A 115,343-nucleotide genomic window follows, 5' to 3' on the forward strand; every position below is an offset into this window, starting at 1 on the left:
GTGTCAGTGGAACTTTGGCAGCAGTGCGTGGAGCTTTTGCGCGAAGAGCTGCCTGCCCAACAATTCAACACTTGGATCCGTCCACTACAGGTCGAAGCCGAAGGCGACGAGTTGCGTGTCTACGCACCGAATCGCTTTGTTCTCGACTGGGTCAACGAAAAGTATCTGGGCCGCGTTCTTGAACTGCTGGATGAGCACGGCAACGGCATAGCGCCCGTGCTGTCCTTATTAATAGGCAGCAAACGCAGTTCGGCACCGCGCGCTGCACCAAATGCGCCGTTGGCTGCCGCTGCGTCTCAGGCGCAGGCTGCTCAAGCACCCGTTAGCGCTCCGGCGCCAGCGCCGACTGCCAGCGCACCGACCAAACGTGCAACGCAAAAAGTGGTCGAGATCAATGAAGAGCCGTCTCGCGACAGCTTCGACCCGATGGCCGGCGCCAGCTCGCAGCAAGCTCCGGTGCGCTCCGAGCAGCGCACCGTGCAAGTCGAAGGCGCGCTCAAGCACACCAGTTACCTGAACCGCACCTTCACCTTTGAAAATTTCGTCGAAGGTAAGTCCAACCAACTGGCCCGGGCGGCTGCCTGGCAGGTGGCGGACAATCCCAAGCACGGTTACAACCCGCTCTTCCTTTATGGTGGCGTCGGCTTGGGTAAGACCCACTTGATGCACGCTGTGGGTAACCACCTATTAAAGAAGAACCCGAATGCCAAGGTCGTGTACCTGCATTCCGAGCGTTTCGTGGCCGACATGGTCAAGGCGCTGCAACTGAATGCGATCAACGAGTTCAAGCGCTTCTACCGTTCGGTGGATGCGTTGCTGATCGATGACATTCAATTCTTCGCCCGCAAGGAACGGTCCCAGGAAGAGTTTTTCCACACCTTCAACGCCCTGCTTGAAGGTGGCCAGCAGGTCATTCTCACCAGTGACCGCTACCCGAAAGAAATCGAAGGCCTTGAAGAGCGTCTCAAATCCCGCTTCGGCTGGGGCCTGACGGTTGCCGTCGAGCCGCCGGAGCTGGAAACCCGCGTCGCGATCTTGATGAAAAAGGCCGATCAGGCCAAAGTCGATCTGCCTCATGACGCCGCGTTCTTCATTGCCCAACGCATACGCTCCAACGTCCGTGAGCTGGAAGGCGCGCTGAAACGCGTGATCGCCCACTCGCACTTCATGGGCCGCGACATCACCATCGAGCTGATTCGCGAATCCCTGAAAGACTTGTTGGCGCTGCAAGACAAATTGGTCTCTGTGGATAACATTCAGCGCACTGTCGCCGAGTACTACAAGATCAAGATCTCCGACCTGCTGTCCAAGCGCCGTTCACGCTCGGTCGCACGTCCGCGTCAGGTTGCAATGGCGTTGTCCAAAGAGTTGACTAACCACAGCCTGCCGGAAATCGGCGATGTGTTTGGCGGCCGCGACCACACCACTGTTTTGCACGCCTGCCGCAAGATCAACGAGCTTAAGGAATCCGACGCGGACATCCGCGAGGACTACAAGAACCTGCTGCGAACACTGACCACTTGATGCACACCAGCGCAGCTTATTAAGGCAAGGGACTAGACCATGCATTTCACCATTCAACGCGAAGCCCTGTTGAAACCCCTGCAACTGGTCGCAGGCGTCGTTGAACGCCGACAGACCTTGCCGGTGCTCTCCAACGTGTTGCTGGTTGTCGAAGGCCAGCAATTGTCGCTGACCGGTACTGACCTGGAAGTCGAACTGGTCGGTCGTGTGCAACTTGAAGAGCCTGCTGATCCAGGTTCCATCACTGTGCCAGCGCGCAAGCTGATGGACATCTGCAAGAGCCTGCCAAACGACGCGCTGATCGACATCAAGGTCGACGAACAGAAGCTGGTAGTGAAAGCTGGCCGCAGCCGCTTCACTTTGTCGACCCTGCCGGCCAACGATTTCCCGACCGTGGAAGAAGGCCCGGGCTCGCTGACTTGCAGCCTGGAGCAAAGCAAGCTGCGTCGCCTGATCGAGCGCACCAGCTTTGCCATGGCTCAGCAGGACGTTCGTTACTACCTGAACGGTATGCTGTTGGAAGTCTCGGCCGGTATCATTCGCGCCGTGGCCACCGACGGTCACCGTCTGGCCATGTGCTCGATGCAGGCCGATATCGGTCAGCCGGATCGCCATCAGGTCATCGTTCCACGTAAGGGCATCCTTGAACTGGCACGCCTGCTGACTGAGCCGGACGGCATCGTCAGCATCGTCCTGGGGCAGCACCATATCCGTGCTACCACCGGTGAATTCACCTTCACCTCGAAACTGGTTGACGGTAAATTCCCGGATTACGAGCGTGTGCTGCCTAAAGGCGGCGACAAGCTGGTACTTGGCGACCGTCAGGCGTTGCGTGAAGCCTTCAGCCGTACCGCGATTCTGTCCAATGAGAAGTACCGTGGTATCCGTCTGCAACTGGCCAACGGTCAGCTGAAAATCCAGGCGAACAACCCGGAGCAGGAAGAAGCGGAAGAAGAAGTGGGTGTTGAATACAACGGCGGCAATCTGGAAATCGGCTTCAACGTCAGCTATCTGCTCGACGTACTGGGCGTGATGACCACCGAGCAAGTTCGCCTGATCCTGTCCGACTCCAACAGCAGTGCGCTGGTGCAAGAATCCGACAACGACGACTCGGCTTACGTTGTCATGCCGATGCGCCTGTAATCATGTTCAGCAGAAGCTAGATGTCGCTAAGTCGCGTCTCGGTCACCGCGGTGCGCAATTTGCACCCGGTGACCTTCTCCCCCTCCCCCCGAATCAACATACTTTACGGCGCCAACGGCAGCGGCAAAACCAGTGTTCTGGAAGCCATCCATCTGCTGGGGCTTGCCCGGTCGTTTCGTAGCAGCCGTTTGTTGCCGGTGATTCAATACGAGCAATTGGCGTGCACCGTGTTTGGCCAGGTTGAATTGGCTGAGGGTGGACACAGCGCGTTGGGCATCTCGCGCGACCGTCAGGGTGAATTTCAGATCCGCATCGACGGACAGAATGCTCGCAGTGCGGCGCAATTGGCAGAGATCCTGCCACTCCAGCTGATCAACCCTGACAGCTTTCGCTTACTGGAAGGTGCGCCGAAGATTCGCCGGCAGTTTCTCGACTGGGGCGTGTTCCACGTGGAACCGCGTTTCATGTCCACCTGGCAGCGCTTGCAGAAGGCCCTGCGCCAGAGAAACTCTTGGCTGCGACATGGTACACTTGACGCCGTTTCGCAAGCGGTTTGGGACAGGGAACTGTGCCAGGCCAGCGCTGAAATCGATGAATACCGCCGCGCTTACATCAAAGCCTTGAAACCAGTCTTTGAACAGACCTTGAGCGAATTGGTTGAGCTTGAAGGCTTGACCCTCAGCTATTACCGAGGCTGGGACAAAGACCGCGAACTGAGTGCCGTACTCGCTGGGTCCCTTCACCGGGACCAGCAAATGGGTCATACCCAGGCCGGACCACAACGCGCTGATTTGCGCCTCAGACTGGGCGCACATAATGCCGCGGACATTTTGTCCCGGGGTCAGCAGAAGTTGGTGGTCTGTGCGTTGCGGATTGCCCAAGGGCACCTGGTTAGCCAGGCCCGACGCGGCCAGTGTATTTATCTGGTGGACGATCTGCCGTCCGAACTGGACGAGCACCACCGACGTGCGCTTTGCCGCTTGCTGGAAGACTTACGCTGCCAGGTCTTTATCACCTGTGTAGATCACGAATTATTGAGGGAAGGCTGGCAGACGGAAACGCCAGTCGCTCTGTTCCACGTGGAACAGGGCCGTATCACCCAGACCCACGACCATCGGGAGTGAAGGCATTGAGCGAAGAAAATACGTACGACTCAACGAGCATTAAAGTGCTGAAAGGCCTGGATGCCGTACGCAAACGTCCCGGTATGTACATTGGTGACACCGACGATGGCAGCGGTCTGCACCACATGGTGTTCGAAGTGGTCGATAACTCGATCGACGAAGCTCTCGCCGGCCACTGCGACGACATCAGCATCATCATTCACCCGGATGAGTCCATCACCGTTCGCGACAACGGCCGGGGCATCCCGGTAGACGTGCACAAAGAAGAAGGCGTTTCGGCAGCAGAGGTCATCATGACCGTGTTGCACGCCGGCGGTAAGTTCGACGACAACTCCTACAAAGTATCCGGCGGTCTGCACGGTGTAGGTGTGTCGGTGGTGAACGCACTGTCCAAAGAACTGATCCTGACCGTTCGCCGCAGCGGCAAGATCTGGGAACAGACTTACATCCACGGTGTTCCGCAAGAGCCGATGAAGATCGTTGGCGAAAGCGAAACCACAGGTACCCAGATTCACTTCAAGCCTTCGGCTGAAACCTTCAAGAACATCCACTTTAGCTGGGACATCCTGGCCAAGCGGATTCGTGAACTGTCCTTCCTCAACTCCGGTGTCGGCATCGTCCTTAAAGATGAGCGCAGCGGCAAGGAAGAGCTGTTCAAGTATGAAGGCGGCCTGCGTGCGTTCGTTGAATACCTGAACACCAACAAGACTGCGGTCAACCAGGTGTTCCACTTCAACATTCAGCGTGAAGACGGCATCGGCGTGGAGATCGCCCTGCAGTGGAACGACAGCTTCAACGAGAACTTGTTGTGCTTCACCAACAACATTCCACAGCGCGATGGCGGTACTCACCTGGTGGGTTTCCGTTCAGCACTGACGCGTAACCTGAACACCTACATCGAAGCTGAAGGTCTGGCGAAGAAACACAAAGTCGCGACCACCGGTGACGATGCCCGCGAAGGCCTGACCGCGATCATTTCGGTGAAAGTACCGGATCCGAAGTTCAGCTCCCAGACCAAAGACAAGCTGGTGTCTTCCGAAGTGAAGACCGCGGTCGAACAGGAAATGGGCAAGTACTTCTCCGACTTCCTGCTGGAAAACCCGAACGAAGCCAAACTGGTCGTCGGCAAGATGATCGATGCGGCACGTGCGCGTGAAGCCGCGCGTAAAGCCCGGGAGATGACACGTCGTAAAGGCGCGCTGGATATCGCTGGCCTGCCGGGCAAACTGGCTGACTGCCAGGAAAAAGACCCTGCCCTGTCCGAACTGTACCTCGTGGAAGGTGACTCTGCTGGCGGCTCCGCCAAGCAGGGACGTAACCGCCGTACCCAGGCTATCCTGCCGCTGAAAGGCAAGATCCTGAACGTCGAGAAGGCACGCTTCGACAAGATGATCTCTTCGCAAGAAGTGGGCACCTTGATCACCGCGCTGGGTTGTGGCATCGGCCGCGACGAGTACAACATCGACAAGCTGCGCTATCACAACATCATCATCATGACCGATGCTGACGTCGACGGTTCGCACATCCGTACCCTGTTGCTGACCTTCTTCTTCCGTCAGTTGCCGGAGCTGATCGAGCGCGGCTACATCTACATTGCGCAGCCACCGCTGTACAAGGTCAAGAAAGGCAAGCAAGAGCAATACATCAAAGACGACGACGCCATGGAAGAGTACATGACGCAGTCGGCCCTGGAAGATGCAAGCCTGCACCTGAACGAAGAAGCACCGGGAATCTCCGGTGAAGCGCTTGAGCGCCTGGTGAATGACTTCCGTCTGGTGATGAAGACCCTAAAGCGTCTGTCGCGCCTGTACCCACAGGAGTTGACCGAGCACTTCATTTACCTGCCTGCGGTGAGCATGGATCAACTGTCCGATCATGCAGCGATGCAGGATTGGCTGGCTCAATACGAAGTTCGCCTGCGCACCGTAGAGAAGTCTGGCCTGGTGTACAAAGCCAGCCTGCGTGAAGACCGTGAACGTAACGTCTGGCTGCCAGAGGTCGAACTGATCTCCCACGGCCTGTCGAACTACGTCACCTTCAACCGCGACTTCTTCGGCAGCAACGACTATAAAACGGTCGTTTCCCTGGGCGCTCAATTGAGCACCCTGCTCGACGACGGCGCGTACATCCAGCGTGGCGAGCGCAAGAAGCCGGTCACCGAGTTCAAGGAAGCCCTTGAATGGCTGATGGCTGAAAGCACCAAGCGTCACACCATCCAGCGATACAAAGGTCTGGGTGAGATGAACCCGGATCAGCTGTGGGAAACCACCATGGACCCAAGCCAGCGCCGGATGCTCAAAGTGACCATCGAAGACGCCATTGGCGCAGACCAGATCTTCAACACCCTGATGGGTGATGCGGTCGAACCTCGCCGAGACTTCATCGAAAGCAATGCCCTCGCGGTCTCGAACCTGGACTTCTGATCCTGTGTAGGTGGGCAAAGTTAATTGCCACTTCGGTCAAAGTTAAGCGGCTCGACCAAAGTTAGTTGCAACAAAAAGGCCCGATAGGAAACTATCGGGCCTTTTTGCTGGGCTTTTTACACACAGGTAGGCATTACGACATTACGCACCAAGCTGCGGAGGTTCAGTCAGTTTGGAAGTGCCTTGGTGGTAGGTAGAGTCAAAAACTATGTCCGTCAGCCAGCGCTTAAAACTGGGATTGTCACTGAACTGCTTGAAGAGCTCCGTATGATCGGAGATCAGCTCTAGCACTACGCGATTCAACGCTTTGTCGTGCTCCAGCTTGGCGTTCTGCTTATCGGAGTTGGCCTGCGCGTTTTGGTAAGCCTTGTCCTGCGCCACGCGCGCGGGAATCTCCTCGGTGATGACCTTGCGAATCTTGTCGCCGTCCTTCCACTCGATGTTGCCGAACATATCGTTGAACGCTTTGATGATGTTCGAGAGCTTGTCGATATCAGGGGTACCGCCCACGCCACCTCCACCGGGCGGGGGCGGCTCGATGAAGGCGTCTGCATCGTGCATAGACATCTTCAGTGATGCCTGCGCCTCCACCCGATAACTGTCCATATCGATGGACTCCAGTACACCCTTGGAGAGGTCTTCTTCTTTCGGAGCCGGTAGTTTTGGAATCAAGAAATTCAAGAAGATCGACAGCTTCTCCCATGCTGGGTAACCGTAGATCAGGATTGCAGCTAGAAAACCGTAGCTACGAACGAAAGCTTTGGCCTTCCCCTTGAATTCGACTTGGCCATCTTCATCCAGGTTGTCGATGTACTCGGCAACGCAAACATCGAGGATGGGATCAAGTTTGTCGCGGTCTGCGCCCGTGACGTAGAGCGCGACCAAATCCTCAATCTGCCGCCAGCTGTACACCTGCTTGGCATCGAGGTCACTCTTCAGATCATGCAGCTTGTTGGGGTCGGTTTCACCTACCTGAACCGTAGCGCGGTAATAGTCCTGAAATGCAGCCTTGATGGTCTCGGCGTTGTCCGCGAAATCCAGCACAAAGGTATCGCGCTTTTGCGGGTGGGCTCGATTCAGTCGCGACAGTGTTTGCACCGCCAGCACGCCCGCCAGCGGTTTGTCCACGTACATCGTATGCAGCAGAGGTTCGTCGAAGCCCGTCACGAACTTGTTGGCAACGATTAGGAAGCGATACGGATCTTGCTTGAGCTTGGACGGTATGTCCTTGCTCGGGAAATTGTTGAGATCGGCTTCGGTTTTTTTCGCCCCGCCAATTTCAAAGTCACCCGAGTACGCCACGATGGCCTTGAACGGGCTCTTAATCGTGGCGAGATAATCCGATACCTCGCGGTAGTAGTCGATGGCTCGTGCAATGCCGTTGCAGACGATCATTGCCCGCGCCTTGCCACCGATCTTCTGCTTGCCGACCACCTGCACTACGAAGTGATCGACCATGATCTCGGCCTTCTTGCGGATGGCCTTGTTGTGAGATTCGACGTAGTAGCGAATCTTCTTCAGCGCCTTAGCCTTGTCGAAATCAGGATCATCCTCGACCGTCTTGGCTACTTGGTAGAAGCTATCCACCGACGTGTAGTTCGCAATCACGTCGAGGATGAAACCCTCCTGAATCGCCTGTTTGGTGGTGTAGGCCAGCTCCTCAGGTGAGCGATAGCGTGGCTCGCCACCCTCCATAAATCGTTCCCCGAACAACTCTAGTGTCCGGTTTTTCGGCGTGGCGGTGAAGGCAAAGTAGCTGGCGTTGGTCAGCATTTTGCGAGACTCGATCAACTTATTAACCGCATCCTCGACCGGCTCCTCCTCGTCTTCAGTCTCATCTACATCGGCCCCTTTTACGCCTGACAACGCTGTGTGCATCTTGGCCGTTGTTTTGCCCCCTTGGCTTCTGCTTTCAAACCCGCAATACCGTGTACGTGCTGCTGGGCAACGGTGTCCGCAAATCAGCGGAGCTGGCGACGGTGGTCAAAGTGTTCTAGACACGGGCCTTCCATCACTCACCCTGATGGTAAAGGAGCTGATCATGAAGCCCCCACATCGTTTCAGCGAGCTCAGGCTGGCGGCAGCACAACATTATTTCGTCGACTTGGCGATTACTGCCTTTTTAACAGAAGTCGAGATTACGGCGTGCTGCGCGGTGGGCATGGTGCACCGGCACATCCGGGCTGGCGCGGGGCGGTTTGAGGACGGGCATCGCATTCGCACATCGGATATCCACAGCGTGGTGCAAAACGGCAGTTACTGGCTTCTGTTCACCGCGAGCGGCAGTTGTTATGTGATCGTCAGCTTTAAATACCCCGGTGGACGACAGTCACTGAAACACTTTTTGAAGGTGCTGAGCGATGGCTTTTACAACACCCCCCATCGCCTGCAGTAGGGCTCCAATCAGCGCAGAGGTGGCTTCAGCGGTGTTGGCCATGAGTGACACAGCGGCATGGACGCCGCCGTATGAGCGCGGAACCTTCAGCGGGCCATGGCTGACGATTTCGACACGCCCAGGCGGTCAGCCCTGGCACCGGGGGAGTCGAACCGCGCTGCGCATAACCGGCACAAGGTTAAACCCGATGGGTGGGGCCCCATGGCGGGCATCCCCTGGCGCCGATTGCAAAATCTCGGAAGACCTTACTGGCCGGCCTCGGCGATGTCACTCCGATGCGCCCTGCTATGGCTCGCGGGTTTCCGTTGATGGGTGAACCGGTGGTATTGGCACGCCGGTAAAACGGTGGAAATCAACGTGTGTTTTGCTAGCGGCTGAGCATTGAGGAGCCGATCATGAAGCAATATGATCGTGGTGTGCTGCTGGAGCAGGTCTGGACTGACCCCGTGTCAGTGGTCGCGCCCAAGTATGGGCTGTCTGACGTCGGACTGAAAAAGTTGTGCGCAAGACTGCAGATACCGACGCCCATGCGAGGGTATTGGGCAAAACGTAAAGCCGGTAAGCGCGTGCCGTCTCAACCCCAACTCCGGGATTACACCGGGCCTGCGCGCTACCTATGGCATCACCCTTCGGTGCCGGCCCCGGTGCCACACTCCAAAGTGCCCGTCATCGAGTCGGTTGATCCCCGGCTGCAAGCGGTCATCGAATATGAGCAACAGCCGAGCCACCGGATTCGCGTGGCAGAGCGGCTCACCAATCCCCATGCCCACGTCGTGCAGACGCGTGAGGCGTTGCTTCATCCCGTCTTGGATCAGCGTGGCATGCCCTTCCCCGGTCGTCGTCAGCGGGCACTTGATATGAAGGTTTCGGCGGCCATGCAGCCTCGGGCGCTTCGTATTGCTGACGCCTTGATCAAAGCCCTCGAGACCCGGGGGTATCCAGTGCTCATTGGTGATCGATGCAACGTCGAAATATTAGGGATACAGATTGGTCTGCGCTTTTTCGAGCCGACGAAGCGTTCTGAGGGCAGTCCACCTCCGCGTACCTTGGCGCGAAATGAACGCATCAACTGGAGTTCGATATCGTCGCCGCAGTACGTTCCCACAGGCCAACTTCATGTGTTGGGAGATGCAGGGTATGGCGGGAAAATTATGGACTCCACCCATACGCCTGTTGAGCAGCAACTCAACAAGCTGATCATCATGATGGTTCGGCGCGCCGTCGAGCTGTTGATCGGGCGGGAAGAGCGGGCCATTGCTGAAGTGGGGCGTCGGATACAACGCGATGAAGCCTTAGCCAAAAAGGCGGAGCAGGATGCCGAGCGAGAAAAACTACAGCGGCTTGAAGAGGACGCCCACCATTGGCGCCGGGCCAATGTGCTTCGGGAGTATCTTGTCGAGTTAGAAAAAGTAACCTTCGGTGCCGGAGCCCCGACACAAGTGCAGTTCGCCTATTTACAGTGGGCTAAGGCCAAAGCGGACTGGCTTGATCCCCTTATCCATACGTCGGACGGGCTGCTGGATCTGGATATTAAAATACCCAACCACTATGGCTGGTAGAGGGCGTTCTCCGTGGGGTGCCCTCGCATTTCACTCAGCACCGTCAGCCATGGTTTACGAGCGCCGCCACGTTTGGCTTAAAGGCCCACCACTCATATCGTTGCTAGTCATGAACATCACCGTTTGGCCGCTGTAGACTATGGCGAAATTGGCTTCTCAGACCAACGTAGAACATCTTGGAAGGACGAGACACGGGATTGAATAGAGACCCCATGACTGAATCTGATTCACTGGCACAGTTACAGGCAGAAAATGCCCGATTGATTGCTTTGCTGGAAGCCAATGCTATCGAATGGCGCCTGCCAGTCGCTGTGTCCGTCGTGCCCATTTCAGTCATCGAGTTGCCCGCTCAGCATCTGGGAACCGAGGCCAAGCTCAAGCTGTTTCAGCACTTGTTTCGAGGACGAACTGATGTGTACCCACAACGCTGGGAGAGCAAAACCGGCAAGGCAGGATACTCACCGGCCTGTGCCAATGAATGGCGCCCAGGTGTTTGTCAGAAGCCGAAAATAAAGTGTGGTGACTGCAGCTTCCGCCAATTGGTACCGCTTAATGACCAGGTGCTTTATCGGCATTTGGCGGGCGAAATAGTCGCAGGCGTTTACCCCCTGCTAACCGATGACACCTGTTATTTCCTTGCCGTGGATTTTGACGAGGCCGACTGGCGCGAAGACTTGCTGGGCTTTGCCCAATCCTGTCACGAGCTGGGTGTGCCCGTGGCTTTGGAAATCTCTCGCTCGGGCAATGGTGCTCATGCATGGATTTTCTTCGCCAAAGCGGTCACTGCCCAAGACGCTCGGCGGCTGGGCACGGCGATTATTAGCCATACCTGTGCTCGGACTCGACAACTAAAGCTGAGTTCGTATGACCGACTGTTCCCGAACCAGGACAGGATGCCCAAAGGTGGTTTTGGCAACCTGATTGCGTTGCCGCTGCAGAAGAAAGCCCGCGAGCATGGGTGCAGCGTCTTTGTGGACGGCGAACTCAAGCCGTATGCCGATCAATGGGCATTCCTGGCCACCATCCAGCCAATGGCTGTGGAGGATATCGATCCGGCCATCGTGTGTGCGACCGGTCATGCCCACCCTCTGGACGTAACGTTCGTCGCGGAGGAAGACCAGCCGGAGCCGTGGAACCCCCCCCGCGAACAACAGCTATCTTGCCCAATGCCGGCAACTTTGACCGTTACGTTGGCCAACCTGATTTACTTCGAAAAGTCCGAGCTACCCCAGGCACTGGCTAATCGGTTGATCAGGCTGGCCGCGTTTCAGAATCCAGAATTTTATAAGGCGCAGGCGATGCGTCTGTCGGTCTGGAACAAGCCCCGTATCATCGGCTGTGCAGAGAATTTCCCCAAACACATCGCACTGCCTCGCGGTTGCCTGGATGCCGCGTTAGAGCTTCTGAACGATAACGGTATTGCCCCGATTGTTCAGGATGAGCGTTTTGTCGGAGAGCCGATCAACCTTAACTTCGCCGGTTCATTGCGGGAGGATCAGGAGGCTGCTGTAACGGCGATGCTAGAACACGATGCAGGCATCCTGTGTGCCCCAACCGCATTCGGCAAAACCGTGGCCGCTGCTGCGCTGATTGCACGCCGGGGCGTTAACACGCTGGTACTCGTCCATCGAACTGACCTGCTTCGACAGTGGCAAGAGCGTTTGCAGATGTTTCTTGGCCTGGGCAAGGGGCTTGTCGGCACCATCGGTGGTGGGAAGGCCAAGCCGACCGGGGTCATCGATATAGCCGTGATGCAGTCGTTGTCACGGCAAGGTGAGGTGAGCGATCAGGTGAAAAACTATGGGCAGGTCATCGTTGATGAATGCCATCACCTCTCGGCATTTTCGTTTGAAGCGATCCTTAAAAGTGTTCGGGCAAAATACGTGCTTGGCCTGACAGCCACACCGGTACGCCGTGATGGACAGCACCCCATCATATTTATGCAGTGTGGGCCGATTCGACATACGGCAAGCAGGCCAACAAGTGCCCCGAGTGATTTGATGGTGGAAACTCGACTGTTGTCGGGCCAGATCAATGTGCCCGAGGGCGCGGGTATTCAGGAGGTATTCCGGCATCTGGCTGATAATATTGAGCGTACCCAGCGGGTCACGTTCGAAGTCGAAAAAGCCTTTAACGAAGGGCGTAAGGTGCTGGTGCTGACGGAACGAACCGATCACTTGAGCGCCATTGAAGCGGCACTGGTTGGTCGTGTGCAGAACCTGTTTACCTTGCACGGGCGAATGTCGAAAAAGCAGCGTTTGGCGCTAACGGATGAGCTGGCTGCTCTATCCTCGGATGCCCCTCGGGTACTCTTGGCCACCGGTAAGCTGGTGGGGGAAGGCTTTGATCATCCCCCATTGGATACCTTGGTGCTGGCAATGCCCATTTCTTGGAAGGGAACACTTCAACAGTACGCCGGGCGTTTGCATCGGGAGCACGCGAGCAAAGCAGACGTGCGCATAATCGACTTCATCGATGCAGGGCATCCAGCGCTGATGCGAATGTGGGATAAGCGCCAAAGTGGATACCGGGCGATGGGTTACCGACTTGAAGATACCTCAAGCTCAATGGAGCTGTTTCGAACTTGAGCGATGAGCTCATCGAGCGAAGCTAGAAGGCTGTTCGATCTACTCTGAACATATGAGATTGGCTTAGTTTTTTAGATTGTGTTTGGGGCCATGGCCTTCAGACGGGACTGCTCAAAACCTGAGCGTTCGGCTCAAGCGATCTATTTTGTCGGTTCGGCAGCGGGAGCCGGTAGAACAGTTTCTAGTTCGTCACTTCCCCACGGTAGTTCAGTCAGCTCGGCGATGGATTGGAATTCTTTCAGGTATTCAGGTTGGTGCTTGGCCAGCCACCGGACAACTGCAGCGTTGGCGAGAAGCTCGGTTAGGTAGCCTTTGATGACCGTGAGATGAAGGACATCTGGCCCGTAGTCCTCCTCGACTGTTTTGATCTGCATTTGCAAGGCGGCAAGCTCACGCTCTAGGCGAGCGATTGATTCTGCTGAGATCTGCTGATCAGGAAGGGGCTTTTTTGGTACTGCCAGTTGGTCTGATGGCGTGGCGGCCAAAAGGGCTTTAGCGAGCAGGACTGAGAGATTTTTGTTTCCAATCATCAACTCCGCCGCTTCAATTTGCCTCAGCGGTTTCATCTGCCTTAAAAGATTGAATACTTCTGCCGGGCAATCTGTGTCACCCAGAAGCATAACGGCTTCTGCACAAATGCCATTAAGCAGACGAAATTTCTGTTTGATTGTCTGTGGTGATAATCCAAGAGCTTTACCAAGTCGCTCCGCCGAGACCCCACGCTCCATAGCGCGCACAATCATTTTGTTACTTTGTACGGCAGAAAGTTTGTTGGTACGTTTGTTGTACGAATACGTGTCATCGTCGGTGGCCACGAGGCAATCGACGTCCAGCTCGCCCAAATCCTTTAGCGCCTCAATACGCAGATGGCCATCCAGCAAAAAATAATGCCCATTGCGTCCAGGAACTGGCGTCACAGCTGGAGGCTCAACCAATCCCACATCCTGGATCGAAGCTAGAATTTGTTGGTACTTGAGACTTTCTTTTACTGCTGGGCGTGAGATTTTAAGGGGCAGAATATTGGCCACTTTGACTCGAACGCACTCATCCAAAAAAGCATTTTTCGGAACGTGAGTTGGCTTGGGGTTAGTAGGCTCGTGTGTTTGGTCAGGCATCACAACCCCCTTCCATTCCAAAGCCGGGCCTGTATCAGTTTCGGCAATGAGTTCAGATGCTCTGTATAGAGCAGCTTTTCGAAATCACTGACGGATAAGAGATCTTTGATAGCCTGAATGGCGAAAACTACCCGGTCATGGGTAAAAGCTGCCTTTTTCACCATCAGGCGTTGTCGTTCGGCCTCCCGTTCGAACAGGCGTCTCAGGTCTGCGGGAGTTATTCTTTTCTTTTTATTCTGACTACCTGCGCCTAGCGCGCTCCCCCGAACGAGCTTGTCCCTCTTGGCCCGCAGCTCGAGAAGGTGTCGTAGCTTCGTAATTTTCTTTCCTTTTATTCCGCGCTCGTAGGCGTCAGTAAGTACATTTTGAATGTCGCTTTCAGTGCTACGGGCTATATCTGTCGCCATGCTGAGCGGTATCAACCCAGTTTCAACCGCCGACAGGAGCTTTTCTTCTCCGCGTTCGAGTAGCCCAACAATCATGCTGACCCATGATGCTGTGGTGCCAATTATTTTTGCGATGTCCGCATCTGACTTGCCCCGCTCCTTCAAACGTCCGACCTCATTCATCAGGTCTATCGGGCGGTGATGCCTTCGAGCTACGTTCTCCACCAAGCTCATCACAAGGCAGTCTTCCTCCACAGCATCAATCACAAATGCTGGAATCTCTTTGGCTTCCAGAGCGAGGAACGCTTCGAGGCGACCTTGTCCGCACACGAGGTCATAGCTGAGCGGCCCTTGGGGTGAGGCTTTTCGGCTTAGGGTGATAGGGCGCTTGAGGCCCACCGTTTTGATATTCTCGATGAGCTCGCGGTGAACCTTCTTGTTTCTCGTGCGAGGGTTCAGGATGTGAATTTGCGAGATGGGAATGAGTGCAACATGGTCACGTACAGTTGATGGGACGGTCATTGGCAAGCCTCTTTCAGGGAGCAACGCGCAGCAAGCCCATCCAGTACATCCAGCGTTGCGAAACGGTAACTGTCTATTAAGGGGCTATTTTCTTCGGCCATTCTTTTTGGCCATGTCCCCATGTCTATACTGGGAACCAGGTAATAGTCCCGCACTTGAAGGTTTGCTTGTTCCATGCGCACAGCAATCGTGATGTCAGGGGCCAGGCTGTTGTCGAATCTGAGTTTCCAGCGAAGAGTTCCAGCCGGTGTGGGTTGGCAACGGGCAATGACCACGGATGCCGTCCATTCATTGTTAACGGTCAGCAGGTCATTCTGATCGCTGAGTTCGACTCTTGCCCCAACGAACTTCAAGTGGTTTAGAACATCTTCAAGAACCTGCGGATGCAGCTGTCTTAGAGACCGATTGATCTCCAAATATCGATAGTCGCGATCTGGTGTGTAACCGATAAGGGTGTAGGCACGTAAAAGCCCGCCGAAGCGATTTATATAGATAGTGCTGGAGGGCATGTTGTCCTGCTCGTCGATGAGCATCCCAGACAATGAGCCCGCCCGCTGCAATAGGATACGAAGCAGCTCTAGCAGTTGTGCGTCATCCAGGCGGTGCGAGCGCTGAAAGATGATTTCGCGTACACCAGCAAACACTTCCAGTGAAACAATTCCCTGGAATGCCCCATCACAGCGAACCCACTTTTCGGGTGGGTTGCGACTGATGCGTTTGCGTAGCTTGGAGGATGTTTTGTTGTAGACGTTGTTACCAATATATTTCTCGTTGGTCAGCACCTGGTGGACGCTGCCCCGGCTCCAAGGGCGATCAAAGTCGGTGATCAAACCTTCAGCGTTCAGCGCATTGGCAATCTCTCGTTCGTTCATCCCGTTGTGGATAAATTGGTGGTAGATGCGTTGAACCACTTCAATTTCCGCTTCGGGCCCAGGAATTAGGATGACCCTGTCGGTTTGGAGGCTCTTTTGCTGGCCCCGCGATAGTTCTGCCTTGAACTCGCTTTTCTCATCGATCAATGCTCGGCGTAACCCATAGCCTGCCGGCCCACCTTGGTGAAAACCCTTTTCAACGAGACGGCACTGGCCAGCGAAGACTTTTTGGGACAATTCACGGCTGTACTCGCCAGCCATGGATCGTTTGATGCCTTTATATATAGTTGCTAGTGGTGAGCCGTCGTTTTCGAAGGGTTCTGCGCAGTACACCACCCTGATGCCGCTGCTGGTGCAAAGATATTCGTAGTGAGCACTCTCATCTGTGTTCTGAAAACGTCCCCAACGGCTGACGTCATAGACCAGAATGACCTGGAATTGAGTCTTTCCGGTCTGAACATCGTCAAGCAGTGTGCGCAGTGCGTCCCGACCGCCAATATCTAGTCCACTTTTCCCTTCATCACGATAGGTGGTAACGATTTCCATGCCATGGCTCATGGCGTATGCATGAATGGCTGCCGACTGATTTTCGGTGGAGTAGCGTTGATGATCCGTGGACATGCGAACGTATTCCGCAGCCGGCACAGGACTGTCGGAGGAGTTTTCTGAAGTTATCCGCGTGCTTGGAGAGGGCAAGCAGGCCTCCTTTGGGTCAGGAAAATCCTGGCCCATTCGATTCAGCCTAGGGACGATTTGTGACGTAACAGTGACGAGGCATGACCATCAGTCAGGTGGTGGGGAGGGCTCTCGATATTTTACAAAGCGCCGAAAGGCGATGCTCATCAACTTATCGTAGGTGTCTATACGTACAGTTGTTAAAGGTTGATGTTCTATACGACAGATATTGAGGGTTTAGCGCTGAGGCGCCTGTACTGCAAGGTGCAATCCTACTTGAATAGGCAATAAATTTAGTTTAAATTGATTTCATGTTTTGACAATCTGTCAATTTTATACCGGCTGTAATAGTTGGAGGATTAACATTGGCCGAAGTTAGGTTTTAGACGAATAACTTTTCCCGAAGTGGAAATTAACTTTGTCCAATCCTTTTGTATACCGCTGATATTCCAATGTGTCAAAGTCGGTTAACTTTGCTCACCTACATCCTGTGTAGGTTCACACAATAGTTGATCATTTTCACAAATAGATGAATCAACGAACTCAAGCACCAGAAAGGCCAATTCTCTGAATTGGCTTTTTTTTGGGTGCGCCAGGCATGGCGCGTTGCGCGCAAGCGCAATCAGCTTGGCTGTGGTGGCCACGCTGGTGACTTGGAGGTGAAAGTCCTCTACACACCCGGCAAGGGGAAGTGTTAGCCAGAGGCAAGGGTGTCGTGGGTGACTGCGAATCTGAAGGAAGCCCGAGGCAAAGTGCTGGCCTGACGAACAGGAAGCGGATAGAGGCGGCGCAGCGGGGTAAGACGGCCCAAACCGTTAAAGCCCAATACTTGCACGGAACGCTGTGACGTAGATCCGACAGGCATAAGCAGGAAGGTCGCGCGAATTACCCTGGGAGATCTGCACGTTTGCCAGTGTGCTACCGAGCGTCGAGAGGCGACGGGATGAACGTGCAGAAGTCAGCTGAAGCCGTAGTAAGTGGCGAATGACCACGCCACCAAGGGCCGAACAGGTTATGCCGCCAGTAGGCGTCGAAGTCTCGTTGAATACCGAAATGCAGAAATTTCTCCCAGAGAAGACTGTTACTCCGAGTCCCGGACAGAATCCGAGGATGACGGCTGACAGCGCACAGGTATCGACGGCGTCTGTGACGTGGACGAAAGCGGAGCCGGACACGCTGATGGCGCGGGTGCTTGCACCCGCCAACCTCAAGCGTGCGTATCAACGCGTAGTCAGCAACAAGGGCGCGCCGGGTGCCGATGGCATGACGGTCGAGCATTTGTCAGGTTACGTGAAACAGTATTGGCCGATCCTTAAGGCTCGGTTGCTGGCCGGCGAGTATCACCCGCAAGGTGTGCGCGCCGTCGACATCCCCAAACCCAAAGGTGGCACAAGGCAGTTGGGCATTCCCGGTGTCGTGGATCGCCTGATCCAACAAGCTCTGCTGCAACAGCTCACGCCGATCTTCGACCCGCTGTTCTCGAACCACAGCTACGGTTTTCGTCCGGGCAGAAGCGCTCACCAAGCCATCGAAACAGCCCGCGCCCATGTGGCGGCGGGTCACCGTTGGTGCGTGGAACTTGATCTGGAGAAGTTCTTTGATCGGGTCAACCACGATGTCCTGATGGCCTACGTGGCGCGTCAAATCGAAGACAGGCGTGTACTCACGCTGATCCGTCGTTACTCGAAGCGGGAACGATGTCAGGTGGACTCGTCAGTCGACGGCAGGAAGGGACGCCGCAAGGCGGCCCGCTCTCGCCGTTGCTGTCGAACATCCTGCTCAACGAACTCGACCGTGAGCTGGAACGACGGGGCCATCGCTTCGTGCGTTATGCCGATGACGCGAACATTTATGTGCGCAGTCGCCGTGCCGGCGAACGAGTGATGGCCGGCGTCGAGCGTTTCCTGAGCCAGCGCCTGAAACTGACGTTGAACCGGGAAAAGAGCCGTGTGGCACGGCCTTGGGCCTGTGATTACTTAGGCTATGGGATGAGCTGGCATCAACAGCCGAGACTAAGAGTGGCGACGATGAGTCTAGGTCGCTTGCGCGACCGATTGAGAATGCTGTTACGTCATGCTCGGGGCTGCAAAATGGCGACTGTCATCGAGCGGATAAACCCCGTACTGCGTGGCTGGGCAGGATACTTCAAACTCAGTCAGAGCAAGCGGCCGCTTGAGGAAATTGACGGTTGGGTGCGTCACAAGCTTCGCTGTGTCGTATGGCGTCAATGGAAGCGGCCCTCTACGAGGGCGCGCAACTTGATACGTTTGGGACTCGGTGAGGCACGGGCGTGGAAATCGGCAGTCAATGGCCGAGGCCCATGGTGGAACTCGGGAGCGCCACATATGAATCAGGCGCTACCGAAGAAGCTGTGGGATCGACTCGGGCTGGTCTCGATACTGGATACGATAAACCGGCTTAACCGCATAGCCTGAACCGCCGTATACGGAACCGTATGTAAGGTGGTGTGAGAGGACGGCGGATGTGAATCCGCCTCCTACTCGATTTCTTCACGGATTACCGGGAAAGACGCTCTTGATCTTCATGAAAAAGAATTCGCTATCCCGGTAACCGTACGCCATCCGCTTGATGACCTTTATTCGATTGTTTATTCCTTCCAACTGACCGGTGTGCATCGGCCAGCGAACACGGCTTACGATGCCGCGCCAGTACCCCTTTAACCGTTTGGCAAACTGGCTCAGAGCCGGGATTTCGCTTTCATAAGCATGGCCCAGCCATTGTTTCCAGGCCGATCTCCAGCCCCAGCAGTACTCGGCGTCCAGAGCGTTTTGAGTTCAGCTTTCATCAGATAGACCGTCATCAACGCTTGGTTGGCCGCCAGCAGGTCTTCCAAGCGGACCTGTTGCTCCGGTGTTTTCAGGTTCTGCGGGTTACGCAGCAACAGCCATCGCGCCTGCTTGATGACCTTGCGAGCAGGTTTGTCGTGACGCAGCCGATTGGCTTCGTCGACGCGAACCCGATCAATCACCTCTCGGCCATATTTGGCCACCACATGGAAGAGATCGTAGATCACTCGCGCTTTCGGGCAGTGCTGACGAACCTCCAGATCAAAAGCGGTATTCATGTCCATCGCCACCGCTTCGATGCGAGCGCACCCCTCTGGCCCCAGCTCTTCGAAGAATGGCCTGACCGCGGCACGGCTGCGGCTTTCGCCAATCCACAGAACCCGCCGTGTATCGGCGTCCAGCACAACGCTGGCGTAGCGATGACCTTTGAACAACGCGAATTCGTCCATCACCAGGCGACGTGGTTGCGCCTTCGGCAAAGTGCTCAGCGCCGCTTGCAAGGCTCGACGTTCCAGCAACCGAAGCAGCCCAAACATCTGGGCCACGTGCAGAGTGGGAAGGCGCTCGCAGGCTTGAATAACGGCATCGGCCAAGCGGCGCGTCATGCGGGCATAGCGATCCAGCCAACTGACGGCTTCCATGCGTTTGCCACAGTCACGACAGCCAACCCGTCTGAGCAAAACACTGAGGTGCACCGCACGGCCGAGAATGGGCAAATCACGAATGACTCGCTGGCAATACTCATGCGTGGTTGAACAGGTTTTTTGGCAGCTGCTACAGGAAGGGAATCGATCGACATGGGTGTCAAATCGATCTGGAGTGCGTCACCATCAGGTTTGATCGTGACGACAGAAAAGCCCTCCCAAAAAGGAAGGAAAGTATTAATATCGCGCATAAGAACGCCGGTTTGTTAGATGTGTTTGCTCGCACGAACATCATCAATCAAATCGGCGTTCTTGTTTCTGTGTTTCCCGAGATTCCGTGAAGAACCTTTTTTTGGGGGCTGTCTCGTCCTGAATAAGGTTTACACCTTCTGACTTTTTATCAGGAAGGTGCAATGGATACAGGTGCAAAACGCAGTCAGCGCGATTACACGCTGACTTTTAAATTGTGGGTTGTAGACCAAGTCGAAAAAGGCGAGCCGAGTTTTATAGTGGGTACGAGAAGCGCTAAATTGAAGTCTGTATTGATCAGCCATTTCTCGGAGAGGTCCCGTACGTTAGGAACGTAGCCCCTGATCTGACTTGCTTTCCGCCTATTACAGGAGAACTCAAAGTTATCTTGGGTGGGTGATCGAAGAGGGGTACTTGCATGAGGAACGAGTTAGCGTTTCAGAGGTCATTGGCGAAGTGAAAATCACAATCGAAGACGAGAACCTCGGACGATTGCCTTCTAACCAGCTGGCGATGCCAAGTGGTATGACCGTTCACAAGTATTTCGCCAACCTCGATCCCTACATGGTGGACGAAGCTCGCTTGGGTCGGCATGTAGCGAAAAAAAATCACCGTGCGGTCACGGGAATGCGCCGTGTCCCCCTCCATCACAGCCAGAAGGCCACGATGGCAAAACGGTATGAATCGACCCCACCGCACTTCGCGCAACCAGAGCCTCATCAGGCGCCGGGAAAAAAGGGGGCCTGAAGAACCGCAAGACCAAGCCCTCGGACGCAGCCGGGGCGGCCTGACGACCAATCCACATGCTGTCGATGGCTGCTGGCCGACAAGGGCTATGACGCCGAAGCCTTGCGCCGTTACTGCGAACGTTATCGGATGCCGCCAGCGATCCCTTTGCAAAGCATGAGGCGAAAGCCACGACCGGGTTTGCCCAGGCTGTTTGATCGCCCCCAATATCGACAGCGCAACATCATCGAGCGCATGTTCGGATGGCTGAAGGATAACCGCCGCAACGTTACACGCTTCGACAAGCTCGCGAAAACTTTTGCGGCGATGGTCACATTGGTTTGTGCCATGCGGTGTTTGCAACTTTACTTTTCGTACAGAGCCTAGTGCGCAGCCTGCTCCCAGACGCCGTCCTAGTTGTATTTCGAAACCAGTGCTGTGCGCGCGGTGCATCACGATCGGCAAAAAAGGCGAGGAAGTCCTTTCACCACTTATTAATAATAATGTGTTACTGCATGTTGTTTGCGTTTTTTTGAATAATCACTGAGTGTGAAATCAGACTTTAGAGGAAGAATCCTTGCTTTACCATTGCGCGCATTTATAGTGGAAAAATCGTGTTGTTGGATATCGTTACTTACATGGAGCCATGAGCACTCACCGAATATTTATAGGTCATCTTCCAAAACGCAGAACTAGAAATATGCGGCTTGCAGTCATATAGGCTCTTAGCTATTCCCAGCTGTGGTTAGTTGTCTTGGTTTGTACTTGTCGAATCAGAATGACAAGCACCGTAACAGGCAGCAGGTCTGATCAATGCACTGCAATAAGCAGTTGGTGATTGTTTCGTGGTAATCCAAGTCAATCCAGATGGAGAGCGTTATGCAAAAAATAATACAGCCGTTATTCAGTACAGAGTCCTCAAACGAAGATACTATGCAACGACTCAGTGAGGCGGGGTATACATCAGTTTTCGACATTGTTCGTCAGCCGAAAATGGCGTTCTGTCAGCAACTTTCGGTGTTGCCATCTGAGCAAGCCCAGAAAATTCATGCACTGGCCACGCAGAGAGTGGAAAGCCTAAATAGCATTATTCGAACTTATCGTTCGCGTAATGAACCCATCCTGCAAACGATTCCCAAGCTAGGAATTAATCCATCACCCCAGACGCTTTCCGATGCTTTGGGACGTTCATTAGGCGGAGCACTTGACTTCGACGATTTGTTTACTGAGCGTTCCGCAGATGGGTATGCGGATGCCGCCTCGATTCAATCATTGTTCTCCCCTGGGCGCTATCTGACCGAGCTGTATACGATTGCCAAGGGCTTGCACCTGCCGCAAAGCCCGTTGAACATCGACAGGCGTCGGCCCGATATCAAAACACTGACTCTGAGCGAAGATAACATGCTGAAAGAGGCTTCCACCCTCGGCATTTTGATTGATGTTCTGATCTCGGGCATGAGGAGGGCCAATCCCGGCGCCACGTTGGCTTCGCTGGAAACCACCTACTTCCCGATGACGCTACCGTACCATGACAACCTGGTTCAAATTCGTACGACGTTGAAATCGAAAAGTTCTTCTCTTCAACAAGTCTGGGCCATTCTGCACGACGATCAGGCACTGGCCTTTAGTCCCCTTCAGAGTGCCGTACATACCGTTTCCCGCGTCACGACACCGTCTCCTGCGGCACGAGAAGAACTGTTAATGACTCCAGCGACTTATCAACTTCTGGTAGGGCCGGATGCAAGCGCAGAAACTATCAAGGAACATTACGATCTCGATAGCGACGTGATCCACGACGAACTCAAGCTCGTGTCCACGTTCACTGCTCAGACTGGGTTGACCGTCAATCAACTGCTCCATATGACCGGCCAGGTTGATTCGCAATCGTCAACCGAGACAGAACAAAAAACCAGTCGATACTTCAAGTTTGGCGTCAAGAATGCTGTTCCGGTGACTGAGTTTGGACAGTCCTATCTTTCCACGAGCGGTGAGACCAGAACTCCGCTATTGGTTATTCCTGGTCTAACTGTAACAGCGCCGGCCGAGCTGAAACTAGACAGTGGAAACGCAGTATTGCTCGCAGACCGGGCAGAGCGGCTCATTCGTTTACAGCATCAGGTCAAGCTTGAGTTTTATCAGCTTGATTGGTTGATTAAAAATGCCAACCTGGCATATAGCTCGAACCGCGCCAATGAACTGTTGCTCGATACCCCCATTCTTGAGGCGATTGCCGAGTTTCAGCGTCTGAATGAGGTTTACAGCCTCTCGGCGGACGCATTTACCTGTTTTATTGGGGACATGAACAGCCATGCGCCTCAGTACGCGCAGAGCCTCTATCGACAAGTATTCACGTCGAAAACAGATGGCAGGACGGTGCCGCTGGAGGTGCTCGTGAACTTTGATCCCCAGGCTGGCGATGCCAATGCAAGCCTTATTGCCGGTAGTCTGGGCGTCTCGGCAAATGAATTGTTCACCATGGCGAAGTTGACCTTTAGTCAACCGACGATCGCCGACTGGAGTACCCAGGCAGCGGCTAAGCTCTACCGGCAAGCGATGATCCCCAAAATGCTCGGCATCACCTACTCCCAAGCTGTACGGCTATGGAACATGCTGACTCCCGACAGGGATATGGCGGAGGTGCTGGCGGGTACGCCAACGCTGGAGACCCTGACGCTGATTCAGCGAACCGAAGCGGTGTTACTTTGGATGGCGAACCACAATTTGGCCATTGATGACAGTTTCAGCCTGATCACCGATCAATACAGTCAAAACGTCACCCCTGAGTTGTACAACTTTGTCGATAATATCTACACCACGTTTGCCACTGACCCTGACGCAAACAGATCGTTGTCGGAGGGATTTCGTCAGAAGCTATTTAAACTCATTTCTGCCGCATTTAAGGTCAAATCCAATGTCATGGCGAGCTTGATTGACTGGCTCGATGACACCTTCAAGACTTGTGGTGCAACGCCTGTCCCTTACGGACTGGCCGACTTCTGGAGGGAGATTAACGAGCTGTTTAATAGTGGGGCGCTATCGTTTTTCGATGAGCTGCACAATTATCCCGATATCGCTCGTTACAGCCAGGCCATGGGGCAATATGCCTTGATCGCGCAATGGGCAAATCTGACCGAGCAGGACTTGGGTCTTATCACGGTTGAAGCGCCCGACCTGAAACTCTTGTTCTTTATTTCCCGCCTCAAGGAATGGCAGCAACGCATTGTCGTGCCAGAAGCGGAAGCCATGAGCTACTTCAAGTACGCCAATCAACCCGATCAGACGATAGCCTTCGCCACAGAGATGCTGGCGCGTATTCAGGGTTGGGACTTGGATGCGACCCGTGAAATGAATAACACGCTGGTTAGTCGAGGTGCATACGGGGCCTTTCCGACAACCTTCGCACATCTTTCCCAGTTAGAAGCCTCGATGCAGGTCAGTTTGCAAAGTGGACTAGGCAGTGCGCTTATCCATAGCCTCTACGTGATGTCGCTTGAACAACTGAATGCCGAAAGCTCCTCCCTGATCCAGACGGTTGCTGAAGCCTGCGCTGCCATGCTGTCATCTGCTGACGGCGTTACCACGGGTACAGCACCTATCGCCAAAGATGTCCGGGTGATGGGTGAGGCAATCGTGGATAGCGAACTGACGGGGAGTTATACCTACGTCGATACAGAGGGTGATGAGCAAGGTGTGCCACTCTTTTTCTGGTATCGGGCAGGAGGCCATGGCGGTGGCGCGACGGGGATTATTACAGGGGCAAACAGCAGTACCTACCGCCTGACGGTGGAGGACGAAGGTGCAACCCTTCAATTTTCTGTCACTCCCGTTGCAACGTCGGGAATGCCAATCATGGGGAGCGAGCAAAGATCCGCGGCAACCGCAATCATTGCGCCGAAACCAGGGTCTGCGCCGCAGGCGAATGAAGTGCAAATATCGGGTATCCAAAAAGTCGGTGTGACCCTCACCGGTACCTATACCTACTTCGACCCTGACGACGATGAGCCGGGGGAAACTATCTTCCAGTGGTCTCGGACAGGGGGCCACGGTGGTGGCGCCCCGGGGGATATTGCGGGCGCAATCAATGAGACTTACACCGTGACAGTCGCAGATGAAGGCGCGACCCTTACGTTTTCGGTTACCCCAAAAGCACTTACCGGAACACCTGTGGTTGGCGGGGTGGGAACCGCAACAACCGGGACTATTGCCGCGAGGGATGGATTGCCACCAGAAGCCCGCGACGTGTCAATCAGTGGTCGTGCACAAGTGGGCGAGATCCTTGGCAGTGCCTACACCTACGTTGATGACGACGGCGATCCGGAAGGAAATACCACCTTCCAATGGTATCGGAATAATCAAGCTATTGACGGGGCAACGCTACAGACCTATCAACTGATATCGGATGACTTGGGCGCCACCCTGCAATTCAGGGTCACTCCAAAAGCCAGAACCGGAAACCCAAGTACAGGCGATCAGGTTGCCTCGCCGTTGACTGAAAGCGTTGTACAGGGCCACGCTCCCGAGGCCCAGAGTGTGAATATATATGGTTGCCCGCGAGTGGGTGAGACGCTCACCGGTACCTATTGGTACGTTGATATCGACAACGACAAGGAGGGCGCAACTCGATTCCAATGGTTGCGGGCAGGCGGCCATGGGGGCGGTACCCCTGGGGCTATTGAAGGCGCGACACAACAGACTTACACCGTGACCGCTGCAGATGAGGGCGCAATCCTTGCGTTTTCGGTCACCCCAGTCGCCCTTACCGGGACACCAAGGGACGGCGAGGTAAAAGTGGCTGCGACCCCACCGATTGCAGCCAAAAAAGGGTCAGCACCGATGGCCCAGAACGTGTCTATCAGTGGTTACATGCAAGTGGGTGAGACCCTCACCGGTACCTACGAGTACGTGGATAACGACAACGATCTGCAGGGGGCGAGCACCTTCCAATGGTTTAAACGCCATGGCAGTGACGCCGATGAGGCTATTGAGGGAGCCACTGAACAAACCTACGTACTGAGAGAGGAGGACTTGGGCGCCACCCTGCAATTTGCGGTCACACCAATTGCTCAAACCGGAATGCCCAATGTGGGCGCAGAGCGTATATCCGCACCCACTGAAATTGTTAAGCGCGGTTATCCTCCCCAAGCCCAAAACGTGTCTATCAGTGGTTGCGTGCAAGTGAGAGAAACCCTCACCGGTACATACGAGTACGTGGATAACGACAACGATCTGCAGGGGGGAACCAGCTTTCAATGGTATCGGGTTGGTGTCAATGCCGGAGCTATTGCAGGGGCAACGCAACGGACCTATGTACTGACAGAGGAGGACTTGGGCGCCACTCTGCAATTTGAGGTTACTCCAAGAGCGCTAACTGGAACGCCCGACACAGGCCCAAGGCAAAAATCAGCAGCCACCGTAGTCGTTGTCGAGGGTCGTGCGCCCACATGTAGTGTTCTGGTTCAGGGTATCGCGCGAGTGGGTGAGGTCCTTGTTGGCAGCTACGATTACCACGACGATAACGCCGACCAAGATGGGGGAACCCGCCTCCAATGGTGCCGGACTGCAAACGATGGCAGCCCCGAGGAAGTGATTGAGGGCGCGACGCAACCGGTCTACACCGTGACAGCGCAAGATCTGGGCAAAAGCATTGTATTGGCCGTCACGCCAATTGCCCTTACGGGGACGCCGAGCCAGGGTGCAACGCAAAAATCAGTACCCACTGCAAGCGTGGTACTGGGGCAGCCACCGCAAGCCAGGGCCGTCATGATACAGGGCATCCCTGAAGTGGGTCAGACGCTAATTGGTACTTATATATATCTTGATCATGACCAGAACCTGGAAGGTGCAACACGGTTTCGCTGGCGCATGAAGTCCCTATGTACGCCTGATTGTGGTTGGGTGGACATTGAGGGGGAAACAGGCGAACAGCTTCTTCTGATGGATGCCTATTTCGGCCATGTTGTTGCATTTTGTGTGACCCCCGTGTCGTTAACCGGGGCTCCTGATACAGGCACTGAAGTGTGTGCTTACTCACCCCTGATCGGTCGCTAATCGCAGGGATTAAATGGGGCCGCCGATCGTTGGCCAGAGAGTGGCGATCGGCAGTTATATCTAATTAGCCCGTTAGCACTGGATACACACAGGATCTAAATTCTCTGCTGTTATCCGGATATTCGCTGAAACCTCGTTTCCAACATTTTAATTGGTGGATACCTATCGCCACGGAGTTTATTATGAGTAATCAAGTAGCAATTAATTCGCTTCAAGAAGCTCGGCGCGATGCGCTGGTCACCTACTACATAGCTAAATCCATTCCTGACGAATTCATTGAAGAAGATGTAAAGTTATCCGAGAGAATCAAGACGGCAGATGACCTCTTTGAATACCTGTTGATCGACACCAAAATCAGTGCGCAGGTCACGACCTCCTTGGTCGCCGAGGCGACTTATAGTGTCCAAATGTATATTAACCGCTGCCTCAGTGGTTATGACCCTGATGTGGATAACACTACTGACTCGACCATGGTCACTGAATCGCAGTCAGGTGGGTTTCTCTATGACTGGAGCAACTACAATCAAGTGTATTCGACTTGGGCCGGCAAAGAGCGTTTGCAGTATTACCCGGAGACCTATCTGGATCCGACGCTGCGCTACCGGAAAACTGAGCTTTTCAAGTCCTTGGAGGAGACCCTCAATCAAGGACGAATCAGTACCGATCGCATTGAAAAGGGGTTTCAGCAATACATGCTGGGATTTGAAACCATTGCAAATCTTGAAGTCATCAGTGGTTATCAAGCCGGAAGTAACCGCTCGGCGGAAAGTGAAGATGTACTTTATTTTATCGGTCGAACAAAAAACTCTCCGCATGACTATTATTGGCGCTCTTGTAATATGGCTGCGCGCGATAGTAATACCAATAGATCAGGTAGTGCCTGGTCACAATGGCTGAAAATCACTGCGCCGACCACCGAGGCATTGGGGGGCAAGGTAAGGATCTGCTGGTATAATGATCGTTTATTTGCTTGCTGGATCAGCCGCACAGAGACTGGCTACAATGATCCTGATCCGCTCTATTCTTTCAAGGCGAATATCTGGTATTTGCAAAATGATGGCGTGTGGGTTTCCTCCCGGCAACAAGCACTTTCTGGAGAACCGAGAAATTTCGCGTTGATCCACGACGTTGATAACGATGAAGTAAGGCTTTATCTTGACTATGCCGGGACGTGGGAAAATTTAAATGCGGTTTTTCATGACTCAATGAGCTTGTCGGATACTCTACCGTCGAGCGAATCGCCCATTGTAATGCCCAGGCCGATATTTTATATCGATGGTGGCAAACTTATGCTGGATGCTGAAGAGGCAATCCAAACTTCCCAAGGCTCCGATAATGCCCGATCCGCGCAGGCCTCTACGGTTTCCTCAATAGCATATTTAGAAACTGATACCGCGCGGCCCTTCATGAGCCGACTGCTGAACGACGGTATTAGCGGCCTGTTGGCCTATGAGACACAAACCAGCTCCCTTGAATCCAACCCCTCCCGAGCCATCGACTTCAACGGTGCCTATGGACTGTATTTCTGGGAAATTTTCTTTCACTCCAGTTTTCTGATCGCCAATCGTTTTCTGAACGAACAAAACTATCCCGAGTCAGCACGTTGGTACCAATACATTTTTGCGCCAACGGGGTTCCGAAATGCTGATGGCGAGCTTGCAATGCTAGAGGATGAAGTTCGTTACTGGAACGTAGCGCCGTTACAGCAAGACCCCAAGTGGAACGACACTGTCCCGCCGACAGTCGACCCTGATGTGATCGCGATGAACGATCCCATGCACTACAAGCTGGCAATCTTCCTCAATTCGGTGAACCGACTGATTGAGCAAGGTGACAGTGCTTATCGACAATTGCAGCGCGATTATCTGGCACAGGCCAAGATGTGCTATCTGCAAGCCTCACAAATGCTCGGACCACGTCCGGTGATCAACTACACCAACAGCTGGCCTGACCCGACACTTGGTGAGGCGGCCGTGATTGTAGACCACCATTTTGTTCGCGAGCATTCGGGCCCGCCAGACTCAGTGTCCACTCAGTTGGCTCGCCAGGTACAGGCATACCTGACTGAAACCAATGGGCATTTCCTGCCGCCGTATAACGATGACCTGCTGATGTATTGGGACAAGCTGGAGGTGCGCTTTTACAACCTGCGGCATAACCTCAGCCTGGATGGTCAGCCACTGTCGTTGCCGCTCTATGCCGAGCCGGTATCGCCTAGCGATTTACAACGCCAGCACGGTACAGGCAACGACGCGGGGGGGAGCTCGGTGTCGAATAACGCTCTGGTGAGCCCGTTCCGCTTCGTGGTGTTGCTGGATAAGGCACGGACCGCAGTGAACAGTGTCATTCAGTTTGGCTCATCGCTGCAAAATACGTTGGAGCGTCGCGACAACGAGAACATGACCTTGTTGATGCAATCGCAGCAACAGCAAATTCTCGGTTTAACCCGGGACATGCAGTCGAACAACGTGCTCGCATTGCAGAATGGTCTCCAGGCGCTGCAACAAAGCTTGAATGGGGCAAAAACGCGGCTTTCGTATTACAGCAATCTGTACAACAACTGGATTTCCAGCAGCGAACAGGCGGCCATGGATTTGCGCGTGACGGCGGGGGCGCTCAACGTCGCTGCAACGATTCCCATGGCGATCGGTGCTGCTGTAGAAATAGCCCCTAACACCTTTGGTTTTGCCTGTGGCGGTTCAAGATGGGGAGGTATTGCGCGATCGGTGGCGTTCGGGATACAGGGAGCGGCAACCGCGCTTGAAACTTCGGCCCAGCGCCTTGATATCAGTGAGCAGTATCGCCGTCGGCGCGACGACTGGCAGATCCAGCGGGACAACGCCAGCAGTGAAATCGCTTCGCTGGAGGCGCAAATCAAGTCGCAAAGCCAACAAATCACCATGGCGCAAAAACAACAGGCTCTGACCCGGCAGGAGCTGGCTAATCTGCAAGCGGTTTATAGCCTGCAGACCACCCGCTTTACAGGACTGGAACTGTACAACTGGATGAGCGGACGGCTGTCATCGCTTTACTACCAACTCTACGACGCCACCTTGTCGCTGTGTTTGGCAAGCAGGAACGCCTTGGCTCGTGAAATCGGGGCTGAGCGTGCGGGTAACCTGTTCAGCGCACCAATGTGGAACGACCTATATCAAGGGTTGTTGGCCGGTGAAGGGTTGATGCTAGAGCTGCAAAAGCTGGAAAACACCTATCTGAAAGACGATTTGCGCGGCCTGGAGATTCAGGCAAGCGTGTCGCTCAATGCACAGATCACGGCTGCCAGCAGTAACACCAGTTTTGGGGCGATGCTGAGTTCGGTATTGAATGATGAGGGGGCTACCGGTCCTGTAGGCGGGGTGAGCATGTCCATGGTGGACACCAATAAGCTGGTCATTACCCTTGATCTCAGTGCGCTGTCCTTGAACACGGATTACGGTTCCACGGAAAAAACAGGGCGTCTGAAAAATATCAGTGTGACCCTGCCGGCTTTGCTCGGTCCTTACCAGGATGTGAAGGCAACATTAGGGTTGGGTTCAACGTACGTAGCGTTGTCACGGGGGCTAGACGATTCGGGGTTGTTCGTCGTCGATTTCAACGACTCGAAATACCTGCCCTTCGAAGGGGAGCCTACGGGCAGTGGGACTCTGACCTTGACGTTCTTCAAGGCCGATGCAACGGGCAGCCAACGCGCGCTGGCCGAAAGCCTGGTCGATGTCATCTACCGGATCCAGTACACCCTCAAAGACTACTGATGCTCTGATGTCAAGCCGTGCTCTTTAGATGAGCACGGCGATTTACAGCGAGGGCAGAACGCTGCACGTTTTACGTGTGATTTGAATCTGCTGATAGTTAGCACGACTTTCTTCAGCCCTATCGGCTAACAGAGCTAACGTGGCCTGAGGATTATTCAACGGTAACGTCTTGAGCATCTCGACATCACAATCCCACCACTGGCTACTGATCAGTTCTTCAATTAGCTCAGGCGCATGCCGATACTTGACGACTTTTGCAGGGATCCCGGCAACGATCGCATAGGGTGGCACATCATGGGCAACCAAAGCGCGGGTTGCGATAATTGCACCTGTGCCGACTGTGACCCCTTCCAGGATCATTGCACTGTGCCCAATCCAGACATCGTGCCCAATCGTAACCTGAGCAACCTCGGGATCGTAAGTCAGGGCCGTATCGGTGTACTGAAAAGGATGTGAACTGAGCCAGTCTGACGGATGTGAACTCTTTTGCTGTCCGATAAAACAGCCGCTGCCAATGGAGCAGAATCGGCCAATAGAGGAGACTGCTGAGAGGACGCAGTCACTTCTGATATAGGTATGAGCACCGATTCCCAGTTTTTTTGATTCTATGACCACATACCCGAGAGATACCCCCTCTTCCAGTGTCAGCGTCGATCTCTTGTACAACGACAACACACCGCCTGCCACTTTGCATTTATGCCTACGAATCCATTTCTTCCAATAATGATTTCGAAGGGTATCGATTATTTTTTTCATAAGAATTTATTCAGACATCCGTTATAGGGTAACCATCGCCCTATGAGCCAATCGCCGAGTCTAAATGAATCGGCGCAGGAGATGAAATTTAAGACCTGCGCCAAAACGAGCACGGCCACGCCATAGTCCATAGCCTGGAAAACCGCAAATCGAGGGCATAAAAAAACCGGCTATATCAGCCGGTTTTTTTGCGCCCTGAAAAACTTATGCACCATTTTCGACGTTTTATGTGTTTAAGAAATATGTATATAAATCATTATCTTACAAAACAAAAACGCTGCTTTTCGAAAAAACGGTACACAGGTTATCCACAGAATCTCAGACAGCCACTTGATCATTGGCGGTCGGTGCCGCCGGAGCGGCCGGCAGCGAGCCCATTTCCCGTTGCATCTGCTCGTTCCAGGCTTGCACCCGATCGTTCAGATCGGCAATGGCGCGGGGCCCGCTACCCTCGGCGTACATCGGTGCGCCGATGATCACGGTGATGACACCTTGCTTCTTCGCCCAACCGGTTTTTGGCCAGAATTTGCCGGCATTGTGCGCAATCGGCAGCACCGGAAGCGCGGCGTTGACGGCCAATGCGGTGCCACCGCGTGAGAACTTGCCGACCGTGCCAAAAGGAACACGAGTCCCCTCAGGGAAAATCAGCACCCAGACACCATCCTTTAGAAGTTCATCGCCCTTCTTTGCCACGTGCTTGAGCGCGGCTTTCGGATTGTCGCGGTCGATGGCGATGGGTCGCAACATGGCCATGGCCCAACCGAAGAACGGTACATACAGCAATGAACGCTTGAGTACCTGGCTCAATGGTTCGAAGTAAGCGGAGAGAAAGAACGTCTCCCACGTGCTCTGGTGGTTCGACTGAATCACGCAGGGCTGGTCAGGCACGTTCTCGGCACCCTTCACTTCGTAGCTGATGCCCAGAAACACTTTGCTCAGCCACAAGGCGCATCGGCACCAGTACACGTTGATGAAGCGATAACGCGCCTTGAACGGCAGAAACGGCGCGATGAAAAAGCTCAGGCTGCACCAGAGCAATGAGCTGGTGCCCAGCAGAAGGTAAAAGAGGAAGGTTCTGATGGCCTGCAGTATCGACATGGTGACGTTTACCGTGCGGGCTCTGCCCGTCTATAAGCGCACTCCCGATCAGTCCTTAATCGGAACAATCGAAGCACTTTAATTGTGGATAAGTTCTGCGGCAATCGCCGCCAGATCGTCAAAAATCAAGGTGCCTACCGGTAGGGACTTGCCCAACGTCTTTTCGCCTTTCCCGGTCTTTACCAAAACTGGCTGTGAATCGACGGCTTTGGCGGCTTCCAGGTCACCAAGGCTGTCGCCAACGAACCAAAGATTGGTCAGCGACACGTTGTAATGCTCGGCAATGGTTTTCAACATCCCGGGTTTCGGTTTGCGGCAATCGCAGCCTTCGTCCGGCCCGTGTGGGCAGTAGACGATCAGCCCGACTTCACCGCCCTGCTCTGCCACCAACGAGCGCAAGCGCTCGTGCATGGCGTCCAGGGTGGCAATGTCGTAATAGCCGCGAGCAATGCCCGACTGGTTGGTAGCGACCGCTACCGTCCAGCCGGCCTTGCTCAACTGCGCGATGGCTTCGATCGAACCGGGGAGTGGAATCCACTCCTCCACCGACTTGATGTAAGCGTCGGAGTCGTAATTGATCACCCCGTCGCGATCGAGAATCAGCAGTTTCAACAGCAGCCCCTTAACTCAGCAGCGAAATATCAGCGACGCCGAGGAACAGCCCACGCAGACGCGCGAGCAAGGCATAACGGTTGGCGCGAACCTTGGCGTCTTCCGCGTTGACCATCACTGCTTCGAAGAACGCATCCACCGGCTCGCGCAAGGCAGCCAGGCGGGCCAGCGATTCGCTGTACTGACGCGCAGCAGCCATTGGCTGGACGGCCTGGTCAGCCTGCTGGATCGCCGAGTACAGGGAGAACTCGTTGGCATTGTCGAAGTACTTGGCTTCAACCACCGTCGGAACGGAGCCTTCGACCTTGCTCAGCAAGTTCGATACGCGCTTGTTCACGGCGGCCAGGGCAGCGGCTTCCGGCAATTTGCGGAAGGCCTCTACTGCCTGTACGCGCTGGTCGAAGTCCAGCGCCGAACCTGGCTTCAGGGCACGAACCGACAGGTAGGTTGCCACGTCGACGCCTTCGTCTTCGTAACGGGCACGCAGACGGTCGAAGATGAACTCCAGCACGGCGTCGTTCAGGCCGGCAGCCTTGACCTTGGCACCGAATGCATTCACGGCGAAGGCCACGGCATCGTTCAGGTCGAGTTCAAGCTTCTTGTCGATCAGGATGCGCAAAACACCCAGCGCTGCACGGCGCAGGGCATACGGGTCTTTGCTGCCGGTTGGCAGCATGCCGATACCGAAAATCCCCACCAGCGTGTCGAGCTTGTCGGCGATGGCCACGGCCGCACCGGTCAGGGTGGTCGGCAGTTCAGCGCCAGCACCGCGCGGCATGTATTGCTCGTTCAGCGCCAGGGCGACTTCTTCCGGCTCGCCGTCATTGAGGGCGTAGTAGTAACCGGCGACGCCTTGCATCTCCGGGAACTCACCGACCATTTCGGTCGACAGGTCGCACTTGGACAGCAGGCCGGCACGGGAAGCCCATGCCGCGTTGCCGCCAATGCGTTGTGCAATGAACGCGGCCAGTTTGGAAACGCGTTCGGCCTTGTCGTAAACGCTGCCGAGTTTTTCCTGGAACACCACGTTTTGCAGGCGCAGGTTGAAGTCTTCGAGTTTCTGCTTCTTGTCTTGCTTGAAGAAGAACTCGGCGTCGGTCAGGCGTGGGCGAACCACTTTCTCGTTACCGGCGATGATCTGCTGCGGGTCTTTGCTTTCGATGTTGGCCACGGTAATGAAACGTGGCAGCAACTTGCCGTCGGCATCCAGCAGGCAGAAGTACTTCTGGTTGTCCTGCATGGTGGTGATCAGTGCTTCTTGCGGCACATCGAGGAAACGCTCTTCGAACGAGCACACCAGCGGCACTGGCCATTCAACCAGCGCGGTCACTTCGTCGAGCAGCGCCGGCGGAACAATCGCCGTGCCTTCCTGACGGGTGGCCAGTTCTTCGGTGCGCTTGCTGATGATGTCGCGACGCTCGTTGGCATCGGCCAACACATAAGCGGCACGCAAGTCGGCCAGGTAATTGGCCGGCGAGGTGATGCGCACGTTTTCCGGGTGGTGGAAGCGGTGACCACGGGAATCACGGCCAGCCTTCTGGGCGAGGATGGTGCAGTCGATGACCTGGTCACCGAGCAGCATCACCAGCCACTGGGTCGGACGAACGAATTCTTCCTTGCGAGCGCCCCAACGCATGCGTTTCGGGATCGGCAGGTCGTTCAGCGAATCTTCGACGATGGTCGGCAGCAGACTCGACGTTGGCTTGCCGGCGATGCTTTGGCTGTAACGCAGTTTCGGGCCGCTCTGATCGATTTCGCTCAGTTCAACACCGCATTTCTTGGCAAAACCCAGTGCCGCCTGGGTCGGGTTGCCTTCGGCATCGAATGCAGCCTGACGTGGCGGTCCATCCAGGTTAATGCTGCGATCCGGTTGCTGGGTGGCCAGCGAAGTAATCAGCACCGCCAGGCGACGTGGCGCGGCGTAGACGGTTTTGGTCTCGTAGTTCAGGCCGGCGGCTTGCAGGCCCTTGTCGATACCGGCGAGGAATGCCTCGGCCAGGGTGTTCAGGGCTTTGGGTGGCAGTTCTTCAGTGCCCAGTTCAACCAGAAAATCCAGAGCACTCATTGTGCAGCCTCCAGCTTGGCCAGTACTTCATCACGCAGGTCCGGGGTCGCCATCGGGAAGCCCAGCTTGGCGCGAGCCAGCAGATAGGCTTGCGCAACGGAACGCGCCAGGGTGCGAACACGCAGAATGTATTGCTGACGCGCGGTCACCGAGATCGCCCGGCGCGCATCCAGCAGGTTGAAAGTATGGGAGGCCTTCAACACCATTTCGTAGCTCGGCAACGGCAGCGGCTGGTCGAGTTCGATCAGGCGCTTGGCTTCGCTTTCATAGAAGTCGAACAGTTCGAACAGCTTCTCGACGTTGGCGTGTTCGAAGTTGTAGGTCGACTGCTCCACTTCGTTCTGGTGGAACACGTCGCCGTAGGTGACTTTGCCCATCGGGCCATCAGCCCAGACCAGGTCGTAGACCGAATCCACGCCTTGCAAGTACATGGCCAGACGCTCGAGACCGTAAGTGATCTCGCCGGTCACCGGGTAGCATTCGATGCCGCCCGCTTGCTGGAAGTAAGTGAATTGCGTCACTTCCATGCCATTGAGCCAGACTTCCCAGCCCAGGCCCCAAGCGCCGAGGGTTGGCGATTCCCAGTTGTCTTCGACGAAGCGAATGTCGTGGACCAACGGGTCCAGGCCGACATGCTTGAGGGAGCCCAGGTACAGTTCCTGGAAGTTGTCCGGGTTCGGCTTCAGTACCACCTGGAACTGGTAGTAGTGCTGCAGACGGTTCGGGTTTTCGCCGTAGCGGCCGTCAGTCGGGCGACGACTGGGCTGCACATAAGCGGCGTTCCAGGTTTCCGGGCCAATGGCGCGCAGGAATGTGGCAGTGTGGAAAGTGCCGGCGCCTACTTCCATATCGTAGGGCTGAAGTACCACACAACCTTGCTCGGCCCAGTATTGCTGGAGGGCGAGGATCAAGTCTTGGAAGGTACGCACGGCTGGCGTAGGCTGGCTCACGAAATTCACCTGTTTCTTGGGCTGCGATTTAAAGAGCGGGAGTATACCCGATTCATTGCTGCGCACGCCCCCTGGAGCCTTATGCCACGCTGCTTTTGGTGTTCCGAAGATCCGCTGTACATGGCTTATCACGACCAGGAGTGGGGCACGCCGCTACGCGATGCGCAGGGATTGTTCGAGTTGCTTTTGCTCGAAGGGTTCCAGGCCGGCCTCTCCTGGATCACGGTCTTGCGTAAACGGGAGCGTTATCGTGAGGTGCTGTTCGGCTTCGACGTACAGCGTGTGGCACAGATGAGCGATGCGGAAATCGATGAATTGATGCTCGATCCAGGCATCATCCGTAACCGCCTCAAACTCAATGCCGCCCGACGCAACGCCCAGGCCTGGCTGGCGCTGGAGGACCCGGTGGAGTTTCTCTGGTCCTTCGTCGGCGGCAAGCCTGTGATCAATCATTTCAAGGACCGCAGCGAAGTGCCGGCCGTGACGCCGACCGCCGTGGAGATGAGCAAAGGCCTGAAAAAGGCCGGTTTTACGTTCGTCGGACCGACGATTTGTTATGCGCTGATGCAGGCCTCGGGCATGGTCATGGATCACACCCGCGATTGCGATCGCTACGCGACCCTGGCGAACGGCGGTTAGAATAGCCGCCTCGTGCACAGCACAAAATCAGGAGTGACCTGTGGATAAGTTTAAAGGCGCCTTGCTGGTAGGCGCTCTACGGCTGTTTGCCCTGCTCCCGTGGCGGGCAGTGCAAGCGGTTGGCTCGGCGATTGGCTGGGTCATGTGGAAAACCCCGAATCGTTCCCGAGACGTGGTGCGGATCAACCTCGCCAAGTGTTTCCCCGAGATGGACCCGGCCGAGCGTGAGCGTCTGGTGGGCCAGAGCCTGAAAGACATCGGCAAGTCCCTGACCGAAAGCGCCTGCGCCTGGATCTGGCCGGCGCAGCGCTCCATTGATCTGGTGCGTGAAGTCGAAGGCCTCGATGTGTTGAAGGACGCCCTCGCCTCTGGCAAAGGTGTCGTGGGTATCACCAGCCACCTGGGCAACTGGGAAGTGTTGAACCACTTCTATTGCAACCAGTGCAAACCGATCATTTTCTACCGGCCACCGAAGTTGAAGGCTGTGGATGAATTGCTGCGCAAACAGCGGGTGCAATTGGGCAACCGGGTGGCGGCTTCCACCAAGGAAGGCATCCTCAGCGTCATCAAGGAAGTGCGCAAAGGTGGTGCAGTGGGCATTCCGGCTGACCCGGAACCGGCCGAATCCGCCGGGATCTTCGTACCCTTCTTCGCCACCCAGGCGCTGACCAGCAAGTTCGTGCCGAACATGCTCGCGGGCGGCAAAGCGGTCGGCGTGTTCCTGCATGCGCTGCGGTTGCCGGACGGTTCGGGTTACAAAGTTATCCTCGAAGCGGCGCCAGAGGCCATGTACAGCACCGACACCGAGACGTCCTGCGCGGCCATGAGCCAAGTGGTCGAGCGTTATGTGCGGGCATATCCAAGCCAGTACATGTGGAGCATGAAGCGCTTCAAGAAGCGGCCACCGGGCGAAGAACGCTGGTATTGACATAAATGGCACGATCTGTGGATAACCCTGACCTGTAGGAGCAAGGCTTGCCCGCGATAGCGTCCTCGATATCGCAAAAAGCTTCGCGGGCAAGCCTTGCTCCTACAGACAACGTTATCCACAACTGTTCATTAAAGGGCGCAGCAGATGTCCGAACACCGCAAATCGTTTCGCATCAAAATCAGTCATGAAAGCTTCGGCGAATGCCTGGGCCAGACACGCAACCTTTCACCCACGGGCGTCTACGTCAAGCATCCGGGCTTGTCGTCGTTACCTAAAGGCGCGGTGGTGTACGGGCAGGTGCAGGACTTGCCTACAGGTGCGCCGCGTGTGCGCATGGAAGTGATTTAGGTGGATGGCGAAGGGATAGGCCTGCGTTATCTCTGATCAGTGAGCGTTGCGCTCGAGTTTCTTCAGGAACACCGTCATCTCTTTTTCTGCCTGCTTGTCGCCATGGGCACGGGCAGCTTGCAGACCTAGTTCCCACGCCTGACGGGCGGCGGGGAAATCCTCCCGCGCCAGGTAGGCCTTGCCCAACAGCTTCCAGGCCGCTGAATACTTCGGATCGAATTCGACGCAACGCTGGAAATGCTCGGCAGCCTTGGCGTTTTCCCCAAGATCCAGGTAACCCTTGCCCAAACCGAAGCGTAGTAGCGAGTTATCCACACCCTTGGCGAGCATTTTTTCCAGGGATTCGAGCATTGGGTGGATTCCTTCTAGAGGTTGGTCAGTTTCAAGATAGCCATCGCGAGCAGGCTCACTCCCACAATGGATGTCTGCCGCATACAAAATTTGTATCCGCTGACGATCAACTGTGGGAGCGAGACCGGCTTGCCGGCGATGAGGCCAGACCGGCCACCGCAGGTTCTGGATCAGAAGAAGCTCAACCCCACATGAAACAGCTTCTCCACATCCCGGATATGCTTTTTATCCACAAGGAACAAAATCACATGGTCGCCGGCTTCGATCACCGTATCGTCATGCGCAATGATCACTTCCTCATCACGAATAATCGCGCCAATCGTCGTACCCGGCGGTAAACCGATGTTCTCGATGGCCTTGCCAATCACCTTGCTCGACTTCGCATCGCCATGGGCAATTGCCTCAATAGCCTCCGCCGCGCCGCGGCGCAATGAGTGCACGCTGACGATATCGCCACGGCGCACGTGGGCCAGTAAGGTACCGATGGTCGCCAGTTGCGGGCTGATGGCGATGTCGATGTCGCCGCCCTGAATCAAATCAACGTACGCCGGGTTGTTGATGATCGTCATCACCTTCTTCGCGCCCAGGCGCTTGGCCAGTAGCGAGGACATGATGTTGGCTTCGTCATCGTTGGTCAGGGCCAGGAAGATATCCGCGTCGGCGATGTTCTCTTCCATCAGCAAGTCGCGGTCGGAGGCACTGCCTTGTAACACCACGGTGCTGTCGAGGGTGTCCGAGAGATGGCGGCAGCGAGCCGGGTTCATCTCGATGATCTTCACCTGGTAGCGGTTTTCGATGGCCTCGGCCAGACGCTCACCGATCTGCCCGCCCCCGGCAATGACGATGCGTTTGTAGGTTTCATCCAGCCGGCGCATTTCGCTCATCACCGCGCGAATATTCGCCTTGGCGGCGATGAAAAACACTTCGTCGTCCGCCTCGATGACGGTGTCACCTTGCGGCAGAATCGGCCGGTCACGGCGGAAAATCGCGGCGACGCGGGTTTCGACATTTGGCATGTGTTCGCGTAGTTGCCGCAGTTGCTGACCCACCAGCGGTCCGCCGTAGTACGCCTTCACCGCGACCAACTGCGCTTTGCCTTCGGCGAAGTCGATCACCTGCAAGGCGCCCGGATGCTCGATCAGGCGCTTGATGTAGTTGGTCACCACTTGTTCCGGGCTGATCAGCACATCGACCGGGATTGCGTCGTTATCAAACAATTCGGAGCGTGTGAGGTACGCCGCTTCGCGTACGCGAGCGATTTTGGTCGGCGTGTGGAACAGCGTGTGGGCAACCTGACAGGCCACCATGTTGGTTTCGTCGCTGTTGGTCACGGCCACCAGCATGTCGGCGTCGTCCGCGCCGGCCTGGCGCAGCACTGTCGGCAGTGAGCCGCGGCCCTGCACAGTGCGGATGTCCAGCCGATCACCGAGGTCGCGCAGGCGTTCGCCATCGGTGTCGACCACCGTGATGTCATTGGCTTCGCTGGCCAAATGTTCTGCCAGCGAACCGCCGACCTGCCCCGCACCGAGGATGATGATTTTCATCCAGTCACTCCATTCAATCCGTTAACCGCGCGCGGCGGCAATCTTGATCAGCTTGGCGTAGTAGAACCCGTCGTGACCGCCTTCCTGGGCCAATAACTGGCGACCGTGAGGTTGCTTGATGCCGGCCGCCGTGGCGAGGTCCAGTTCACGCGCACCCGGCGTACGGGCGAGGAACGCTTCAATGACTTCGGTGTTTTCAGTCGGCAACGTGGAACACGTGGCGTAGAGCAGAATCCCGCCAACCTCCAGGGTTATCCACATAGCATCGAGCAATTCGCCCTGAAGCACTGCGAGCGCGGCGATGTCGTCGGGCTTGCGCGTCAGTTTGATGTCCGGATGACGACGGATGACGCCTGTGGCCGAGCACGGCGCATCCAGCAGGATGCGCTGGAACGGCTTGCCGTCCCACCAGACGGCAGTGTCACGCCCGTCGGCGGCGATCAGTTCGGCGCTCAATTTCAGGCGTTCGAGATTTTCTCGCACCCGCACCAGACGCTTGGCTTCAAGGTCCACCGCCACGACACCGGCCAGTTTTGGCTCGGCTTCAAGGATGTGGCAGGTTTTGCCGCCCGGTGCGCAGCAGGCATCGAGCACTCGTTGGCCCGGCGCCAGGTCGAGCAGGTCGGCAGCCAGTTGGGCCGCCTCGTCCTGCACGCTGATCCAGCCTTCTGCGAAGCCCGGCAGGCTGCGCACGTCGGCGGCGGCCTCAAGGATGATGCCGTCCTGACTGTAAACGCACGGCATCGCGGCGATCCCGGCTTCGGTCAGTAAGCCAAGGTAGGCGTCGCGAGTGTGGTGGCGACGATTGACCCGCAGAATCATCGGCGGATGCGCGTTGTTTGCCGCGCAAATGGCTTCCCACTGCTCGGGCCAGAACGCTTTCAGTGATTTTTGCAGCCAGCGTGGGTGGGCGGTGCGCACCACCGGATCGTGTTCAAGCTCGGCCAGCAACGCTTCGCTTTCACGCTGGGCGCGGCGCAACACGGCGTTGAGCAAGGCTTTGGCCCAAGGTTTTTTCAGCTTGTCGGCACAACCAACGGTTTCGCCGATGGCGGCATGGGCCGGAACACGGGTGTAGAGCAGTTGATAGAGGCCGACCAGCAGCAGCGCCTCGACATCGGCATCCGCCGCTTTGAATGGCTTTTGCAGCAACTTGGCCGCCAGCGCCGACAAACGTGGCTGCCAGCGTGCAGTGCCGAACGCCAGGTCCTGAGTGAAGCCGCGATCGCGGTCTTCAACCTTGTCCATTTGGGTCGGCAGGGAACTGTTGAGCGAGGCTTTTCCGTTAAGAACAGCGGCGAGTGCCTTGGCGGCGGCCAGACGCGGGTTCATTGAGCGTCCGCCGCTTGACCGAGCACAGTGCCGACGGCGAATTTCTCACGACGGCTGTTGAACAGATCGCTGAAGTTCAGCGCCTTGCCACCGGGCAATTGCAGACGGGTCAGGCACAAGGCCTGCTCACCGCAAGCGACGATCAAGCCGTCCTTGCTGGCGCTGAGAATTTCCCCTGGCGCGCCCTTCCCTTCGGCGAGGCTCGCGGCCAGCACTTTCAGCGCTTCGCCGTTCAGCGTGCTGTGGGTAACCGGCCATGGGTTGAAGGCGCGAACCAGACGTTCCAGCTCGATAGCCGGACGATTCCAGTCGACGCGCGCTTCGTCCTTGTTCAATTTGTGAGCATAAGTGGCGAGGCTGTCGTCCTGCACTTCGCCTTCCAGCGTGCCAGCGGCGAGACCGGCAATCGCCTGAATCACGGCCGGTGGGCCCATCTCTGCCAGACGATCATGGAGGCTGCCGCCGGTGTCTTGCGCGCTGATCGGCGTGGTGACTTTGAGCAGCATCGGCCCGGTGTCCAGGCCCAGTTCCATGCGCATCACGGTCACGCCGCTTTCACTGTCGCCCGCTTCGACGGCGCGCTGGATCGGCGCCGCCCCGCGCCAGCGTGGCAGCAGGGACGCGTGGCTGTTGATGCAACCCAGGCGCAGAATATCCAGCACCGCTTGCGGCAGGATCAGGCCGTAGGCGACCACCACCAGCAAGTCTGGCTTGAGCGCGGCCAGTTCAGCCTGAGCGTCTTCGTTGCGCAGGGTTGGCGGCTGCAACACCGGGATGTTGTTTTCCAGTGCGAGTTGCTTGACCGGACTCGGCATCAGCTTTTGCCCACGGCCCGCCGGACGGTCCGGCTGGGTGTAAACCGCGACGATCTCGTAAGGGCTGTCGAGCAGGGCCTTGAGGTGTTCGGCGGCGAATTCCGGGGTCCCGGCAAAGACGATGCGCAGTGGCTCAGTCATGTAAAACTCTCATTTACAAAGCAGTCGCAAAAGAAAAAGGCTTGCCGCAGCAAGCCTTTGAAGGAGGGCATCAAGCGTTCTGGCGATGGAGCTTTTCCAGTTTTTTCTTGATTCGGTCGCGTTTGAGACTGGACAGGTAGTCAACGAACAATTTGCCGTTCAGGTGGTCGCATTCATGCTGGATGCACACGGCGAGCAGGCCTTCGGCGATCAGTTCGTAAGGCTGGCCGTTGCGGTCCAGGGCCTTGACCTTGACCTTCTGTGGGCGATCGACGTTTTCGTAGAAGCCCGGCACCGAGAGACAGCCTTCCTGATACTGCTCCATCTCGTCGGTCAGGGTTTCGAACTCGGGGTTGATGAACACCCGTGGTTCGCTGCGGTCTTCGGAGAGGTCCATCACTACGATACGTTTGTGCACGTTGACCTGGGTCGCGGCGAGGCCGATGCCTGGCGCTTCATACATTGTTTCAAACATGTCATCGACCAACTGACGTACTTCGTCGTCCACTACGGCCACAGGTTTGGCGATAGTACGCAGGCGCGAGTCGGGGAATTCGAGGATGTTTAAAATGGCCATAAGCTTGATTGCTGCACGTGTGAGGGAAGTCGGGTCGATGGCCTGGCGGGTCCGCAGGCTACCGTTGTGAAGCGTAGCTTCCTTTTCTTTTTGGTAAAGAGTCAGGAGCGAGCCACGAGGGCTCTGGCGTTTCACGCGAACGCACATAATAAAGGGATTCACTGCATGAGGAAATCACTACTCGCCTTGCTCCTTCTGGCCTCGGCCGGTCTGGCGCACGGGCAAGTGCAACTCAAGGAAGGTTTTCCACAGCAATACACAGTGGTTGCGGGGGACACACTCTGGGACATTTCCGCTAAATACCTGCGCCAGCCGTGGCAATGGCCCGAGCTGTGGCAGGCCAATTCGCACATCGAAAACCCTGATCTCATCTACCCCGGCGACTCGCTGTCGCTGGTCTACGTCAACGGCCAGCCGCGCTTGACCCTCAATCGCGGCGCCTCGCGCGGCACCATAAAGCTCTCGCCACGTGTGCGCAGCTCGCCGGTGGCCGATGCCATCCCGAGCATTCCGCTGCGTTCGATCAACAGTTTCTTGCTGAACAACCGCATCGTCGACAAGGTCGAGGATTTCGACAAGGCGCCCTATGTCGTGGCCGGCGATGCCGAACGTGTGCTGAGCGGCACCGGAGACCGCATCTTCGCGCGCGGCCATTTCGATCCAGATCAGCCGGGTTACGGGATCTTCCGTCAGGGCAAGATCTACACCGACCCCGAGACCCAAGAGTTTTTGGGGATCAACGCCGATGACATCGGTGGTGGCGAAATTGTTGCCACTGAAGGCGATGTCGCGACCCTCGCCTTGCAGCGCACGACGCAGGAAGTGCGTCTCGGCGACCGTTTGTTCAGTGGTGAGGAACGGTCGATCAACTCGACCTTCATGCCCAGTGCGCCGAAAACACCGGTTAACGGGTTGATCATCGATGTACCGCGCGGCGTGACGCAAGTTGGCGCTCTGGATGTGGTCACGCTGAACAAGGGGCAACGTGATGGCTTGGCCGAAGGCAACGTACTGGTGGTGATGAAAACCGGCGAAACCGTGCGCGACCGGATCACTGGCCAGCCGCTGAAGATCCCCGATGAGCGGGCCGGATTGCTCATGGTTTTCCGCACCTACGACAAGCTCAGCTACGGTCTGGTACTTAATGCTTCGCGCTCGCTGGCCGTCATGGACAAAGTGCGAAATCCGTAAGTCGGCTCCACAAGTTACCAACAGAGTTATCCACAGCTTATTCCCGTTTCAACGGGGCTCATAACGATCAAGGATGATCCATGTCACTGCCTGCCGTTACACCGGTTTCCCCTGCGGAACTGGAAGCTCGTTTACGTTTGCACCGTTTGCCGGAACTCGGCCCGGCGCGGTTCAAAAAATTACTTGAGGCCTTCGGCTCGGCGTCCAAAGCCATCAGCGCGCCGGCCAGCGCCTGGCGTTCGCTAGGTTTGCCACTGGCGTGTGCCGAGGCTCGGCGCACCAATGAAGTGCGCGATGGCGCCAGCCACGCATTGGCCTGGCTAGAGCGTCCGGGCCAGCATTTACTGATGTGGGACCAGCCTGAGTACCCTGCGCTGCTCGCAGAAATCAGCGACGCACCGCCACTATTATTCGTCGCGGGCGATCCGGGGATTCTGGAAAAACCGCAGTTGGCGATGGTTGGTAGCCGACGCGCCTCGCGTCCGGGCATGGACACTGCCGCCGCGTTTTCCCGCAGCCTGGCCGGTGCCGGTTTCGTCATCACCAGCGGTCTGGCGCTGGGCATTGATGCTGCCGCGCATCAAGCCGCTTTGGACGTCGGCGGGCGAACGGTGGGAGTACTTGGCACGGGACTTGAAAAGTTTTATCCACAACGCAATCGGCGACTGGCCGATGCCATGATCGCGTCGGGCAGTGCGGTGCTTTCGGAGTTCCCGCTGGACGCCGGCCCTACTGCCAGCAACTTCCCCCGGCGTAACCGAATCATCAGCGGTTTGTCCCTCGGCGTGCTGGTGGTCGAGGCCAGTGTGGCGAGTGGTTCGTTGATCACCGCGAGGCTGGCGGCGGAGCAAGGTCGCGAGGTGTATGCGATTCCTGGGTCGATTCATCATCCTGGCGCCAAGGGTTGCCATCAACTGATCCGTGACGGCGCGATGCTGGTGGAAACCATCGAACATATCCTTGAAGCCTTGCGCGGCTGGCAACAGTTGCCGTTGTCCACCGAGACACCCTCGGTGACCCATCCATTGCTTATGCTGTTGCACGCGGCCCCGCACACCAGTGAAGCGCTGTCCGTCACCAGCGGCTGGACCTTGCCCAAAGTGCTGGCCGCGTTGACGGAGCTGGAAATGGAGGGCCGCGCCGTGTGCGAAAGCGGGCGCTGGTTTGCTCGGGTGAGCTAGGTTTTATAAGGAAGATCGGTAAACTGCGCAAAGCCTTATTCCGGAGAGTTTTTCATGGTCAACAGTTGGCGTGTGCAACAAGCCGCGCAAGCCGTTCGCGCAGGTGCGGTGATTGCCTATCCAACCGAAGCGGTCTGGGGGTTGGGTTGCGATCCGTGGGATGAAGAGGCGGTGTATCGTCTGCTGATGATCAAAGGGCGGTCAGTGGAGAAGGGCCTGATTCTGGTTGCCGACAACATCCGGCAATTCGATTTTCTCTTCGAAGACTTCCCGGAACTGTGGATGGACCGCATGGCCAGCACCTGGCCGGGGCCGAACACCTGGCTGGTGCCGCATCAGAATCTGTTGCCGCAGTGGATCACCGGGGTGCATGAAACGGTGGCGCTGCGGGTCAGCGATCATCCGCTGGTGCGGGATTTGTGCGCAGCGGTCGGGCCGCTGGTGTCGACCTCGGCCAACCCGCAGGGGCGACCGGCAGCGCGCACGCGGATTCGCGTGGATCAGTATTTCCGTGGGCAGGTGGATTTGGTGTTGGGCGGGAATCTCGGTGGGCGCAAGAACCCGAGCGTCATTCGGGATCTGGCAACCGGCCACGTCGTGCGCCCCGATTAAGACTGCGTCATCGTTCATCGCGGGCAAGCCCGGCTCCCACAGGGATCACCGAAACCTGTGGGGGCCGGGCTTGCCCGCGATGAGGCCCTTAAGGCAACAAAACAGTCGAGCCAGTCGTGCGCCGCGCCGACAACTCGGTCTGCGCCTTCGCCGCGTCAGCCAACGAATACGTGTGACTGATGTCCACGTTCAACTTCCCGCTGATGATCATCTCAAACAACTCATCCGCCATCCGCTGCAGGTTCTCGGCGTTGTTGGCGTAAGTCGCCAGCGTCGGCCGGGTCACGTACAGCGAACCCTTCGCCGACAAAATCCCCAGATTGACCCCGTCCACTGCACCCGACGCGTTGCCAAAACTCACGACCAGACCGCGTGGGGATACGCTGTCCAGCGACGTCAGCCAGGTGTCTTTACCGACGCCGTCATACACCACCGGCACTTTTTTCCCGTCCGTCAATTCCAGCACACGTTGAGCGACGTTTTCATGGCTGTAGTCGATGGTCGCCCAGGCACCGTTGGCCTTGGCCAGCGCGGCTTTCTCGGGCGAGCTGACCGTGCCGATCAACTTTACGCCCAAGGCCTTCGCCCATTGGCAGGCCAGCGAACCGACACCGCCGGCGGCGGCATGGAACAGGATGGTTTCGCCACCCTTGAGCTCATATGTCTGACGCAGCAGGTACTGCACGGTCAGGCCCTTGAGCATGACCCCGGCGGCCGTTTCGAAGCTGATCGCATCCGGCAAAAGCACCAGATTGGCCTCGGGCAATACGTGAACGTCGCTGTAGGCGCCCAGCGGGCCGCTGCCGTAAGCCACGCGATCGCCGATCTTGAAGCGGGTCACTTCGCTGCCCACCGCCTCGACGACGCCCGCGCCTTCCGAACCCAGGCCCGATGGCAGGGCTGGCGGCGGGTAGAGGCCGCTGCGGTAATAGGTGTCGATGAAGTTCAGGCCGATGGCCTTGTTGGCGACGCGGACTTGCTGCGGGCCGGGCTCGGCGGGTTGGAACTCGACATACTCGAGCACTTCGGGGCCGCCATGGGCGCGGAACTGGATTCGCTTTGCCATCAGAACTCTCCTTAGGTCATTTGCCAAGCGCCCTATCGGACTCCTAACCCTGATCTTCGTCAACTGCGGTGGAGCAAGGTGCAGTGTTATCCTACGCAGCAATTTGCCGCCGGCCATTGATGCGCCGCGCCGCTTTGCCCGATTCAAGGTGATGACATGACAACCCGCACCGAGGCCGTAAAAGCCTACCTGCTCGACCTGCAAGACCGCATTTGCGCGGCCCTCGAAGCTGAAGACGGCGGCACACCCTTCGTTGAAGACGCCTGGATCCGGCCTGCCGGCGGTGGCGGTCGCACGCGAGTGATCGAAAACGGCGCCGTGATTGAAAAGGGCGGCGTCAACTTTTCCCACGTCTTCGGCAGCGGTCTCCCACCCTCCGCCAGCGCTCATCGGCCGGAATTGGCCGGCCGTGGCTTCGAAGCCCTCGGCGTGTCGCTGGTGATCCACCCGCACAACCCGCATGTGCCGACTTCCCACGCCAACGTGCGCTTTTTCATCGCCGAAAAAGAAGGTGAAGAACCGGTCTGGTGGTTCGGCGGCGGCTTCGACCTGACGCCTTACTACGGCAATCAAGAAGACTGCGTGCACTGGCACCGCGTCGCCGAGCAGGCCTGTGCGCCGTTCGGTCCGGACGTCTATTCGCGCTACAAAGCCTGGTGCGACAGCTATTTCCACATCAAGCATCGCCACGAGCCGCGCGGCATCGGTGGTCTGTTCTTCGATGACTTGAACGAGTGGGACTTTGACACCAGCTTCGCGTTCATGCGTGCCATCGGCGATGCGTACATAGACGCGTATCTGCCGATTGTGCAACGCCGCAAAAATGATGCGTTCACCGCCAAGCAGCGTGAGTTCCAGGAATTCCGTCGCGGCCGCTACGTGGAGTTCAACCTGGTCTACGACCGTGGCACCTTGTTTGGCCTGCAATCGGGTGGTCGCACCGAGTCGATCCTGATGTCGTTGCCGCCGCAAGTGCGCTGGGGCTATGACTGGAAAGCCGAACCGGGCAGCGAAGAAGCGCGCTTGACCGAGTACTTCCTGCAAGACCGCGATTGGTTGGCCGAGGCCTGAACGAGGAGTTCTGATGGACCGTTACGTCGTATTCGGTAACCCGATTGGCCACAGCAAGTCGCCGCTGATCCACCGATTGTTCGCCGAGCAAACCGCTCAGCAGTTGGACTACAGCACCTCGCTGGCGCCACTCGACGATTTTTCCGACTTTGCCCGGGCGTTTTTCCGCGAGGGTCGCGGAGCGAATGTGACGGTACCGTTCAAGGAAGACGCTTTTCGCCTGGCCGACAGCCTGACGGAGCGCGCGCAGCGGGCCGGCGCGGTGAACACCTTGAGCAAACTCGCCGATGGCACGTTGCTGGGTGACAACACCGACGGCGCCGGACTGGTGCGGGACCTGACGGTCAACGCCGGTTTCAGCCTCAAGGGCAAGCGCATCCTGCTACTTGGCGCTGGGGGTGCGGTGCGCGGTGCGCTGGAACCGCTGCTGGCGGAGCAACCGGCATCGGTGATTATCGCCAACCGCACGGTTGAGAAAGCCGAGTTGCTGGCTGAGTTGTTCGCCGATCTGGGGCCGGTGTCGGCCAGTGGTTTCGATTGGTTGAAGGAATCGGTGGACCTGATTATCAACGCGACGTCGGCGAGTCTGTCGGGCGATGTACCGCCGATTGCCGGCAGCTTGATCGAGCCGGGTAAAACCGTTTGCTACGACATGATGTATGGCAAGGAACCGACTTCGTTCTGCCGATGGGCCACGGAAAATGGCGCTGCGGTAGCGATGGATGGCTTGGGCATGCTCGCGGAGCAAGCGGCGGAAGCCTTTTTCCTGTGGCGCGGCGTGCGCCCGGACACTGCGCCGGTACTGGCCGAACTGCGCCACCAACTCGCCCTTTAAAAGCTTCGCGAGCAAGCCCGCTCCCACATTTGATTTGCGGCGTTCACAAAACCAATCTGGGAGCGGGCTTGCTCGCGAATGGTCGCGACACCTATTTCGGATCAATCCTCAAACCGGATCGGGCACTTCTCCGCCCCTTCAAGCTTCCGCAACTCCTCCACTACCTGCGGCCGCGCGCGCCGCAACGTCAGGCTGCGATCCTGCTTAAGCAGCCGCCGCGCTTCCTGATGCAACATTTCCACCCCTGAATAGTCGATGAAGTTGATCTGCTGCGCCTCAATCACCACGCGCGCGCCATGCAGGCGTTGCAGGCGCACTTGCAGGTAATGGCTGGCGCCGAAAAAGATCGACCCGCCTACCCGCAGAATGTCTTCTTCTCCTTCGCGAGAATGCTGGACCCGCGGTTGCGAGGTGCGTTTGAGGTAGAAAAACAAGGATGCCAGCACCCCGGCATAAATCGCCGTCTGCAACTCCAGCAGGAGCGTGGCGACACAGGTCAGCGCCATGACCAGGAACTCGGCGCGGCTGACCCGCAACAAGGCGCGAATACCGCGATGGTCCACCAGTCCCCACGCGATTAATAGAATGCTGCCAGCCATGGCCGGGATCGGGATGTGAGCGATTAAATTTGCGCCGAAGATGGCAAACAGCGCCACCCAAATGGCTGAAAAAACGCCGGCCATGGGTGAGCGGGCGCCTGCGTCGTAGCTAAGGCCCGAGCGAGTGAAGGAACCGGCGGACAGCGAGCCGGAAAAAAACGCACCGACCATGTTCGATAGACCTTGGGCGCGCACTTCCTGGTTGGCGTCGATCAACTGCTGCGAGCGCGCCGACAGGGAGCGGGCAATCGACAGGCTGGTCACCAGCCCCAACATTCCCACGGCCACCGCGCTCGGCAGCAAACGCAGGATCAGGTCCAGGTCCAGCGGCAACGGACTGAAGGGCGGCAAGCGTCCGATAAACGCGCTGACCAACTTCACATGGCCGAACATCGATGGCCAGAACCCCACCAGCGACCCGCCCAGAATCAGCGTAATCAGCAGGGTCGGCCAGCGAGGCAGCAACAACTTCAGGACCGCGCCGACAACGACCGTCGCCAGGCCCAGCACCAGTGACGGTTTATCGAAAGCGCCGAGATGCTTGAACAGCACCAAGAAGCTGTCCAGCGCCGTGGCCTGGCTGGGTAAATCCAGCCCCAGCAGGTTCGGCAATTGACCGATGACGATCACCACCGCCGCGCCCAAGGTGAAACCCAGCACCACTGAATGCGAGACGAAATTCACCAGGGCGCCGAAGCGCAGCAAACCGAGCAACCACTGGAAAATACCGGCGAGCAACGTCAGAAGCAGGATCAGGGTCACGTAGTCTTCTGACGCGGGAATCGCCAGAGGGCTGACGCTGGCGTACAAGACGATAGAAATCGCCGCCGTAGGACCGCAGATCAAGTGCCACGACGAACCCCAGAGACAAGCAATCAACACCGGGATGATCGCGGCGTACAAACCATATTCCGGTGGGAGACCCGCGATCAGCGCGTAGGCAATGGATTGCGGCAACGCAAGAATTGCCCCGCTGAGGCCCACAATCAGGTCACGCCCGACGCTGGCGCGGGTTTGCCGGGGCAACCAACTGAGGAAGGGGAAGAGTGAATGGCGGCTGGGGAAGGCCATGGGTCCTCTCGGGTGGGGTTTTGCGCAAGAGTATCAGGACAGATGCCGATTGTTCCCAGTGTGGGAGCGAGCCTGCTCGCGATGAGGCCCTGTCAGTCACGTTAATGTTGAATGACACGCCGCTATCGCGAGCAGGCTCGCTCCCACATGTTTCAGAGTTTGGCTTTAACTGCTGGCAACGCGTCTTTGCCATCTGCGGTTTTCACGCCCTCCAGCCATTTATCCAGCACCGCCGGATTGGCCTTGATCCATGCCTTGGCCGCGTCCGCATTACTGACTTTCTTGTTCACCACCTCAGACATGATGCTGTTCTCCATGTCCTGGGTGAAGCTCAGGTTGGTCAACAGCTTGCCAACGTTTGGACAGGCTTCGGCGTACCCCTTGCGGGTCAAGGTATGGACGCTGCCGGTATCACCGAAATATTTCTCGCCGCCCTTCAGGTAATGCATTTTCAGCTGCACGTTCATCGGGTGCGGGGTCCAGCCGAGAAAGGTCACGAATTTCTGTTTTTTCACTGCGCGAGACACTTCGGCCAGCATTGCCTGCTCGCTGGACTCGACGAGTTTCCACTGGCCCATGTCGAAATCATTCTTCTTGATGATTTCCTGCAGCGAGATGTTCGCTGGCGCGCCGGAGCCAATGCCGTAGATCTTCTTGTCGAACTTGTCGGCGAATTTGTTCAGGTCGGCAAAGTCATGCACACCCGCGTCCCAGACGTAGTCCGGAACCGCAAGCGTGAACTCGGTGCCATCAAGGTTCTTCGCCAGCTGCGAGACATCGCCCGTGGCCACGAACTTGTCGTAGAAGCCCTGCTGCGCCGGCATCCAGTTACCCAGGAACACATCAACCTGACCATCCTTCAACCCGCCAAAGGTGATCGGCACCGCGAGGGTGTCGACTTTGGCCTTATAGCCCATGCCATCCAGCAGAAACCCGGTGATGGCGTTGGTCGCGGCGATGTCGCTCCAGCCAGGATCGGCCATTTTCACCGTCTCGCAGCTTTGATCGGCATACGCCGATGCGCTGCCCAGAGCCAGAAGCCCGACCGTCAGTACTGTGGATAACCTTTGCATGGACTTCCCCTTAACGTTATTGGTTTTGGCAGGGTTGTGGATAACGTGCTTTGCGCTCCAGATCATCGAGGTCGATGTGGTTGCGCATGTACTGCTGACTGGCGTCCACCAGCGGCTGGTGATCCCAGCTCTTGAGCTTGCCGATGGTCAGTGCGTCCGCAACAAAGCGCCGACGACGCTGGCTGGCGAGCACTTGTTGGTGAATCGCCGGGATGTTCCATTTGGCGCGTGCTTCGCTTAGAAACGCTTCGAAAATGGCGCGATGTTGCGGCGATTGGCTGAGTTCTTCCCGTTCGCGCGGGTCGTTGTGTACGTCGAAGAGTAGGCACGGGTCGTCTTCGCTGTAGATGAATTTGTAAGCACCGCGACGGATCATCATCAGCGGGCTGATGGTGCCTTCGGCCATGTATTCGCCGAACACTTCGTCGTGACCGCCCTGCCCTTGCAGGTGCGGAACCAATGAGCGACCGTCCAGCGGCAAGCCCGGCTCTAGCGAGCCGCCGGCCAGTTCCACAAAGGTGGGCAGCAGATCGGCGGTGGAAACAGCGGCGCTGACCCGCCCTGCCCCGAACTGCCCTGGTGCACTGATCAACAGCGGGACTCGGGCGGCCATTTCGTACCAGTGCATTTTGTACCAGAGCCCACGCTCACCGAGCATGTCGCCATGGTCACCGGAGAAGACGATGATGGTGTCGTTGATCAGCCCGGTTTCTTCGAGTGTTTGCAGGAGTTTGCCGACGTTGCTGTCGATATAGCTGCACGCACCGAAATAGGCGCGGCGCGCGTCACGAATCTTATCCACAGGCAGCGGCTTGTCCCACAGGTCGTAGACCTTGAGCAAACGCTGGGAGTGCGGATCGAGTTCGGATTGTGCCGGGGTTTCGGGTAACGGAATGTCGGCATCGTCGTACATATCCCAGAAAGCCTTGGGGATCGTGTACGGATCGTGGGGGTGTGTCATCGAAACGGTCAGGCAAAACGGCTGGTCGCCGTCTTCGCGGATGTGATCAAACAAGTATTGCTGGGCCTTGAACACCACCTCTTCGTCGAAATCCAGCTGATTGGTGCGCACGCACGGACCGGCTTGCAGCACCGATGACATATTGTGATACCAGGTCGGGCGCACATCCGGCTCGTCCCAACTCACCGCCCAACCGTAGTCGGCCGGGTAGATGTCGCTGGTCAGGCGTTCTTCGTAGCCATGGAGCTGGTCCGGGCCACAAAAGTGCATCTTGCCCGACAGCGCGGTGCGGTAGCCGAGGCGACGCAGATAGTGGGCATAGGTTGGAACATCAGCGGGGAAATCAGCCGCGTTGTCGTAGGCGCCGATCTTGCTCGGCAACTGGCCGCTGACCAGGGTGAAACGCGACGGCGCGCACAAGGGGCTATTGCAATACGCGGCGTCGAACACCACGCCTTTGGCGGCGAGGCGGCTCAGATTCGGTAGTTTGATCGGCGACGGACCGTAGAACGGCAACATTGGCGCGGCCATTTGATCGGCCATGATGAAAAGAATGTTCTTGCGCTTCATGTGATCGCGGCATTCCATAGTGAATATTTATGCGAGAGTGCTGCGATCGAGCATGTTACCCACGCTCTTTGCGGTAAAGCCCATGCCGGGCAATGACTAGGATTAGCCCAGCTTATGTATGACGCCCTTGGTGACCTGTCTCTCGACCTGCTTCGTGCCTTTGAAGCGGCCGCCCGTCATCGCAGCTTCACCGCTGCAGCGGTGGAGCTTGGCACCACGCAGCCGGCGGTCAGTCAGCAGATCAAACGGTTGGAGGAGCAACTTGGGACACGGTTGTTCGATCGCATCTATCGCGGGATCGAATTGACAGAAGCCGGGACTATTCTCTTCGAGCAGGTTCAGCTCGGTTTGCAGAATATCGACGCAGGATTGAGCGCGATCAGCGCACAGCAGCAACATGAGGTGTTGCAAGTCGCGACCGATTTCGCCTTCGCCGCGTATTGGCTGATGCCACGACTGCACCGCTTCCACGCGGCTAATCCTCACGTCGATGTGAGCCTGGTGACCAGCGAGCGCAATCACAACATGTTGCGCACCGATATCGATGTGGCGGTGTTGTTTGGCGACGGGCGCTTTAAACAGGGCGAAAGCCATTGGCTGTTCAGCGAAGAGGTATTCCCGGTTTGCAGCCCGTTGTTGCTCAAGGATCGTCCCCTGCCCTTGCCGGCACAGTCGTTGTTGGAGTTTCCATTGCTTCATTTAAGGGGCGAAAACAGCAGCAACTGGTTCGATTGGAGTGGCGTGTTTCGCGAGCTGGGAATCACGTCCGCACCAGCGCCAGGGCAATTGCGTTTCGACAATTACACGTTACTGATTCAAGCGGCGATTGGCGGCCAGGGTGTAGCGATTGGCTGGCGGCACCTTGTGGATAACTTGCTGGCGCAGGGATTATTATGTCGCCCGATCGCAGAGTCCGCGATGTCCAGGCTGGGCTATTACGTGGTCTTGCCCCAGCGAAAACGGCGTGGGGCATTGATTCAACAGTTTGTGGACTGGTTGATGGTCGAGCAAGCCAGCAGCGCACAATCGCTGAATGGCTTGGCGCTGCCTTCTATCGCTATTTAGAGTCAGCGGCGATGAAGTTGACGTGTTCGCCAACGTGCAAATTCAGCTGTAGTTCATCGGCAATCCCGACTGCCACGCGATTCAAGCGTTGAAGCGGTTCAGCCAAGCCCGGTTCAAGGCTGCTGCTGATGTGACTGAAGTGCTCAATCGTCAGGCCGGAAACGCCGCGAGGCGCATTGACCAGCGTCCAGTGCAAGGTACTGTTTTGCAGCGCTTCGCGGATTTCTTCGGCGGCGTGGCGTTGCAATCGATCTTCTATGCCCGGATCGTCCAGCAATTCAAAATCACCCACCAGAAACAGCCGCGTAATGCCCGCCGCGTGCATGCCCTCGATCAACGCATCCACGGCCAGCACTTGCTCGACCGGGCCCGGCACGATGGTTTTTTCAACGTATTCGCTGTTGAACGGCAATCCTGGTGCGTCCAATAAACAGATGACGGCCGAACAGCCCGCCACGCTTTGTTTAACGCGCTCCGCTTCAAACAGGTCGCCGCTTTTTGTTCGAAGGCCCGGGCGTGGCGCCAGCGCGGTCAGGTCATCCAGAATGGCGATCACTTCATGTTGGCGCCGCAGCATTTCAGCCATCAGCGCACTGCCGAGGCTACTCATGGCACCATAAAGCACCACTTTTACCACGGGGGTTTCGGCATTTTTCATGGCTGAAGTTCCTTGTTTCCTACGTATATGGCGTGTGACCTGTGGGAAGCGGTGAGGGTTCGACCGGGTTTTAGAGGGATTCAGATGCAGCAGATCAAGGGTTATCACGTCCATGTGTATTTCGATTCCAAAACAATCGATCAGGCACGGGCTCTGTGCGAGCAAGCAGCCCATTTGTTCCCGCTGAAGATGGGCCGCATGCACGAGCGCCCGGTCGGCCCGCACCCGGACTGGAGTTGCCAGCTGGCGTTCGGACCCGAACTCATTGGTGAAGTGCTGCCGTGGCTGGCGCTCAACCGCAAGGGGTTGGTGGTGTTCCTGCACCCGGACACGGGCGATGACTTGCTCGACCACATCGAGCACGCGATCTGGATGGGCGCGATCCGGCTGCTGGATCTGTCTATTTTCTGATCAGATCGTTTCTTCCGCTTCGCCGGGTAAATGCTCGTCCAGGTGCAGCCAGGGCAATCGGCTGTCGGTCCAGATATGCCGCTCGGCTGGCGCCTGTTCCGGGTGGTCGAGGGTGGCGATAGTCACGTCGATGCTCTCGGGGCTGAAAGGGGTCATAAAAGCCAGTTGCGCCCCACAGTTCGAGCAGAAATAGCGCACGCCGGTTGAAGAAGACTCGTACTGCGCGGGTGTGCCTTTCGTCCATTGAAAGGCTGACGAGGGCACGGTGATCCAGGTGGTGACGATCCCGCCGCTGACCCGGCGGCAAATCGAACAATGACAGTGGGCGATGTCGTGTAGCGGGCCGCTGAATTGATAGCGCAGTTGTCCGCAGTGGCAGCCGCCGGTGTGAATGTCGACCATTTTTTTCCTCCCTTGCTGTGTTTACTGACGTTAAAGCCGTCCGACGACCGGTTGCACATCCGAGCAATGCTTTCACCGCCGAAAGCTGGCTGAAAGCTTCCCCGATTATGATCGCCCCACTGCCGGCAACAGACCGGTTGGCCAGTGCCAGCGTTTTATCGCTCGCTCGGCCCATTTAACAACAACAATGGTGATCCTGATGTCCTTTGCTACCCGCCGCTTCGCTGTCACTCCGCCCGTACGCCTCGTGCTTCCCGTTCTGCGCTGACCCCAGCCCATTTCCCCTAGCCGCGCTACGCCTGGAGTATTCCCATGCTGACTTTCCTTGGCTTTGCCATGGTCATCACGTTCATGTTCCTGATCATGACCAAGCGCCTGTCCGCGCTGATCGCCTTGATCATCATCCCGATCATCTTTGCCCTGTTCGGCGGTTTTGCGCCGAAAATCGGCCCAATGATGCTCGAAGGCATCACCAAGCTTGCGCCGACTGGCGTGATGTTGATGTTCGCCATTCTGTACTTCGCCCTGATGATCGATTCCGGCCTGTTTGACCCGGCCGTGCGCAAGATTCTCAAACTGGTCAAGGGCGACCCGTTGAAAGTTTCGGTCGGTACCGCCGTACTGGCGCTCGTCGTCTCCCTTGATGGGGACGGCGCGACCACTTACATGATCTGCGTGGCCGCCATGTTGCCGCTCTACAGCCGCATCGGCATGAGCCCGCGAATCATGGCCGGCCTGATCATCCTCGCCGGTGGCGTGATGAACATGACCCCTTGGGGCGGCCCGACCGCTCGCGCGGCCAGCGCACTGCATGTGGACCCGTCCGATATTTTCGTACCGATGATTCCAGCGATGCTGGCCGGTGTGGTGGCGATCCTGGCGATTGCCTACTTCTACGGTAAGCGCGAGCGTGCGCGCCTGGGTGAGTTGCACTTGGCCGGCGATGAAATCGACCACAGTGAAATCAGCGTTTCGCAGTTCCCTGACGCCCGTCGTCCGAAGCTGATCTGGTTCAACGGTTTGCTGACCCTGGCCCTGATGTGCACCCTGATTGCCGGTCTGTTGCCGCTGCCGGTGCTGTTCATGGTGGCGTTCAGCATCGCGATGATCGTCAACTATCCTTGCCTGCAACAGCAGAAGGATCGCGTTGCGGCCCACGCTGGCAGCGTTCTGTCGGTGGTCGGTTTGATTTTCGCGGCCGGTATCTTCACCGGTATCCTGACCGGCACCGGCATGGTCGACGCGATGTCGAAAAGCCTGTTGGCGGTCATCCCTGAATTCCTCGGCCCGTACCTGGCAGTGATTACGGCGTTGGTGAGCATGCCGTTCACGTTTTTCATGTCGAACGACGCATTTTATTACGGCGTGTTACCAGTACTTGCCGAAGCCGCCAGTCATTACGGTATAACCGCAGTTGAAATGGCACGTGCCTCGATCGTCGGTCAGCCCGTCCACTTGTTGAGCCCGCTGGTTCCATCGACCTACTTGTTGGTGGCCCTGGCCGGTATCGAATTCGGTGACCATCAGCGCTTTACCCTGAAGTGGGCAGTGCTGGTGTGTATGTGCATACTGGTTGCAGCATTGCTGATGGGGATTTTTCCGCTGTTCAGCACGCTATAAACAAAGACTCACCATGACGGGTCCGGTCTTCGCAGTTCGAAGTCCGGGCCTTTCGTGGTTTAACACATCCTCAAAGGAATACACATGGAATGGCTGACCAACCCTGAAATCTGGGTTGCCTTCTTTACCCTGACCGCCCTGGAAATCGTCCTGGGTATCGATAACATCATCATGATTTCGATCCTGGTCAGCCGCATGCCCAAACACATGCAGGCACGCACCCGGATTTTCGGTCTGGCGCTGGCCATGATCACGCGGATCCTGTTGCTGCTCTCTATCACCTGGGTCATGCGTCTCACGGCGGACCTGTTCGTGGTGTTCGACCAGGGTATTTCCGGGCGTGACCTGATCCTGTTCTTCGGTGGTCTGTTCCTGCTGTGGAAAAGCTCGCAAGAGATGTACCACGCACTGGAAGGTGAAGACGAAACCAACGAAGAGCCGAGCGGCAAGGGTGGCAACTTCCTCTACACCATCATCCAGATCGCGATCATCGACATCGTGTTCTCGCTGGATTCGGTGATCACCGCGGTCGGCATGGTCTCCCACGTTCCAGTCATGGTCGCCGCGATCGTCGTGGCAGTGCTGGTGATGATGTGGGCGTCCGGCACCATCAGCGAGTTCATCGACAAGCACCCGTCGCTGAAGATGCTGGCGCTGTCGTTCCTGCTGATCGTCGGTACCGTGCTGATTGCCGAATCCCTGGATTTCCACGTGCCAAAAGGCTACGTCTACTTCGCCATGGCGTTCTCGCTGGCGGTTGAAGCGATCAACATCAAGATGCGCACCGCCATCGCGAAAAAGAAGAAACAGCAAGATCCGGTGAAACTGCGCAAGGACATTCCGGGCCAATAACCCGGCGTCACCGCAAAACCTGTGGGAGCGAGCCTGCTCGCGATAGCGGTCTTCCAGTCAACAGCCATGTTGAATGTGAAGGCCCCATCGCGAGCAGGCTCGCTCCCACATTTTTTTTGCTCAGTGATTACCCTTGCGGATCGAGGTTATCCAGCACTCGATTCACCGCCAATTCCCCGAGCATGATCACCTGCTGAATCCCCAGCAACGTATGGCGTTGCGGGCCCTCCAGAAACCCGGCGAAATCACTCGCCATGACGCTGGCTGACGCCAACGATTCGCAGGCATGTGCGAGCAGGGTTTCGTTATCGACCTTGGGGTCTATGAGGAAAATGGTGCTGGGTTTACGCGGCGGGAAGTCGTGGGGGACCGGATCGGTGTCCGGTGGGTTGGGCGTTACCTTGAACATAGATAGAACTCCAGTACTGGTCACGTGGAGCCATCACACTCGCTACCAAACGAGGGTGGTGGCCATACACAGGTTGGTAGACCGGAGTACTGGAACCGGCGCCCCCGAAGGGACCCTGCGCATGGCCACCATAAAGCTGCGACCTGAAAAAGCGTCCGCAGAAAGTGGCTATGCGCCAGAACTCCGGGCTACCAAACCCGATCACTGTTTTCAGCGACCGGGAAACGATAGAGGCCAAGGCAAAGGCGCACAAGCCGGCGGATTCTGTAGTAACCGTAGGCAACGACGCAAGGCGTTGTAGCCTCCGAGAAGTAACGCCGAGTGTTTTTAAACAGGACTCCCGGCGCTCGAACATTTAAGCGTTTTCCTACAGCCAATCCGTGTGGTGCTTGATACGGTCGCACGCCAAGGTTGACGCACAGCCCCTCGGTGGTTAGCGTCCCCGCTCGCCTCAAACGACAATGACAAGGAATGCATATGTCTGGAAAACCGGCTGCACGCGTCACGGACCCGACCACTTGCCCGATTCCGGGCCATGGCATCAACCCCATCGCCAGCGGCTCCCCCGATGTGTTTTTCAATGGCCTCGCCGCCGCGAGAGTCAGCGACACCTGCACCTGCGGCCAAGCACTCAGCGGCGCTTCTCCTCCACGGTGATCATCAACGGCCTGAACGCCATGACCCTCGATGGCACCACCAGCCACGGCGGCGTAATAATCGGCGGCTCCGGCAACGTCATCATCGGCAGCACCCACACCCCCGCGCCGTTCATTCCGCCCCTGCCGATCATTGGCCAGCCCGTCGTGGAATTCAAAGCCGTCAGCGCTGGCAATGGCGAACCGATTGCCGAACAAGGCTACGAAATCGAAACCGCCGAAGGCCGCATCGTCAAAGGCCAGACCAACGCCTTGGGCATGACCCAAAGCGTCGCCACGCTCAAGCCAGACCTCGCCGTCGTCCGCTGGACCGTCTGACCCTCAAGGAAGAATCAAATGACCGGACAATGCATCGCCCCAGACGACCTGGACATGAAAAAACTCTGGGACAGCACCTGCGAACTGCCCGCCTGCAAACGCCAAACCACCACGGGCGGCCCAAACCCCAAGACCCGCGTCGAAGTGCCGTTGCTGACGTGCAATTGCCTATGGCGCCGGTTTCAGAAAGAAGCCGAAGAATGGGTCGCACCGGGTGGCGTGCTGATTGCCGACCCGCAAGCGCGTAACCGCAAGATCAACGCTGCTTATGCGCAGTTGTGGCTGGCAGATAACCGGTTTCAGTGGGCGGGGTTGGCGGCGTTTGCTTCGAAGCAGGTGGGGTGTGGGTTGATTCATGCCACCAAACTGCAAACGGCTATTGCCGCGCAAAAGGCTGCGCAAGAGAAGTTGCGGACCGGTAAGTCGGAAACCATTTTCGAAGGGTTTGGGTTCAAGCTCAGCAAAACGGATCCTGAAGTGGAGAAGGAACTCGAAAGAGCGCGAGCGGCCAATCCGTTGCCCACTGAAGACATCACCTTTGGCGATAACACCCGGTCAGTGGTCCAGCAGCAGTTGGATTACGTGTATGAAATGCTGGCATTGGGTAACACCTCGCTGTTTCTGGATGTTTATCCGTTGCATCGGTTTTTTATGGTGCGGGGTTACAAGGAGATGGAGAAGTGCCTAAAGAGCCGGCGTGGCATTGCGAAAGACGTGATGTGGCCGATTGCTGGGAAGGTAGAGTTTGGTGTTGATGCACCAGAAATCTATCGTGCTTTTGAAGCCATTGATGCTGGGCATATTGCGGATAGCGTCAAACAGATGGCTCGGCATGAGCAATTGAACATTTTGCAACCAGCGATGTACGAAGACAGTCAATTCGCAGTCCTTATGCGCAGTACTCATGCGGGCAATTATGTTTCTGTGGTAACAGGGTTAATGTCCGGAGCGGCGGAAGAAATTCAGCTAACGCTGGCTAGCCAATGTAAAGCGCCTGACAGCAGACAGGTTTCCTTCTCCAAGAACCCCGTGGCCAATCTTGCAGATCAAGATCAGCGAATGGAGTTCGTACTACGTGCAGCCAGTCAATTTGACAGCTTGCTTAAAAGTCCAACAACACATGCTCAGTTGAAACAGTCGATTGCGGAAATTTCCAACGGAGGCGGAATCCAGTGATGGGATTTTCACGTCGGATACTGATCGTTGCGACTGGGATAGTCGTGGTGTTGGCGACAGCTGCATCTCACTTCATGTCCAGTTCCAACAAGATTTACGCCCATGTTGGCAAGCCATATGCCGAGGTTGTAAAAGACTCTACTTTTCCAATCGAACGTAAAACCGCCATTTATCCAAGCGAACCACCTGAGGTTGATTCCACCTGGATCAGCAGCCCAGTTGTTATTACGTTCGATGATCCTGATCATGGCTTCACGTTGCCAAAAACGATCTATGGAGCTGTGAGCTACAGCAAGGAAAAGGTTGATGGCATCACGACCTCGCCGATGGTGGAAACTTTACCTTTCAACCAGACAGCAGTACTGCTGGGCGAACTTCAGGCCATGTTCAGAAAAGCGGGTTGGACACCTGAACCTGCTGAGGGAAACGACTGGATAAAAGTGTCGAGCGAAGAAGAAAAGCGGCAGCTGCAAGACAAGCTTTTTGACCAGGCTGACGGGGTGATTCTTTTGGTCCCCCACAAGTACAGTCTGTTGCTGCACATCAAATGCTATAGCCGCTGCGATGAGCGAAACCCCGAAACAGCCAAGTATCTGATCGACATAGGGCTGGGTAAGGATCATTTCAGTGACTGAGGCGCCTACCTGAGCGGCGGTCATGCCAAATTGGTGTTGAAAGCAATGCCGCCATCACGAGCAGCCCCGCTCCCACAAGGGTGACACTATTTTCATGACAGTCCTGTTTCATTCACGTCTTTAGCTGTGCAATGCTGGCGCCCAGACCGTTAGCCAACTACAGCTTAAGTACAGAACGTAGAAGAACGCGCGGCACCGTCAATTTGCCCCTTTGGGGCGCGACCACCACAGGGGGCCTTTATGCTCACCCTGCTCAATTTGTTATCCGCCGTGGCCTTGTTGATCTGGGGCACGCACATTGTCCGAACCGGCATCCTGCGGGTTTACGGCACTAACCTGCGCCATGTGATTGGCCGCAACATGTCCAAACGGTGGCTGGCGTTTGTCGCCGGGATCGTGGTCACGGCGATGGTCCAGAGCAGTAACGCCACGGCCATGCTCGTCACCTCGTTTGTCGGTCAGGGCTTGATGGCGCTGACCCCGGCCCTTGCAACCATGCTCGGTGCCGACGTCGGGACGGCGCTGATGGCGCGGGTGCTGACGTTCGATCTGTCATGGCTGTCGCCCCTGCTGATTTTTGTCGGGGTGATTTTCTTCCTGTCGCGCAAGCAGACCCGGGTCGGGCAGATGGGCCGGGTGTGCATCGGCCTGGGCTTGATTATTCTGGCGCTGCAACTGATCGTCGAGGCCGCCGGGCCGATCACCCATGCGCAAGGGGTGAAGGTGATTTTCGCCTCGCTGACTGGCGACATCCTGCTCGATGCGTTGATAGGTGCATTGTTCGCAATGGTCTCTTACTCCAGTCTCGCGGCCGTCCTGCTCACCGCGACCCTGGCCGGCGCCAATGTGATCAGTCTGCCAGTGGCCATCGGCCTGGTGATTGGTGCCAACATTGGCAGTGGCATCCTCGCGTTCCTCAGCACCAGCATGCAAAACGCCGCTGGCCGTCAGGTCGCGCTCGGTAGCCTGTTGTACAAACTGATCGGTTTGCTGCTGATCATCCCGGTGCTCGATCCACTGGTGCACTGGATGGACAGCCTGGATTTCAGCCCTCAGGAAATGGTGATTGGCTTCCATCTGCTCTACAACACCGCGCGTTGTTTGATCCTGCTGCCCAGCGTCGGAATGATGGCCAGGTTGTGCGCCTGGCTGTTGCCGGAGCGGCCGGAGGTCAACGGAATGGCCAAGCCCCGACACCTCGACCCGACCGCGCTGGCCACGCCGAGCCTGGCGTTGGCCAATGCGGCCCGGGAAACCCTGCGCATGGGCGATCTGATCGACAACATGCTTGAAGCGATGCTCGATGTGCTGCACGGCAAGCAAACCGCTGTGACCCAGGAAATGCGTCGCCTGACCGATGATGTCGAAGCACTCTACAGCGCGATCAAGCTCTATCTGGCGCAAATGCCACGCGAAGACCTCAGCGACCAGGACAGCCGGCGCTGGGCAGAAATCATTGAGTTGGCGATCAACCTCAAACTCGCCAGCGACCTGATCGAACGCATGCTGCGAAAGGTGCAGCAGCAGAAAACCTCACAGCGTCGGTCCTTTTCCGACGTTGGCCTGGAGGAGTTGGCGGGGCTGCACAGTCAGTTAATCTCCAATCTGCGCCTGGGGTTGTCCGTGTTCCTGAGTTCCGACAAGGAAAGTGCCCGCCAGTTGTTGCGGGAAAAACGTCGCTTTCGCGCACAGGAACGGCGTCTGGCCCATGCCCATGTCAGCCGGTTGCAACGTAAGATTGTGCAAAGTATCGAGACCAGTTCGCTGCACCTGGAGCTGATTGCCGACATGAAACGTTTGAATTCGCTGTTTTGCAGCAGCGCGTATGTGGTGCTGGAGACGTTGGATACCGGGGCGCTCGCCGTCGACGATTTGGCGGACATCACGCATTCGCCTTGAACGTCTGGCAGTGTGGTCAGTCAGTTACATGGGTTCCGGTTCAAAAGCATCGCGAGCAGGCTCGCTCCCACACTGGATCTTCGGTGAAACTGTGGGAGCGAGCCTGCCCGCGATGACTGCCGGAATGCGACACGGATCTCCAATCAGCCGTATGGAAACCTGTTATGCGTTGTCTGTTGTTCGCCTGTCTGTTGCTTGGCTCATTCCCTGCGTTTGCCCTGGATCGCTTTCAGGTCGAGGGCTACACGCTGCCCAATGGTCTGCAATTAATGCTCAAACCGGGCACCGAGCGCGGGCATGTGGCGATTCGTCTGGTGGTCGGCGTTGGTCTGGATGACTTCAGTTGCGAGGACAAAGAGCTGCCCCATCTGCTCGAACACCTATTGTTCAGCGGCATCGACGCCACCGGCGAAGGTGGCCTGGAAGAACACATGCAGGGGCTGGGGGGGGAATGGAACGCTTTCACCAGCAACGCCGACACAACCTTTGTCATCGAAGCGCCGGCAAAAAACCAGCGCAAGGTCCTCGACCTGTTGCTGGCGCTGCTGACCCAGACCCGCATCGACGACAACGCCATCAGCGCCGCCAAGCAAGTGGTCGAGCGCGAAGACGGCGGTCATTACACACACCTGCAACGCTGGCTGGATCGCCAGGACCTTGGTCATACGGCCAGTAATCAGCTGGCGGTGGAACTGGGCCTCAAATGCCCGGAGCGCGCCGAAATCGATCACCTGACCCGCGAACAACTGGAGAAGGTGCGCAAGGTCTGGTACGCGCCCAACAACATGACGCTGATCGTGGTCGGTGACCTCGACCGGTTGCTGCCGGCCTATCTGGAGCGGGCCTGGGGTGCGCTTGAGGCGGTCGCCCCGAGCGATCACCTGCCCCTGCCGGAAATCCAGACCAGTGCTGCCCATGAGCGCACGCTCAGTAGCGGTTTCATCGGCGGGGGGGCCAAGTTGCATTGGTTGGTGCCAGAGCCTGTGCTGGCGGATCAGCACGACGAAACGTTTGACCTGCTCAAGGACTATCTGGACTGGGCGCTTTATCGCCAGATGCGCCTGGTCCACAGTTTGTCTTACGGCCCCTCGGCCGAGCGCGAGCTGTTTGGCGGTGTGGGCTTCATGAGCCTGAACGCTGACCTTGAGCGCGATGATGTGCCGCAAGCTGAGCAGGTCCTTGAGGAGTTGAAAGCGCAGTTGCTCAAGGACGGCCTCGATGCCGACACCTTCAACCGCCTGAAACAGGCCGCCATTGCCCGTCAGACCTGGGCGGTGCAAGGCAATAGCGCGCTGGCCGATTATTACTGGAGTGCCCTTGGGGACTATGACGATGGACGTTTCGCCAACCCGGCCAGGGAACTGCAAGGCGTGACGCTGGAGGAAGCCAACAAGGCTTTGCGCGAGTTGCTGCTGCAACCGGGGTATTTGCGGATCGAAAAGCCGCTGATGGGTGATGACCAGTTGATATGGGCAATTGCCGGGGTGTTGGGATTGCTGGTGCTCGGGCTATTGGGCTGGCGCTTTCATCGTAGGCAATAAAAGAGGGGACGATTCGCAACCCAGCGGGGCGATGCGGCGTTCCGACAAGCCCCCTCGCCACATGGCCCCCCGGCGGGTAACCTGTCGAGGATATTTCCTACGACCAATGTGAACCGCCGAATGCCGACCCTGACCCTATACGTCCAGCGCATCCTCGAATTGATGAAGCGCTACCCTGGGGTCATCGCGCTCGGTGGTTTCATCTCCGGTGTCGGCAGCTTCATCCTGGTGGATCGCCAACAAGGCCTGGCGACCTGGATCACCATCATCATGGTGTTCAGTTGGGTCTGGCTGATGCTCGAAAACAGCCTCACCCGGCTGTTCACCAGAATCTTCAAGCGCGAGATTCCCCAGCCACTGCTGCGTTACGCCACGCAGATGATCCACCAGGAAAGCCTGTTCTTCGTCCTGCCGTTCTTTTTCATCACCACGACCTGGAACAGCGGCCAATTGTTCTTCACCGGGCTGCTGAGCATTGCGGCGCTGATTTCCATCATCGACCCGCTCTACTACAAATGGTTGGCACCTCGGCGCTGGGCGTTCCTGGCGCTGCATACCCTGACGCTGTTTGCCGCGTTGCTGACCGCCCTGCCCGTCATCATGCACCTCACGACGTCTCAGAGTTTCAAACTGGCGCTGGGGATTGCCGTGCTGCTGTCGTTCCCGAGCCTGGCGTCGATCTTCCCGATCCGTACCGTGCGCAACGCCCTGGCGATCCTCAGTATCACCCTGGGCATCGGCGCCCTCGGTTGGGTCCTGCGCTCATGGGTGCCGCCGGCGACCCTGTGGATGACCGACGTAGCGATCAGCACGCAAATGCAGGACCGTACCCCCGGCGAAAGCCTGGATGAAGTCACTGCCGAGCAGATTCGTGGCGGCGGGTTGTATGCCTACACCGCGATCAACGCCCCGCGCGGTCTGGACGAGCGGATTTATCACGTGTGGCAGTTCGACGGCAAAGAGGTCGACCGCATCCCGCTGGATATCCACGGCGGGCGCAAGGAAGGCTACCGCGCCTGGACGCACAAACAGAATTTCCCGGGTAACCCGGCGGGAAAATGGCAGGTCCGGGTATTGACCGAAGACGGCCAGGTCATCGGCGTGCTGCGCTTCAAGATCACGGACAGCACACCGACCAAAGAAAAGTAGCGCGGTTCATGCTATTACGTAGCTCTGCGTATTAACCGAACAAGCACGGAGCTTATGACCAGCAGCACAATGGCCGGTAATGCCCAACTGGACGCCTCTCATTCCCCTGCTCAGCTGCGGGTTACGGGTGACTGGACGCTTGCCCATTACGCCGATCTCAAGCAACTGTGCGAAAAGCTTCGTGGACAGTACGACGACGACACCCACATCGATCTGAACAGTCTGGGCGCCCTCGACACCGCCGGTGCCTCGCTGTTGGTTGAGCTGTTGGGGACCGAGCGCCTCGGCCGATCCGCCGAACACCCCGATTGCACCCTGACCACCGCCGATCGCGCCCTGTTGCAGACCATCTACCGCTCAATGACCGATTTCTGTGTGCCGATCAAGGAACCGGAAATCAGCGTCAGTATTCAATTGCTGACCCGCATTGGCCGCGCCGTGGATACGGTCTGGCAGGACACCCTGCAACTGCTGGGTTTCGTCGGGCTGATTATCGAAACCATCGCCCGCGGCCTGTTTCAACCCAAGCGTTGGCGCATCACGCCGATGGTGGCGCACATCGAACAAACCGGTCTCGACGCCGCGCCCATCGTCGCCCTGCTGACCTTTTTGGTGGGCGCTGTGGTGGCGTTTCTCGGGGCGACGGTATTGGCCAGCTTTGGCGCCACAATATTCACCGTGGATCTGGTGGCCTTTTCCTTCTTGCGCGAATTCGCTGTGTTGCTGACGGCGATCCTGATGGCCGGACGCACCGCCAGTGCGTTCACCGCGCAGATCGGCTCAATGAAGGCCAACGAAGAAATCGACGCCATCCGCACGTTGGGCCTCGATCCGATGGAGCTGCTGGTGGTGCCGCGCGTCCTGGCCCTGCTGGTGGCGTTACCGATGCTGACTTTTCTGGCGATGCTCTCAGGGATTATTGGCGGCGGCGTGGTCTGTGCGGTGTCGCTGGATATTTCGCCAGCGATGTTCCTGTCGCTGCTGCAATCGGACATTGGTGTGCAGCATTTTCTGGTGGGGATCGTCAAAGCACCGATTTTCGCGTTTCTGATCGCCGCGATTGGCTGCCTCGAAGGCTTCAAAGTCAGCGGCAGCGCCGAGTCTGTCGGTGCGCATACCACGTCCAGCGTGGTCCAGTCGATTTTCGTGGTGATCGTGCTCGACGCCGTGGCCGCGCTGTTTTTCATGGAGATGGGCTGGTGAGCCGTTTACCCCGAGCGCCTTGCGAGGCGGTGATTGAAGTCCGTGGGCTGTGCAATCGCTTTGGCAGTCAAAGCGTGCACGAAAACCTCGACCTCAATTTGTACAAAGGTGAAATTCTCGCCGTCGTCGGCGGTTCCGGCAGCGGCAAATCGGTGCTGTTGCGCAGCATTGTCGGCTTGCGTCGGCCTAATGAAGGGGACGTGCGGGTCTTCGGTAAAAACCTGCCGACCTTGTCCGAGCAGGAGCGCTCGAAAATTGAGCGGCGTTTTGGTGTGCTGTTCCAGCAAGGCGCCCTGTTCTCCTCGCTGACCGTGACTGAAAACGTCGCCCTGCCCTTGATCGAGCATGCCGGCCTCAGTCGTGAAGACGCCGAGCATCTGGCGGCGGTCAAACTGGCGCTGGCCGGGCTGCCGCTGTCGGCCGCCGACAAGTACCCCGCTTCGCTGTCTGGCGGCATGATCAAGCGCGCGGCGCTGGCCCGTGCGCTGGCGCTGGACCCGGACATCCTGTTTCTCGACGAACCCACTGCCGGCCTCGATCCGATTGGCGCGGCGGCGTTCGATCAATTGATCCTGACCCTGCGCGATGCGCTGGGGCTGAGTGTTTTCCTGGTGACCCACGACCTCGACACGCTCTACACCATCACCGACCGGGTGGCGGTGCTGGCGCAGAAAAAAGTGCTGGTGGCGGACGCCATCGACAAGGTCTCGGAAACCGACGATGCGTGGATTCACGAATACTTCCATGGCCCCCGCGGCCGCGCGGCGCTGACGGCCGCTCAACAGTTGAACGAGGTCTGACATGGAAACCCGAGCCCATCATGTATTGATCGGCCTGTTCACCGTGATTGTGGTGGCGGGCGCCCTGCTCTTCGGCTTGTGGCTGGCCAAGTCCAGCGTCGACACCGAGTTCAAGGATTACGAAGTCGTTTTCAACGAAGCGGTCAGCGGCCTGTCCAAAGGCAGCTCGGTGCAGTACAGCGGGATCAAGGTCGGCGACGTGGTGACGTTGCGTCTGGACCCGAAAGACCCGCGCCGGGTGCTGGCGCGCATTCGTCTGGGCGGTGACACCCCGGTCAAGGAAGACACCAAGGCCAAACTGGCACTCACCGGGGTCACCGGAACTTCGATCATCCAGCTCAGCGGCGGCACGCCGCAGAGCCCGGCACTCAAGGGCAAGGACGGCAATCTGCCGACCATCGTCGCCTCGCCCTCGCCTATCGCACTCTTGCTCAGTGACAGTAACGAGTTGATGTCCGGCGTGAATACGCTGATGCATAACGCCAACCTGTTGTTCTCCACGGAGAACGTCGAGCGCATCAGCAACACCTTGGAGCACCTGGAGCAAACCACCGGGACGATTGCCGATCAGCGTGGCGATATTCGCCAGGCGATGCAGCAACTGGCGTCGGTCGGAAAGCAAGCCAACAACATGCTGGAACAGACCACGGCGCTGATGCGCAATGCCAACGGCCTGATCAATGATCATGGCAAGCAGGCGTTGGGCAGCGCCGAGCAGGCGATGAAGTCGCTGGAACAGAGCACCACGACGATCAACAAATTGCTCGCCACCAATCAGGATTCGCTCAACAGCGGCATGCAGGGGCTCAATGGCCTGGCCCCGGCAATTCGCGAACTGCGCGAAACCCTGACCTCGTTGCGCGCCATTTCTCAACGTCTGGAGGAAAACCCCAGCGGTTACCTGCTGGGCCGTGACAAGAACAAGGAATTCACGCCATGAAGCTGACTCGTATCGCCCTCCTCGCCGGTTTCATGCTGATCAGTTCGTGCTCGATCCTGCCCAAGTCCGAGCCGTTTGATGTCTATCGATTGCCTTCGGCCCAGAGCAACGCGCCGGCCAGTCATGGCACGCCGCAACGCTGGTCGTTGCGCCTGACCAAACTCCAGGCCAGCGACGCGTTGAACAACCCGAACATCGCGGTGATTCCCCAAGGCGATCTGATCAGCAACTACAAGGGCTCACGCTGGAGCGACCCGGCACCGGTGCTGCTGCGCAATCGTCTGCTGGACGGTTTCCAGCGCGACGGTCGAGTGCCGCTGCTGAGCACCGATGACAGCATTTTCCAGGCGGACCTGGAGCTGGGCGGCCGTTTGCAGGCGTTTCAGACCGAGTATCAGGGCACGTCTGCCAGCGTGGTCGTGAGTCTGGATGCCTTGCTGGTGCGCGGTTACGACCAGCGAATCCTCGCCAGCCGCCGCTTTGAAGTACGCCAGCCGTTGAGCGATGCGAAGGTGCCTGCGGTGGTTGCCGGGTTTGGCCAGGCGAGCGACCAATTGACGGCGCAAGTGGTGAATTGGGCGGTTGAGCAAGGGCAGAAAGTCGAGCTCCCAGTGAGACCTTAAAGCCAACACAAAACCAATGTGGGAGCGGGCTTGCTCGCGAAGGCGGAGTGTCAGACAACATCAACGTTGAATGACACACCGTTTTCGCGAGCAAGCCCGCTCCCACAAGGGATTGGTGGTCAGCCGAAAAACCAGTAGCAAACCCCGATGGCGCCCAGTACCCCGGCCAGCTCAGCCAGCAACGCACACCCCACCGCATGCCGCGCGCGCTGGATGCCCACCGCGCCAAAGTACACCGCCAGCACATAGAACGTGGTTTCGGTGCTGCCCTGTATCGTGGCCGCCACCAGTGCCGGGAAGCTGTCAACGCCGGACGTTTTCATGGTTTCGATCAGCATCGCTCGCGCGGCGCTGCCGGAGAACGGTTTGACCATCGCCGTCGGCAACGCGTCGACGAACCGTGTGTCCCAACCGGCCCACTCCACCAGGTGCCGAATCCCGTCCAGGCCAAAGTCCAGCGCGCCGGACGCCCGCAGCACGCCCACTGCGCATAGCATCGCCACCAGGTACGGCAGCAGATTTTTGGCCACGTCGAAGCCTTCTTTGGCGCCTTCGACGAATGCTTCGTAGACCTTCACTTTGCGCAACGCGCCGATGATCAGAAACAGCATGATCAGCCCGAACAGCGTCAGGTTGCCGAGGATTGATGACAGACCGGCCAGAGCGGTGGCTGAGAGCGTCGCCAGCAGCGCCATGAAGCCACCTAGGGCGAGGGCACCGGGAATCATATAAGCGAGCACCACTGGGTCCCACAGCCGCAGGCGTTGCATGAATGCCACTGACAGCAAACCAACCACTGTTGAGCAGCTGGTGGCGAGAAGGATCGGCAAGAACACCAGCGTCGGATCGGGCGCGCCTTGCTGGGCGCGGTACATGAAGATCGTCACCGGCAGCAGGGTCAGCGAGGAGGCGTTGAGCACCAGGAACAGGATCTGCGCGTTACTGGCCACAGTGGCACTGGGATTGAGTTCCTGCAGGGCTTTCATCGCCTTGAGGCCGATCGGAGTCGCGGCGTTGTCCAGGCCCAGGCCGTTGGCGGCGAAGTTCAGGGTGATCAGGCCAATGGCCGGGTGACCCGCTGGCACTTCCGGCATCAGACGCAGGAACAACGGCCCCAGCGCTTTGGCCAGCCACTCGACGATCCCGGCCTTCTCGGCAATCCGCAGAAAACCCAGCCACAGGGTGAGGGTGCCGAACAGCAGGACCATCACCTCGACCGACAATTTGGCCATGGCGAAAATGCTCTCCACCATCGCCGCGAAGATCCCGGCGTTGCCGCCGATCAGCCATTGCGCCAGTGCCGAAACGGCAGCCACGATGAAGAAGCCAAGCCACAGGCCATTAAGCATCAGTCAAATCCCCCGGAAGATGCGGCGAATGATAGCGGGGTAGCCAGAAACGACAAACCCCGGATTTCTCCGGGGTTTGGTTTGGCTCTTCTTGTAGGAGCAAAGCTTGCTCGCGATGCAGGCGCCGCGGTGTATCAGTTAAACCGCGTCATCGTTCATCGCGGGCAAGCCATGCTCCTACAGAGGGCGTGATCAGTTGCTGGACGTTTCGCCAGCCGGGAGTTTTTCCTTGCTGCGCCAGTGCGGCAGGGAGTTCCAGTAGCGCTGACCCTTGGCGTCGTCGTACATGCCTTCCCAACGCGCGATGACCAGCACGGCGAGAGCGTTACCGATCACGTTCAGCGCGGTACGGGCCATGTCCATGATGCGGTCGACGCCGGCGATGAACGCCAGGCCTTCCAACGGAATACCAACGCTGCCCAACGTGGCCAGCAACACCACGAAGGACACGCCCGGTACGCCGGCGATGCCTTTGGAGGTGACCATCAGCGTCAGCACCAGCAGCAACTGCTGACTGATGGACAGGTCGATACCGTACAGCTGGGCAATGAAGATGGCCGCGATGCTCTGGTACAGGGTCGAACCGTCGAGGTTGAACGAGTAACCGGTCGGCACCACGAAGCTGCAAATGGCTTTCGGCGCGCCGTAGGCTTCCATCTTCTCGATCACGCGCGGCAGCACGGTTTCCGAGCTTGCAGTGGAGTAGGCCAGCACCAGTTCATCCTTGAAGATGCGGATCAGCCTGATTACCGAGAAGCCGAACAGGCGAGCGATCAGGCCCAGCACCACAAAGGCAAAAAAGGCGATGGCGAAGTACACCAGCACCACCAGCTTGGCCAGCGGCAGCAGGGAGGCGAAGCCGAAGTTGGCCACGGTCACCGCGATCAGTGCGAATACGCCGATCGGGGCGTAGTTCATGATCATGTGAGTGACTTTGAACATGCTTTCCGACACGCCCTGGAACATCTTCACCAGCGGCTCGCGCAGGTCCGATTGCAGGCTCGACAGGCCGAGGCCGAACAATACGGAGAAGAAGATAATAGGCAGCATCTCGCCGCGGGCCATGGCCGCGAAGATGTTCGACGGGATCAGGTTGAGGATGGTCTCGACGAACGCGTGTTCATGCTGAACCTCGGCAGCTGTGGCCTGGTACTTGGAAATATCCACGGTACCCAGGGTGCTCATGTCGATGCCGGTGCCCGGATGGAACACGTTGGCCAACACCAGACCGACCAGAATGGCGATGGTGGTGACAATCTCGAAGTAGACGATGGTCTTCAGACCGATGCGACCGAGTTTCTTTGCGTCGCCGACGCCAGCAATGCCGACAATCAGCGAGGAGATGACAATCGGGATCACGATCATCTTGATCAGACGGATAAAGATATCGCCTGCCGGTTGCAGGACGTTGCTGATCCACCAGGCTTTTTCGGCACTGAAATGGTTGAGCAGCGCACCGATTGCAATCCCCAATACCAGACCGATGAGTATCTGCCAGGCGAGGCTAAGCTTTGCCTTCTTCATATCATTACCCTTACTTGCGTTTGACTCAGACAGACGCAGTCACTGGATCGCTTGTGGCGAAAAAGTGTGTGCATCTGCCCCCGTATAAGGAGCCCCGGAGCGCTTGTTATGGCTCTCTGGCAGGCGAAAAAAGGCGCAACTATTCCCATGCAAGGAAGCGACGTCTAATGCCGTAAACGCCTACCCTATGCCGAATCGGCATGAGCATTTCTAAATGAAACGGGTGTCCCAACCGGTTCGAATACGCCATTTCGGCAGGTATAAGTGCCGTGAACCGGTCATTTCAGAGGCGGTTGATTGTTTTTTTAAAGGAGGATTCAGGACTAAATCTTCAGAAAAAACCTACGTTTAGCTGCGAAAAATCGCTGCTGTCACCTACGGCTTTCTCGATATACGGTCGCGAAGAAACACCGCGAAATGTTTTTGCGGGGATTGTAGCGAAAGTGGCATAGGGATCAGAGGCAATGCGCTTTGCAACGCTGCTTTTCGTGATTGAAGCTCTCCGCAAATTCGTCGAGTCCAGATAACCCGGCGAACTTGCGTCGCAGCTTTTGCCTGACCCGGCCCTTGCGCAGGCACTCCCTGTACCCGTAGGTCACTCCGACCCTGTAACAGTCAGAACGTCCCGGCCCCATGGTCATGCGGCTACCTTCCTCGGGTAGCGCAGTAGGAAGAAGCAGGGTGCTTCTTTCATATGACGAATTCAGTACCAGTTCGGATCTTTCTTGAGTTATTCCATCAGCACGCTCTGCAGCATCTGGCCATCATTGGCCGCCATCGCCATGGCACTACCGCCCAGAAGCAGGGCGGCTGCCGGTGTCTTAAACAGAACGCTCATGTTCAGCCTCGACCGCGACGGCCAAAGAAGAAGGAAGCAATGAACATCACCAGGAACACGACAAAGAGAATCTTGGCGATACCCGTGGCGGTGCCCGCGATACCACCGAAGCCCAGTACTGCAGCGATGATGGCAATGATCAAGAATGTGATTGCCCAGCTCAACATGGTGATTCTCCTTACACTTCATTATTTAGGGGGGTCACTTGTGGTGCTTGTCCCGGCGCCGAGAGCACGCCAAGTTCGGTTAACTAAAATACCCAGCGCTCCTGACGCGGCATCTCATCCAGAGGCTGAGCCTGGTCGACGTCCATCATCCGCATGGGAGCGATGTCAGCCAGGTTGCTGATGGGGGCGCTGAAGTGGGTTTGGGTTGGATGTTGGATCGACACGTGTGGCGCCTCTGGTTGCTGGCTCTGCTCCCAGCGCAGGATCTGTTGACCGGCGATCAACGTGATCAGCATTGCCAGCACAGCAAACAAGCCTTGCTGGATATGCAGTGGCGAGATACGCAGTTGGGCGGCACGGTAGCGATTCATCCTGAAGCTCCTCCCACGTTGGTGGTGATCTTGTTAGAAGGCGTCGTATAGGAAATGCCCTGATTACCCAGACCATTGCAGCCTGCATGCCAGCTTTTTTTATCGCATAAAAATTAACAAAATCAATTGGTTATAAAGATGTTTGAAATCGTTCGCGACGCATCCTGCACGATGCCCGCTCCATGGTCGTGCGAAATGCACGATTGATTCGCGAGTGGTTTTAATATTTTTGAATTCAGTGGCGGGCGCAGATGTCAGAAAGGGAGGCGAGCATTAGCCTAAATCTCGATGTTTAGGCAAAAAACCAGAAAATTCAGTGGATTAGGCAGGACGGTGGTAGATAGCTACCCGACTGGCACTGGAATGGATCAGAATCGACCATGCAACTTGCCCGATTTATCCGGGACTAACCAAGATCAATCTATAAAGGAGCGCAGGAACATGGAATCAGCCACGGTGCATCAAGGCCGCATTCTGCTGGTGGACGATGAGTCCGCTATCCTGCGAACCTTCCGCTATTGCCTCGAAGACGAAGGCTATAGCGTCTCCACCGCGACCAGCGCGGCTCAAGCCGATGCCTTGTTGCAGCGTCAGGTGTTCGATCTGTGCTTCCTTGATTTGCGTCTGGGTGAGGACAATGGTCTGGATGTGCTGGCGCAAATGCGCATCCAGGCACCTTGGATGCGTGTGGTGATCGTCACCGCGCACTCGGCCGTGGACACCGCTGTCGATGCGATTCAGGCAGGAGCCGCCGACTACCTCGTGAAGCCGTGCAGCCCCGATCAATTACGTCTGGCCACCGCCAAGCAGTTGGAGGTGCGGCAACTGTCCGCTCGCCTGGAAGCCCTTGAAGGTGAAGTGCGTAAACCCAAGGATGGTCTGGACTCCCACAGCCCGGCCATGAAAGTGGTGCTGGAAACCGCCCGCCAAGTTGCCAGTACCGATGCCAACATTCTGATTCTGGGTGAATCCGGCACCGGTAAAGGTGAGCTGTCCCAGGCCATTCACGGCTGGAGCAAGCGTCAGAAGAAGTCCTGCGTCACGATCAATTGCCCGTCCCTGACTGCCGAACTCATGGAAAGTGAACTCTTCGGTCACAGTCGTGGTGCCTTTACCGGTGCCAGCGAAAGTACACTCGGGCGCGTCAATCAGGCTGATGGAGGCACGCTGTTTCTCGACGAGATCGGCGATTTTCCATTGACGTTACAGCCCAAGTTACTGCGATTCATTCAGGACAAGGAATACGAGCGGGTGGGTGATCCAGTGACCCGCCGCGCCGATGTACGCATTCTCGCGGCGACTAACCTGAACCTTGAAGACATGGTGCGCGACGGCCGCTTCCGCGAAGACTTGCTCTATCGCCTGAACGTCATCACGTTGCACCTGCCGCCACTGCGTGAACGCCGTGAAGACATTCTGAACCTGGCCGACCGCTTCCTGGCCCGCTTCGTCAAGGAGTACGCGCGCCCGGCCCGGGCCTTCAGCGATGACGCGCGTGAGGCGCTATTGGGTTATCGCTGGCCCGGCAACATTCGCGAGTTACGTAACGTGGTGGAGAGGGCGAGCATTATTTGTCCGCAGGAACGGGTCGAGATCAGCCACTTGGGCATGGCCGAAACCCCGGTTAACAACGCGCCGCGCATTGGCGCGGCGTTGAGCCTGGATGAATTGGAAAAAGCCCACATCGGTGCAGTACTCGCCACGGCGGAGACACTGGATCAGGCGGCAAAGACCTTGGGCATTGATGCCTCGACCCTGTACCGCAAACGCAAGCAATACAACTTGTGAGCTGTAACCGATGAAACTGGCGATGAAGCTGCGTACTCGGCTGTTCTTGAGTATTTCCGCACTGATCACCGTGGCACTGCTCGGGCTTTTGCTCGGGCTGGTCAGCGTGATGCAGATGGCTGGCTCCCAGGAAGCATTCGTGCGCAACAACTTCGCCTCCCTCGACCTTGGGCTGAAACTGCGTCAGACCTTGGGCGACCAATTGATGGTCATGGTCAGTGAGAAGCCTGATCCCGCCAAGTTCGAGTCGGCCAGGCAACACTACATCCAGTTGCTTGATGAAGGCATCGCCCTCGAACAATCCGGCAATGGCGGTCCGCACGGGTTCAAACAAGCCAAGGATGACTATCTGGATTTTCTTCAAGCCTACGGCCAGGCCTCTGAGCAGGCCAAGGTGTTGAGTGGCAACGAAGCAATTACGGAAAAATTCAACACGTTGCGCAACGGTCTGCTCGCGGAACACAAGCGTTCGCTGGATGACATCAATAACACCGAGCGCCAGTCTCGCGAGCGCGCTTTGCTGGTGGCTGGCTTGCTGGGGTTGGTCGGGTTGGCGGTGCTGATCATTGGTTTTGTAACTGCCCACGCGATTGCCCGACGTTTTGGTGAGCCGATCGAAGCCTTGGCTCAGGCTGCCGACAATATTGGACAGGGCAATTTCGAGGTGACCCTGCCGATTTCCTCCGCCGTGGAACTGAACCTGCTGACCAAGCGTTTCGGGATCATGGCCGAGGCACTACGTGAGCACCAGGCCACCAACATCGACGAGCTGCTCGCCGGTCAACAACGCCTGCAAGCCGTGCTCGACAGCATTGATGACGGTTTGTTGATGATTGATCGCGAAGGCCATCTTGAACACCTCAATCCGGTGGCTCAGCGCCAACTGGGTTGGGACACCGATCGCCTGGGCCAGGGCCTGGGTGCGGCCCTTGAACGTCCGGAACTGGATGAACAGCTGCAGCTGGTGCTGCGTGGCGGCACGCTGGAGCGTGCGCCGGAAGACTTGAGTATCGAGGTTGATGGTGAGTCGAGATTGCTGACCTTCAGCCTGACGCCGGTCATCCATACCCAGGGTCATATTCTCGGCGCGGTGATGGTGTTGCATGACGTGACCGAACAGCGCGCGTTCGAACGGGTGCGCAGCGAGTTTGTCTTGCGGGCTTCCCATGAGTTGCGAACGCCGGTCACCGGCATGCACATGGCTTTCGGCCTGTTTCGCGAGCGGGCGAAATTTCCACAGGATTCCCGCGAAGCCGACCTGTTGGATACCGTCAATGAAGAAATGCAGCGCTTGATGCAGTTGATCAACGACCTGCTGAATTTCTCTCGCTACCAGAACGGATTGCAGAAACTGACCCTGGCCCCGTGCTCCATCGAGGATCTACTGGCGCAGGCTCAGGACCGATTTGCCGGGGCTGCGGCGGAACAGGGCATCGAATTGCGGGTAGAAGTGCAAGGGCCGCTGCCCCGGTTGCAGGCCGATCAACCGCAGTTGGAGCGGGTGCTCGACAACCTGATCGACAATGCTTTGCGCCATACCGCGCGGGAAGGGCTGATTCGGTTGCAGGCCCGTCGCCATGGCGAGCGGGTGATTATCAGTGTCGAGGACAACGGCGAAGGGATTGCCTATGGTCAGCAAGGGCGAATCTTCGAGCCCTTTGTCCAGGTTGGCCGCAAGAAAGGCGGTGCCGGGCTGGGTTTGGCACTGTGTAAGGAAATCGTGCAACTGCACGGTGGGCGGATGGGCGTCTATTCAAGGCCGGGGCAGGGTACGCAGTTCTACATGGCGCTGGCGGTATAAGTCGCTTTCACGCCTCGTCACTCATGCGCCGGCCCGCCTTTCGACGGCCGCGGGTAATCAGTTCGATGAACTGCACGGAGCTCAAGGCATGGGCGAATAGCCAGCCCTGACCAAACTTCACCCCTTCGCTGCATAGAAACGCTGCCTGCGCTTCATGTTCGATGCCTTCGGCGATCACTTTGAGTTGCAGCGCTTGTGCCATATGAATGATGTGCGGTGCTACGCCGCTACTGGCGGCGTCATGGCCCAGAGCGTCGATAAACGCCTTGTCGATCTTCAGGCAATCCACCGGCAGGGTTTGCAGGTAGGCGAGGCTGCAATAGCCGGTGCCAAAGTCATCGATCAGCACTTGATGCCCGACATCGCGCAACGCTTGCAGATTTTCCCTGGCCACCACCACATCAATCAATCCTCGCTCTGTTACCTCGAAGGCAATCTGCTGTGCAGCGACCCGGTGCAGCGTCAGCAGGCGGGCCATCACCTGACCGATACGCGGCACCATCACATCACACGCAGCAAGGTTTACCGAGATGTACAGCTGCGGGTTGGCGCGTAGCAGTTGCCCCAGTTGTTCGAGCAGCCGTTGCAGTACGAAATCGGTCATCTGCCGGATCTGGCCGGTGTTTTCCGCCATTGGGATAAACAGGTCGGGGCTGGTCAATGTGCCGTCTGGCCTTCTCCATCGCAGCAACGCTTCGGCACCGACACAGTTGCGGCTGTCGAGATCGAAGATCGGTTGATACAACACTTGAAGTTCACCTCGCCGTATGGCGCCGTGCAGTTCGGCGTCCAGGGACTGGCGCTGGCATACCAGCAGAAACACCAGAAAACCAACAATAACGCCCAGCACCAGACTGGCAGGAAGCAGCCACCACCACACCGCCGGCACGTGCATGACTGAGCGCGGTGTGATCAATACCAATTGGTATTCCGGATTGTTGGTCGGCATGTGGTAAATCAAACGGGTTTGCGTGACTTGCAGTGCGTCGCGGCTTTTGGGGGTCCAGGATTCCGTCGGTGGCCAGGCTTGGGCGGCACCCAAGACGGGAATGGCGCGAGTGCCGTGGTCCAGCACCACCAGCAGGCTGCTTCCGGGCGACAAGTCGACCATGTCGGTCAAATGTCCGCGAGACGTTGCCACCCGGAAATTTCCCCTGCCAAGCATCAGCGCAGCACGGTTTTCATCGGGTTCGGTGGTGGTGTTCAGCCAATAGCTGTAGGTGGGGCCTTTGATGTCGGCAGGTCGCAGTAGCGAAAGCCCTTCCTGGCGAGGACGGTTGGAGCACAAGCGTGAATCATCGACGTAAGCCGCTTCGTAAACGAAGCGGTAATTGAAGCTGACCTGTTGCAAGGTTGCGATCAATTCGGCATCGCAGCCTCGGAGCGGCTGGGCTTCGAGGTCATCGAGACTTTCGCGCAGCTGCCCGAACAGCTGTTCCAGGCGGGCGAGGAAGCGCTCGCCCTGAGCGTTCATTTCCTGGCTTTCGTTCTGTTCAACCTGATGCATCGCCACGAACAGACTGCCGGCGATCAATAACGTCGCGCTCAGGGTAGCCGCCAGCATCGCCAAAAACCAGGGGCGATAGAACCAGCTACTGAGTGTCTCGCGCGCTACAGTCATTATTAATATCCGAAGAATTACCAATGAGTTATAGCTGCTGATTGGGAAAAAGCTCTTACCGTCGGACGGGCGCCATTATTTTGTCTGATTCAGGACCTGCAGGAGCGCAGCCGATTCAGCGTCTGGCGTGCCGTCGAAGCGGGAAGGGCGAAAGTGCAACTGAAAAGCCGCCAACACATGGCGCGTCGCTACGTCCAGTTCACCGGTTTGTGGGGTGTCATAACCCAATTTGGCCAGTTGTCCCTGAAACCAGCTGATGCTCGGCAATTGCGCTGCGAATTGGGCTTGCTGGAGCGCCACGGCTTGCTCGTTCGGCCAGACCCCAATGCCTTCGGCGGCCAGGCGTTTCCAGGGGAACAGCGGACCGGGGTCGAGCTTGCGCATTGGCGCGATGTCACTATGGCCGATGATGGCGCGAGGATGGATGTTGTAACGCTTGCTGATGTCTTTGAGCAGGACGATCAACGATTGCACTTGATCTTCACTGTAGGGATACCAGACGCGTCCGGTAGGAGTGTCTTTGAAGCCCGGGTTGACGATTTCGATACCGATGGAGCTGGAGTTCAGCCAGGTCCTGCCTTGCCATTCGCTTTCGCCCGCGTGCCAGGCGCGAAAATTCTCGTCCATCAGCTTATAGATGGTAGCGCCCTTGTCGTCGCCAATCAGGTAATGACTGCTGACTTCACCCTGGGTCAACAACTGCAGTGAGCGCTCCAGCGAGGCGTTGGTGTAATGCAACACCACGAACTGGATGCGACTGTCGTAATTGGTCGAAGGGTGGCTGGTGTCGATACGGGGGCCGCTGGCACAACCGGCCAACAGCAGCAGAGAAGCAATGAGAGCAAGATATTTCATGGCAGGAGGCAGTACACGCGAGACTGTAATGCAACAGTGTAACGTACTGCTTTGAGTGCCGACGGCAAATGCTCTGGTTTAAACAAAATGGAACAAAATGGCCGTTAACCGGCCTCCACCCGATTGCGCCCGGCGTTTTTGGCGCGATACAGCGCCTGATCGGCTCTTTTGAGTGCCATATCGGTATGTTCGCCGGGTTTTAGCGCCGTAAGACCCATGGAAATAGTGATGGTGACGCGCTCACCTTTAAAGTGGAAAGGGCAGGCCTCGATCGAGGTGCGCAGGGTTTCCAGCAGTTTTGCACCGACTGCCGGCACCGTGCAGGGCATCAGGAGTACAAACTCCTCACCACCAAATCGCGCGATGAAATCGGTGCCGCGCAGGCGCTTGCGCAGCACGTTGGCGATGATTTTCAGCACCTTGTCGCCTGCCAGGTGGCCATAGTTGTCATTGATACTTTTGAAGTGATCGAGATCGAGCATGGCCAGCAACAGGGTATTGCCGTGCCGCTGCCATTGGCCGACTTCGTGATCCAGGCGTTCGCTCCAGGCGGCTCGATTGGGCAGACCGGTGAGCGGATCAATCAGCGCTTTCTGCCGCTGCTCTTCAAGGTGTTCACGATAACCCAGCGCTTCATGCTCCATGTGCGCCACCCGTTCAGACAGACTGTGTAACCGTGCGGCGACCGCTTGTTCACGCTCGTCACGCTGCTTCTTGTGGTGATCCATGGTGCCCAGCAGGCCTTCAAGATGGTTCTCCAGGACGAGCTTGAGGTCATCCAGGTCCGCCGCTTCCTGCATGCTGCTGTGCAAGCCGTCGACCTGTTCACGGATCTGAGTATCCATCTGGCGCGCCGCAGAGCGGCTGTCGGCGTGGCCTTCGCTGGCCGCCTGCAAGTTACTCTGGAAGGACTCCAGGCGTTCATTGAGTTGCTGTAAATAGGCTTCGAATTCGTGCTGGCCGCTGTCGTTTATCGCCAGCATCAAGGTCGCTAGATCGTCGAGAATCGGTATCAATTCATACCAGTTCAAACCATTTTGAAGGCGATCACGCATCGCTTCGGCTTGTGGTCGGTGGCGTTCCGGTAATGTCAGGTCGTCGAGCAGGCCCAGCAGTGTGTCTTCGATGTGTTTGGCAACCGAGCTGTATGACGGCTCCGGTGAGTCCGGCAAGGCATAGATGAGGGGCTCTGGTTCGCGGTGCTCAGGATCAATAGTTGTGAACGCCGGGGTCAGCTCATCAGGATTGATTGCCGGTTGAATCAGCGTGGCTGGTGCGAGGAAGGGAAGGGTGGGCTCTTCCTGGTGTTCATCGTCCGACGCTGTTTGTGGTTCCGGAGTTGGCGCACAGACAGCGACTGCCTCAAGGGCCGGTGGGACAAGTGCCGCCACTTCACAGGCGGGTGCCGCTAGCTGTGTGACTGACGGCCGGTCCTCATTCGATGCGTGATCGACATGCGCAATCGCGGCAGCCGGCTCCACAGGCTGTGCAGCCATTGTGAGAGCGGCAGGAGCGACGACCTGCGGCACTTCCTCGTCAGCTTCGCGGCTGCCGAACAGTCTCTGCAGAAAACCGGGTCGCTCGAGCTCTGCGGGGTTCTCCAACTGGCTCAAGGCTTTGCCTTGCAGGCCGCTCAGTTCGCTGAGCAGTAACGGAATTTCGCGGGCGTGACTGACTCTTCCCTCGAGCTTTTTGGCAAAGCTCTTAAGCGGCCGGCTCACTTCCCGGGGCAGCGGCAATAATTGCAGTTGCGCGACCAGCGCCGTCAGTGCGGCGCTGGTCTGATTGATTCGGGTTTCCCGGCGCTTCTCGGAATCGAGCACGGCTTTTTCGAGTCGCGGCAGCAGGGCGGCCAAGCCGGCGTCCATGTCATCGGTGCGCACGACGTCGCGCATTTCTTTCATGCATTGGTCGACGGCGAGGTCAGTTCCCTCCGCAGCCAGTGTGCTGCGCACCAGCCCACGGCGCAGCAGATCGAGCCGGGCGTCCCAGCGACGTTCAAGCTTTTCCTGTTGTTCGATGCTTTTGAGGTATTTCTCTTTCCAGCGCTGTGTTTCGTCGCTCATTCATGGGGTCCGCGAGGGGCAGGGCTCAACGCGGGTAATGCATCTGCCGTGAGCGAACCCGGCAGACGAATCTCTACCGCGACCGGCAAGTGATCGGAAATGGGCTGTGCCAAGACCTCGACCTTTTCAAGGGTCAGCGTCGGGCTCAGTAGTATATGGTCCAGGCAGCGCTGTGGGCGCCAGCTGGGGAAGGTCGCTTCCAATTGCGGCGCGAGCAGCCCGAGGTCACGCAACGGGGAGTTTTGCAGCAAGTCACTGGCATGGGTATTCATGTCGCCCATCAGCACCTGGTGTTTAAAACCGCCGATCAACTCGCGGATGTAGGCCAGTTGCAGGCTGCGCACGCGAGCGCCCAGCGCCAGATGCATCATGACCACCACCAACGCCTCCGGACCTTCGCCGAAGCGCACCAGAATCGCTCCGCGACCCTTGGGGCCCGGCAGAGGGTGATCTTCAATGACCCACGGGCGCAAGCGGCTGAGCACGCCATTGCTGTGCTGGCCGAGGCGACCGAGGTTGCGATTGAGTTGTTGATACCAGTAAGGGAAGGCGCCGAGTTGGGCCAAGTGCTCGACTTGATTGACGTAGCCTGATCGCAGGCTGCCGCCATCGGCTTCTTGCAAGGCGACCAGATCGAAGTCGCCCAGCAGGTTGCCGATTTTTTGCAGGTTGTCGGCACGCCCGGTGTGCGGCAACAAGTGTTGCCAGCCTCGGGTCAGATAATGCCGATACCGCTCGGTACTGATGCCCACCTGGATATTAAAACTGAGCAAGCGCAGACGGCTGTCTGCGGGCAAGCCCGTCGACTCCAGGTGATGTTCGTTGACCCGTGGATCATGCAGGCCAACAACGCGTTCAGTTCCCCAGCGGCGCATGGCAGTCGTTTCGCTTAGTTGGCGGCAGCCTTGTTAGCCGCTCGCTCTTTGTCGACCAGTGTATCGGCCAGTTTCAGGGCCTGCTCGGCACCGCCGGCAGAGCCCACGTCAAAGCGATATTTGCCGTTGACGATCATGGTCGGTACGCCAGAGATTTCGTACTTCTTCGCCAGCTCTTTAGCCTGGGCGATTTTGCCCTTGATGGCGAAGGAGTTGAAGGTGGCCAGGAACTTGTCCTTGTCGACGCCCTGAGTGGCCAGGAACTCTGCCATTTCTTCTGGAGTGACCAGCTTCTTGTGTTCTTTCTGGATTGCTTCGAACACCGCGGCGTGAACCTTGTGCTCGACGCCCATGGCTTCCAGGGTCAGGAACATCTGGCCGTGGGCATCCCATGGGCCGCCGAACATGGCCGGAATGCGGACGAAGTTGACGTCCGAAGGGAGTTTCTCGACCCAAGGATTGATCACCGGCTCAAACGCGTAGCAATGCGGGCAGCCATACCAGAACAGCTCCACGACTTCGATTTTGCCAGGCACGGCGACCGGAACCGGATTGGTCAGTTCGACATAAGGGGCGGCGGGGGCTTCGGCGGCTTGGGCAGTCATGCCGAACAGGCTGGCAGCGACGAGTGCGGCGCTGATGATCAGATTACGCATGCTTTACTCCTGGACAATTTTGGTCGCCTCGCGCGACCTGTATTCATACAGGTCTTGGCGGGCTTGAGTTCTGTAGTGTAACGGCAGCGGCCACAAAAAAGGGCGGCCTAAGCCACCCTTTTTATACTTGCTGCGACGGATTAATCGAGCGTTAACGTTGCAAGAGATATTCATCGCTCGCAACGCTCAATCAACCGGCCTTAGTGCAGGCCTTGAATGTAGCTGGACACGGCGGCGATATCTTCGTCGCTCAGTCGTTTGGCGATGGTCTGCATGGTTTTGGCATCGCCATCGTTGGTGCGTCCGCCTTCTTCCTTACGGAAATCGGTCAGTTGCTTGGCGACGTATTGAGCGTGCTGGCCGCCCAGGTGCGGGAAGCCGGCAGCCACGTTGCCTGCGCCATTTGGCGAGTGGCAACCGGTGCAAGCTGGCAGGCCCTTGGCCAGGTCGCCACCACGGAACAAGGCTTCACCGCGGGCCACGATTTTAGGGTCGGCGGCGCCAACACTGCCGTTCTGTTTGGCGAAGTAGGCAGCGATATCAGCCAGATCCTGGTCGCTCAGGTTGGTAAGCAGGCCGGTCATTTCCAGAACGGTGCGCTTGCCCGACTTGATGTCGTGCAGTTGCTTGGTCAGGTAGCGTTCACCCTGACCTGCCAGTTTTGGAAAGTTAGGCGCCATGCTGTTGCCATCCGGGCCATGACAGGCGCCACATACTGCGGCTTTCGCCTGACCAGCAGTCGCATCACCTGCAGCATGGGCAATGCCGGAGATCCCCACGGTCAACAGCAGACTCACGATCAATTTGTTCATCAGCTAATCCAACTACGGCTAAGGGTTAAAGAGTTATGGGCCGGGATCACTCGCTCATCCACTGGATGATTGCCTGGTAATCCTCGGCACTGCAGTCCATGCACAAACCACGCGGCGGCATCGCCTTGAAACCCTGGGTCACGTGTTGCACCAGCGTTTCCATACCTTTCGCCAACCTCGGCGTCCAAGCTTCCTGATCGCCCTTTTGAGGAGCCATGGGTAGTTGGCCGGAATGACAGGCACCACAAACACGGTTGTACACAGCTTCCGGATCCTGTGTAGCCTGAGCGCTGTAAAGCGGCATCAAGACACCGGCAGCTAGCAGCCATTTCGTCATAAAACGACCTTTTCAGGGTTGAGAGCATGTTGCGTTCTAGTGCGCAATCAAGGTCAAGCGCTCTCGTGATCTTCATCCTACGCTGGGACAAAGCGCACACAAAATCCGCGGCATTATATACTGGCGTCACTGAAACGGAAACGACACCGCTTGCCGCGTCCATTCCCGGCGCCGCCCACATCGGAAATCCCATGCAACTCAAGAATCCCATCCTCGGCCTGTGCCAACAGTCCACCTTCATGCTCAGCGCTGCCAAAGTCGATCAATGCCCGGACGATGAAGGCTTTGAAGTGGCCTTCGCCGGCCGTTCCAACGCCGGCAAGTCCAGTGCGCTGAACACCCTGACGCACGCCAGTCTTGCGCGAACCTCGAAAACCCCGGGGCGCACGCAGCTCTTGAACTTCTTCAAGCTAGACGATGATCGTCGTCTGGTCGACCTTCCGGGTTACGGTTATGCAAAAGTTCCTATCCCGTTGAAGCTGCACTGGCAGCGTCACCTGGAAGCGTATCTGGGTGGTCGCGAGAGTTTGAAAGGTCTGATTTTGATGATGGACATCCGTCATCCAATGACCGACTTCGACTTGTTGATGCTCGATTGGGCTGTCGCCAGCGGCATGCCGATGCATATTTTGCTGACTAAAGCCGACAAGTTGACGTACGGCGCGGCGAAAAACGTCCTGCTCAAAGTTCAGGCAGATATCCGTAAGGGTTGGGGGGATGCAGTCAGTATTCAGCTGTTTTCGGCGCCAAAACGCCTCGGTCTTGAAGACGCCTACACTGTACTGGCGGGCTGGATGGAGCTGGCGGACAAGGGGTCCGAAGCTGCCGAGTAAGGCCATTGAGGCAAATGGCAGGCAAAAAAAACCCCGGACTTCTATGGGGAGGGGGAAGTTCCGGGGCTCAAGTTCCGGACCGCTAGGGCGGGGTCCGGATTATCTGCCAACACTTAACACAACATAGGAGCATCGAAGGGCTTCACCAGCCATTCAGTAACTCTGAGTGGCGGTTGACGGGTTTAGTTCCGAAGAAGTTCCAAATCCATTAGAAATAAGCCAAAACTTTTTTCGATATAAAGCTCTCCGCGCTTTCTGCTGCGGCGCTATGCCACAGCAGAAAACGCCTGTTCAGACGGCTCAGTGAGCCTCATCCCAGTTATTTCCGACCCCAACCTCTACCAAAAGCGGCACATCCAGCTTCGCCGCATCGCTCATGTGGAAGCGAATCTCCTCGCGAACCTGATCGACCAAATCCTCACGGACCTCAAGCACCAATTCATCGTGCACCTGCAAGATGACTTTGGCGTCGAGGCCTGACGAAGTCAGCCAGTTATCCACAGCCACCATCGCTTTCTTGATGATGTCCGCCGCCGTGCCTTGCATCGGGGCGTTGATCGCCGTGCGCTCGGCACCTTTGCGCAGGGCCGGGTTTTTCGCGTTGATTTCCGGCAGGTACAGACGGCGACCGAAGATCGTCTCAACAAAACCTTGCTCGGCAGCCTGGGCGCGAGTGCGCTCCATGTATTGCAGCACGCCTGGGTAACGGGCGAAATATCGGTCGATGTACGCTTGAGACTGCTTGCGATCAACACCGATCTGCTTGGCCAGGCCGAACGCGCTCATGCCGTAGATCAAGCCGAAGTTGATCGCTTTGGCGCTACGACGCTGATCGGTGGTCACATCCGCCAGTTCAACGCCGAAGACTTCGGCCGCCGTGGCTTTGTGCACATCCAGATCATTGCGGAACGCATGCAGCAAACCTTCGTCCTTGGCCAGGTGGGCCATGATCCGCAGTTCAATCTGCGAGTAGTCCGCCGCCAGCAATTTGTAACCTGTGGGTGCAACAAACGCCTGACGAATGCGACGGCCTTCGGCGGTGCGGATCGGAATGTTTTGCAGGTTCGGATCGCTGGACGACAAACGCCCTGTCGCTGCGACGGCTTGATGATAGGAAGTGTGAATCCGTCCGGTGCGCGGGTTGATCTGTTCCGGCAGGCGATCGGTGTAGGTGCTTTTCAGCTTGCTCATCGAGCGGTACTGCATCAGCACCTTGGGCAGCGGGAAATCCTGCTCGGCCAGTTCCGCCAGTACGGCTTCGGCGGTGGAGGCCTGGCCCTTGGCCGTTTTGCTGAGGACCGGCAGACCGAGTTTTTCGTACAGGATCACGCCCAGTTGCTTGGGCGAGCCGAGGTTGAATTCTTCGCCGGCGATGGCGAAGGCCTCACGCTCGAGAGCGACCATCTTTTCGCCCAGTTCCACGCTCTGAATGCCCAGCAGATTGGCGTCGACTAGCGCACCCTGGCGTTCAATCCGCGCCAGCACCGGCACCAGCGGCATTTCGATTTCGCTGAGGACTTTGCTCAGGCTCGGGATGGCATTGAGTTTTTCCTGCAACGTTTGATGCAGGCGCAGCGTCACGTCGGCGTCTTCGGCGGCGTAAGGCCCGGCCAGTTCCAGCGAAATCTGGTCGAACGTCAACTGTTTGGCGCCTTTGCCGGCGATGTCCTGGAAGCTGGTAGTGGTGTGATTCAGGTACTTGAGCGCCAGGCTGTCCATGTCGTGGCGGGTCGCCGTGGAGTCCAGCACGTAGGATTCGAGCATCGTGTCGAAAGCGATGCCCCGTACGGTGATGCCGCAACTCTGATCACCGCCGATGGCGCAGTTCGCCAAAATGTTCATGTCGAACTTGGCGTGCTGGCCAACCTTGAGCTTGTTCGGGTCTTCCAGAATCGGTTTCAGTGCGCGAAGCACGGTGTCGCGGTCCAACTGATCCGGCACGCCCATGTAGGAATGGGTCAGCGGGATGTAGGCAGCTTCGTTGGCTTGTACAGCGAACGACAGGCCGACCAGTTGCGCCTGCTGCGCATCAATGCCGGTGGTTTCGGTATCGAAGGCGATCAGCTTGGCGTCGTTGAGCTTCTTCAGCCACAGGTCGAAATCAGCCTGGGTGAGGATTGTTGTGTATTTGAGCTCGGTCTCGACGGCGGCTTCTTCAACCACTGGCGCGGTCACTTCTTGCCCGGAGCGTTTGGCGTCGCGCTGGTTCTCTTCGAACCAGCTCTTGAACTCCAGCAAGGTGTACAGCTCGGCGAGCGTGTCGTGATCCGGTTTACCCATTTGCAAGTCATCGAGGCCGATGTCCAGCGGCACGTCGATCTTGATGGTTGCCAGCTGGTAGGAGAGGAACGCCATCTCCTTGTGCTCTTCGAGCTTGGCCGGCAGGGTTTTCGCGCCGCGAATCGGCAGGGTCGGGACGATGTCGAGCTGTGCATACAGTTCGGTCAAGCCGCCGTTCACACCCACCAACAGGCCGGAAGCGGTCTTCGGGCCAATACCCGGAACGCCCGGGATGTTGTCGGAAGAGTCGCCCATGAGTGCCAGATAATCGATGATCTGCTCGGGAGCGACGCCGAATTTCTCCTTCACGCCCTCCACGTCCATGCTGCTACCGGTCATTGTGTTGACCAAGGTAATGTGGCCGTCGACCAGTTGCGCCATGTCTTTGTCGCCGGTGGAGATGATCACCGGGCGATCCGCCGCCGCACTGCTGCGGGCCAGGGTGCCGATCACGTCATCGGCCTCGACGCCTTCGACGCACAGCAGCGGGAAGCCCAGGGCGATCACGCTCTGGTGCAGCGGCTCGATTTGCACGCGCATGTCGTCGGGCATGCTCGGACGGTTGGCCTTGTATTCGGCGTACATGTCATCGCGAAATGTCCCACCCTTGGCGTCGAACACCACGGCGAACGGACTGTCCGGGTACTGCTTGCGCAGACTCTTGAGCATGTTCAATACACCCTTGACCGCACCGGTCGGCAGGCCTTTGGACGTGGTCAGCGGTGGCAGCGCGTGAAAGGCGCGGTACAGGTAAGAAGAACCGTCCACCAGGACGAGGGGGGCTTGGCTCATGAGCAGGATCAACCTTTTCGGCGGGTCCGGCGCTAGAATAGCGGGACCGTTGACGACAAAGGGACAAGGTTATCATGCGCACACTAAATCGCCTGTTGCTGGCTGGCTTGTTTGCAACTGTTCCATTAGCCGTCATGGCGGCGGACGATGCGCCGACACCGGAACCGGAAGTTACGATCCGCACGGAAGGGGACAAGGTCATTCAGGAGTACCGTCAAAATGGTTTCCTGTATGCGATCAAGGTTACGCCGAAGGGCGCACCGCCGTACTTTCTGGTGCGTGCGGACGGGTCCGATGCAAACTACATCCGCTCGGATCAGCCGGATATGCTGATTCCGGCGTGGAAAATCTTTGAGTGGAAGTAGTTTCTTAATTTCAATTGGCGCTGGCTCACGAGCGGCGCCCGTACTGGCAGTTTAAACATGTCTGTGTTCACCCCCCTGGCTCGGCCCGAGCTGGAAACCTTTCTCGCCCCTTATGGCCTCGGCCGCCTGCTTGATTTCCAGGGGATTGCTGCCGGTAGCGAAAACACCAATTTCTTTATCAGCCTGGAGCAGGGCGAGTTCGTCCTGACCCTGATTGAGCGCGGTCCGGTCGATGAAATGCCGTTCTTCATTGAACTGCTGGATGTCCTGCATGAGGCCGATTTGCCAGTGCCTTACGCCCTGCGCACCACCGATGGCGTCGCCCTGCGCGAACTGGCCGGAAAACCTGCGCTGCTGCAACCGCGACTGGCCGGCAAGCACATCAAGCAAGCCAACGCGCAGCACTGCACGCAGGTGGGTGAGTTGCTTGCACATCTGCACCTGGCGACCCAGGCCAACATGATCAAGCGTAAAACCGATCGTGGTCTGGACTGGATGCTGGAGGAAGGCACGCAGTTTCTTTCTCATCTGAATGCCGATCAAAGCGATTTGCTGAAACGGGCACTGGATGAAATCACCGAACAGAAGGTAAAAATTCTGGCGTTGCCGCGCGCCAATATCCACGCCGACCTGTTCCGCGACAACGCGATGTTCGAAGGTACGCACCTGACCGGGTTGATCGACTTCTACAACGCCTGCTCCGGGCCAATGCTCTACGACGTGGCGATTGCCTTGAACGACTGGTGTTCGGACGAAGACGGGTTGATCGATGGGCCGCGGGCGCGAGCATTGCTGGGGGCTTATGCGGCGTTGCGTCCGTTCACGGCGGCTGAGGCCGAATTGTGGCCGACGATGCTGCGCGTGGCGTGCGTGCGGTTCTGGTTGTCACGATTGATCGCGGCAGAGTCTTTTGCTGGGCAGGACGTGCTGATTCACGACCCGATGGAGTTCCAGTTGCGGTTGGCGCAGCGGCAGAAGGTCAGCACACCGTTGCCTTTCGCCCTTTAAAAGCATCGCGGGCAAGTCGGATCGCCGCACCGCACGCTCCCACAGTGATCGCGTACTCCTGTGGGAGCGTGCGGTGCGGCGATCCGACTTGCCCGCGATTGGGGCCGAACAATTTTCTGGATTACAACGACTCCAGACACCCCGCCAAATCATTCCCCAACTTCTCCAGCACCTGCTCATACCCCTGCGCGGTCGCCGGCGTGTATCCGCCCAGCGCATCCAGTTCCGCCAGTTTCACCGGCAGACCCGTAACCAACGTTTCCGCCAGACGCGGACGTAACGGCGGCTCACTGAACACGCACGTCTTGCCGACTTCCTGCAACCGCGCGCGCATCGCCGCGACGTGCTGGGCACCGGGCTGGACTTCGGCGGCGACGCTGAATACGCCGGTGTGTTTCAGGCCATAGGCGTCTTCAAAATAGTCGAACGCTTCGTGGAACACGAAGTACGGCTTGCCCGCGATCCCGGCCAGCCGCGTTTTTAAACGCAGGTCCAACGCATCCAGACGTTCATCGAACGCCTTGAGATTGCTCTGATAACGCGCTGCATTGGCGGGATCGGCCGCACTCAGGTCAGCGGCCATTTTTGCGGCAATCACTCGAGCGTTGACCGGTGACAACCACAAATGCGCGTCCAGGCTGCCAGGGCGGTGATCGTGGTCATGCTCTTCGGCTTCTTCTGTGTGGGAGTGGCTGTCTTCGGCGAAGCGGCGCAATTTCAGTCCCGGCAAATCCTGCACGGCGACGCTCGGCAGCGTACGACCATTCAGCACGCGCGGCAGGAAACCTTCCATGCCAGGTCCGATCCAGTAAACCAGATCGACCGACTGCACCTTCCGTACGTCGGAAGGGCGCAAGGCATAGTTATGCGGCGAAGCCCCGGGCGGCAGCAACACTTCCGGAATCGCCACGCCGTCCTGCACTGCAGCGGCAATCAACTGCAGAGGCTTAATGCTGGTGAGGACTTTGACCTCGGCGTGGGTCGAACCGATCAGCAGAAAACTGGCGACAAATGCGACAAAGATAGAAAAAAGTCGGGACACGATGACCACTCGAAGAGGCGAGAACGGGTAACATAATAACGTCTCTCACAAAACTCGTCGCCGCTCATGCCTAAAACACCGATTGCCAGCCGTCCCCACGACCACTCTCATTGCGTGCATAGCGCTTTGTCTGAGGCCGATGTCTTGTGCGCGCGTCAGGGGCTGCGTCTGACCGCGTTGCGCCGGCGAGTGCTGGAGCTGGTATGGCAAAGCCACAAACCGTTGGGTGCCTACGACATTCTCGCGGTGCTCAGTGAGCAGGATGGCCGTCGTGCCGCGCCGCCAACCGTATATCGCGCGCTGGATTTCCTCCTGGAAAACGGCCTCGTGCACCGCATCTCCTCGCTGAACGCCTTTGTCGGCTGCAATCATCCAGGCCATGCCCATCAGGGGCAGTTCCTGATTTGCCGCGAATGCCACGCCGCCATTGAGCTTGAACAGAAGTCCATCAGTGACGCGATTGTGATGAGTGCCAAGGATGTCGGTTTTGTAGTCGAAGGCCAGACCGTTGAAGTGGTCGGTCTCTGTTCGGGCTGCCAGGGGGCTTGATGAGCAACGCGCTGATCCGTCTCGAGCAGGTTGCTGTCACGTTTGCCGGGCAAAGTGTGCTGGATAACATCGAGCTGAGCGTCGAACCGGGGCAGATCGTCACCCTGATCGGCCCTAACGGTGCCGGCAAGACTACGTTGGTGCGCGCGGTGCTCGGTCTGTTGAAGCCGACCAGCGGCAGTGTCTGGCGCAAGCCGAAACTGCGCGTGGGTTACATGCCGCAAAAACTTCACGTCGATCCGACGCTGCCGCTCTCGGTGTTGCGCTTCTTGCGGCTGGTGCCGGGCGTGGACCGCGCGATGGCGTTGGCGGCACTCAAGGAGGTTGGTGCCGAACAGGTGATCGACCGCCCGGTGCAAAGTGTTTCCGGCGGTGAAATGCAGCGCGTGCTGCTGGCCCGGGCGCTGCTGCGCGAACCGGAATTGCTGGTGCTCGACGAGCCGGTGCAAGGCGTCGACGTGGCGGGCCAGGCTGAACTTTACAACCTGATTACGCGACTGCGCGACCGTCACGGTTGCGGCGTGCTGATGGTTTCCCACGATCTGCACTTGGTCATGAGCACCACCGACCAGGTGGTTTGCCTCAACCGCCACGTCTGCTGCTCCGGGCATCCTGAGCAAGTCAGCGGCGATCCGGCATTCGTCGAGCTGTTCGGCAAGAACGCCCAAAGCCTGGCGATTTATCACCACCATCACGACCACGCCCATGATCTGCATGGCTCGGTGGTCACAGCGGCCTCGGCGGCCAAACCCCACGTTCACGGAGATAGCTGCAAGCATGGCTGATTTTCTGCTCTACGCCCTGCTTGCAGGTTTGGCCTTGGCGCTGGTGGCGGGCCCGTTAGGCTCGTTTGTGGTCTGGCGGCGCATGGCCTATTTCGGCGACACCTTGTCCCACGCGGCCTTGCTTGGCGTTGCGCTGGGATTCTTGCTGGATGTCAGCCCGACCGTTGCGGTGACCGTGGGCTGCTTGCTGTTGGCGGTGTTGCTGGTGACGTTGCAACAACGCCAACCGCTGGCGTCTGACACGCTTTTGGGAATTCTCGCACCGAGCACGCTCTCCCTGGGCCTGGTGGTACTAAGCTTCATGCACGAAGTGCGGATCGACCTGATGGCGTATCTGTTCGGCGACTTGCTGGCGATCAGCCCAACCGATCTGGCCTGGATCCTGGGTGGCAGCGCGGCCGTATTGGCGTTGCTGGTGACGTTGTGGCGGCCAATGCTGGCCATCACGGTGCATGAAGAGTTGGCCAGGGTCGAAGGATTGCCGGTGGCCTCGTTGCGTCTGACCCTGATGCTCTTGATCGCCGTGGTGATTGCTGTCGCGATGAAAATCGTCGGCGTATTGCTGATTACGTCGCTGTTGATCATCCCGGCGGCTGCGGCACAACGTCACGCCCGGTCACCGGAGCAGATGGCACTGGGCGCGAGCCTGCTGGGCATGCTTGCCGTCTGTGGCGGGTTGGCATTGTCGTGGTTCAAGGACACACCGGCGGGCCCGTCAATTGTTGTGACGGCTGCCGCACTGTTTCTGCTGAGTTTTGTCCTGCCCCGTCGAGGGGTGTAGACTTGCTCGTTTTTTGCGCAAATAGAGAGTCGCAGGTATGAAGCCGTTCGCCTCCCGTTATCTGCTCCTTGTCGCATTTTCTGTGCTGCTGGGCGCCTGCCAAAGTACGCCACCGGCGGCCCCCGAGGCCAATGATGCGCGGGTTACGGCCATCGCACAGCTGGAACAAAGCCTCGCCAGCAGCGAGTTAGCCACCGCCGAAGATCAACTGGCCGCCTTGCAGGCCCAGTCACCTAACGATCCAACCCTTGAGCAATACCAACGGCAACTGGCCGAGGCGTATCTGCGCCGTAGCCAAATTGTGCTGCAAAAAGGCGATGTGAATGCCGCCGCCACCGCGTTGAGTCGCGCCCGGGCACTGATGCCGAAAGCCCCGGCGCTGACGGGCGGGGTGAACAACGCCATTGTTACTGCCCGCAAAGCCGAACTGGATAAAGCGGAAGCCGATCTTCAAGCCGCTGAAGCCCAACCCCACGCGAAGGTGATTGATCCAACGGCCGAAAGCACCACCGTTTCGTTGAATCTCACCGATATGGCGAAACTTCGTCGCCAACTCGATGCCATCGCCGCCGATGTGGTGAATTTTAACTGCGACGTGAGCATTCAGGTCCCGCGCACCGATGATTATCCCTGGCTGGCGACGTTGCTGACCAAACGGGTGACGAAGCTGGATGCGGATTTTGATCTGAAGCTGGAGAGACAGATTCTGCGCAACATTCCGGCGCAGATGGTTCTGAGTCCCCGTAAATCCTGAAAGCATCGCGAGCAGGCTCACCCCTCAGTGGATTTGTGTCGAACACATAACCCTGTAGGAGTGAGCCTGCTCGCGATAGCGTCCTAACTACCGATACAAAACGTCAAGCCGGAATCGCCTTGGCCTTAGGCTCCCGATCCCAAACCCGATGCTGCCCGATCGCCGCAAAAAACGGCTTGATCAACTTTGCATCCGTCCCCACGATCAACCCCGCATCAGCCTCCAGCTTCAACACATCCAGCAACTGCTTCGCCTCGCCATGCAGCGCAATCGCCTTCAAGTGCTTATAGGCCTCCAGCAGGTAATGCAACGCCACGCCATCGCCGCTCAACGCCTTGATAGACGCCGCGCCACCCGGCACGAACACCGCGTCGAACGCCACTGAAGGCAAACCTTCCATCGAAGCATCCACCGGCAACGTTTTGCCATCGGCGGTTTTCACCGGTGCTGATGTCGGCCCCAGCAATTTGGCGTGCGCGCCTTCTGCCTCCAGTGCCTTCTTCATTGCATCAATCGCCGCACCATCGACGCCATTGGCCGCAAGAATTGCCACCTTGCGGGTTTTGATGTTGCCCGGCAGCAAGTTGGCCTGGCTCAGGGCCGGCGAGCGGTCCAGAGATGTTTTTGGCACCTCGACGGTCCCGGCTTTCGGCGCTGGCAACCCAAGGTTGGCGGCCACACGCGTGGCCAGTTCCAGATCGATATTGGCCAGGATCTCGTTCACCTCCCGCGCGCGGATGGCCTCACGCTCCACCTTGCCAAGCTCAAAGCTATAAGCCGAGATGATGTGTTCCTGCTCGTGCTTGCTCATGCTGTGAAAAAACAGCCGCGCCTGGGAGAAATGGTCACTGAACGATTCGCTGCGCTGACGGATCTTGTTGGCGTCGATGCGTTCCGGATAGGTCTCGAAGCCGCCATCCTGTGCGGCCGGCGGCGTTTCTTTCGGCCAGCCACCGTCGATGGAGTTGGGTTCGTAAGCTGCGCGCCCCTTGTCGATGGTGGTGCGGTGCAGTGCATCCCGCTGGCCGTTGTGGAACGGCGCCACTGGCCGGTTGATCGGAATCTCATGAAAGTTCGGGCCGCCGAGTCGGCTGATCTGCGTATCGGTGTAGGAAAACAGCCGACCTTGCAGCAACGGATCATTGGAGAAATCGATCCCCGGCACGATATGGCCTGGGCAGAACGCGACTTGCTCGGTTTCGGCGAAGAAGTTGTCCGGGTTACGGTTGAGCACCATTTTGCCCAGGGGCGTGATGGGTACGATTTCTTCAGGAATCAGCTTGGTGGGGTCGAGGATATCGAAGTCGAAGCTGTGCTCGTTTTCCTCTTCGATGATCTGCACGCCCAGTTCCCATTCCGGGTAGTCGCCCACCTCGATGGCTTCCCAGAGGTCGCGACGGTGGAAGTCGGTGTCTTTACCGGCAAGCTTCTGCGCCTCATCCCACACCAGCGAGCAAGTGCCGGCGGTGGGGCGCCAGTGGAATTTGACGAAGCGCGATTTGCCTTCGGCGTTGATCAGACGAAACGTATGCACACCAAAGCCTTGCATGCTGCGCAGGCTCTTCGGGATTGCCCGGTCGGACATGGTCCAGATCACCATGTGCGCCGATTCCGGCACCAGCGAGACAAAGTCCCAGAACGTGTCGTGAGCCGAGCCGCCCGTAGGGATCTCGTTATGCGGCTCCGGTTTCACCGCGTGTACGAAGTCCGGAAACTTGATCGCGTCCTGAATGAAAAACACCGGCATGTTGTTGCCCACCAGATCGAAGTTGCCTTCGTCGGTGAAGAATTTCACGGCGAAACCTCGCACGTCCCGAACGGTATCGCCTGACCCGCGTGGGCCTTGTACTGTGGAAAAACGCGTAAATACTGGCGTCTTCTTGCCCGGATCCTGCAGGAAACCGGCCTTGGTCAGCACGGAATGGTTTTCGTACGTCTGGAAGTAACCATGCGCCCCGGTCCCGCGAGCATGGACGATGCGCTCCGGGATGCGCTCATGGTCAAAGTGCGTGATTTTCTCACGCATGATGAAGTCTTCCAGCAACGAAGGCCCGCGAGCGCCGACCTTCAAGGTGTTCTGATTGTCCGAAACCTTCACGCCCTGATTGGTGCGCAGGGCCTGTTCGGTAGCGTCGGAGCGAAATTTTTCCAGGCTGTCGAGCTTGGTATTGGTGTTACTGCGGTCCAGGGTGTCGGTACCGGCCAGTGCGCTTTTGGTGGGGGCAGGCTTCTTGATACTCATCAGTCTAAACTCCTCGTTGCGATTCCTGCCGTAGCCAGGATTCTTGTGCATTCCCCAGGCACGGCACCGGGGGCGTCTTCGAGTTGCCTTATTAGTGACTGATGGGGTTTTTAGCCGTTCCTTTTTTATGACCTTTGATCGCGTTATTGCCAAATCGAAGGATGAATGCGGAATAAATGCTAATAACCTCTATACGGACAGGCTAAAATGCGCGCCCGGCTAACCGCTGATCCTTTTCTAACGCGCCCCACAAGGTTCGCTACGTGATCGAGTTTCAAAACGTCCACAAAACCTACCGCGTCGCCGGTAAGGATATTCCCGCCCTGCATCCGACCAGTCTGACGATTGAGAACGGCCAGGTCTTCGGCCTGATCGGTCATTCCGGTGCGGGAAAAAGTACCCTGCTGCGTCTGATCAATCGCCTGGAGAACTCCAGCGGCGGCAAGATCATCGTCGACGGCGAAGAAGTCACTGCGCTGGATGCCAACAGCCTGCGACGCTTCCGTCAGCAAGTCGGGATGATTTTCCAGCACTTCAACTTGCTGGCGTCGAAGACGGTTGCGGACAACGTCGCGCTGCCGCTGACCCTCGCCGGCGAATTGTCGCGCAGCGAGATCGACCTGCGCGTGGCCGAATTGCTGGCGCGGGTGGGTTTGTCCGACCACGCCAAGAAGTACCCGGCGCAGTTGTCCGGTGGCCAGAAGCAGCGCGTCGGCATTGCCCGCGCTCTGGCGACCAAGCCGAAAATTCTACTGTGCGACGAAGCCACCAGCGCCCTGGACCCGCAGACCACTGCGTCGGTTCTGCAATTGCTGGCCGAGATCAACCGCGAGCTGAAGCTGACCATTGTCCTGATCACCCACGAGATGGACGTGATCCGCCGCGTTTGCGACCAGGTGGCGGTGATGGATGCCGGTGTGATCGTCGAGCAAGGTTCGGTAGCCCAGGTGTTCCTGCATCCGAAACACCCGACCACCAAGCGCTTTGTGCAAGAAGACGAGCAGATCGACGAAAGCGAGCAGCGCGATGACTTCGCTCACGTACCGGGCCGCATTGTACGTCTGACCTTCCAGGGCGACGCGACCTACGCGCCATTACTGGGCACCGTCGCCCGGGAAACCGGTGTGGACTACAGCATCCTGGCCGGTCGTATCGACCGCATCAAAGACATCCCCTACGGGCAATTGACCCTGGCTGTCACCGGTGGCGACATGGAGGCGGCGTTTGCCCGCTTCACCGCGGCTGACGTCCACATGGAGGTGCTGCGCTGATGGAAGCCCTGACCACGTTCTTCGCCAATATCGACTGGTTCGAAATCTGGCTGGCCACCGGCGACACGCTGCTGATGCTCGGCGGTTCGTTGTTGTTCACCGTGTTGCTCGGCTTGCCGCTGGGTGTGCTGCTGTTCCTGTGCAGCCCGCGCCAGTTGCTGGAAGCCAAAGGCGTCTACGCGATGTTGTCGCTGGTGGTGAACATCCTGCGTTCGCTGCCCTTCATCATCCTGCTGATCGTGATGATTCCGTTCACGGTGCTGATCACTGGTACGTCGCTGGGTGTCGCCGGTGCGATCCCGCCGCTGGTGGTGGGTGCCACGCCGTTCTTCGCCCGATTGGTGGAAACCGCGTTGCGTGAAGTGGAACGCGGCATCATTGAGGCGACCCAGGCCATGGGCGCGACGACGCGTCAGATCATCACCAATGCCTTGCTGCCAGAAGCGCGTCCGGGCATCTTCGCGGCGATTACGGTGACGGCGATTACACTGGTGTCCTACACGGCAATGGCCGGTGTGGTCGGCGCTGGCGGTCTGGGCGACCTGGCGATCCGGTTCGGATACCAGCGTTTCCAGACGGATGTGATGGTCGTTACGGTGGTGTTGCTGCTGGTGCTGGTTCAAGTGCTGCAAACCGTTGGCGACAAATTGGTTGTCCATTTTTCCCGTAAGTAAGACATGAGCCGGCCATTCGCTGGCAGGCGCCAAACGGGCGCCTCAAGCGGGTGCCCATATGGAGTTAGCCGAATGAAAAAACTACTCGTCGCGTTTGCTGCTGTCGCAGCCTTTTCCGCCCACGCCGAGACCCTGACTGTCGCGGCCACCCCGGTCCCGCACGCAGAAATCCTCGAATTCGTGAAACCGGCCCTGGCCAAAGAAGGCGTGGACCTCAAGGTCAAAGTCTTCACCGACTACATTCAGCCGAACGTGCAGGTGGCGGAAAAACGTCTGGACGCCAACTTCTTCCAGCACCAGCCGTACCTTGATGAGTTCAACAAGGCCAAGGGCACCAACCTGGTCGCTGTTGCCGGTGTTCACATTGAGCCGTTGGGCGCTTACTCCAGCAAGTACAAGGCGCTGACCGAGTTGCCGGGCGGCGCCAATGTGGTGATCCCGAACGACGCCACCAACGGCGGCCGTGCGCTGTTGCTGCTGGCGAAGGCTGGCCTGATCAAGTTGAAGGATTCGAACAACATCCTGTCGACCGTCAAGGACATCACCGAAAACTCCAAGGACCTGAAATTCCGTGAACTGGAAGCCGCGACCATCCCGCGTGTGCTGACCCAGGTCGACCTGGCGCTGATCAACACCAACTACGCGCTGGAAGCCAAGCTGGATCCGTCCAAGGACGCCCTGGTCATCGAAGGCAGCGACTCGCCTTACGTGAACATCCTCGTGGCCCGCCCGGATGACAAGGACAGCGAAGCGATGAAGAAACTGGTTGCTGCGCTGCACAGCCCGGAAGTCAAAGCCTTCATCCTCGAGAAGTACAAAGGCGCGGTATTGCCGGCGTTCTGAAATTGAGGGGGACGCAGAGCGTCCCTGGCTGCATTACCACGCAGAGCGTGGGAACGATTGGGGCGCATCGAATGCGCCCCATTTTTTATGCCTGAAACACCGCCCCCTGTAGGAGCCCGGCTTGCCGGCGATGGCGTCCGTGAGATCGCCATCGCCGGCAAGCCGGGCTCCTGCAGGGGGTTATGTCGCTTATTTGCGGTTAAGCATCACCGGCAACTGCGCCACCAATTTAGCGTTGTTCAGCGGCGCCCGAATAAACCCGCGCTGCGTCCCGTCCGGCCCGATCACCGCCAGGTTGCCGCTGTGATCCACCGTGTAATTGGCTTTGCTGGTGTCCGCCGGAATAAACGGAATGCTCACCGCGTTGGCCAGCGTCTGGATGTCTTCAACCGAGGAAGCGGTCAGGCCTTTGAACTGCGGATCGAAGTAGCCCAGGTACTGCTTGAGTTGCTTCGGCGTATCGCGGTTCGGGTCGATGCTGACCAGGATGATCTGCAACTTGGCCGCCGCCTCCGGTGGCAGTTCGCTCTTGATCTGACGCAACTGGGCGAGGGTAGTCGGGCAGATGTCCGGGCAGAAGGTGTAGCCGAAGAACAGCAAGCTCCACTTGTCCTTCAGCTGATTGACCGTTACCGGATTACCGTCCTGATCGGTCATCTTCACGTCTGGCAGGTTGCGGCTTTGCGGTAGCAAGATAATGCCCGCGTCGATCAGTGCCGTCGGGTCGCCCTGGCCTTTACCGGACAGCACTTTGTTGATGGTCAGGCCCAGGACCAGTGCGATCAGGGCGACGAGAATGAAGACAGTTTTCTGGGTTCGAGTCATAGGTTCAACAGTAAGTAGTGGTCTACGAGCAGCGCGATAAACAGCAGGAACAAGTAGTAAATAGAGTACTTGAACGTGTTGATCGCCGCGTGCGGCCGAGTGCCACGGTACAGCACCACGGCCCATTGCAGAAACCTTGCGCCCAGCCCCAGCGCGCAAATCAGGTAGAGCATGCCGCTCATGTGGATCACGTAGGGCATCAGGCTGACGGCCAGCAACGCGAAGGTATAAAGCAGGATGTGAACCTTGGTGTAGTGCTCGCCATGGGTCACCGGCAGCATCGGGATGTCAGCCTTGGCGTATTCCTCTTTGCGGTGAATCGCCAAGGCCCAGAAGTGTGGCGGGGTCCAGGCGAAGATGATCAGCACCAGCAGCAGTGGTTCGGCGCTGACGTGGCCGGTGGCGGCGGTCCAGCCGAGCAGCGGTGGTGCCGCCCCGGCCAGGCCGCCGATGACGATGTTCTGCGGGGTCGCACGTTTCAGGAAACCGGTGTAGACCACCGCATAGCCGAGCAGCGAGGCCAGGGTCAGCCAGGCGGTCAGCGGATTGGTGAAAGCGAGCAATACGGCTTGCCCAAGCACCGCCAATACCAAGGCAAAAGTCAGCGCCGCCGCCGGTGACACTCGGCCTTCGACCAAGGGCCGTTTGTGCGTGCGAGCCATCACCGCATCGATGCGCCGGTCCACCACATGGTTGACGGCTGCTGCACCGCCAGCACACAGGGCGATCCCCAGATTGCCGAACACAAGCACCGTCCACGGTACCCCGGCGCGGGTCGCGAGGAACATGCCGACCAGCGAGGTGATGAGCATCAGCACCACCACTTTCGGCTTGGTCAGCTCCAGATAGTCACGCCAGATTGCCTGACTGTGACGTTCGCCGATCAGCGTCGCCATGGCATTTCTCCTTTTATTGTTATGGGCCCGGCCGAGTGTTTACGCGGGCTGAAGCGCCAGCGCGCAGGGGATTGTTGCTTGACCCGAACCAGACTGGTTCGCGCGTGATAATTGACCAGCACCATCGTCAGCAACAGTGCCGCGCCGCCCGCGTTGTGGGCGACGGCCACCGGCAGCGGCAGGTGGAGCAGCACGTTGCTGATACCGAGGGTGATTTGTGCGGCGAGGGCGATCAGCACCAGCCCCGCCAAGCGCGTCATGCCGACCACCTTCAGTTGCCAGGCTAGCCCCAGCAAAACCAGGGTCACCAGCAAAGCGCCGATGCGGTGAGTCAGATGAATCGCGGTGCGGGCATCGCTGTCCAGTTGCCCGCCGAGGTAATTGGGGCCGATGTGTTGGGTCAGGTGAAAGCCGTTGGCGAAATCAGCCGGTGGCAGCCATTGCCCGTGGCAGGTGGGGAAGTCGATACAGGCCACCGCCGCGTAGTTGGAACTGACCCAGCCACCCAAGGCAATTTGCAGGATCACCAGCAGCAACCCGGCGGTCGCCCAGTACTGCAAACGCCGTGGTACGGTCAGCGCCGGCAACACGCCGGACAATCGTAGCGTCAGCAAAAACAGCAGGCTCAACGTCGCAAAACCACCGAGTAAATGCCCGGTGACCACTTGCGGCCAGAGCTTGAGCGTCACCGTCCACATGCCGAACGCGGCTTGGGCGAATACCACCGCCAGCAGAAACAGCGGTAACTTCACCGGCTGGCCTGGATGACGACGATGAACCCAGGCGCGACCCGCCAGCACCGAGATCAGCAGCCCCAACGTGCCGGCGAAGTAGCGGTGAACCATCTCGTTCCAGCCCTTGTGGGCTTCGACGGGAGCGTCGGGAAAATGCAGTTCGGCATGGGCCAATTGAACGTCGCTTTTCGGCACGCTGATAAAACCATAGCAACCCGGCCAGTCCGGGCAGCCGAGGCCGGCGTGGGTCAGTCGGGTGTAAGCGCCGAGCAACACCACAATCAGTGCCAGCAAGGTGGCAAACAGCGCGAGGCGAAATCCAGGTTTGGCCATGACGATGCCCTTATCCGATGTTCGACAGTTTCAGCAGATGACGCAGGTCGTTGAGCAGATCCTTGCCCTTCACCGTCGGGTCGTAGCGCAGCACCAGATTGCCGTGAGGGTCGATGATCCACAGTTGCGGCACAGTTTTGTCGCCAGTCGTCTTGCTGAAGGTGGTCAGGTCCATTGGGTAGCGTTGCAGTTGAGGATACTCGCGAGCCAGCTTGGCGTCGTATTCACCGCTCAGCGGTTGTGCCGCGGCCAAGGCATGACTGGCGCGCCCGGCATCACGGCCAAGGCCGATCTGGATCTGCCGCGCCAGGTACACCAGTTGCTGGCAATCCACCGAGCAATCTTTCGGTGCGGTCACCAGCAGCTGCCAGCGATCCTCTTGTGCCTGCACACCGAGGTCGGCGCGGGTCTGGCCGTTGCCGATCAGTTCACCGTGATAGCTGCGACCCTCCGGCACCCAGAACTGCAATTTGTACATGCCGGTGGCGAGGATCATCGGACCGATCACCCCGAGCAAAATCAGCAGTAACTGCAAGCGACCCTTGCGTCGACTCGCCGGCGTTTTCGCTTCAGACATGCTGGGTGGATTCATGGCCGCTCCCATGGTGTTTCTCCTTTGCGTTGTGCCAGCCGAGATAGAGATAGAGGCCGAACAGGGCAATCGACATGGCGAACCACTGCACGGCATAAGCGATGTGTTTTTCCGGCCCCATGGCCACCACCGGCCAATCGGCCTGGTAAGTCGCCGGACCATTTTCTGCGCGTAATTCGTAGGCAAACCCTTCACGATCCAGCGCGGTCCAGAGCTTCGAAGGCTCGACGGCGGTAACCAACTCAGGCCAGGTGGTGGTGCTCGGATCGGCGTGTAATTGGAAGGTCGCGCCGGGGGATACGTAGACCCAGGCGTCCAGGCTCAACGCCTGAGTCGGGGTGGTGAACTGCGGCGGTGTGCGCCGGTCCGGCCATGGCAGCCAACCGCGATTGACCAGCAACCAGAGCCCGGTCGCCTGGTCCTGAAACGGTTGCAGCAGCTCAACGCCGACCTTGCCGTCGCGCTGGCGGTTGTCCAGCAATACGCTGTGCGCGGCATCGAACTGGCCGTGCAGACGAACGCGGCGGAAGGCCGGATCCTCGGTGTGTGGCAGCTCGGTACTGGCCATCGGTGTGGCGGCACGGCGCTCGGCGTAGCTTTGCAGAAGTGCGCTTTTTTCCGCGCCCCGGTTCAGTTGCCAGAACCCGAGCGACACCAGCAGCGGCAGCAATAGGGCGACCACCAGTGTCGGCACGATACCTGGCCGAAAGCGCTTCATGGCGTGGCCAAAAAGTCGGTATTCGCGATAGCTATACTCAAGTGCATCGCCTTTCCCCCGGAGTCTCACCATGCTCAAAGCAGCCATCGTCCTGATGCTGATTGCCACGGTTGTCAGCCTGTTCAGCGGCCTGTTTTTTCTGGTCAAGGACGACAGCAGCTCTAACCGCCTCGTCATTGCCTTGAGTGTTCGTGTTGCGCTGGCCGCCGCCACTGTCGGCTTGATCGCCTGGGGTTTTTTCAGCGGCCAGTTGGTCTCTTCTGCACCTTGGTGATGCCGTTAAAGCACATAGACGAAAACGAACAAGCCGATCCACACCACGTCCACGAAGTGCCAGTACCAGCTCGCTGCCTCGAAGCCGAACTGGTGATCGGCATCGAAGTGCCCGCGCATGATCCGCATCAACATCACAAACAGGATGATCGTGCCCATGGTCACGTGGGCGCCGTGGAAGCCGGTGAGCATGAAGAACGTCGCGCCATAGATGCCGGAACCGAGGGTCAGGCCCAGTTCACGGTAGGCGTGCATGTATTCTTCAGCCTGGAAGAAGAGGAATGCGCAGCCCAGCAATACGGTGATCGCCAGCCAGAATTTCAGTGCGCCGCGATGGCCTTTTTTCAGCGCGTGGTGGGCGATGGTCACAGTCACGCTGGAACTCACCAACAGCACGGTATTGAGCAGTGGCAAACCCCACGGGCTGATGACTTCCTTGGGCGGCGGAAAGAGTTTCGAGTCAGGGTTGTTCAGCAGCGGCCAGGTCCACTCGAAGGTCGGCCACAGCATGTGCGCGATGCCCTTGGCACCTTCGCCACCGAGGGCCGGGCCAGAGACATGGCGTACATAAAACAGCGCACCGAAGAAGGCGATGAAGAACATCACCTCGGAGAAGATGAACCAGCTCATGCCCCAGCGGAACGAGCGGTCCATCTGTGCGCTGTACAACCCGCTGCGACTTTCCTTGATCACCGTCCCGAACCAACCGAACAGCATGTAGGCCACCAACAGTCCGCCGACGAAAAAGATCAGCGGGCCGTGGGATTCTGGCCGCGCGGCTTTCAGATCGTTGAACCAGGTGGCCAGGCCGAATACGGTGGTGAGCATGCCGACCGTGGCGATGATCGGCCATTTGCTTTGGGCCGGTACGTAATAGTGTTCATGAGTTGCCATTTATTGTTCTCCTTATCGGGCACGCTCAGCCGCCAGTGTTTACAGCAACCGGTGGATGTCGGGCGGTGATATCGAACAGCGTGTAGGACAGCGTCAGGTGCTTCACATCCTTGGGCATGTCACGGTCAACGATGAAACGTACCGGCATCTCGATCCGTTGACCGGGCTGCAGCACTTGCTGGGTAAAACAAAAACATTCGGTCTTGTGGAAGTACGCCGCCGCTGTGCTGGGCGCGATGCTCGGCACGGCCTGAGCGCTCATCGGCCGATCGGTCGGGTTGTGCGCGATGAAAATCATCTCGTTCACGGCGCCCGGATTGGCGGTCAACTCGTCACTTTTAGGATAGAAATCCCAGGGCATATCGGCGGTGTTGGTCGACAGGAACTGCACGCGCACTTGCCGCGAAGTGTCGACCGTTTGTTCACCCTCGTACTGCCCGGCGGTTTTGCCATTAATGCCGAAGGCCTTGCACATCACGTCGTAGATCGGCACCAAGGCAAACCCGAAGACAAACATCGCCACCACCACCAGCAGCAGGCGGGTGACCAGTTTCTTCATCGAAATCGAGTCAGCCATGGTGTAAGCCCTCAACACCGAACCCTGTGGGAGCGAGCCTGCTCGCGATAGCGGTGTATCTAGCACACCGAGCCGCCTGAATCGCGAGCAGGCTCACTCCTGCAAAGGTCAGGGCGTTCATTTCACTTCCGGCGGCGTGGTGAAGGTGTGATACGGCGCCGGTGACGGAATGCTCCACTCCAGGCCTTCAGCCCCATCCCACGGTTTGGCCGGTGCTGGCGGGCCGCCGCGAATGGTCTTGATCACGATGAACAGGAAGAAGATCTGCGTGGCGCCGAACATGAACGCGCCAATCGACGAGACCATATTGAAGTCGGCGAATTGCAGGTTGTAGTCCGGAATCCGCCGTGGCATGCCCGCCAGACCCACGAAGTGCATCGGAAAGAACGCCATGTTCATGCCGATGAACGACAGCCAGAAGTGCAGCTTGCCGAGGGTTTCGTCGTACATGTGGCCGGTCCATTTCGGCATCCAGTAATAGGCTGAGGCGAAGATCCCGAAGATCGCCCCTGGTACCAGTACATAGTGGAAGTGCGCGACCACGAAGTAGGTGTCCTGGTACTGGAAGTCCGCCGGGGCGATGGCGAGCATCAACCCGGAGAAGCCGCCGATGGAGAACAGAATCACGAACGCCACCGCAAACAGCATTGGCGTCTCGAAGGTCAGCGAGCCTTGCCACATGGTGCTGGCCCAGTTGAACACCTTCACCCCGGTTGGCACCGCGATCAGCAGCGTCGCATACATGAAGAACAGCTCGCCCACCAGTGGAATGCCGACCACAAACATGTGGTGCGCCCAGACGATGAACGACAGGAACGCGATACTCGCCGTCGCATACACCATCGAGGTGTAGCCGAAGAGCGGTTTACGCGAAAAGGTCGGAATGATCGAGCTGACGGCACCGAAGGCCGGCAGGATCATGATGTACACCTCGGGGTGACCGAAGAACCAGAAAACGTGCTGGAACAGCACCGGGTCACCGCCACCGGCGGCGCTGAAGAAGCTGGTGCCGAAGTGGATGTCCATCAGCATCATCGTTACGCACCCGGCGAGTACCGGCATCACCGCGATCAGCAGGAATGCGGTGATCAGCCAGGTCCAGACGAACAGCGGCATTTTCATCAGCGTCATGCCGGGGGCGCGCAGGTTGAGGATGGTCGCGATCACGTTGATCGCGCCCATGATCGAACTGATCCCCATCAAGTGGATGGCGAAGATGAAGAACGTCACGCTTTCCGGTGCGTAGGTCGTCGACAACGGGGCGTAGAACGTCCAGCCGAAGTTCGGACCACCACCGGGGGTGAACAGGGTCGACACCAACAGGAGGAACGCCGCCGGCAGCAGCCAGAAGCTGAAGTTGTTCATCCGTGGCAACGCCATGTCCGGCGCACCGATCATCAACGGGATCATCCAGTTGGCGAGGCCGACGAAGGCCGGCATCACCGCACCGAACACCATCACCAGACCGTGCATGGTGGTCATCTGGTTGAAGAATTCCGGCTGGACGATTTGCAGCCCCGGCTGGAACAGCTCGGCACGAATTACCATCGCGAACGAGCCCCCCAGCAAGAACATGGAGAACGCAAACCACAGGTACAGCGTGCCGATGTCTTTATGGTTGGTGGTCAGCACCCAACGCATCAGGCCTTTGGCGGGGCCGTGGGCGTGGGCGGTGGCGGTATGAACATGTTCATCGATTACAGCAGTCATGTCCTGTCTCCTGCAAACAGATGGGCTGGGCAAGCCGGGGTGCGTAGCCCCGACCGGTTCCTTGGGTGCGCAATAGACCGGGTCATTTGCTTTCCGCCTGTTTCAGCTCCAGCACTTCTTTAGGCGTGACCATGTCGCCCTTGTTGTTGCCCCAGGCATTACGTTCGTAGGTCACGACCGCCGCTATATCGACTTCCGAGAGCTGCTTGCCAAACGCCGCCATGGCGGTGCCGGGCTTGCCGTGGAAGACAATGCTCAGGTGATCCTTGATCGGTCCGGTAGCGATTTTCGAGCCCTTGAGTGCCGGGAACATCGGCGGCAAGCCCTGACCTTCGGCCTGGTGACAGGCCACGCAAGTGGTGTGATAGACCTTGTCGCCGCGCTCCTTGAGCTCGTCGAGGGTCCATTCCTTGCTGGTCAGCTCTTTGAGTTGCAGGGCTTCAGCCTTGCGTTCGGCGAGCCATTTTTCGTAATCAGCCTTTTCCTTGACCTCGACCACAATCGGCATGAAGCCGTGGTCCTTGCCGCACAACTCTGCGCATTGACCACGGTAGATGCCGGGCTTGTCGACGCGGGTCCAGGCTTCGTTGACGAACCCCGGGATCGCATCGCGCTTGACCGCGAAGGCCGGCACCCACCAGGAGTGGATGACATCGGCGGAGGTCACAAGGAAGCGCACCTTCGCGCCGATCGGCAGCACCAGCGGCTTGTCGACCTCAAGCAAATAGTGCTCGCCCTTGGTTTCCTTGTTGTGGATCTGGTCGGCGGGGGTGTTCAGGTTGCTGAAGAACTCAACCTCCTGGCCCAGGTATTTGTAGTGCCACTTCCACTGATAGCCCGTGACCTGGATGTCGATATCCGGCTCGCTGGCGTCATACATCTTGATCAGGGTAGCCGTCGCGGGCACCGCCATGGCCACCAGGATCAGGAAGGGCACGATGGTCCAGAGGATTTCAACGGTGGTGCTTTCATGAAATTTTGCAGCCACCTGCCCGGTAGAGCGGCGGTGCAGAATCATCGACCAGAACATGGCCCCGAAGACGACGATGCCGATCACTACACAGATCCAGAAAATGGTCATGTGCAGATCAAATACTGCGTGACTGATTTCAGTCGCTCCTGGCGCCATATTCACAGTCCAGGCGGCTTGCGCCTGACTGAAAATCGACCACAACAGGAGGCCCATCCAGACGTGTGGATGTCGCATCATTGCGGGTTCCCCTTATCGTTCTTGTTATCCCGCCGGCTTTCACCTGCGGCAAGGGAGCGGCTTTTTCAGACTACGAACTTGAATCGCCGAGCCTTGCTGCGTGTGCAGTCGGGCGTCATCAGCTAACTCCATTCCCACCCGAGTATAGACAGCGACTGCCACCTCGCAATGTGAAGGCGTAAATGATCTGAAACAGCTGGGACTTGCGTTCAAGGGCAGGAATGGAGAAGGATGCAGACGAGAGGTGGCAAACCGATATAACGGAGGCGTCTCAGGGATGAAACAATTATGACAAATGCGTCTTAGCATTTTTCATAAGGCAGCTAAGTTATGTCTTCCCTATTTCATTGCCGTTGTTTCCTGGAGTTTTCATGAACACCGCCGCATTGCGCGAGCAGATCCAAAAAGCCCAACAACACGAAGCCGAGACCGGCCAGCTGACGCGTCAGCTGGAAAGCAAACTGCCTCATCTACACCCTTCGATCCAATTGCCGGAGGCGGACGCCAATGGCGTGCTGACACGTTTTGTCGCCGCCTACATCGACGAAGTACCTGATCTGCTGGAAGCAGCCAATGAAGTGGCCAGGGAAGCCGGTATCGAGTCACAGATCAAACCGGTGCTGAAAATTGCCGAACAGTACTTCCTTCAGCCTCCGGCAATCATGGCCGGGCATGTCGGACTGGACAGCCTGCTGGACGAAGCCTACCTGGCGCACCGCTTTGTAGAAGAGGTCAACGACCTGTACATCAAACATTTTGGCCAGCCACTGATCCCCTTGGACATGACTGTCGCCAACCTGATTGCCCACCAATTGATCGGTGAGGTGTTTGCCAACCAACTGGATGAAGTGGTGCGTCATGCCCTGGACGAGATGCTCGACGACCAGAGCTTTGCATTGGAGTCGGTAGAAGCCTACCGCGAAAAACTCAGCAGCCCGGACACCGGCGCCGCGTGGAAGCGCTGGCCGTGCATGTCTCGCCGCTTGGGCGTAGGCTTGGAGCTGGATCAGCCGGCGGCTTGATCCATTGATCAACACAATCCCCCTGTAGGAGCTGAGTTTGCTCTGGGCGGCGTTCCGACGATGCGGTGTATCAGTCGACGTCAATGTCGAATGTAAATCCGTCATCGTCGGAACGCCGCCCGGAGCACGCTCGGCTCCTACAAGGCGATTTAACCGGTGGAACCCACTCCGGACGTAGTCCGCAACCGTCCTTCCAACCTGCGCTTCAACCCCCGCGCTTCAATCAGCAGTGTCGAACCCTTGGCCGCATTCGCCCGACCCCATTCCTCAAGCAATTCAAGACATGAGTGATCGATGTAGCTCAGGTTATTGAGCGGCACATGCACCGTCGCATCGGCGGGAATGGTGCCCAGCACCTGGGTCAGCGCCGGCACCGCGAGAAAGGTCACTGCCCCCGTCAGCCGCTACTCCATTTCTCCCTTTGCCGGCAGGTCGATCAAGCTGATTTTCAGCCGCGAAGCCTTCCAGGCCAGTTTGGCCAAGGTCATGCCGAAGCCCATCAACACACCTGTGAGCAGATCGCCAACGCAATCGCCGCGTAGGTGAACAATCGGCATCCGGCCATAGCGGCCCAACCCGCGAAAGGCCTTGAGATCGACCAGTTTGAACCCGGCGTAGACCCGCACACCGGCAAGGCTCGCTACCGGAATGCTTTGCAACACACTCGACAGCAACAACACGAACGCCAGCAACCACAGGCCGTGGAAGATGGCCGACAGTCGCGTGGTGGCGCCGGCCCCTAGCATGGCGAAGCCGGGCTACTGAATCAGTAGCCTCGGCTAAACCACACAGGGATTCAGGAGGTGTTAGAAACGCGCTTTGGGCGTTGCCACCGGAATCGGATGGCTGCCATCGAGCGGCAGGAAACAACCCTGGTCCGCGTCGTAAGCTTTGATTTCGCTGGTTTCGATGCTGTAGACCCAACCATGGATAAACAGCTGACCATTGGCCATGCGCGAGGCCACCGATGGATGCGTGCGTAAATGCTGTAACTGTGCGATCACATTCTCCTCGGTGAGGATGTGCATGCTTTCGTTTTCGTCAGCGCAATGGCAGTTTTCCTGGACCATGGTTTTCGCCACTTCGGCGTGACGAAGCCAGGCTTTGACCGTCGGCATTTTTTCCAGGCTTTGCGGGTTCAGCACCGCACGCATCGCGCCACAGTCGGAGTGCCCGCAAATGATGATGTGCTGCACGCCGAGGGCCAGGACCGCGTACTCGATGGCGGTGGAAACACCGCCGTTCATTTGCCCGTAAGGCGGTACAACGTTGCCGACGTTACGGGTTACGAACAGATCGCCGGGAGCGCTTTGGGTGATCAGTTCAGGAACGATGCGCGAGTCGGCGCAGGCGATGAACATCGCTCTGGGGCTCTGGGCCGTGGCGAGCTTTTTGAAGAGTTCTTCCTGCTGTGGAAAGACCTCGTGATGAAAATGCAAAAAGCCGTCAACGATATGCTGCAGCGCAGCATCGGCGGTTTCCGCCTCGGGGAGTTGCGCCGACGCAGCTGATGGCTGTTTATCCTTGTCACTCATGAATTCATCCTCAATTGGCGGAGTCAGGGAAGTTTCCCGTTTTGTCCGATGTGAAGCCAGTGGCTGTTAAAAAACCTCCAGGTCGCAAGCTCGACCCATCAGTCACTCGATGAACAAGGTGGCGGCCGAAACTTAACACAAACTGAATAAAACGCTCTAGAACGTGCGTTTCAGGTCACAAAAAACGTGACAGGCCTGAGGGCAGCATGCGTTTCTTACTACTCAACCTTAGGCCAATTGTCCTCAAATCAACGACATCTGGCGACCTGGCGGACAGAAGGCTTCACAGTCCAGATCAAAACCTTCGCGACGATTAAGCCCCAGGCGTTTGATAGCTTTGGCAAAACGTTGCGCCAGCAGGTCGGCAAAGGGACCTTCGCCGCGCATCCGGGCGCCAAACCGACTGTCATAGAGTTCACCGCCACGGCTCTGGCGGATCAGGCTCAGCACATGAGCGGCACGCTGAGGATAGTGGGCGGCCAGCCATTCTTCGAACAGCGGCGCCACCTCCAGTGGCAGACGCAGCATCATGTACGCCGCACTTTGGGCGCCGGCCGCATGAGCCTCTGTCAGCAGACTTTCAAGTTCGCTGTCATTGATCATCGGAATCATCGGCGAGCACAACACGCCAACCGGAATACCCGCTTCACGCATCACACGGATCGCCCGCAACCGGGCCTTGGGTGCCGCCGCGCGTGGTTCGAGGATGCGCTTGAGTTCGTCGTCCAGGGTGGTGAGGCTGATCATCACCGCCACCAGGCGTTGCTCGGCGAGTTCGGCCAGCAGGTCCAGGTCACGAAGAATCAGCGAGCCTTTGGTGATGATGGTCACCGGATGACGGTACCGCAGCAGCACTTCGAGGGTTTGGCGGGTGATTTTGTGCTCGCGCTCGATGGGCTGATACGGATCGGTGTTGGAGCCCAGGTTGATGGGTGCGCATTGATAGCCACGTTTGCTCAGTTGTTCTTCCAGCACATCGGCAGCGTTGGTCTTGGCGATCAGCCTGGTTTCGAAATCCAGCCCCGGCGACATGTCCCAATAGGCGTGACTGGGCCGCGCATAGCAATAAATGCACCCGTGCTCGCAGCCGCGATAGGGATTGATCGAGCGATCAAAGGGCAAGTCCGGCGAGTTGTTGCGGGTGATGATGGTTTTCGCTTTTTCGATACGCACCTCGGTGCCTTGGGTGACGGGCGCTTCCTGATACCAGCCGTCATCCTCGGCCACCGAACGATTCGGTGCGAAGCGGTTGTGCGGGTTGGTGGCGGTGCCGCGTCCGCGAGGTGGCAAGGGAGTAGCCATCGACAAGATCCTTTAGCTGTATGTGCATACAGTATCCGGGTTTGGCGGAATCGACCAGTGCCGTTCAGCACCTGACAGTGGTGAGTTTCGTCATTATGCGAAACATAATGCGCGTAGTACTTTTATCAGTCTTGTCAGTATCCTTCGCTTCACACGAAGTTGTCGTGTTTTCAATATTAAAAGGATTTAATAAATGTCTGGCTACAATCAGCGCGGTGTATTTTTGCAACTACAGGCGCCTTCTATCGTTAGTCCAAAAGAAGTTCGGATTTCCATGCAGTTCGCATTAAAGGAAGAGGGTTATGACCCTGAAAACCGTGCGCCCACCTACTCTCTACTGGACTCCAGCACCCGCGAGGCTGTGTCCAACGATGGCGGCATCACCTTTGCCATGGGCAACACACCTGATGTCAACGGGGATGGTGCAATCGATGCGCAGGACAAAGTTGTTTTGATTGCATTGGCGAAAGCCTATTCAAAGATTATCAATCCATGAATGCAGCTTAACTCCTGCAATCTATAAGTATTGATTGCAATAAACGACACGGAATTTCTCCGTGTCGTTTTTTTATAGAGGCTTATAGGCGTCGCGAATAAAGCCGGGATAAGCCATTCCATTCACAATTCTTTGACAGCCGGCTCACAGGCCTTTGACTGTTTGGGGCTGAAGCTCTGTGACACCTATCCACCCGATTCCCATACGGTTGCCCGAGCATGTCCCGACTGCGCCTATTTTCTGCGACGTTTCTGATATCACTGGCCGCATTTTTCAACCTGACTCTGGTCCATGCGGATGACAGCACGTCCCCTCGTCCGGCGGAATGGGCTCAACCGGTGGAAATGCAATACAACCTCTTTCAAATGTCCCCGACGCTCTACCGCAGCGCCTTGCCTGACCGCGGCGTCATTGCGTTGCTGGAAAAACTGAAGGTGAAAACCGTCATCAATTTCCTGCCCGAGACGGATTCAAGCTGGTTGTCTACGCCGGGTATCACTCAGGTCCAGTTGCCCTATCGCACCAATCACGCAGATGACGAGGATGTCCTTAAAGCCCTTCGTGCCATTCAGGTTGCCGAGTCCAATGGCCAGGTGCTGATTCACTGCAAACATGGGTCGGATCGCACGGGCTTGATGGCGGCCATGTATCGGGTCGTGATTCAGGGTTGGAGCAAGGAAGATGCCCTGAACGAAATGACTCGGGGCGGCTTTGGTGACAGTACCCATTTCAAGGATGGCGTGCGCTACATGATGCAGGCCGATGTCGACAAACTTCGCACCGCGTTGGCCAATGGCGATTGCAGCACAAGCCCATTCGCCACATGTTCGATGAAGAGCTGGTTAAAATCCGCTCACGTCGAATAAACAGGGGGTGAGGGCACCACCTTGAGCCCGGTTAAAAGGCGCAAGGTGGTGGTCAGTCAGTGTTGCTCGTCAGGCTTTTTCTTCAGCTTTGGGTTCGGGAAGAACTGCACGGCCTGAACCTTGGCGTCCGGCACTTTCAGTGCCGAAGTATTGACCCGCGTGCCCAATTCCTTGGGTACGGACAGACCTTGTTCATTCAATGTGTCGGAATAACCGCAGGCCACGCATTCGCGGTGTGGGACCTCGTCTTCGTTCCACATCATCAACTTGTCCGGCTCGCTGCACGCCGGGCAGACCGCCCCGGCGATAAAGCGTTTTTTGGTAATCACAGTCCCCTCGCTCATGCTGCCGCGACCTCACTCAGGCCGCTGTGGCGCAAGAGTGCGTCAATCGAGGGTTCACGGCCACGGAAGTCGACGAACAGCACCATCGGTTCCTGGGAGCCACCGCGCGCCAGAATGGCTTCGCGGAATGCGCGACCGGTCTCGGCATTGAGCACGCCGTCTTCTTCGAACTTCGAGAACGCGTCGGCCGACAGCACTTCGGCCCATTTGTAGCTGTAGTAACCCGCCGCGTAACCGCCAGCGAAGATATGCGCAAAGCTGTTCGGGAAACGGTTGTAGGCCGGTGGACGCATGACCGACACCTCGTCGCGTACGCCTTCAAGCACTTGCGCCACGCTACGGCCGTCGCCGTGGGTGGCGTGCAGTTCGAAGTCGAACAGCGAGAACTCCAGCTGACGCACCATCATCAGGCCGGACTGGAAGTTTTTCGCCGCGAGCATTTTCTGCAGCAGGTCTTGAGGCAGTGGCTCGCCGGTTTCGTAATGACCGGAGATCAACGCCAGACCTTCCGGCTCCCAGCACCAGTTTTCCATAAACTGGCTCGGCAGTTCGACCGCATCCCAGGCCACGCCGTTGATGCCGGAAACGCCGGCGTGTTCGACGCGGGTCAGCAGGTGGTGCAGGCCGTGACCGAACTCGTGGAACAGGGTGGTGACTTCATCGTGAGTCAGCAGTGCAGGCTTGCCGCTGTCGGCCGGGGTGAAGTTGCACACCAGGTTGGCCACCGGGTTTTGCAACGCGCCTTCAGCCGTGCGGCGACGGTCGCGAGCACCGTCCATCCACGCACCGCCGCGCTTGTTGGCGCGGGCGTAAAGGTCAAAGAAGAAACGGCCGACGTGCTGGCCGTTTTCCTTGATTTCGAACAGGCGAACATCCGGGTGCCAGGTGTCGAAGCCTTTCTGTTCGGCGATCTCGATGCCGTACAGACGCTGAACGATGGCGAACAAGCCGCCCAACACTTTGTCGATCGGGAAGTACGCGCGCAAGGCTTCCTGGGCAACGCTGTAACGTTGCTCGCGAAGTTTCTCGCCGTAGAATCCACTGTCCCAGCTTTGCAGGTCCGGGCAGCCTTGTTCGGCGGCGTAGGCTTTGAGCTGTTCCAGGTCCTGTGCGGCAAATGGCTTGCTGCGCTTGGCCAGGTCGCGCAGGAAACCCAGCACCTGATCGCTGGACTCGGCCATTTTGGTGGCCAGACTCAGCTCGGAGAAACTGGTGAAACCCAACAGCTTGGCCAATTCCTGGCGCAGGTCGAGGATTTCTTCCATCACCGGGCCGTTATCGTTCTGCCCGGCATTCGGGCCTTGGTCCGACGCACGGGTGCAGTAGGCGGCGTAGACTTCTTCGCGCAGGGCACGGTCGTGGGCGTAGGTCATCACCGCGTAGTAGCTCGGGAATTCCAAGGTGATCAGAAAGCCTTCCAGGCCTTTGGCCTGTGCGGCGGCAGCCATCTGCGCCCTGGTCGAATCGGTCAGGCCGGCGAGGGTGGCTTCATCGGTGACGTGCCTGGTCCAGGCCTGAGTGGCGTCGAGCAGCTGGTTGGAGAAACGGCTACCCAGTTCCGAGAGCTTGCTCTGCACTTCGGCGTAACGCTTTTGCTCGGCCTCTGGCAGGTCAATACCCGACAGACGGAAGTCACGCAGGGAGTGTTCCAGGATAGTTTTCTGCGCCACATCGAAACTGGCGGCTTCAGGGCTATTGGCCAGCGCTTCGAAGGCCTGGAACAGTTCGCGGTTCTGGCCCAGCTCGGTGGAATAGGCGCTCAAGGCCGGCAGACAGGACTCGTAGGCTTCACGCAATTGGGCGCTGTTGCACACGGCATTCAAGTGGCTGACCGGGCTCCAGGCGGCGCCCAGGCGATCATTGAGCTCGTCCATCGCCAGTACGAGGCCGGCCCAGGTCGGTTGTTTGCCCTGGGTCTTGAGGATCTCGATAATGGCGGCGCGGTTGTCAGCCAGGATCTGTTCAATGGCCGGTTGCACGTGTTCGGCACGGATCGCCGAGAACGGCGGCAGGTCGTAGGACTGCAAAAGAGGGTTGTTCACGCTCACGGTTGGCACCTTGGCTGGAAGAAACATGCGGCCATCTTAATTACAATCGACGCTCACCGCAGCTATCAGCAACAGAGAGAAACCCTATCGTGAACCTTCGCAAGTACCAGAACCACATGCCGCTGCTGGGCAAAGGCGCTTTTGTCGACAGCTCGGCGGTAGTGATCGGCGACGTCGAAATCGGCGAAGACAGCTCTGTCTGGCCGCTGACGGTGATCCGCGGCGACATGCACCGCATTCGTATCGGTGCGCGCACCAGTGTTCAGGACGGCTGCGTGCTGCACATTACCCATGCCGGCCCGTTCAACCCCGATGGCTTTCCGTTGCTGGTCGGCGACGATGTGACCATCGCGCATAAAGTCATGCTTCACGGTTGCAGCGTGGGCAGCCG

At 57.8% G+C, this 115,343-nt stretch carries 95 protein-coding genes and 7 pseudogenes (1 of these 102 running past the window's edge); 51 read left to right on the forward strand and 51 right to left on the reverse strand.

Features of this window, described 5'->3' with window-relative positions:
* The 4 genes from dnaA to gyrB are packed head-to-tail and all read left to right on the forward strand — an operon-like array spanning position 1 to position 6,214.
* Entirely contained in the window at positions 1-1,524 is a 1,524-nt protein-coding gene (gene dnaA / locus ACA048_RS00005) for a chromosomal replication initiator protein DnaA (protein WP_497627425.1), read from the forward strand.
* A 39-nt stretch (positions 1,525-1,563) separates the two neighbouring features.
* Entirely contained in the window at positions 1,564-2,667 is a 1,104-nt protein-coding gene (dnaN, locus tag ACA048_RS00010; RefSeq protein WP_017341709.1) for a DNA polymerase III subunit beta, read from the forward strand.
* A gap of 20 nt (positions 2,668-2,687) precedes the next feature.
* Positions 2,688-3,791 carry a DNA replication/repair protein RecF gene (gene recF / locus ACA048_RS00015; RefSeq protein ID WP_007948107.1) on the forward strand — a complete coding sequence of 368 codons (1,104 nt, stop codon included), beginning with the start codon at positions 2,688-2,690 and terminating at the stop codon, positions 3,789-3,791.
* A gap of 5 nt (positions 3,792-3,796) precedes the next feature.
* Positions 3,797-6,214 carry a DNA topoisomerase (ATP-hydrolyzing) subunit B gene (gyrB, locus tag ACA048_RS00020; protein ID WP_497627426.1) on the forward strand — a complete coding sequence of 806 codons (2,418 nt, stop codon included), beginning with the start codon at positions 3,797-3,799 and terminating at the stop codon, positions 6,212-6,214.
* Between the two features lie 141 nt (positions 6,215-6,355).
* On the opposite strand, the pseudogene ACA048_RS00025 reads toward gyrB, so the two are convergent.
* Positions 6,356-8,119, reverse strand: a pseudogene (locus ACA048_RS00025) (type I restriction enzyme subunit R domain-containing protein); the annotation flags it as partial.
* 29 nt (positions 8,120-8,148) lie between these two features.
* Here ACA048_RS00025 and ACA048_RS00030 point away from each other — a divergent pair.
* The 4 genes from ACA048_RS00030 to ACA048_RS00045 all read left to right on the forward strand — a co-directional run bounded on the left by ACA048_RS00030 (position 8,149) and on the right by ACA048_RS00045 (position 12,756).
* On the forward strand, positions 8,149-8,211 hold the full coding sequence (locus ACA048_RS00030; protein ID WP_497629947.1) for a hypothetical protein: 63 nt from the start codon (positions 8,149-8,151) through the stop codon (positions 8,209-8,211).
* A 44-nt stretch (positions 8,212-8,255) separates the two neighbouring features.
* Positions 8,256-8,609, forward strand: coding sequence for a hypothetical protein (locus tag ACA048_RS00035; RefSeq protein WP_497627427.1), 354 nt, complete (start codon positions 8,256-8,258; stop codon positions 8,607-8,609).
* A gap of 395 nt (positions 8,610-9,004) precedes the next feature.
* On the forward strand, positions 9,005-10,168 hold the full coding sequence (locus ACA048_RS00040) for a hypothetical protein (RefSeq protein ID WP_497627428.1): 1,164 nt from the start codon (positions 9,005-9,007) through the stop codon (positions 10,166-10,168).
* A gap of 212 nt (positions 10,169-10,380) precedes the next feature.
* On the forward strand, positions 10,381-12,756 hold the full coding sequence (locus tag ACA048_RS00045; RefSeq protein ID WP_497627429.1) for a TOTE conflict system archaeo-eukaryotic primase domain-containing protein: 2,376 nt from the start codon (positions 10,381-10,383) through the stop codon (positions 12,754-12,756).
* Positions 12,757-12,896: 140 nt separating this feature from the next.
* Here the strand turns inward: ACA048_RS00045 and ACA048_RS00050 are convergent, their stop codons facing one another.
* The 3 genes from ACA048_RS00050 to ACA048_RS00060 are packed head-to-tail and all read right to left on the reverse strand — an operon-like array spanning position 12,897 to position 16,383.
* On the reverse strand, positions 12,897-13,871 hold the full coding sequence (locus ACA048_RS00050; RefSeq protein WP_497627430.1) for a plasmid partitioning protein RepB C-terminal domain-containing protein: 975 nt from the start codon (positions 13,869-13,871) through the stop codon (positions 12,897-12,899).
* On the reverse strand, positions 13,871-14,779 hold the full coding sequence (locus ACA048_RS00055) for a plasmid partitioning protein RepB C-terminal domain-containing protein (RefSeq protein ID WP_497627431.1): 909 nt from the start codon (positions 14,777-14,779) through the stop codon (positions 13,871-13,873). The genes ACA048_RS00050 and ACA048_RS00055 overlap by 1 nt, the downstream gene beginning before the upstream one ends.
* Positions 14,776-16,383, reverse strand: a complete 1,608-nt coding sequence (locus ACA048_RS00060) for a recombinase family protein (RefSeq protein WP_497627432.1) — start codon at positions 16,381-16,383, stop codon at positions 14,776-14,778. The genes ACA048_RS00055 and ACA048_RS00060 overlap by 4 nt, the downstream gene beginning before the upstream one ends.
* Positions 16,384-17,340: 957 nt before the next feature.
* On the opposite strand from ACA048_RS00060, the pseudogene ltrA reads away from it, so the two are divergent.
* Positions 17,341-18,761, forward strand: a pseudogene (gene ltrA, locus ACA048_RS00065) (group II intron reverse transcriptase/maturase).
* Between the two features lie 75 nt (positions 18,762-18,836).
* On the opposite strand, the pseudogene ACA048_RS00070 reads toward ltrA, so the two are convergent.
* Positions 18,837-20,028: pseudogene (locus tag ACA048_RS00070) on the reverse strand (ISL3 family transposase).
* A gap of 681 nt (positions 20,029-20,709) precedes the next feature.
* Between ACA048_RS00070 and ACA048_RS00075 the strand changes: the two are divergent.
* The 3 genes and pseudogenes from ACA048_RS00075 to ACA048_RS00085 all read left to right on the forward strand — a co-directional run.
* A pseudogene (locus ACA048_RS00075) lies at positions 20,710-21,136 on the forward strand (hypothetical protein); the annotation flags it as partial.
* A 495-nt stretch (positions 21,137-21,631) separates the two neighbouring features.
* Positions 21,632-26,800: a Tc toxin subunit A gene (locus ACA048_RS00080; protein WP_497627433.1), complete on the forward strand. Its 5,169-nt coding sequence runs from the start codon at positions 21,632-21,634 to the stop codon at positions 26,798-26,800.
* A gap of 182 nt (positions 26,801-26,982) precedes the next feature.
* The gene (locus ACA048_RS00085; RefSeq protein WP_497627434.1) at positions 26,983-30,552 is read left to right on the forward strand and encodes a Tc toxin subunit A-related protein; all 3,570 of its coding nucleotides are present in this window, start codon (positions 26,983-26,985) and stop codon (positions 30,550-30,552) included.
* A gap of 42 nt (positions 30,553-30,594) precedes the next feature.
* Here ACA048_RS00085 and ACA048_RS00090 read toward each other — a convergent pair whose 3' ends face one another.
* From ACA048_RS00090 to glyQ, 5 genes are all read right to left on the reverse strand, one after another.
* Positions 30,595-31,308: a CatB-related O-acetyltransferase gene (locus ACA048_RS00090; protein WP_497627435.1), complete on the reverse strand. Its 714-nt coding sequence runs from the start codon at positions 31,306-31,308 to the stop codon at positions 30,595-30,597.
* Positions 31,309-31,626: 318 nt separating this feature from the next.
* Positions 31,627-32,406, reverse strand: coding sequence for a lysophospholipid acyltransferase family protein (locus tag ACA048_RS00095; protein WP_497627436.1), 780 nt, complete (start codon positions 32,404-32,406; stop codon positions 31,627-31,629).
* A 78-nt stretch (positions 32,407-32,484) separates the two neighbouring features.
* Positions 32,485-33,024, reverse strand: a complete 540-nt coding sequence (gene gmhB, locus ACA048_RS00100; protein WP_452629019.1) for a D-glycero-beta-D-manno-heptose 1,7-bisphosphate 7-phosphatase — start codon at positions 33,022-33,024, stop codon at positions 32,485-32,487.
* 4 nt (positions 33,025-33,028) lie between these two features.
* Positions 33,029-35,083: a glycine--tRNA ligase subunit beta gene (gene glyS / locus ACA048_RS00105; protein ID WP_497627437.1), complete on the reverse strand. Its 2,055-nt coding sequence runs from the start codon at positions 35,081-35,083 to the stop codon at positions 33,029-33,031.
* Complete coding sequence (glyQ, locus tag ACA048_RS00110; protein WP_008155694.1) at positions 35,080-36,033, reverse strand: glycine--tRNA ligase subunit alpha; 954 nt, start codon at positions 36,031-36,033, stop codon at positions 35,080-35,082. Before glyQ ends, glyS begins: the two co-directional genes overlap by 4 nt.
* A gap of 81 nt (positions 36,034-36,114) precedes the next feature.
* Here glyQ and tag point away from each other — a divergent pair, with 81 nt between their 5' ends.
* From tag to ACA048_RS00125, 3 genes are all read left to right on the forward strand, one after another.
* Positions 36,115-36,672: a DNA-3-methyladenine glycosylase I gene (tag, locus tag ACA048_RS00115; protein ID WP_497627438.1), complete on the forward strand. Its 558-nt coding sequence runs from the start codon at positions 36,115-36,117 to the stop codon at positions 36,670-36,672.
* 40 nt (positions 36,673-36,712) lie between these two features.
* Entirely contained in the window at positions 36,713-37,600 is an 888-nt protein-coding gene (locus ACA048_RS00120) for a lysophospholipid acyltransferase (RefSeq protein WP_140665263.1), read from the forward strand.
* A gap of 147 nt (positions 37,601-37,747) precedes the next feature.
* Complete coding sequence (locus ACA048_RS00125) at positions 37,748-37,951, forward strand: PilZ domain-containing protein (RefSeq protein ID WP_497627439.1); 204 nt, start codon at positions 37,748-37,750, stop codon at positions 37,949-37,951.
* Between the two features lie 36 nt (positions 37,952-37,987).
* Here ACA048_RS00125 and ACA048_RS00130 read toward each other — a convergent pair whose 3' ends face one another.
* The 5 genes from ACA048_RS00130 to def all read right to left on the reverse strand — a co-directional run bounded on the left by ACA048_RS00130 (position 37,988) and on the right by def (position 42,711).
* Positions 37,988-38,302, reverse strand: a complete 315-nt coding sequence (locus ACA048_RS00130) for a tetratricopeptide repeat protein (protein ID WP_497627440.1) — start codon at positions 38,300-38,302, stop codon at positions 37,988-37,990.
* Positions 38,303-38,472: 170 nt separating this feature from the next.
* A complete protein-coding gene (gene trkA, locus ACA048_RS00135; RefSeq protein ID WP_497627441.1) occupies positions 38,473-39,846 on the reverse strand; it encodes a Trk system potassium transporter TrkA in 1,374 nt (457 codons plus the stop codon).
* A gap of 21 nt (positions 39,847-39,867) precedes the next feature.
* A complete protein-coding gene (gene rsmB / locus ACA048_RS00140; protein ID WP_497627442.1) occupies positions 39,868-41,178 on the reverse strand; it encodes a 16S rRNA (cytosine(967)-C(5))-methyltransferase RsmB in 1,311 nt (436 codons plus the stop codon).
* The gene (gene fmt / locus ACA048_RS00145; RefSeq protein WP_497627443.1) at positions 41,175-42,134 is read right to left on the reverse strand and encodes a methionyl-tRNA formyltransferase; all 960 of its coding nucleotides are present in this window, start codon (positions 42,132-42,134) and stop codon (positions 41,175-41,177) included. The genes rsmB and fmt overlap by 4 nt, the downstream gene beginning before the upstream one ends.
* Before the next feature lie 70 nt (positions 42,135-42,204).
* Complete coding sequence (def, locus tag ACA048_RS00150; protein ID WP_497627444.1) at positions 42,205-42,711, reverse strand: peptide deformylase; 507 nt, start codon at positions 42,709-42,711, stop codon at positions 42,205-42,207.
* A 165-nt stretch (positions 42,712-42,876) separates the two neighbouring features.
* On the opposite strand from def, the gene ACA048_RS00155 reads away from it, so the two are divergent.
* The 3 genes from ACA048_RS00155 (at position 42,877) to tsaC (ending at position 45,695) form a co-directional block, all read left to right on the forward strand.
* Positions 42,877-43,902, forward strand: coding sequence for a LysM peptidoglycan-binding domain-containing protein (locus ACA048_RS00155; RefSeq protein ID WP_497627445.1), 1,026 nt, complete (start codon positions 42,877-42,879; stop codon positions 43,900-43,902).
* 80 nt (positions 43,903-43,982) lie between these two features.
* Entirely contained in the window at positions 43,983-45,083 is a 1,101-nt protein-coding gene (dprA, locus tag ACA048_RS00160) for a DNA-processing protein DprA (RefSeq protein WP_497627446.1), read from the forward strand.
* A gap of 54 nt (positions 45,084-45,137) precedes the next feature.
* Complete coding sequence (tsaC, locus tag ACA048_RS00165) at positions 45,138-45,695, forward strand: L-threonylcarbamoyladenylate synthase type 1 TsaC (RefSeq protein WP_497627447.1); 558 nt, start codon at positions 45,138-45,140, stop codon at positions 45,693-45,695.
* 88 nt (positions 45,696-45,783) lie between these two features.
* Here tsaC and ACA048_RS00170 read toward each other — a convergent pair whose 3' ends face one another.
* A complete protein-coding gene (locus ACA048_RS00170) occupies positions 45,784-46,761 on the reverse strand; it encodes an NADPH:quinone reductase (protein WP_497627448.1) in 978 nt (325 codons plus the stop codon).
* A 156-nt stretch (positions 46,762-46,917) separates the two neighbouring features.
* Between ACA048_RS00170 and hemF the strand changes: the two genes are divergently transcribed.
* Together hemF and aroE are read left to right on the forward strand one after the other, a co-directional pair.
* Complete coding sequence (gene hemF / locus ACA048_RS00175) at positions 46,918-47,832, forward strand: oxygen-dependent coproporphyrinogen oxidase (protein ID WP_497627449.1); 915 nt, start codon at positions 46,918-46,920, stop codon at positions 47,830-47,832.
* A 13-nt stretch (positions 47,833-47,845) separates the two neighbouring features.
* Positions 47,846-48,667 carry a shikimate dehydrogenase gene (gene aroE, locus ACA048_RS00180; RefSeq protein WP_497627450.1) on the forward strand — a complete coding sequence of 274 codons (822 nt, stop codon included), beginning with the start codon at positions 47,846-47,848 and terminating at the stop codon, positions 48,665-48,667.
* Between the two features lie 101 nt (positions 48,668-48,768).
* Here the strand turns inward: aroE and ACA048_RS00185 are convergent, their stop codons facing one another.
* From ACA048_RS00185 to betC, 3 genes are all read right to left on the reverse strand, one after another.
* The gene (locus ACA048_RS00185; RefSeq protein WP_497627451.1) at positions 48,769-50,337 is read right to left on the reverse strand and encodes a SulP family inorganic anion transporter; all 1,569 of its coding nucleotides are present in this window, start codon (positions 50,335-50,337) and stop codon (positions 48,769-48,771) included.
* Positions 50,338-50,489: 152 nt separating this feature from the next.
* The gene (choX, locus tag ACA048_RS00190; RefSeq protein ID WP_497627452.1) at positions 50,490-51,410 is read right to left on the reverse strand and encodes a choline ABC transporter substrate-binding protein; all 921 of its coding nucleotides are present in this window, start codon (positions 51,408-51,410) and stop codon (positions 50,490-50,492) included.
* A gap of 16 nt (positions 51,411-51,426) precedes the next feature.
* Positions 51,427-52,941, reverse strand: a complete 1,515-nt coding sequence (betC, locus tag ACA048_RS00195) for a choline-sulfatase (protein WP_497627453.1) — start codon at positions 52,939-52,941, stop codon at positions 51,427-51,429.
* Between the two features lie 114 nt (positions 52,942-53,055).
* On the opposite strand from betC, the gene ACA048_RS00200 reads away from it, so the two are divergent.
* The gene (locus ACA048_RS00200; protein ID WP_497627454.1) at positions 53,056-54,006 is read left to right on the forward strand and encodes a choline sulfate utilization transcriptional regulator; all 951 of its coding nucleotides are present in this window, start codon (positions 53,056-53,058) and stop codon (positions 54,004-54,006) included.
* Here ACA048_RS00200 and ACA048_RS00205 read toward each other — a convergent pair.
* Positions 53,999-54,664 carry an NAD(P)-dependent oxidoreductase gene (locus ACA048_RS00205; RefSeq protein ID WP_497627455.1) on the reverse strand — a complete coding sequence of 222 codons (666 nt, stop codon included), beginning with the start codon at positions 54,662-54,664 and terminating at the stop codon, positions 53,999-54,001. The two genes, ACA048_RS00200 and ACA048_RS00205, sit on opposite strands and share 8 nt — an antisense overlap.
* Before the next feature lie 84 nt (positions 54,665-54,748).
* Here ACA048_RS00205 and ACA048_RS00210 point away from each other — a divergent pair, with 84 nt between their 5' ends.
* Positions 54,749-55,075 carry a DOPA 4,5-dioxygenase family protein gene (locus tag ACA048_RS00210; protein WP_497627456.1) on the forward strand — a complete coding sequence of 109 codons (327 nt, stop codon included), beginning with the start codon at positions 54,749-54,751 and terminating at the stop codon, positions 55,073-55,075.
* Here the strand turns inward: ACA048_RS00210 and ACA048_RS00215 are convergent, their stop codons facing one another.
* Positions 55,076-55,477 (reverse strand): GFA family protein, encoded by a 402-nt coding sequence (locus tag ACA048_RS00215; protein ID WP_497627457.1) that lies wholly within the window; start codon positions 55,475-55,477, stop codon positions 55,076-55,078. It lies immediately after the preceding gene.
* 312 nt (positions 55,478-55,789) lie between these two features.
* On the opposite strand from ACA048_RS00215, the gene ACA048_RS00220 reads away from it, so the two are divergent.
* Both ACA048_RS00220 and ACA048_RS00225 read left to right on the forward strand, forming a co-directional pair.
* Positions 55,790-57,097 (forward strand): CitMHS family transporter, encoded by a 1,308-nt coding sequence (locus ACA048_RS00220; RefSeq protein ID WP_497627458.1) that lies wholly within the window; start codon positions 55,790-55,792, stop codon positions 57,095-57,097.
* 84 nt (positions 57,098-57,181) lie between these two features.
* Positions 57,182-57,949 carry a TerC family protein gene (locus tag ACA048_RS00225; protein ID WP_497627459.1) on the forward strand — a complete coding sequence of 256 codons (768 nt, stop codon included), beginning with the start codon at positions 57,182-57,184 and terminating at the stop codon, positions 57,947-57,949.
* 127 nt (positions 57,950-58,076) lie between these two features.
* On the opposite strand, the gene ACA048_RS00230 is transcribed toward ACA048_RS00225, so the two are convergent.
* On the reverse strand, positions 58,077-58,358 hold the full coding sequence (locus ACA048_RS00230; protein WP_497627460.1) for a DUF6124 family protein: 282 nt from the start codon (positions 58,356-58,358) through the stop codon (positions 58,077-58,079).
* A 477-nt stretch (positions 58,359-58,835) separates the two neighbouring features.
* Between ACA048_RS00230 and ACA048_RS00235 the strand changes: the two are divergent.
* From ACA048_RS00235 to ACA048_RS00280, 10 genes and pseudogenes are all read left to right on the forward strand, one after another.
* A pseudogene (locus ACA048_RS00235) lies at positions 58,836-59,332 on the forward strand (PAAR domain-containing protein).
* 18 nt (positions 59,333-59,350) lie between these two features.
* Positions 59,351-60,508, forward strand: a complete 1,158-nt coding sequence (locus ACA048_RS00240; RefSeq protein ID WP_497627461.1) for a DUF2515 family protein — start codon at positions 59,351-59,353, stop codon at positions 60,506-60,508.
* Entirely contained in the window at positions 60,508-61,143 is a 636-nt protein-coding gene (locus ACA048_RS00245) for a hypothetical protein (protein ID WP_497627463.1), read from the forward strand. Before ACA048_RS00240 ends, ACA048_RS00245 begins: the two co-directional genes overlap by 1 nt.
* A gap of 240 nt (positions 61,144-61,383) precedes the next feature.
* Positions 61,384-63,042, forward strand: a complete 1,659-nt coding sequence (locus ACA048_RS00250; RefSeq protein ID WP_497627464.1) for a Na/Pi cotransporter family protein — start codon at positions 61,384-61,386, stop codon at positions 63,040-63,042.
* Between the two features lie 164 nt (positions 63,043-63,206).
* On the forward strand, positions 63,207-64,583 hold the full coding sequence (locus ACA048_RS00255; protein WP_497627465.1) for a M16 family metallopeptidase: 1,377 nt from the start codon (positions 63,207-63,209) through the stop codon (positions 64,581-64,583).
* A gap of 120 nt (positions 64,584-64,703) precedes the next feature.
* Entirely contained in the window at positions 64,704-65,732 is a 1,029-nt protein-coding gene (locus ACA048_RS00260; RefSeq protein ID WP_497627466.1) for a DUF5924 family protein, read from the forward strand.
* 54 nt (positions 65,733-65,786) lie between these two features.
* A complete protein-coding gene (locus tag ACA048_RS00265; RefSeq protein WP_497627467.1) occupies positions 65,787-66,935 on the forward strand; it encodes an ABC transporter permease in 1,149 nt (382 codons plus the stop codon).
* Positions 66,932-67,735, forward strand: coding sequence for an ABC transporter ATP-binding protein (locus tag ACA048_RS00270; RefSeq protein ID WP_497627468.1), 804 nt, complete (start codon positions 66,932-66,934; stop codon positions 67,733-67,735). The genes ACA048_RS00265 and ACA048_RS00270 overlap by 4 nt, the downstream gene beginning before the upstream one ends.
* 1 nt (position 67,736) lies before the next feature.
* Positions 67,737-68,675 carry an MlaD family protein gene (locus tag ACA048_RS00275; RefSeq protein ID WP_497627469.1) on the forward strand — a complete coding sequence of 313 codons (939 nt, stop codon included), beginning with the start codon at positions 67,737-67,739 and terminating at the stop codon, positions 68,673-68,675.
* A complete protein-coding gene (locus tag ACA048_RS00280; RefSeq protein WP_497627470.1) occupies positions 68,672-69,298 on the forward strand; it encodes an ABC-type transport auxiliary lipoprotein family protein in 627 nt (208 codons plus the stop codon). Before ACA048_RS00275 ends, ACA048_RS00280 begins: the two co-directional genes overlap by 4 nt.
* Positions 69,299-69,417: 119 nt before the next feature.
* Here the strand turns inward: ACA048_RS00280 and ACA048_RS00285 are convergent, their stop codons facing one another.
* The 5 genes and pseudogenes from ACA048_RS00285 to ACA048_RS00305 all read right to left on the reverse strand — a co-directional run bounded on the left by ACA048_RS00285 (position 69,418) and on the right by ACA048_RS00305 (position 73,547).
* A complete protein-coding gene (locus ACA048_RS00285; RefSeq protein ID WP_497627471.1) occupies positions 69,418-70,647 on the reverse strand; it encodes a nucleoside recognition domain-containing protein in 1,230 nt (409 codons plus the stop codon).
* Between the two features lie 192 nt (positions 70,648-70,839).
* Complete coding sequence (gltP, locus tag ACA048_RS00290) at positions 70,840-72,171, reverse strand: glutamate/aspartate:proton symporter GltP (protein WP_497627472.1); 1,332 nt, start codon at positions 72,169-72,171, stop codon at positions 70,840-70,842.
* 736 nt (positions 72,172-72,907) lie between these two features.
* Positions 72,908-73,009: pseudogene (locus tag ACA048_RS00295) on the reverse strand (inhibitor of vertebrate lysozyme family protein); the annotation flags it as partial.
* Positions 73,010-73,011: 2 nt separating this feature from the next.
* Positions 73,012-73,176 (reverse strand): DUF1328 domain-containing protein, encoded by a 165-nt coding sequence (locus ACA048_RS00300; protein WP_003177151.1) that lies wholly within the window; start codon positions 73,174-73,176, stop codon positions 73,012-73,014.
* 83 nt (positions 73,177-73,259) lie between these two features.
* Positions 73,260-73,547: a hypothetical protein gene (locus ACA048_RS00305; RefSeq protein ID WP_497627473.1), complete on the reverse strand. Its 288-nt coding sequence runs from the start codon at positions 73,545-73,547 to the stop codon at positions 73,260-73,262.
* Between the two features lie 441 nt (positions 73,548-73,988).
* Between ACA048_RS00305 and algB the strand changes: the two genes are divergently transcribed.
* Together algB and ACA048_RS00315 are read left to right on the forward strand one after the other, a co-directional pair.
* Positions 73,989-75,335: a sigma-54-dependent response regulator transcription factor AlgB gene (gene algB, locus ACA048_RS00310; protein WP_497627474.1), complete on the forward strand. Its 1,347-nt coding sequence runs from the start codon at positions 73,989-73,991 to the stop codon at positions 75,333-75,335.
* A gap of 10 nt (positions 75,336-75,345) precedes the next feature.
* A complete protein-coding gene (locus ACA048_RS00315; protein ID WP_497627475.1) occupies positions 75,346-77,136 on the forward strand; it encodes an ATP-binding protein in 1,791 nt (596 codons plus the stop codon).
* A 7-nt stretch (positions 77,137-77,143) separates the two neighbouring features.
* Here the strand turns inward: ACA048_RS00315 and ACA048_RS00320 are convergent, their stop codons facing one another.
* From ACA048_RS00320 to ACA048_RS00350, 7 genes are all read right to left on the reverse strand, one after another.
* Positions 77,144-78,757 carry an EAL domain-containing protein gene (locus ACA048_RS00320; protein ID WP_497627476.1) on the reverse strand — a complete coding sequence of 538 codons (1,614 nt, stop codon included), beginning with the start codon at positions 78,755-78,757 and terminating at the stop codon, positions 77,144-77,146.
* Positions 78,758-78,832: 75 nt separating this feature from the next.
* Positions 78,833-79,612, reverse strand: a complete 780-nt coding sequence (locus ACA048_RS00325) for an N-acetylmuramoyl-L-alanine amidase (protein ID WP_497627477.1) — start codon at positions 79,610-79,612, stop codon at positions 78,833-78,835.
* A gap of 104 nt (positions 79,613-79,716) precedes the next feature.
* On the reverse strand, positions 79,717-81,678 hold the full coding sequence (locus ACA048_RS00330; RefSeq protein WP_497627478.1) for a GGDEF domain-containing protein: 1,962 nt from the start codon (positions 81,676-81,678) through the stop codon (positions 79,717-79,719).
* On the reverse strand, positions 81,675-82,553 hold the full coding sequence (locus tag ACA048_RS00335; protein ID WP_497627479.1) for an endonuclease/exonuclease/phosphatase family protein: 879 nt from the start codon (positions 82,551-82,553) through the stop codon (positions 81,675-81,677). The genes ACA048_RS00330 and ACA048_RS00335 overlap by 4 nt, the downstream gene beginning before the upstream one ends.
* Positions 82,554-82,567: 14 nt before the next feature.
* Positions 82,568-83,209, reverse strand: coding sequence for a thiol:disulfide interchange protein DsbA/DsbL (locus ACA048_RS00340; RefSeq protein ID WP_497627480.1), 642 nt, complete (start codon positions 83,207-83,209; stop codon positions 82,568-82,570).
* Between the two features lie 200 nt (positions 83,210-83,409).
* Complete coding sequence (locus ACA048_RS00345) at positions 83,410-84,021, reverse strand: c-type cytochrome (RefSeq protein ID WP_027926153.1); 612 nt, start codon at positions 84,019-84,021, stop codon at positions 83,410-83,412.
* A gap of 46 nt (positions 84,022-84,067) precedes the next feature.
* Positions 84,068-84,358, reverse strand: coding sequence for a c-type cytochrome (locus ACA048_RS00350; RefSeq protein WP_007947948.1), 291 nt, complete (start codon positions 84,356-84,358; stop codon positions 84,068-84,070).
* Positions 84,359-84,549: 191 nt separating this feature from the next.
* Between ACA048_RS00350 and yihA the strand changes: the two genes are divergently transcribed.
* Positions 84,550-85,191 carry a ribosome biogenesis GTP-binding protein YihA/YsxC gene (gene yihA / locus ACA048_RS00355; RefSeq protein ID WP_033049579.1) on the forward strand — a complete coding sequence of 214 codons (642 nt, stop codon included), beginning with the start codon at positions 84,550-84,552 and terminating at the stop codon, positions 85,189-85,191.
* Positions 85,192-85,491: 300 nt separating this feature from the next.
* Here yihA and polA read toward each other — a convergent pair whose 3' ends face one another.
* The gene (gene polA / locus ACA048_RS00360) at positions 85,492-88,263 is read right to left on the reverse strand and encodes a DNA polymerase I (protein ID WP_497627481.1); all 2,772 of its coding nucleotides are present in this window, start codon (positions 88,261-88,263) and stop codon (positions 85,492-85,494) included.
* A 74-nt stretch (positions 88,264-88,337) separates the two neighbouring features.
* Here polA and ACA048_RS00365 point away from each other — a divergent pair, with 74 nt between their 5' ends.
* The gene (locus tag ACA048_RS00365) at positions 88,338-88,628 is read left to right on the forward strand and encodes a DUF2782 domain-containing protein (protein ID WP_497627482.1); all 291 of its coding nucleotides are present in this window, start codon (positions 88,338-88,340) and stop codon (positions 88,626-88,628) included.
* Between the two features lie 57 nt (positions 88,629-88,685).
* Entirely contained in the window at positions 88,686-89,636 is a 951-nt protein-coding gene (locus tag ACA048_RS00370) for a homoserine kinase (protein WP_497627483.1), read from the forward strand.
* Between the two features lie 121 nt (positions 89,637-89,757).
* Here the strand turns inward: ACA048_RS00370 and ACA048_RS00375 are convergent, their stop codons facing one another.
* Complete coding sequence (locus ACA048_RS00375; RefSeq protein WP_497627484.1) at positions 89,758-90,678, reverse strand: zinc ABC transporter substrate-binding protein; 921 nt, start codon at positions 90,676-90,678, stop codon at positions 89,758-89,760.
* Between the two features lie 66 nt (positions 90,679-90,744).
* On the opposite strand from ACA048_RS00375, the gene zur reads away from it, so the two are divergent.
* The 4 genes from zur to ACA048_RS00395 are packed head-to-tail and all read left to right on the forward strand — an operon-like array spanning position 90,745 to position 93,547.
* Entirely contained in the window at positions 90,745-91,227 is a 483-nt protein-coding gene (zur, locus tag ACA048_RS00380; protein WP_497627485.1) for a zinc uptake transcriptional repressor Zur, read from the forward strand.
* On the forward strand, positions 91,227-92,012 hold the full coding sequence (gene znuC / locus ACA048_RS00385; protein ID WP_497627486.1) for a zinc ABC transporter ATP-binding protein ZnuC: 786 nt from the start codon (positions 91,227-91,229) through the stop codon (positions 92,010-92,012). Before zur ends, znuC begins: the two co-directional genes overlap by 1 nt.
* Positions 92,005-92,793: a zinc ABC transporter permease subunit ZnuB gene (gene znuB, locus ACA048_RS00390; RefSeq protein WP_223518914.1), complete on the forward strand. Its 789-nt coding sequence runs from the start codon at positions 92,005-92,007 to the stop codon at positions 92,791-92,793. Before znuC ends, znuB begins: the two co-directional genes overlap by 8 nt.
* A 37-nt stretch (positions 92,794-92,830) precedes the next feature.
* Positions 92,831-93,547: a PA5502 family lipoprotein gene (locus tag ACA048_RS00395; RefSeq protein ID WP_497627487.1), complete on the forward strand. Its 717-nt coding sequence runs from the start codon at positions 92,831-92,833 to the stop codon at positions 93,545-93,547.
* A 103-nt stretch (positions 93,548-93,650) separates the two neighbouring features.
* On the opposite strand, the gene katE is transcribed toward ACA048_RS00395, so the two are convergent.
* Positions 93,651-95,840, reverse strand: coding sequence for a catalase HPII (katE, locus tag ACA048_RS00400; protein ID WP_497627488.1), 2,190 nt, complete (start codon positions 95,838-95,840; stop codon positions 93,651-93,653).
* Between the two features lie 212 nt (positions 95,841-96,052).
* Here katE and ACA048_RS00405 point away from each other — a divergent pair, with 212 nt between their 5' ends.
* The 3 genes from ACA048_RS00405 to ACA048_RS00415 all read left to right on the forward strand — a co-directional run bounded on the left by ACA048_RS00405 (position 96,053) and on the right by ACA048_RS00415 (position 98,577).
* On the forward strand, positions 96,053-97,060 hold the full coding sequence (locus tag ACA048_RS00405) for a methionine ABC transporter ATP-binding protein (protein WP_452628831.1): 1,008 nt from the start codon (positions 96,053-96,055) through the stop codon (positions 97,058-97,060).
* Positions 97,060-97,734, forward strand: a complete 675-nt coding sequence (locus ACA048_RS00410) for a methionine ABC transporter permease (RefSeq protein WP_497627489.1) — start codon at positions 97,060-97,062, stop codon at positions 97,732-97,734. Before ACA048_RS00405 ends, ACA048_RS00410 begins: the two co-directional genes overlap by 1 nt.
* Before the next feature lie 72 nt (positions 97,735-97,806).
* Positions 97,807-98,577: a MetQ/NlpA family ABC transporter substrate-binding protein gene (locus ACA048_RS00415; protein WP_497627490.1), complete on the forward strand. Its 771-nt coding sequence runs from the start codon at positions 97,807-97,809 to the stop codon at positions 98,575-98,577.
* A gap of 189 nt (positions 98,578-98,766) precedes the next feature.
* Here ACA048_RS00415 and ACA048_RS00420 read toward each other — a convergent pair whose 3' ends face one another.
* The 5 genes from ACA048_RS00420 to ACA048_RS00440 are packed head-to-tail and all read right to left on the reverse strand — an operon-like array spanning position 98,767 to position 102,675.
* Positions 98,767-99,402: an SCO family protein gene (locus ACA048_RS00420; protein ID WP_497627491.1), complete on the reverse strand. Its 636-nt coding sequence runs from the start codon at positions 99,400-99,402 to the stop codon at positions 98,767-98,769.
* A complete protein-coding gene (gene cyoE, locus ACA048_RS00425) occupies positions 99,399-100,298 on the reverse strand; it encodes a heme o synthase (protein ID WP_497627492.1) in 900 nt (299 codons plus the stop codon). Before cyoE ends, ACA048_RS00420 begins: the two co-directional genes overlap by 4 nt.
* Positions 100,286-101,365 carry a COX15/CtaA family protein gene (locus ACA048_RS00430; protein WP_497627493.1) on the reverse strand — a complete coding sequence of 360 codons (1,080 nt, stop codon included), beginning with the start codon at positions 101,363-101,365 and terminating at the stop codon, positions 100,286-100,288. Before ACA048_RS00430 ends, cyoE begins: the two co-directional genes overlap by 13 nt.
* A 10-nt stretch (positions 101,366-101,375) precedes the next feature.
* On the reverse strand, positions 101,376-101,969 hold the full coding sequence (locus ACA048_RS00435; RefSeq protein ID WP_497627494.1) for a PA_0111/PP_0108 family redox-active disulfide protein: 594 nt from the start codon (positions 101,967-101,969) through the stop codon (positions 101,376-101,378).
* Positions 101,935-102,675 carry an SURF1 family protein gene (locus ACA048_RS00440; protein WP_497627495.1) on the reverse strand — a complete coding sequence of 247 codons (741 nt, stop codon included), beginning with the start codon at positions 102,673-102,675 and terminating at the stop codon, positions 101,935-101,937. Before ACA048_RS00440 ends, ACA048_RS00435 begins: the two co-directional genes overlap by 35 nt.
* Positions 102,676-102,745: 70 nt before the next feature.
* On the opposite strand from ACA048_RS00440, the gene ACA048_RS00445 reads away from it, so the two are divergent.
* Positions 102,746-102,949, forward strand: a complete 204-nt coding sequence (locus tag ACA048_RS00445) for a twin transmembrane helix small protein (RefSeq protein ID WP_223520559.1) — start codon at positions 102,746-102,748, stop codon at positions 102,947-102,949.
* 5 nt (positions 102,950-102,954) lie between these two features.
* On the opposite strand, the gene ACA048_RS00450 is transcribed toward ACA048_RS00445, so the two are convergent.
* The 4 genes from ACA048_RS00450 to coxB form a co-directional block, all read right to left on the reverse strand.
* Positions 102,955-103,842, reverse strand: a complete 888-nt coding sequence (locus tag ACA048_RS00450) for a cytochrome c oxidase subunit 3 (RefSeq protein WP_497627496.1) — start codon at positions 103,840-103,842, stop codon at positions 102,955-102,957.
* A 25-nt stretch (positions 103,843-103,867) separates the two neighbouring features.
* On the reverse strand, positions 103,868-104,419 hold the full coding sequence (locus tag ACA048_RS00455) for a cytochrome c oxidase assembly protein (protein WP_497627497.1): 552 nt from the start codon (positions 104,417-104,419) through the stop codon (positions 103,868-103,870).
* 117 nt (positions 104,420-104,536) lie between these two features.
* Positions 104,537-106,129 (reverse strand): cytochrome c oxidase subunit I, encoded by a 1,593-nt coding sequence (gene ctaD, locus ACA048_RS00460; RefSeq protein ID WP_497627498.1) that lies wholly within the window; start codon positions 106,127-106,129, stop codon positions 104,537-104,539.
* A gap of 82 nt (positions 106,130-106,211) precedes the next feature.
* Entirely contained in the window at positions 106,212-107,339 is a 1,128-nt protein-coding gene (gene coxB / locus ACA048_RS00465; protein ID WP_497627499.1) for a cytochrome c oxidase subunit II, read from the reverse strand.
* Positions 107,340-107,710: 371 nt separating this feature from the next.
* On the opposite strand from coxB, the gene ACA048_RS00470 reads away from it, so the two are divergent.
* Complete coding sequence (locus ACA048_RS00470) at positions 107,711-108,361, forward strand: hypothetical protein (RefSeq protein WP_497627500.1); 651 nt, start codon at positions 107,711-107,713, stop codon at positions 108,359-108,361.
* A gap of 149 nt (positions 108,362-108,510) precedes the next feature.
* Here the strand turns inward: ACA048_RS00470 and ACA048_RS00475 are convergent.
* The 3 genes and pseudogenes from ACA048_RS00475 to ACA048_RS00485 all read right to left on the reverse strand — a co-directional run.
* A pseudogene (locus tag ACA048_RS00475) lies at positions 108,511-109,110 on the reverse strand (SulP family inorganic anion transporter); the annotation flags it as partial.
* A 57-nt stretch (positions 109,111-109,167) separates the two neighbouring features.
* Positions 109,168-109,896, reverse strand: coding sequence for a carbonic anhydrase (locus ACA048_RS00480; RefSeq protein ID WP_497627501.1), 729 nt, complete (start codon positions 109,894-109,896; stop codon positions 109,168-109,170).
* Positions 109,897-110,139: 243 nt separating this feature from the next.
* Complete coding sequence (locus ACA048_RS00485) at positions 110,140-111,198, reverse strand: PA0069 family radical SAM protein (protein WP_497627502.1); 1,059 nt, start codon at positions 111,196-111,198, stop codon at positions 110,140-110,142.
* A gap of 193 nt (positions 111,199-111,391) precedes the next feature.
* Between ACA048_RS00485 and ACA048_RS00490 the strand changes: the two genes are divergently transcribed.
* On the forward strand, positions 111,392-111,694 hold the full coding sequence (locus ACA048_RS00490; RefSeq protein WP_497627503.1) for a hypothetical protein: 303 nt from the start codon (positions 111,392-111,394) through the stop codon (positions 111,692-111,694).
* A 218-nt stretch (positions 111,695-111,912) separates the two neighbouring features.
* Positions 111,913-112,560 carry a dual specificity protein phosphatase family protein gene (locus ACA048_RS00495; protein ID WP_497627504.1) on the forward strand — a complete coding sequence of 216 codons (648 nt, stop codon included), beginning with the start codon at positions 111,913-111,915 and terminating at the stop codon, positions 112,558-112,560.
* A gap of 56 nt (positions 112,561-112,616) precedes the next feature.
* Here the strand turns inward: ACA048_RS00495 and ACA048_RS00500 are convergent, their stop codons facing one another.
* Together ACA048_RS00500 and prlC are read right to left on the reverse strand one after the other, a co-directional pair.
* Positions 112,617-112,904 (reverse strand): YheV family putative zinc ribbon protein, encoded by a 288-nt coding sequence (locus ACA048_RS00500; protein ID WP_497627505.1) that lies wholly within the window; start codon positions 112,902-112,904, stop codon positions 112,617-112,619.
* Positions 112,901-114,979 carry an oligopeptidase A gene (prlC, locus tag ACA048_RS00505; protein WP_497627506.1) on the reverse strand — a complete coding sequence of 693 codons (2,079 nt, stop codon included), beginning with the start codon at positions 114,977-114,979 and terminating at the stop codon, positions 112,901-112,903. Before prlC ends, ACA048_RS00500 begins: the two co-directional genes overlap by 4 nt.
* Before the next feature lie 62 nt (positions 114,980-115,041).
* Between prlC and ACA048_RS00510 the strand changes: the two genes are divergently transcribed.
* Positions 115,042-115,343, forward strand: partial view of a gamma carbonic anhydrase family protein gene (locus ACA048_RS00510; protein ID WP_497627507.1) — the 5' portion only. 244 nt of this gene lie beyond the right edge of the window; the window shows 302 of its 546 coding nt (coding positions 1-302); the start codon lies at positions 115,042-115,044; the stop codon falls past the right edge of the window.

The organism is Pseudomonas sp. LBUM1659, assembly GCF_059716045.1.

Excerpts from the sequence above, each read along its gene's own strand:
- def (WP_497627444.1), bottom strand. The coding sequence starts at position 42,711 with ATGGCCATTTTAAACATCCTCGAATTCCCCGACTCGCGCCTGCGTACT.
- ACA048_RS00440 (WP_497627495.1), bottom strand. The coding sequence starts at position 102,675 with ATGAAGCGCTTTCGGCCAGGTATCGTGCCGACACTGGTGGTCGCCCTA.
- ctaD (WP_497627498.1), bottom strand. The coding sequence starts at position 106,129 with ATGACTGCTGTAATCGATGAACATGTTCATACCGCCACCGCCCACGCC.
- ACA048_RS00325 (WP_497627477.1), bottom strand. The coding sequence starts at position 79,612 with ATGAAATATCTTGCTCTCATTGCTTCTCTGCTGCTGTTGGCCGGTTGT.
- ACA048_RS00485 (WP_497627502.1), bottom strand. The coding sequence starts at position 111,198 with ATGGCTACTCCCTTGCCACCTCGCGGACGCGGCACCGCCACCAACCCG.
- coxB (WP_497627499.1), bottom strand. The coding sequence starts at position 107,339 with ATGATGCGACATCCACACGTCTGGATGGGCCTCCTGTTGTGGTCGATT.
- rsmB (WP_497627442.1), bottom strand. The coding sequence starts at position 41,178 with ATGAACCCGCGTCTGGCCGCCGCCAAGGCACTCGCCGCTGTTCTTAAC.
- ACA048_RS00330 (WP_497627478.1), bottom strand. The coding sequence starts at position 81,678 with ATGAGCGACGAAACACAGCGCTGGAAAGAGAAATACCTCAAAAGCATC.
- ACA048_RS00415 (WP_497627490.1), top strand. The coding sequence starts at position 97,807 with ATGAAAAAACTACTCGTCGCGTTTGCTGCTGTCGCAGCCTTTTCCGCC.
- ACA048_RS00240 (WP_497627461.1), top strand. The coding sequence starts at position 59,351 with ATGACCGGACAATGCATCGCCCCAGACGACCTGGACATGAAAAAACTC.
- ACA048_RS00350 (WP_007947948.1), bottom strand. The coding sequence starts at position 84,358 with ATGACGAAATGGCTGCTAGCTGCCGGTGTCTTGATGCCGCTTTACAGC.
- ACA048_RS00200 (WP_497627454.1), top strand. The coding sequence starts at position 53,056 with ATGTATGACGCCCTTGGTGACCTGTCTCTCGACCTGCTTCGTGCCTTT.
- ACA048_RS00495 (WP_497627504.1), top strand. The coding sequence starts at position 111,913 with ATGTCCCGACTGCGCCTATTTTCTGCGACGTTTCTGATATCACTGGCC.
- ACA048_RS00305 (WP_497627473.1), bottom strand. The coding sequence starts at position 73,547 with ATGAATCGCTACCGTGCCGCCCAACTGCGTATCTCGCCACTGCATATC.
- ACA048_RS00470 (WP_497627500.1), top strand. The coding sequence starts at position 107,711 with ATGAACACCGCCGCATTGCGCGAGCAGATCCAAAAAGCCCAACAACAC.
- ACA048_RS00080 (WP_497627433.1), top strand. The coding sequence starts at position 21,632 with ATGCAAAAAATAATACAGCCGTTATTCAGTACAGAGTCCTCAAACGAA.
- katE (WP_497627488.1), bottom strand. The coding sequence starts at position 95,840 with ATGCACAAGAATCCTGGCTACGGCAGGAATCGCAACGAGGAGTTTAGA.
- ACA048_RS00225 (WP_497627459.1), top strand. The coding sequence starts at position 57,182 with ATGGAATGGCTGACCAACCCTGAAATCTGGGTTGCCTTCTTTACCCTG.
- ACA048_RS00490 (WP_497627503.1), top strand. The coding sequence starts at position 111,392 with ATGTCTGGCTACAATCAGCGCGGTGTATTTTTGCAACTACAGGCGCCT.
- ACA048_RS00320 (WP_497627476.1), bottom strand. The coding sequence starts at position 78,757 with ATGACTGTAGCGCGCGAGACACTCAGTAGCTGGTTCTATCGCCCCTGG.
- tsaC (WP_497627447.1), top strand. The coding sequence starts at position 45,138 with ATGGTCAACAGTTGGCGTGTGCAACAAGCCGCGCAAGCCGTTCGCGCA.
- ACA048_RS00395 (WP_497627487.1), top strand. The coding sequence starts at position 92,831 with ATGAAGCCGTTCGCCTCCCGTTATCTGCTCCTTGTCGCATTTTCTGTG.
- ACA048_RS00275 (WP_497627469.1), top strand. The coding sequence starts at position 67,737 with ATGGAAACCCGAGCCCATCATGTATTGATCGGCCTGTTCACCGTGATT.
- ACA048_RS00090 (WP_497627435.1), bottom strand. The coding sequence starts at position 31,308 with ATGAAAAAAATAATCGATACCCTTCGAAATCATTATTGGAAGAAATGG.
- choX (WP_497627452.1), bottom strand. The coding sequence starts at position 51,410 with ATGCAAAGGTTATCCACAGTACTGACGGTCGGGCTTCTGGCTCTGGGC.
- glyS (WP_497627437.1), bottom strand. The coding sequence starts at position 35,083 with ATGAGTGCTCTGGATTTTCTGGTTGAACTGGGCACTGAAGAACTGCCA.
- ACA048_RS00455 (WP_497627497.1), bottom strand. The coding sequence starts at position 104,419 with ATGGCTGACTCGATTTCGATGAAGAAACTGGTCACCCGCCTGCTGCTG.
- ACA048_RS00125 (WP_497627439.1), top strand. The coding sequence starts at position 37,748 with ATGTCCGAACACCGCAAATCGTTTCGCATCAAAATCAGTCATGAAAGC.
- prlC (WP_497627506.1), bottom strand. The coding sequence starts at position 114,979 with ATGTTTCTTCCAGCCAAGGTGCCAACCGTGAGCGTGAACAACCCTCTT.
- ACA048_RS00370 (WP_497627483.1), top strand. The coding sequence starts at position 88,686 with ATGTCTGTGTTCACCCCCCTGGCTCGGCCCGAGCTGGAAACCTTTCTC.
- gltP (WP_497627472.1), bottom strand. The coding sequence starts at position 72,171 with ATGAAGAAGGCAAAGCTTAGCCTCGCCTGGCAGATACTCATCGGTCTG.
- ACA048_RS00435 (WP_497627494.1), bottom strand. The coding sequence starts at position 101,969 with ATGGGAGCGGCCATGAATCCACCCAGCATGTCTGAAGCGAAAACGCCG.
- ACA048_RS00450 (WP_497627496.1), bottom strand. The coding sequence starts at position 103,842 with ATGGCAACTCATGAACACTATTACGTACCGGCCCAAAGCAAATGGCCG.
- zur (WP_497627485.1), top strand. The coding sequence starts at position 90,745 with ATGCCTAAAACACCGATTGCCAGCCGTCCCCACGACCACTCTCATTGC.
- recF (WP_007948107.1), top strand. The coding sequence starts at position 2,688 with ATGTCGCTAAGTCGCGTCTCGGTCACCGCGGTGCGCAATTTGCACCCG.
- ACA048_RS00300 (WP_003177151.1), bottom strand. The coding sequence starts at position 73,176 with ATGTTGAGCTGGGCAATCACATTCTTGATCATTGCCATCATCGCTGCA.
- ACA048_RS00215 (WP_497627457.1), bottom strand. The coding sequence starts at position 55,477 with ATGGTCGACATTCACACCGGCGGCTGCCACTGCGGACAACTGCGCTAT.
- znuC (WP_497627486.1), top strand. The coding sequence starts at position 91,227 with ATGAGCAACGCGCTGATCCGTCTCGAGCAGGTTGCTGTCACGTTTGCC.
- ACA048_RS00345 (WP_027926153.1), bottom strand. The coding sequence starts at position 84,021 with ATGAACAAATTGATCGTGAGTCTGCTGTTGACCGTGGGGATCTCCGGC.
- ACA048_RS00230 (WP_497627460.1), bottom strand. The coding sequence starts at position 58,358 with ATGTTCAAGGTAACGCCCAACCCACCGGACACCGATCCGGTCCCCCAC.
- ACA048_RS00210 (WP_497627456.1), top strand. The coding sequence starts at position 54,749 with ATGCAGCAGATCAAGGGTTATCACGTCCATGTGTATTTCGATTCCAAA.
- algB (WP_497627474.1), top strand. The coding sequence starts at position 73,989 with ATGGAATCAGCCACGGTGCATCAAGGCCGCATTCTGCTGGTGGACGAT.
- ACA048_RS00060 (WP_497627432.1), bottom strand. The coding sequence starts at position 16,383 with ATGGGCCAGGATTTTCCTGACCCAAAGGAGGCCTGCTTGCCCTCTCCA.
- ACA048_RS00285 (WP_497627471.1), bottom strand. The coding sequence starts at position 70,647 with ATGCTTAATGGCCTGTGGCTTGGCTTCTTCATCGTGGCTGCCGTTTCG.
- ACA048_RS00185 (WP_497627451.1), bottom strand. The coding sequence starts at position 50,337 with ATGGCCTTCCCCAGCCGCCATTCACTCTTCCCCTTCCTCAGTTGGTTG.
- ACA048_RS00500 (WP_497627505.1), bottom strand. The coding sequence starts at position 112,904 with ATGAGCGAGGGGACTGTGATTACCAAAAAACGCTTTATCGCCGGGGCG.
- ACA048_RS00420 (WP_497627491.1), bottom strand. The coding sequence starts at position 99,402 with ATGACTCGAACCCAGAAAACTGTCTTCATTCTCGTCGCCCTGATCGCA.
- ACA048_RS00220 (WP_497627458.1), top strand. The coding sequence starts at position 55,790 with ATGCTGACTTTCCTTGGCTTTGCCATGGTCATCACGTTCATGTTCCTG.
- betC (WP_497627453.1), bottom strand. The coding sequence starts at position 52,941 with ATGAAGCGCAAGAACATTCTTTTCATCATGGCCGATCAAATGGCCGCG.
- znuB (WP_223518914.1), top strand. The coding sequence starts at position 92,005 with ATGGCTGATTTTCTGCTCTACGCCCTGCTTGCAGGTTTGGCCTTGGCG.
- ACA048_RS00130 (WP_497627440.1), bottom strand. The coding sequence starts at position 38,302 with ATGCTCGAATCCCTGGAAAAAATGCTCGCCAAGGGTGTGGATAACTCG.
- yihA (WP_033049579.1), top strand. The coding sequence starts at position 84,550 with ATGCAACTCAAGAATCCCATCCTCGGCCTGTGCCAACAGTCCACCTTC.
- ACA048_RS00430 (WP_497627493.1), bottom strand. The coding sequence starts at position 101,365 with ATGGCCAAACCTGGATTTCGCCTCGCGCTGTTTGCCACCTTGCTGGCA.
- aroE (WP_497627450.1), top strand. The coding sequence starts at position 47,846 with ATGGACCGTTACGTCGTATTCGGTAACCCGATTGGCCACAGCAAGTCG.
- fmt (WP_497627443.1), bottom strand. The coding sequence starts at position 42,134 with ATGACTGAGCCACTGCGCATCGTCTTTGCCGGGACCCCGGAATTCGCC.
- ACA048_RS00040 (WP_497627428.1), top strand. The coding sequence starts at position 9,005 with ATGAAGCAATATGATCGTGGTGTGCTGCTGGAGCAGGTCTGGACTGAC.
- ACA048_RS00095 (WP_497627436.1), bottom strand. The coding sequence starts at position 32,406 with ATGTCGATACTGCAGGCCATCAGAACCTTCCTCTTTTACCTTCTGCTG.
- cyoE (WP_497627492.1), bottom strand. The coding sequence starts at position 100,298 with ATGGCGACGCTGATCGGCGAACGTCACAGTCAGGCAATCTGGCGTGAC.
- ACA048_RS00480 (WP_497627501.1), bottom strand. The coding sequence starts at position 109,896 with ATGAGTGACAAGGATAAACAGCCATCAGCTGCGTCGGCGCAACTCCCC.
- ACA048_RS00205 (WP_497627455.1), bottom strand. The coding sequence starts at position 54,664 with ATGAAAAATGCCGAAACCCCCGTGGTAAAAGTGGTGCTTTATGGTGCC.
- dprA (WP_497627446.1), top strand. The coding sequence starts at position 43,983 with ATGTCACTGCCTGCCGTTACACCGGTTTCCCCTGCGGAACTGGAAGCT.
- ACA048_RS00035 (WP_497627427.1), top strand. The coding sequence starts at position 8,256 with ATGAAGCCCCCACATCGTTTCAGCGAGCTCAGGCTGGCGGCAGCACAA.
- ACA048_RS00255 (WP_497627465.1), top strand. The coding sequence starts at position 63,207 with ATGCGTTGTCTGTTGTTCGCCTGTCTGTTGCTTGGCTCATTCCCTGCG.
- ACA048_RS00410 (WP_497627489.1), top strand. The coding sequence starts at position 97,060 with ATGGAAGCCCTGACCACGTTCTTCGCCAATATCGACTGGTTCGAAATC.
- ACA048_RS00260 (WP_497627466.1), top strand. The coding sequence starts at position 64,704 with ATGCCGACCCTGACCCTATACGTCCAGCGCATCCTCGAATTGATGAAG.
- ACA048_RS00050 (WP_497627430.1), bottom strand. The coding sequence starts at position 13,871 with ATGCCTGACCAAACACACGAGCCTACTAACCCCAAGCCAACTCACGTT.
- hemF (WP_497627449.1), top strand. The coding sequence starts at position 46,918 with ATGACAACCCGCACCGAGGCCGTAAAAGCCTACCTGCTCGACCTGCAA.
- ACA048_RS00315 (WP_497627475.1), top strand. The coding sequence starts at position 75,346 with ATGAAACTGGCGATGAAGCTGCGTACTCGGCTGTTCTTGAGTATTTCC.
- ACA048_RS00335 (WP_497627479.1), bottom strand. The coding sequence starts at position 82,553 with ATGCGCCGCTGGGGAACTGAACGCGTTGTTGGCCTGCATGATCCACGG.
- dnaN (WP_017341709.1), top strand. The coding sequence starts at position 1,564 with ATGCATTTCACCATTCAACGCGAAGCCCTGTTGAAACCCCTGCAACTG.
- ACA048_RS00155 (WP_497627445.1), top strand. The coding sequence starts at position 42,877 with ATGAGGAAATCACTACTCGCCTTGCTCCTTCTGGCCTCGGCCGGTCTG.
- trkA (WP_497627441.1), bottom strand. The coding sequence starts at position 39,846 with ATGAAAATCATCATCCTCGGTGCGGGGCAGGTCGGCGGTTCGCTGGCA.
- ACA048_RS00250 (WP_497627464.1), top strand. The coding sequence starts at position 61,384 with ATGCTCACCCTGCTCAATTTGTTATCCGCCGTGGCCTTGTTGATCTGG.
- ACA048_RS00045 (WP_497627429.1), top strand. The coding sequence starts at position 10,381 with ATGACTGAATCTGATTCACTGGCACAGTTACAGGCAGAAAATGCCCGA.
- ACA048_RS00445 (WP_223520559.1), top strand. The coding sequence starts at position 102,746 with ATGCTCAAAGCAGCCATCGTCCTGATGCTGATTGCCACGGTTGTCAGC.
- ACA048_RS00265 (WP_497627467.1), top strand. The coding sequence starts at position 65,787 with ATGACCAGCAGCACAATGGCCGGTAATGCCCAACTGGACGCCTCTCAT.
- polA (WP_497627481.1), bottom strand. The coding sequence starts at position 88,263 with ATGAGCCAAGCCCCCCTCGTCCTGGTGGACGGTTCTTCTTACCTGTAC.
- ACA048_RS00085 (WP_497627434.1), top strand. The coding sequence starts at position 26,983 with ATGAGTAATCAAGTAGCAATTAATTCGCTTCAAGAAGCTCGGCGCGAT.
- ACA048_RS00340 (WP_497627480.1), bottom strand. The coding sequence starts at position 83,209 with ATGCGTAATCTGATCATCAGCGCCGCACTCGTCGCTGCCAGCCTGTTC.
- ACA048_RS00170 (WP_497627448.1), bottom strand. The coding sequence starts at position 46,761 with ATGGCAAAGCGAATCCAGTTCCGCGCCCATGGCGGCCCCGAAGTGCTC.
- tag (WP_497627438.1), top strand. The coding sequence starts at position 36,115 with ATGCCACGCTGCTTTTGGTGTTCCGAAGATCCGCTGTACATGGCTTAT.
- ACA048_RS00245 (WP_497627463.1), top strand. The coding sequence starts at position 60,508 with ATGGGATTTTCACGTCGGATACTGATCGTTGCGACTGGGATAGTCGTG.
- ACA048_RS00365 (WP_497627482.1), top strand. The coding sequence starts at position 88,338 with ATGCGCACACTAAATCGCCTGTTGCTGGCTGGCTTGTTTGCAACTGTT.
- ACA048_RS00055 (WP_497627431.1), bottom strand. The coding sequence starts at position 14,779 with ATGACCGTCCCATCAACTGTACGTGACCATGTTGCACTCATTCCCATC.
- ACA048_RS00280 (WP_497627470.1), top strand. The coding sequence starts at position 68,672 with ATGAAGCTGACTCGTATCGCCCTCCTCGCCGGTTTCATGCTGATCAGT.